This is a genomic window from Pseudomonas sp. 22515, from assembly GCF_052044625.1.
In the GTDB taxonomy this organism is placed as follows: domain Bacteria; phylum Pseudomonadota; class Gammaproteobacteria; order Pseudomonadales; family Pseudomonadaceae; genus Aquipseudomonas; species Aquipseudomonas alloputida.
On sequence record NZ_JBQENN010000015.1, the window covers coordinates 1 to 115,343 of the forward strand.

Sequence of the window (115,343 nt, forward strand, 5' to 3'; positions counted from 1 at the left end):
GGCAAACAAGGCCAAGGCGGCAGCGAACTGCGTGATGAGTGGGAATTCATCCGCCGTTACATGGAAGAAGGCCCACACGCCGTCCCCCGCCCCCGCCTGAGCACCCAGCTACCCTCACCCATCCAGGCATTCAGCGCCCAGTTCGAAGGCCTTGGGCGTTTCTTCCGCAAAAGCAGCTGGCTGTTCAAAGTTGCGCTGCTGTTTGTCTGGCCCGCGTTCGTCATCATCGGCACCGGCCACTGGCTCAGCCTGCTGCTGTGCTGGCGACCGCGCTGGCCGAAGGTCATCCGCGAGGCCGGCCTGCCTGGCAAGCCCATTCCCCCCGTCACTACCCTGAGCGACTACCCACCCGCAATCCAGGCACGCCTGCTCGCCAACGCCGACCGCTGGCAGCTCAAGCCCGGCAAACGGCCGGCGAAAAAGCCACGCAAACCACGGGCCTCCAGATCGCAAGAATAATCGGCCGCGCCTACTGCATGATCCTGACTGAATTCAGAACTCGGCACTGCGTCGAAAAACGGGTTGAAATTACCGGCCCCCAATCCCCAACCTTGGGGGAACGCTGCCCACCGCCAGCCGCTGGCATAAAGCCCTACTGAAAATCTGAACCCCCTGCCCCACAAGGCCTGCAACGCATTTTTCAGGGTTTGGCACAGCTCTTGCCGATCTCCTCCCAGACGCCCCAAGTCCATGGGCCCGTTTGCAGGAGGAATTGACTCATGCACCGACCGATACCCCACCCGCTGGCAGTGGCGATTTTCGCCGGCATGCTCCAGCTTCCCGCGCAGGCCGCCTTGAACGCTGTCGATCCAGGCGCTTACGTCCCTGCCAATGGCGGCTTCCCCGCCTGGTACCAGGACAGCCACGGTCGTACCCTCGACCTGTGCCTGACCAAGGCCGTCAGCTCCCGGGTCGCCGGCGCACCTGGTGCACCCTCATACATGTGCACGCTGCTGCCCACGCCTGGTGTGTTCGACGATACCCAACCCATCGTCTTCCCCACCAACTTCCCTGACGAAGCGTTCTGGTTCACTGCCGACGCTGCAATCGTCGACGCCGCCCGTGGCATCGACCTCAGCTATGGCACGGCGATCGAAGCGGCATTCGCTGCCGAAGAACCTGTCGAGGGTGACCAGGTCAGCTTCGCCCGGGTCCGTATCCGGGTCGACGTACCCACCGCGGGCACCTACGTGGTCACCCACCCCTATGGCGTTGAAGTGTTCGATGTGCCCGTTGCAGGGCGCCGGGCGATCAACATGACCCGTGACATCGGCATAGCGGGGGCAGGCGACTTCAGCGGCGCACTCAAGGGTGATGTCGGGCCGTTCCTGCGCAGTGTCAACGGCCCCTACACCGAAGGCAACGAGCGCTTCATCGGCGACCCGAACCTGGAAGAGCGGGTCACCGGCAGCCCATTCAACACCAACTACGTACGCATTGAAGGCCCTGGTGGCATCGACCTGCGCACCGAGCTGTTCGCTGTCTCGGGCAAGCTTTCCGAAGTGGCCCTGCCAACCCCGCTGATGCCACAACGCAGCACGTACTCACGCCATACCGAAAACGGCGACCTGATCGCCCAACAAGACATCTTCGTGTTGGCCCCGCCGCCACCGGCAAGCGTCACCCTGACCAGCCAGACACCCAACCTGAGCCTCACCGAGGCCAACGGCACCGGCGCCTGGTACGCCCAGTCAGTCCTCAACCCGGCGGCCGGAACCCTCGTGACACTGTCCGCTGACAACAGCGTGGCAATCCCGACCAGCAGCCTGACCACCAGCAACGTCCCCCTGACCGACCTAGTCACCATCACACAGGCCCAGTACCGCTTGTCTACCGGCGAGCTGACCCTGGTGGCCAGCACCAGTGACGAAACAACACCTCCAGTACTTACCGCGCATACCGGCAACGGCACGTTGATCGGCAACCTTGGCGGTACCGGCGCCGTCAAGACATTGAGCATGACCCTCTCGCCCATTCCGCCGGCCAAGGTGCAGGTCACCAGCGCCAACGGTGGTAGCGACACCGAAGACGTGGTGCTGGTGCCATGAACAGACAAAGGCTCAGCCTTCAAGGAGGCAGCATGAACACTTGGTCGCGCCGTGCGCTGTTGGCCGCCGGTTTCTCTCTTACCGTTACCAGCGCCGCGTTTGCCGCGCTGTCTGATGTCGACCCGGGGCCCTACACCTTCGCCACTGGTGGCTATCCGATGTGGTACAAGGACAGCCTCGACCAATCCCTGGAGCTGTGCCAGTCGCGTGCCACCAGCACCCGTGCGCCAGGCGCACCAGGGGCGCCCGCCTACATGTGCACCTTGTTGCCCGAGCCCGGGATCTATGACGATGCCCTGCCGCTGGTATTTCCAGATAACTGGCCACCCGAGATGTTCTGGTTCCTGGCCGAAACCTCGATACCACAAGTAGGTAACAGCGGTTATGAACTGGAGGTCTACGTTGCCGGTATAGAGGCAGCCTTCGCGGCTGAAAACCCGGTAGACGGTGATCAGCAAAGCTTCGCCCGCATCCGTATCCGCGCTTCGGTCCCACGCACCGGTACCTACACCATCACGCACCCTTACGGGGTGGAGACGGTCAACGTCACCACGGCAGGTCGTCGCGCGATCAATATCACTCGGGACATAGGCATTGGCGCTCCGGGCAACTTCCAGGGGGCGCTGGGGGGGGCGATCGGCCCTTGGCTGAAGGGGGTTGGCGGGCCGTATACAGAGGTCAATCCTGACACTGGCACCACCGAAACCTACATCGGCGACCCCAATATCACCGAAGCGGTAACCGGTAGCCCCTTCAATACCAACTTCGTGCGCATCGAAGGGCCCGCGGGCGCCATTCAGACCAACACGTTCACAGTGTCTGGCAAGGTGCTGGACCCGCGAGCACAAACCCCAGTCACGCTGGAGCGCGCCACCTACTCGCGCAACGGCAGCGGTACCCGCGTGGAAGTGTTCGCCAAGGCCCCGAGTGAGGCCAGCCTGTGTATGCGCAATGGCCTGGCACTGATCGGCACCCCGCCTTCGCCGTGTCAGTTCACCCTGACTTCGGACAACAACGGTTTGTTCTTCAGCCAGCAGTTCAACCAGTCGGTGCCGCCAGAGGTGGTGGTTGTCACCGCCAGCAACGCAGTCGGCGGCACCCAGCCGACTGCGCTCTCGAGCAAGCTCAGCGACGTGGTCAAAGTCAGCACCGCACGCTACGACTGGGCCAACAAACGTCTGTTGATCGAGGCCAGTTCCAGCGACGAAGTAGCGGTCCCCGACCTGCTCGCCCAGGGCTACGGCCGCCTGTCGAAATCGGGCACACTGCAAAGCATCACGGTCAACGACCTGGCGCAACCGCCCGCCACCGTTACGGTCAAGTCTGCCCGCGGCGGTAGTGATGTAGAGCCAGTGATCGTGGTCGGCAACGCCCCGGTCGAGGCCGCCAACCAGCCACCGCTCGCCCAGGCCGATGTCGGCAGCACCAGTGTCGGTGTACCGATCACACTTAACCTGCTGCTGAACGACAGCGACCCGGATGGCAACGTGCCGCTGACCATCAGCGACCTGACCCAACCCGGGACCGGCCTTGGCGGCGTCGTGATGAATGGCACCACCTCGGTTACCTACACGCCGCCGACCGGGGCCACACAACCGCTGGTAGCCAACTTCAGCTACCGGGCGGTGGATGCCAAGGGGCTGAAATCGGAACCGGCCACGGTCACGATCAACGTCGCACCTAACCAGGCACCGACTGCCAACCCGGAAACCGTCGCCACCTTGGGCGTGCCATTGACCATCAACGTACTGGCCAACGACACCGACCCAGAAGGCAACGTACCGCTGAGCGTGACCAACATCACCCAGCCGGCCACCGGCCGTGGCACGGTCAGCACCGACGGCACAACCGTCACCTATACCCCACCGGCCACTGTAACCACAGCCTTCACCACCACCTTCACCTACCAGGCACGTGACTCGCTGGGGGGGCTGTCCACCCCAGGTACGGTCACCGTCAACGTGTCGCCTCGGCCTGCCGCTGAAACCTTCGCCGTCACGGCAGCCACGGTCACGGCGCGCTCCAACAACCGTTACAACTGGGACATCAGTGGCACCTCGTCGGTGACCACCGGCAATACCGTAACCGTGCGGGTAACCACGACTACCGGCGTCCAGACCTTGGGTACGGCCACGGTAGCGCTGACCGGCCGCTGGCGCCTGGCGGTGAGCAATAGCACCACGATCATCCCGACTGCGGCACCGACGGCGACGATCACCACCAGCCAAGGCACCACGCGCACCGTCAACGTAGTCGTGCAGTAAAAGCCGGAGGCTTCGATGAAACGGCTGTACTCCCTGTTGCTCTGCCTGGCCCTGACGGGCCAGGCCTGCTGGGCAGAGGACCTGATGGACAATGCCGACCTCGCACCCGGCAACGACCTCGGTGAACCCGTGATCATCCGCCTGCTGCCGGCCGGTGCCGGCCAGGCTGCGGTGATCGAGCAACACGGGTCAGGCAACCGCGCCGCCTTCGACCAGAACGGTCAGGCCCTGCTGGGCCGTATCGTCCAGTCCGGCGGTGCCCAGGAAGCGTACATCTTGCAGGAAGGCAGTGACCTGATGGCCATCATCCGCCAACAGGGAAATGGCAACAGCGCGTCGATTCGCCAGAGCGGCAGCAGCAACAACGCCGCCATCGAGCAGATCGGCAACGACAACAGCGCCAGCATCGTGCAGTCCGGCTCAGGGCTCAACAGCTCCGTGACCCAGGCTGGCAATGGCCAGCATGTTCAGATCACCCAATACCGATAGACCTGGAGGCACCACCATGTACAAGCTCGCTCCGTTAAGTGCCGCTATCGTCCTGGCCCTCGCAGGTCAGGCCATGGCTGCTGACAGCACCTCGTCCCAGACCCAGGACGGCAAGGAAAACATCGCCGAAGTCTCTCAGACCCAGGCATCCTTCGCCTCGGCCACCCAGAACCAGACAGGCAAGGGCCACAACCACCTCGCCGTGCAGACCGAAAGCACCAGCGATATTCAGCAGAGCGCCACCGGCCAGTACAACGCCGGCTACGCTGAGCAACTGTTCGAGAACGGCAGCCAGATCACCCAGCACGCCGGAGGCAGCTACAACGATGCCTTCGCCAGCCAGTCGATAGGGTCGAACAACGAATCGCTGCAAACCCAACAAGGCGTCGGCAATAAATCCACCGTGTGGCAGGACAGCCAGGAAGGCAGCAAAGCCACCAGCTGGCAATCCGGCCAGCGCAACGAGGCGTTCATCGAGCAGACCTTCGGTGGCAGCAACAACCGCAGCACCGTCAACCAGACCGGCCAGGACAACTACGCCACCGCCGAGCACCTGAACCATATCGATGGCGATATCCAGGTCCATCAGGATGGCCACGACAACTGGGCCTATGGCGACCAGCGCGAAGGCACCGGTGGCACCATTGCCATTGGCCAGTACGGGGGCGGCAACTCCGTGGAAGTGTGGCAGGACACACAGATCGGTAGCCAGGCCTCCGTGGTCCAGACCGGCCAGTCGAACGAAGGCTATATCGACCAGAGCTTCGGCGTCAGCAACAAGGTCAGCCTGTCGCAGCAAGGCAATGCCAACGCCAGTTGGTCGGACCAGTTCGAGACCAACAACTCGACCACCACCATTACCCAAACCGGCAACAACAACCTGCATTTCACCTATCAGAATGGTGAGAACCTCAACCTGACCATCAACACCCAAGGCAATGGCAACAGCATCACCGCCAGTAACTGGAAAGGCGCCAAGATGGGTGGCCAGTTCGGCACCAACCAGAACGCTACCATCAACCAGACGGGCAATGGCAACGGCGTCAATCTGACCCAGAAGGGCGCTGACCAACAGGCCACGCTGAGCCAGACGGGTACAGGCAACCAGATGTCGACCAAGCAGGATGACGTCAGCAACGAGCTGTACTTCGAACAGAACGGCACTGACAACATTCTGATCGCCGACCAGCGTGGTACCGACAACTATGCCTACGGCAGCAGCCAGGGCACCGGCAACACCATCACGCTCGACCAGTCCGGCTATAGCAACCAGAGCTACACCAACCAACTCTACGGAAGCGGAAACGAAGCCACCATCAAACAGACCGACAGCATCAACGTCGCCTACGTGACCCAGGGAGGCCAAAGCAACAAGGCGTTCGTCGACCAAAGTGGTGTCGCCCAATCCGCCACCATCACCCAGCTGGGCAGCGCGAACCTGGCCACTGTGACCCAGCAGTAAACCGCTCCCCCTTGAACCGCGGTGCTTCTCTCCCTGGTGCCGCGGTTCCTTTTTCTGTTATCCCGCCCTCTGCAATCGTTCGATCCGGCCGGCGTGTGCAATCCCTTGACGTGTATCTGTCGGGTACAATGGCAAACCGCTCGAAGATGTGCAGCCGCATGATCCAGTCCGACCTCGACCTGTTCGGCCCCCAGCCGCAACGCCTGGCCAGCCACACTGTGCTGCTGCCCGGCTTCGCCCTGGCCGAAACCGAGGCGCTGCTCGATGCCCTGCGTCCGGTGCTGCGTGCTGCGCCGTTCCGGCACATGTACACCCCAGGAGGCCTGCGCATGGCAGTGGGCCTGACCAACTGCGGTACGCTGGGGTGGGTGAGTGATCACCATGGCTACCGGTACAGCCCCAGCGACCCACTCAGTGGCCAGCCCTGGCCCGCCCTGCCCCCGGTTCTGCTCGCCTTGGCCTCCCGCGCGGCAGCCATGGCCGGGTTTGACGGGTTCGTGCCGGATGCCTGCCTGGTCAACCATTACCTGCCAGGCACACGCCTGAGTCTGCACCAGGACCGCGACGAGCAGGATTTCGGCCAGCCGATCGTGTCGGTGTCGCTGGGCTTACCGGCGGTGTTCCTGTTCGGCGGCCTGCAGCGTGCCGACAAGGCTCAGCGCATTGCGCTGAGCCACGGCGATGTGCTCGTCTGGGGCGGCGAAGACCGCTTGCGCTTCCACGGCGTGCTACCGATCAAACCTGGTGTGCATCCGCGCCTGGGCGAACGGCGGATCAACCTGACCTTGCGCAAGGCGGGTGCCTGAACAGGGGCCGTCATCTGCCACCCCGCGCAAAACAAGATGAACGCACATGAAACACATTGAACATCTTGGCCAGGCAAGCTTCGAATGATAAGCCGCCTTTCTTTTGTCTGGAGCCTGCCATGCCCAACCCGCCTGGTTCTTCGAGCCGTTGCAACGGAGCCATGTACCGATGAAGATGCCTGGCCGCGCACCCAATGCTTCGCTGCAGCTCGATTACGTACGCGACACCCTGTTCGGCCCGGTGGCGCAACGGGTGGAATGCCAATGCCAACTCGCCGCCCTCAACCTGCAGGGTCGCCCAGGGCTGCGCCTGCACGTTTGCCCCCCACTGCCTGACAAGATCGACCGAGCTCACAGTGTGGCCTTCGTCTGGGATGGGCGGAGTTACCACGGCGTGGTTCGCGAGAAGGGAAAGTGCGGCGACGGTGGCCTGAACCTGCTGTTGGAACTGCAATAAGCCGATCAACGGCGGCCATCCAGGCTGAACTGGCTAAGAGCCGCGTGTCTCCATAGCAAAAGGGCTTTTGCCTACCGGAGAACGCTATGAACAGTCCGTTATTCAAGCTCTTCACCCACCCCGCCGACGCCTGGCTGGACATCCGCCGGGCCGAGGAAGACAACCCACAGCAATACCTGCCACGCCTGCTAGCCCTGGCGCTGATACCCGCCGTGTGCCTCTTCGTCGGCACTACGACCTTCGGCTGGAGCTTGGCGGCCGAGGAGCGGGTACGCCTTAGCATCGGCAGCGCCGCGCAATTGGCAGGCCTGCTGTATACCACCACTGTGATAGGTGTGATGCTGATGGGCGTGATGATCCGCTGGATGTCACGAGGGTTCAATACACAGCCCAGCCTGAACCAATGCATCGGTTTTGCCGCCTATTGCGCTACGCCTTGGTTCTTTGCCGGAGTGGTTGGTCTGATGCCAATTCGTTGGCTCGCCTTTGCCGCGCTGATGGCTGCCTCTGTGTATGCCAGCGTGTTGCTATATGGCGGGTTGCAGACCTTCATGCGGCTGAAGAAAGAGCAGGCGTTATTGTTTGCAACGTGCGTTTGGGGGGTAGGGTTGCTGCTGCTGGTGACCATCCTGGTGGCAATGATCCTGTTCTGGTTCAACGGCCTGATGCCGGAATACGTACGCCCGGCCAGCCTGGACTGACCGGGGCACGACAGGCGCGTTCAGGCGATCGCCTTGAGCGGCGCCGGGTGGTTGTCACGCAGCGCATGCAGCTGGTCCACCAGGTTGACCAGGTCACGGCAACTGTTGAGGTTTTGCAGCGCGACCCCGCTGAGGGTCACGCCCTGATCGAGATCCTGGCCCTGACCCAGGCGGATGGTCAGGTGGGCGCCGTCCGGGCAGCTGACTTCACAGCGGTCAGGCAAGCAGGCCTGCTCGATCAGTTGCCGCATCTCTAGTATCGAAACGCCTATCAACGACATGGTACGACCCTCTCTGTGGGATGGCCTGTTGTTTGGGGTACGCCTTTGTCGGGCGGGGCGCCAATTGATATTGCGCATGCTCGGCCAGCTGTCCATGCGCCCGGGCAATGAGCTTGCGGGGGATCCTTTAGCACCTTAGTGGAAGATTCTCCGCGTGGGCCGAGTGTTCGACTGCATTAGCAGACTTGACGACGAGTGGTCCTGGTCAGCAACGCGTTGACCAATGTGCAGCCGGGTGGCCGAGGGAAGATGGCCTGCCAGCGACAGGGCCGGGACAGGCCACCCGATCAGCAGGATCAGTGCGCGGCACCTCCCCTCTCCTCCTGCATCTGCCCAAACCGCCCGGCATGGAAATCATCGAACGACTCGGCAATCTCCGCCTGGCTGTTCATCACGAACGGGCCGTAGCCGACGATCGGCTCATCGATTGGCTCACCGCTGAGCAGCAGCACACTTGCGTTGTCCAGCGCCTCGACAGCTACGTCTACACCCTCCCGGTCGAGCAGCACCAGGCTCGACGGGCCTGCTTCGCGCTCGCTATTGATTCGAACGTTACCACGCAACACCACCAGCGCCGCATTGCGACCGGCAGCAACCGGCAACTGCAAGGCCGCGCCGGCGTTGAGCCGCAAATCCCACACGTCCATCGTGGTGAAGGTTCTGGCCGGCCCGTGGTGGCCATGGTAGTCACCGGCAATCACGCGCAAGCGCCCGGCATCACCGTCAAGCGCTACCACCGGAATGTCGCCGGCCAGCAGCGTCTGGTAGCCAGCCGCTGCACGCTTGTTCCGCGCCGGCAAGTTCACCCACAGCTGGACCATTTCCAGGGTGCCGCCACTGCGTGCAAAGTCCGGGGAATGAAACTCTTCATGAATGATCCCGTTGGCAGCCGTCATCCACTGCACGTCACCTGGGCCGATCAAGCCGCCAGCACCGGTTGAATCACGGTGCTCCAGTTCACCTTGGTAGACGATGGTCACGGTCTCGAAGCCGCGATGCGGATGCTGGCCTACGCCGCGTCGTGCTTGGGTCGGGGCGAAATCGTGCGGGCCGGCGTAATCCAGCAGCAGGAACGGGCTGATCCGGCTGGCCAGGTTGTCGTAGGTGAACAGGCTGCGCACCGGGAAACCATCCCCCACCCAATGGGCGTGAGGGCTGCGGTGAATACCCAGAATCTTTTTCATGAGAAGGCTCCTCTCTTGGCTGAGATAACCTTATCAATGATGCCAATCACGCGGTAGCTGGCTAAAATGGCATGCATCGTCCCACGTGCGGAACAATCAACCCTGCAAGAAATCGAGCACCTGCTCCGCCGCCATGGCCGGGTCTTCCTGCATGAAACAGTGCCCACCAGGAACTTGCCGTGCGGTCACATTGCGGTTTAGCAGCGCCAGGCGGTTTACCGAACGTGGCACAAAGGGATAGGTGTCTTCGCCATACAACACCCGTGTCGGCGTCCTGATTGCAGTCAGGCTGGCCCACATGCGTTTAGGGAACGAGCTGAAGATCTCCACCTCACGGCTGGGCCGGCACTTGAGCACCACGGCCTCGCCACACTCACCGATGGCATGCTCGACATAGGCCTGCAGCGCCGCATGGGTCCAGCCTTTGAAGATGCCGCGCCCTTGCAGCGAGGCCAACGCCGACTCGCGATCGGGCCAGTGGCTGCGGCGGCTGGCAGCCTTGCGGGCCAGGGCGTGGCGCTGATGCAGGCCAACCAGGGCGGCCGCCCCCATCACGCCGATCATGCGTCGGCTGAACAGTACCGGGTCGAGCAGCACGGCACGTGCGAACAGTTGCGGCTCACTGCCCAGGATCAGCCCCGTAAGCACGCCACCAAAGCTGTGCCCTACGGCAAACCGCTGTACGTCGCCATACTCGCCACGTCCGCCCTGAAAGGCCTCCACCGCCAAGGCAGCGGTGCGGTTCCAGCCGCGAAACACCCCACCATGGTCACTGTCCCCATGGCCCTGAACGTCGCAAAGCCACAGGTCGAAATGCTCGCCCAGGCGCATCAGCAACGGTTGGTAGGCCAGGCAACAGAAGCCGTTGCCATGCAGGAAGTGCAGCAGCGGTTTGCCACTGGCCGGGGTTCGCCAGCCACGCAGGGTGAAACCTTCGGCGCATTCGTGGGACCAGGGAATCAACTGCATCGGCTTACTGTACTCTCGGGGTCAGGAAAACGCTGATTCTACAAACAGCAGCGGGTACAGTGAAATCACCAGCAACAGGGCCATCACGACATTGAACAGCATCAGCCAGCGCGAATTTTGCAACAGGTTGCGCAGGGCGCTACCGAACATCACCCATACCCCCACGCTGGGCAAATTGACCAACGCGAACAAGGCCGCAATGACGATCACGTTGGTTACATAGCCTTGCGCTGGCGTGTAGGTGGTAATCGCCCCTACCGCCATCACCCAAGCCTTGGGGTTGACCCACTGGAACGCCGCCGCCCCCCAGAAGCCCAGCGGTTTGCGGGCACTGGACGCGGCCGTGCCGACCGGCCCGGAAGTGGCGATCTTCCAGGCCAGGTACAGCAGATAGGCGGCGCCGGCGTAGCGCAGCACCGTGTACAGGGGTGGCCAGGCCTTGAATACCTCACCCAGCCCCAGGCCGACGGCCAGCACCATCATCATGAAACCAAAACTGATACCCAAGGCGTGAGGGACCGAGCGGCGCACGCCGAAGTTCACCCCCGAGGCCAGCAACATGGTGTTGTTGGGGCCCGGGGTGATGGAAGACACGAAGGCAAACAGCACAAAGGCGGTCAGCAGGTCGGCAGAGGCAAGCATGGCGGGCATTCCACTTTCTTTATGGGTGCTGTCACACTAACGGAGCGCCACTCCCAGCAACCGGTACAGTTTTATTAAATTACGCAGATACACATCACTGTACCGACAATCCGGATCAAGGAAGCCGTCACCATGAGCCTCACCATTCGCCCTGCCGTTCGTACCGATGCCGAGCAGATCCTCACCTTCATCACCGAACTGGCCGAGTACGAACGCGCGCGCCACGAGGTGGTCGCCACCCTTGCCGACATCGAGCACAGCCTGTTCGACGAAGGCAGCACTGTGCACACCCTGATGTGCGAGCGTGATGGCCGTGCAATTGGCTTTGCCGTGTACTTCTACAGCTACTCGACCTGGCTCGGGCGCAATGGCATCTATCTGGAAGACCTGTACGTAACCCCCGAGCAACGCGGCGATGGCGCCGGCCGGCAGTTGTTGCAGCACATTGCCCGCGAAGCGCTGGCGAATAACTGCGGGCGCCTGGAATGGAGCGTGCTGGACTGGAACGAGCCAGCGATCGGCTTCTACCAGAAGCTGGGGGCCCAGGCGCAGGATGAGTGGGTACGCTACCGCCTGGATGGCGACAAGCTGGCGGCATTCGCCCGCGGGTGATCGCCCGGTTTTTGCACTTCTGCCTGCTGGAAGAACACGGCAGGCCTGAGCCTGTCATACCTGCTGTTCGGAAGGCTCGCGCGCTGTATGACATTGACGCCAAGCCCGCCCCATGCTCTCCTTATGCCTCGCGTTCAGGTGCCCCTCAGGGGGTGAAACGGGAAACCGGTGCGTCCCAGGCCCTTCAGCAGGGCTGGACAATGCCGGTGCTGCCCCCGCAACGGTAAGCGAGTGAAGCGTCTGTACCACTGTGCCTCGTAGTACGGCATGGGAAGGTGACGCGTTCCAGGAGCCCAGCTCTTCCTCGCAAGCCCGGAGACCGGCCTGGCGTTCATGAACACCCCGCGGTGGGCGGGCGCTGTTGCATTCCCTTGGGCGACCACGTCCGGGGCTGCCGCGCTCGCCCATTGCCCACAAAAAGCAGAGGATCGCGTCATGCCCGTCACCAGCGCCAAACAACACAGCCTTGCTACCCCCGTTACCCTCAGCCAGCGTGTAATCATCGCCGTCGGTGCCAGCTTGCTGGGTTTGTGCCTGGTGTACTTTGCCGGGTTCTCGCACATTGAGGCTGTGCACAACGCCGCCCACGACACCCGCCACAGCGCCGCCTTCCCCTGCCACTGAGTACGCCTGATGATCACGCGCATTGCCCGTACTGCGGGTTTCAGCGGGCTTCTTGCAGCCCTGTTGCTGACCTTGCTGCAAAGCTTCTGGGTTGCCCCGCTGATTCTGGAGGCGGAAACCTACGAGTCCTCGGCCCCGGCCGCACACCACGAACACGGTAGCGAAGTGGCCGCTCATGAACACAGCGCCGAAGCCTGGTCGCCGGAAGACGGCTGGCAGCGCGTGCTGTCCACCACAGGCGGCAACCTGGTGGTCGCAGTCGGCTTCGCCCTGATCCTCGCCGCCCTGTACAGCCTTCGCGAGCCCAAACGCGCTGCCAGTGGCGCATTGTGGGGGTTGGCTGGCTTCGCCGTGTTCTGCCTGGCTCCCACCCTGGGCTTGCCACCAGAACTGCCGGGGACTGCGGCCGCCGACCTGGGGCAACGCCAAACCTGGTGGGTCGGTACAGCCAGTGCCACAGCGCTGGGCCTGGCCTTGCTGGTGTTCGCCCGCCACTGGCTGCTGAAGGCGCTGGGCGCCGTGCTGCTGGTCATTCCCCATGTAATCGGTGCACCGCAACCCGAGGTGCACGAAAGCCTGGCCCCTGAAGCATTGGAAACCCAGTTCAAGGTCGCCTCCTGGCTGACCAACGCCGCCTTCTGGCTGGCCTTGGGCCTGCTCAGCGCCTGGCTGTTCCGCCGTTCCAGCCAGGCTTGATGCCTGCCTTCTATGCCGGTTTTGGCTGCCGCCGGGGTTGCCCGGCAGATGCCTTGCAACGCTTGCTGCGCCAGGCCCTGGACAATCAGGGGCTGGCGCTGGCCGACCTGCGCGGCATCGCAAGCATCAGCCTGAAGGCCGACGAGCCCGGCTTGCAGCAATTGGCAGAACGCCTCGGTTTGCCCTTGGTGCTGTACCATGGCGCGCAACTGCAACCCTATGAACCACTGCTCAGCCACCGTTCCGCCGCTGCCCACCAGCACAGTGGCTGTTGGGGCGTAGCCGAGAGCGCGGCACTGGCCCTGGCCAGCCAGCGGCAGGGTACGGCCAGGCTGCTGCTGACGCGCCAGGTACTGGGCCCGGCGACGCTCGCCCTGGCCTGCTGAGCGTTTCGTACCCTCTTTTTTGCCAGGACTTTGCATGACCATCTACTTTATCGGTGCCGGCCCCGGCGACCCGGAGCTGATCACGGTCAAGGGCCAACGGCTGATTCGTCAGTGCCCGGTGATCATTTATGCCGGTTCACTGGTACCCGCCGCCGTGCTCGAAGGCCACCAGGCCGAAACCGTGATCAACAGCGCCGAACTGCATCTGGAACAGATCATCGCTGCCATGCGCAGCGCACACGAAAAAGGTCAGGATGTGGCCCGGGTGCACAGCGGCGACCCCAGCCTGTACGGCGCCATCGGTGAACAGATTCGCCACCTGCAGGCGCTGGGCATCGATTACCAGATCATCCCCGGCGTTACCGCCACGGCAGCGAGCGCCGCCCTGCTCGGCTGCGAGCTGACCTTGCCTCAAGTGGCGCAGACCGTGATCCTCACCCGCTATGGCGACAGCTCGCCCATGCCGCCGGGTGAGCAGTTAGGCGACCTGGCGCGCCATGGCAGCACCCTGGCAATTCATCTGGGGGTCAAGCACCTGTCGCGCATTGTCGCTGAGTTGATGCCGCACTACGGCGCGCACTGCCCGGTTGCGGTGGTGCATCGGGCCACCTGGCCAGACCAGGATTGGGTGCGCGGCAACCTCGGTGATATCGTCGAACGCGTAGCGGCCAAGGATTTCCGGCGCACGGCGCTGATCCTGGTAGGCCACGTACTGGGGGATACACCGTTCGCCGAATCGGCCTTGTACCGTGCCGGGCATGCCCACCTGTACCGCCTTGGCGACTGAACATTGCCAGCCTTGCCTCGGGCGTAGCAGACTCCGGGTTCCCGCCTGCGAACAGGAGCCATGCCCATGCTGGAATTACGCCCCAACTGCGAGTGCTGTGATGCCGATCTGCCGGGTGACAGCCCCGACGTTATGATCTGCTCCTTCGAATGCACGTTCTGCCGTGCCTGTGCCGAAACCCGCTTCCAAGGCCGCTGCCCAAATTGTACCGGGCAGTTGGTAGCCCGCCCGACGCGAGTCGGCCAGGCATTGGCCAACAACCCTGCCTCCACACTGCGTCTACACAAACCGCACGCTGCCTGCGCCTGAACAACTGCAAAGAAGCGGCATCACCGCTTTCTCAGGGTGATGTCTTTCCTGTTTCTTGTAGGACTTTTCAACAAAAAGCACTGGGGTTTTCAACACTTCTATACTCGGCATTACCAAACTTCGGGAATGGTCGTATCGTGCAGCGCTTCCGATAACCCCACTTGCAGACGTATTCCTGAGTGTTCCAGGAAGCGGACCACATCCCTACAGGAGTTTTCCTCATGACAACCGTGCTGATCGTCGACGACCACCCTATTGTCCGGCTGTCCCTGCGCCTACTGCTCGAACGCGAGCGCTTCCATGTCATCGGCGAGGTCGGCAACGGCAGTGAAGTGGCTCAGGTAGCCCGTGAACTGCGCCCTGACGTAGTCATTCTCGACATCGGCCTGCCTGGCCTGGACGGCATGGAAGTCATCAAGCGATTGCAGAGCCTGGAGCCGGTACCGAAGATCATGGTGCTGACCGGCCAGGCCACTGACCTGTATGTACGCCGCTGCCTGGATGCCGGGATAGGTGCCTTCGTCACCAAGGAAGAGGACCACGAGGCCCTGCTGTTCGCCCTCAAGGCCCTGACCAAAGGTTATTCGACCTTTCCGCAAATGTCGGTCAACAGCAACTCGCTGGAGAGCGAGCCAGTGCGCCTGGCCAGTCTCTCCAACCGAGAAATGGAAGTGCTGCGGCGCCTTGCGCGCGGCGAGAACAACAAGAACATCGGCACGTGCATGAACCTCAGCGCCAAGACCATCAGCACCTACCGGGGCCGTATCATGGAAAAGCTCAAGACTGAGTCTCTCGTGGAAATGGTCGACCTGGCCAAGCGCAACAGCGTCTATTGAGCGCTCGGCTACCATGAAACTGTTGCTGGCGAGCGTCCTTCTGGCTATCAGTCTGGCCAACTCCACGGTGCTGCAGGCCAGCAGCGAACCACGCCATCTGCTGGCGCGCTCAATCAGTGCCGCTGCCCCACTGACGTTATCCGGCGATGATCGCCACTGGCTGAAAAATCGCCAACGCCTGATACTGGGTAGCGCGCGCCCCGACTACCCCCCGTTCGAAATCAATGTCAGTCAGCATGACTATGAGGGGTTAAGCGCAGACTACGCCGGCATCATCGGCGAACAGCTTGACATACCCATTGAAGTACGCCGTTTTGACAGCCGTCACGAGGCCATCACTGCCCTGCGTGATGGCCATATCGACTTGCTAGGTAGCTCCAACGCCTTCGAAGCGGCAGACGCCCAGCTTAGCCTGAGCACCCCCTATGCCGACGACCTGCCAGTGATCGTCACCCGTGAGGGGCACAGCTTGAAAAGCACGCCCGACCTCGCCGGCCTGCGCCTGGCGATGGTCGATCACTACCTGCCGGCCGTCAGCGTTCGCACCCTGTACCCAAAGGCGCAACTGAGCCTGTACCGCTCAACCCTGGCCGGGCTCGCTGCTGTGGTGCTGGGCGAGGCAGACGCCTATCTGGGCGATGCGATCAGCACCGACTACATGATCGGCAAAAGTTTTCAGGGCACGTTGAAAATCGACCATTTCTCCCAACTGGCTCCAGAGGCTTTTGCCTTCGCCATAGCCAGCGACAACCCGCGCCTGCATCGGCTGGTGGACAAGGCGCTGTCACGCATAAGCGAAAGTGAACGCCTGAACATTCTGCGCCGCTGGAGCAGTGGTAACACCAGCCTGCTGCTGCAGCGCCACCTCACTGCCTTGAGCGAAGAAGAAGAAGCCTGGATCACCGCCCACCCCACTATCAGCGTACTGGTCAATACCTCGCTGGCACCTTTGACGTTCAACGATGCTCAGCACCGCCCTAGCGGTATCACCCTGGACCTGCTCAAGCAGATCTCGCTGCGCACTGGGCTGCAGTTCACACCCGTCGAGAGTGCTTCATCGCAGGCCATGATCGACCGCCTGGTGCACGGCGAGGCACAGATGATCGGGGCGCTGGGCTATGGTGCCGACCGCTTGAAGCAACTGCGCTACACCCGCCCCTACCTGGTCAGCCCGCGCGTGCTTGTCACCCGCAACGACGGTGAATCACCTGCACAGGCCAAGGCCCTGGATGGCAAGCGCATCGCCTTGGTGCGCGGCTCACCGCAGCAGGCCGTTTTGCAACAGCGATACCCGCAGGCCGAGATCGTCGAAGTTGACAACCCCCTGGGCCAGATGGAGGCCGTGGCCAACGGTGTTGCCGACGTGGCCCTGAGCAGCCATATCAATGCGGCCTATTACATCAGCCATGTGTTCAAGGACCGTTTGCGCATTGCCAGCGTGCTCGACGACGCCCCGGCCATTGCCGCCTTTGCCGTAGCCGCCGACCAGCCACAGCTGCAGGCCATTCTCGACAAGGCGCTGCTAAGCATTCCACCTGAAGAACTGGACCAGTTGATCAACCGCTGGCGCACCAGCACACTGGTGAGCGACAGCCCATGGCGCGACTACCGCACCCTGGCTTTGCAGGTGCTGGTGCTGTCGGCCCTGCTGCTGGCCGGGGTGGTGTTCTGGAACAGCTACCTGCGCAAGCTGATCAACCAGCGAACCGAGGCACAGCACGCACTGCAGGCACAGCTCGCGCTGAGCCGTGGGCTGCTGGAACAGTTACGCCAGGCCAAAGACGATGCCGAACAGGCCAGCCAGACCAAAAGCACCTTCCTGGCCACCATGAGCCATGAGATTCGTACGCCGATGAATGCGGTGATCGGTCTGCTGGAACTGGCCCTGGAAGATAGCCGCAGCGGCCGCAGCGACGCCCAGACCTTGCAGACCGCCCATGATTCGGCCATTGGCCTGCTTGAGCTGATTGGCGATATTCTCGACATTTCCCGCATCGAATCCGGCCATATCAGCCTGCAACCGGTGCCTACCAATCTGGTCGAACTGGTGCGCGCCACGCTGCGTGTGTTCGAAGGCAATGCCCGGGCCAAAGGGTTGCATCTGCAGGGCGAGCTGCCTGCAGAGCCGGTATGGGTGCTGGCTGACCCACTGCGACTCAAGCAAATTCTGTCCAACCTGATCAGCAACGCCATCAAGTTCACCGACCGTGGTGAAGTGCAGGCATGCCTGCTGCTGCCCAAAGTTGCCGGCCACGGCGTTCTGGCCATCGAGCTGAATGTGCGTGACACCGGCATCGGCATCAGCCCCGCCGACCAGGCCAGGCTGTTCAGTGCCTTCGTTCAGGTCGATGGCCCAAGGGCACGTCAAGGGGCAGGCCTGGGGTTGGTCATCAGCCGTACCCTGGCCGAGCTGATGGGCGGCGCCCTGAGTCTTCAGAGCGTCGAGGGCGTTGGTACCCGGGTACAAGTCAGCCTGCGGTTACCCGTCTGCGAAGCACCGGCACAAGCGGACCCGCAACTCACGACACATGAAAGCAACAGCGGCCCGCTCAATATTCTGGTGGTCGACGACTACCCAGCCAACCTGCTATTGCTGGAACGGCAACTGCAAACCCTGGGGCACCATGTGACACTGGCGGAGAATGGCGAGATCGCCCTTGCACGCTGGCAAGAAGCGCGCTTCGACCTGGTGATCACCGATTGCAGCATGCCGGTCATGGACGGGCATGAACTCACCCGGCGCATTCGTAGCCTGGAGGGCGAACGCGGCCTGCCAGCAGGGCGTATTCTTGGCGTGACCGCCAACGCCCAGGCCGAGGAGCGTACTCGCTGCCTGGCCAGCGGCATGGACGAATGCCTGTTCAAGCCGATTGGTCTGCGTACGCTCAAGACCCATCTGCCCCAGCTGCGCCCTCAACAGCCGTCGCCGGAGCCTTTCCATAGTGGGTTCGACCTGGCCGAATTGCGCCACCTGACCCAGGACGACGAACAGTTGACGCGGCATTTGCTGGAGCAGTTGTCGATAAGCGTCAGTGAAGACCTGGCCGCCCTGCGTGCCTTGGCCACAGACGCACCTGATGAAGCCGTACGCGCCTTGGCCCACCGCATCAAGGGTGGCGCCAAAATGATCAGGGTGCGCGCCGTGGTCAAAGACTGTGAAGCCATCGAACACGCCCACGCACGAGGGCTGCCAACCGTTGAGCAACGCGGGCAACTGCAAGTCAGCCTGCAGGCGCTGCTTGACGAGATGCGCGAGGCGCTCAATGCAATTGCAGCGTCGAGCTGATCTGGCTGATGGCGTCCACGACGTGGCGTGAACCTTGCTGAATTTCCATGATCACCGTCCCCGCCTCATTGGCCAGTGCCACGCCGTGACCGGTACGGTTGAGGCTCGATTGCATGCTGGCCACTGCCAATAGCGACAGGTCGTGGTTCTGCCGCACCACATCGACGATTTCCAGGGTGGCCTTGCTGGTTCGCGCGGCCAGGTTGCGCACCTCATCGGCCACCACGGCAAAGCCTCGCCCGTGCTCGCCGGCACGCGCGGCCTCGATGGCTGCATTAAGGGCCAACAGGTTGGTCTGGTCGGCAATGCCACGAATGGTCAGCACAATCTGCCCGATCACATCCGACTGCTTGTTTACCGCATCGATGCTGCGCGCTGCGTCGTTAAGCTCCTGGGAAATCTGCTCGATTACCTGCACGGTCTGCTGCACCACTTCGGTACCCTTGCGCGCGCAGGCATCGGTCTGCACCGAACTGGCATGGGCGGCATGGGCGGCGCTTTGCTGGGTGCAGACCTGATGGGTGATGTCGCTGGCAAACTTGACCACTTTGCACAGGCGGCCCTTGCTGTCGAAGATCGGGTTGTAGGAGGCCTCCAGGAAAACAGTCTGGCCGTGCTTGTTGACGCGTTCGAAGCGGTGCGAGTGGTATTCGCCACGGTTCAGCGAAGCCCAGAACTCCCGGTACTGGGCCGATTCGCGTTCATGCGCCAGGCAGAACAGCCCGTGATGGCGGCCAACCACTTCATCAAGGCGGTAGCCCATGGTGTCGAGAAAATTCTGATTGGCCTTGATCACCCGGCCTTGCGGGGTGAATTCGATCACCGCCATGGAGCGGCTGATGGCCTTGAGCAGGCTTTCGCTCTCGTGCTCCAGCACCACCCGCTGGGTGATGTCCGACGCCACCTTGATTACGCTGGTGACTTGCCGGTGCTCGTCCAGCACGGGCATGTAGCTGGCTTCCAGCCAGACCTCGCGCCCCGCCTTGTCGATGCGCTCGAACGTACCGCTGATTGCCTTGCCCTGCCCCAACTCGCGCCACAGTTGCTGGTATTCGGCGCTTTTTGCATAGTCCGGCTCACAGAACAGCCTGTGGTGCTTGCCTCGCAGTTCGTCGGCGCTGTAGCCCATGGCCTGGCAGAAGCGCTCGTTGGCGTCGAGGATAGTGCCGTCAGGGGCGAACTCGATCATTGCCATGGAACGGCCGATAGCGGCCAGTTTGGCTTGCGCATTGGCCAACGCCTGGCGGCTGCGCTGGATTTCTGCCAAATCAGACTTGCGGTGGAAATCGAACATGACGCGGGGCTCCCTATGCGCGGTTTTCTGAGCATAGATCGCCGCTGGCAAGTCGTGGCATCGACAGCGCCTGTAGGAGCGGGTTCACCCGCGAACACCGGCACAGCCGGTGCCATGCCCCGCATCACCTGCTTCGCAGGTAAACCCGCTGCACCTTCGTTTCGGGCCAATCATTCCTGTGGGATTCGCGCGCGAACGCCTTGGCGGGCGCTCTCAGGAGCTCTCGCGCACCATCAGCTCAAAGCCCAGATCCTGCTGCGCATTCGTCACCCGCTTGCCATCCAGTAACGCCAGCAGCGCCTGTGCCGCGCCCCGCCCCACCGCAGCCCGTGGTGTGCGAATGGAGGTCAGCCGCGGCACCATATGCGCCGACGCAGGCAAATCGTTGAAACCGACCATCGCCACCTGGCGTGGCACCTCCACCCCTTGACGCAAGGCCTGCAGCACCGCGCCCTGAGCCAGGTCGTCGTTACAGAAGAAGATACCGTCGACATCCGGCGCCTGCTGCATCAGCTGGCTGAACAGCACACTGCCCAGGGCAATCGACGATGGCTCCGGGGCCAATACCTCCAGCTCCGCAGCCTGCAAACCAGCCTCTGCCAAAGCCTGACGGAACCCCTCGGCACGCTGCATCACCCTCGGGTCCAGCTGCGCGGCAATGAATGCAAGGCGCTTGCGCCCGCGCTCGATCAGGTGCCGTGCAGCAGCACGCCCGGCCTGATGCTGCGAGAAGCCGACTGACAAAGCCCCTGGCTCACCATTGAGTTCCATCATGTGCACACACGGCACGCCGCTGGCAGCCAGCATCTGCCGCGCAGCATCGCTACGCTCGAAGCCGGTCAGCAAAATGCCGCAGGGCTGATAGGCCAGGTAATTGCGGATCAGGTTCTCTTCTTCGGCAAGGTCGTAGTGATAGTTGCCGATCAGCACCTCTAGCCCACGAGGGCGCATGACCTCGTGAATGGCCTCCAGGGTGTCGATGAACAGTTGGTTGGACAACGACGGGATCAACACCACCACTGACTGGCTGCGTGCTGAGGCCAGCGCCCGCGCCGCCGGGTTGGCCACATAGCCAAGGTTCGCCGCTGCGGCGATGACCTTTTCCACCAGGTCAGGCGCAACCGTGCTGACCCCGCGCAAGGCGCGCGAAGCGGTAATCGGGGAGACCCCGGAAAGCCTGGCAACTTCAGCCAGGGTGGGACGACCTGTAGTTCGGGAGCCGGTGCGGGACATGAATGTTGTAATTTTACTACTTGCAAGGAGAGGGAACGGCCACTAAGGTAGCGCTGTCTCAGGATGCAGGCAATGTAATCTTTGGTAGCAGCCACTACGCGCTTGCCACCAGGCGTCCATACTGCGTAAGGACAAGACCAATAACACCGGGGAGATGGCTGTTCGTCCAAGGCGAGACAGCGCTACCTCACCCGCAGGAGGTACTGATGAATTCTCCCCTGTCCGCCATTGTGGTGATGGGCGTGGCCGGTTGTGGCAAAAGCTGCATCGGCGCCGCCATCGCTGCCAGAAGCGGCGGCCGCCTGATCGAAGGCGACGCTTTCCACCCTGCCGAAAACATCCGCAAGATGAGCGCTGGCATCCCGCTGGACGACAGCGACCGTGCCGGCTGGCTGGTCCGCCTTGGTGAAGAGTTGCAAGCCACCACCCAGGCCGGTGAACGCCCGATCCTGACCTGCTCGGCACTCAAGCGCCGCTACCGCGACACCCTGCGCGATGCCATGCCCGGGCTGGTGTTCGTGTTCCTCGAACTGTCGCCTGCCGAGGCCGAAAAACGCGTGCTGGCTCGCCCAGGGCACTTCATGCCGGCCAGCCTCATCGACAGCCAGTTCGCGGCCCTGGAATCGCCACGCGGCGAGCCACTGACGCTGGCACTGGACGCCACCCAACCGATCGAAGCACTGGCCGAAGCGGTGGACCACTGGCTAAAGCGCTGCGGTGAGCCGGGCCTGGCGCAAACCGCCTGACCTCGGCGGCTTTTCCGTCTCACCAAAGACAGCGCTACCCCACCCCGTAAACGCGGCAAAGACTCCAAAAAGCTACGCCCAAAACAACGATAAGACCGAGGCCTTCAAACCATGTTCGGACTGGCTACTGATACCTTCCTGCTGCTCGACGCGCTGGTTACCATCGTCGGGCTGATCCTGCTGATCACCCACTTCAAGGTTCACCCCTTCGTCGCCCTCACCCTCGCGGCCGGCTTCCTGGGCCTGACTTCCGGCATGCCGGTGGCCAAGGTCATGAAATCGTTCCAGGACGGTTTTGGCGGCGTGCTCGGCTTCGTCGGCATCGTGCTCGCCCTGGGCACCATGCTCGGCAAGCTGATGGCCGACTCCGGGGGTGCCGACCAGATCGCGCAAACCCTCATCCGCGCCTTCGGCAAGAAGAACGTGCATTGGGCGATGATGTTCGCCGCCTTCCTGGTGGGCATCCCGCTGTTCTTCGAAATCGGCTTTGTGCTGCTGATTCCACTGGTGTTCATCGTCGCCCGGCGCTCGGGCGTATCGTTGGTGAAAATCGGCATTCCGCTGCTGGCCGGCCTGTCGGTGGTACACGGGCTGGTGCCACCGCACCCGGGCCCCTTGCTGGCGATCGGCATTTTCCATGCTGACATTGGCAAGACCATCTTTTACGGTCTGATCGTCGCACTGCCCACCGCGATCATCGCCGGCCCTCTGTTCGGTAACTTCATTTCCCGCTACATCCCGGGCAACCCGTCCCAGGAACTGATGGACCAGATCGCCAAGGAGTCCGATCAGGGCAACCTGCCAAGCTTCAGCATCACCCTGATCACCGTACTGCTGCCGGTCGCGTTGATGCTGCTGAAAACGTTCGCCGACGTGGTGCTGCCGGCCGAGCACATCGTGCGCCAGTGGATGGACCTGATCGGTCACCCGATCACCGCCCTGCTCGCCGCCCTGCTACTGGCCTTCTATACCTTCGGTTCGGCCCGCGGCTTCAACCGCCAGCAGATCATGAAGATGCTCGACCAGAGCCTGGCACCGACTGCCGCCATCGTGCTGATCGTCGGCGCTGGCGGTGGCTTCAAGCAAATGCTGGTGGATACCGGCGTAGGCAACGTGATCGGGCAGATGGCTGTGCAAGCAGAAATTTCGCCGATCATGCTGGCATGGCTGGTGGCGGCGGTGATTCGCATCGCGACCGGCTCCGCCACGGTCGCCACCATCACCGGCGCGGGTATCGTGGCGCCGGTGATCGACCTGGTGCCGGGGGTGAACCGTGAGCTGTTGGTACTGGCCACCGGTGCCGGCTCGCTGATCCTGTCGCATGTGAACGACGCCGGCTTCTGGCTGGTGAAGCAGTACTTCAACATGACCGTGGCAGAAACCTTCAAGACCTGGAGCATGATGGAGACGATCCTGTCCATCGTCGGCATCATTTTCATCATGTTGCTGTCGCTGGTGGTGTGACCGTTGATCGGGGTAATGGCACCTTGACGTTCCGGGTAAGGCCGAAGAGAAGTATGAGCCTTACCCGTATAGCAAAGGAGCCTGCCATGCCCCGCTCAATCATCCTGTCGATTGCCCTGCTCGCCTCGCCGCTGGCCTTTGCTGTCGGCACCGGTCCGACCTACCCCGACGACCCGCACAATACGGCGCCACAGCCAGGCGTGGACAGCACCCTCAACCCGATCGAGAAGCCTTTGCCGCGGGACACCGACCCGCGCATACAGGGCAACGAACCGCAAAGCCCGCCGGCGCAGCAGAATGACAACCGCGATCTGCCGGGAATGGATGGCAGTGGATCGGAAGGTACCGGCCGGCAAGGAGAAGGCAGCTCGGGCACAGGTAACCCCTGACGACACGGCCTGTACTACCACTGACGCTTGTCAGGCCGGGTCAGCCCCAACTTCTCGATCCGGTAACGCAGCATATCCCGCGACAACCCAAGCATCCGCGCCGACTTGGTCACGTTCCAGTCGGTGCGGTCCAGGGTCTTGCAGACAAGGTCACGCTCCATGTCAGGCAGGCTTGTACCCGGCTCTGGCTCGTGCCGCGGCATTTCGAACATGGCCGCCATCGGCTGTTGCGCCAACGGCTCGTCAACCAAGGTCATGCACAGGTTCAACTGATGCGCCTGCACCACCTCGTTCGGCGCCAGCAACACGGTCTGCTCCAGCATGTTGCGCAATTCACGCACATTGCCAGGCCAGCTATAACCGAGCATCAGGCTTTCGGCCTCGGCGGAAAAGCGCAGGTTCGGCTTGCCGTAACGCCGGCTATGGTGGGCAAGGAAATGCCGCGCCAGTAGCAGAATGTCCTGCCCGCGTGAATACAGGCGCGGCACCTTCAGGGCGATAATGCGAAGCCGGAAGAACAGGTCACGCCTGAATTTGCCCTGCTGCACCATTTGCTCCAGGTTACAGTTGGTGGCGCTGATCACCCGCAGATCCACCTTGCGTTCCTTCACCGCACCAATCCGGCGGATGCTGCGGTCCTCCAGCAACTTGAGCAGCTTGGCCTGCAGCACCAGGTCCATTTCGCCGATCTCGTCAAGGAACAGGGTGCCGCCATCGGCAGCCTCCACCAGCCCCACCCGGCGCTCCTTGGCATCGGTGAACGCGCCCTTCTCGTGGCCAAACAGTTCAGCCTCAAGCAGGTTGGCAGGGATCGAAGCGCAATTGAACTCGATGAACGGCCCTTTACTGCGCGAACCATCAAAATGCAGGGCACGGGCCACCAGTTCCTTGCCCGTACCGGTCTCGCCTTCGATCAGCACCGGTGGCAGGTCGTCACTGGCCATGCGCCGCTCGGCATCGAGCACCTGGCGCAGGGTGTGCTTGAGGGTGAGCATCACCGGCGACTCGCCGATCAATGCCTGCAACCCGGACTTCTGCGCCTCACGCTCCTGGTAGAATGACAGTGTGCGCTCCATACGCTCGGTAGCCAGGGCCTTGTCCAGGGTCAGTTTGAGCTCGGCCAGTACTACCGGCTTGGTCAGGTAATGAAAGGCGCCCTCCTTCATCGCCTGCACGGCATCTTCGACATTGCCGTAGCCGGTCATCATGATCACTTTAAGGTCCGGCGCGCGGGCCACCAGCGTACGCAGCAGGTCGTGCCCGCTCATGCCTGGCAACGAGTTGTCGGTCAGCACCGCGTCAGGTTGCGCCCGCTTGATCTGCTCCAGCGCCAGCTCCGCGCTGTGGCACACGATGACTTCGTAGCCCTTGAGGCTGAGGTAGGTGCGAATGTTGTCGGCAAGGATTTCATCATCCTCGACGACCAGGATGCTGTGCTCCATGTTCCCCTCCCGCTGCAATATTGAATGTAAGGCTGACGCGGGTTCCTTCCTCTTCGCGGCTGCTCAGGCTGACCGAGCCGCCAAAACGTTCCATGATGCGTTTGACCAAGGCCAGGCCTACACCGAGGCCTCCCTGCTTGGTCGTGAAGAACGGTTTGAACACCATCCGTTCCTGCTGTTGGCTCATGCCTTTGCCGGTGTCGGTCAGCACGAACTCGGCACGCAGGCCTTCTTGCACATTGACCTGGGCATTGAGCATCCCGCCAGCGGGCATGGCCTCCAGGGCGTTGGAAAACAGGCTGTTGAGAATCTGCGTAAGCTGCAGCGGCTGGCTGACCACCCACTGCACGTCCGGCCCTTCGAAATGGAAGCGCACGCCGTTGCGTTCGATCTGCTGAGCGAAGGCCAGGTGGGTGTCCTCGATGGCCGCCACCAGGTCCACGGCCTCGGGGTCGTCACTGGCCGGACGTAGCGACACCAGCAGGTCGCGCACCCAGCGCGACATGCGGTCGACCTGGCTGATGATGTCAGTGATGTTCTTCTGCGCAGCAGGGTTGGCGGTTTCCTGGGCAAGTTCGGCGCTGGAGCGTATGTTGGCCAGCGGGTTACGCATGCTGTGAGCCACAGCCGACGACATTTCTCCCAGCGCCACGTAGGTTTCGCTTGCCACCAGCCGCTCCTGCTGCAGGTGCAGCATGTGCGCCGCACGGCGCACGATCCAGAACAGGCCGAAGTAGATCAACGCCCCACCCACCAGTGTCGAGGCCCAGATCAGCACATAGCCGCGCTGGATGCGCCGAATGAGGTCCTGCGGCTCCTTGTAGATTTCCACCATGGCCAATACCTGCTCACCCTGGCTGTCGAACAGCGGGATGTAGTTCTCGATGAACAGGTAACGCGGTGCGCGCTGGAACTTCTGCTCTTCGCGATCCTCGGCGGCCTTGTGATAACTGGCCGACACCGCCTTGCGCGAGCGGAAGGCGCGCTCAAGATCGCCATCAACTTCTATCTGCTTGCCAATCAGCTCTACGTTGGTGGACCAGACAATGGTGCGGTCGCGGGCATAGACGTTGGCCAGCAAAGTGTCCGGCAGGTGCTCGACATGATCGAGGAACTCGACGCGGGTCGATTCGGCCAAGGCCGGGGTGAACTGCAAGTGCTGCAGGTCCAGCCGCGGGTCCAGCAATTCGCCCATGGTGGTGCCAGGCGGCAATTGCGAATGACGCACTTCAGCCTGGGCCATTGCCTGAATGAACTGCGCGGTGAGCATGGCATCGCGCTGCACGCTGTCGCGCACCACGAAGCGCGTCGAAACGTAACCCAGCCCACCTGCCACCGCGGTAATGATCAACAGGCTGATCACCGAAAACCAGCGCAGCAGGTTGAATTCACGCAAGGGTACGGCCCGTCCGCTGGCGGTCGCATTGGCCTTGTCGGGCGCTTCGTCTTCCAGCATCTGCATCGCGTGGTTCCCGCGCAGGGCGTACGTTCAGAACTGCATCAAGGCCAATGGCAGCAGCCACTGGGTAGCAATCCACCTGGGCAGTCGCAGCTGCCATTTGTCGCGTGTCGCGCTTCACAAACTTCGCTGCAAAAACTTGGCCAGCAGGACCATACCAAATTAAAAACTTTATTTTTCAGTAGGTTGCAAAAACTTATTAAGAATAATTATAGGATGATTCCCCACATCTGGGTGATTATCACCCAAAAACTTAAATCCTTTTTATATCAATATCTTACTAAATCATATTGATGTCATTTGACATATTCAGGCCAGCCGGAAGCTTAACGAAACCCGCGTGCCATGGCCTTCGCTGCTGCTGAGCCGGACCGTACCACCGAAACGTTCCATGATGCGTTTCACCAACACCAGCCCCACCCCCAGCCCACCCTGTTTGGTGGTAAAGAACGGTCGAAAAGCCATACGCTGCTGCTCTTCGTTCATGCCCTTGCCATTGTCGGACAGGCGCAAAGTCAGGCTGCGCCGGTTGTGACGTACCACCTCGATACGCAACCGCCCGCCCTGCTCCATCGACTCCAAGGCATTGGCAATCAGGCTACTGAATACCTGGCGCAGCAATACCGGGTGCCCCAACACCTGCACGGCCGGTAAGGGTTGCAGGTCCAGGCTTACCCCGCTGCGCGCCAGCGGCACAGCGTAGGTCTGCAGGCTTTCCTGCAACGCCTGCGGCAAGTCCACTGCCAATACCTCGTCGTTCAGCGGGCGCAGTGACTGCAGCATCTGGCGTATCCACTGCGACATGCGATCGACCTGGCTGATGATATCGTTGACCTGGCGTTGCGCCGGGCCTTCGTCGAACGCCTGGGCCAGTTCGGCACTTGAGCGGATGCTGGCCAGCGGGTTGCGCAGGCTATGGGCCACCGCCGAAGACACCTCACCCAGTGCCACGTAGGTTTCGCTGCTGATCAGGCGTTTCTGCTGCACCGCCAGCAGCCGTGCGGCGCGGTGCATGATGCCGTAAAGGCCGACATAGACCAGTGCAGCGCCGACCGTGATAGCCAACCAGATCAGGATCAGGCCACGTTCGATGCGCACGATCAGGTCGTGGGGCTCCTTGTAAATCTCGACCATCGCTGTGACCCGATCGCCATCGGCATCGAACAGCGGAATGTAGTTCTCGATGAACAACTGCTTGGGCGGGGTGACGAACTTCTGCTCGGCACGCGCCTGTTCGAAATTGTGGTAGCTGGCCGAGACCCGCATCTTGTACTCGAAAGCCTGATCCAGGTCTTCGTCGCCTTCGATCAGCTTGCCGATCAGCGCCGGGTTGCTGGACCAGATCACTGTGCGGTCCAAGGCGTAAATATTGGCCAGCAGCATATCGGGCAGGTGAGCGATATGGTCAAGGAACTCGCCACGGGCCTTGCGCCGGGCTTGCGGGTCGACGTCGGGCAAGTTATCGCGGTCGGTGCGCGGATCGAGCAGTTCGCCCATGGTCCGCACATTGGGGATCGACACATGGCGCACTTCGGCATCGGCAATGGAGGTGATGAACTGTGCGGTGAGTAACGCATCACGCTCGACGCTCTCGTCGATGATGAAGCGGCTGGAAATCAGCCCCAGCCCGGCAGCCACCGAGAGAATGATGGCTAGACTGACCCAGGCATACCAGCGCAGCAGGTTGAATGGCTTGCGCGGGGCGGCCAGCTCGCTACCGGCAGGCACTTCAAGAGTGACGGAACGAGGGGCGACGTCCATAACGGACTCCTCAGCTGGGCACCTTCAGAAGGTTATAGCCCAGACTTGGGGAAACCATAATATTAAATTGATGGCATCCGCCGAAGGGTATTTATTCCCTCCTCACTTCACCTACCCGAAACAGCCTGAGGGTGGCGCGGCCCCTGCGGGAATGCGTGAGCTGCACGCCCGTTGTTACAACGACGAATCATCAGTCAACCCTTGCAACTTTCGATACTCCCGCAGCACCGTGGGCACATAGCGCCGTGTCTCGGCAAACGGCGGCACGGCACCACGCCGCAGCACAGCATCCGGGCCGGCGTTGTAGGCCGCCACGGCCAAGGTGATGTCGTTGTCGAACAGGGTGAGCATCTGCTTGAGGTAGCGTGCCCCGCCCTGCACATTGTCTTCCGGGTCCAGGCGGTCTTGCACCCCCATCTCGCGGGCGGTGTCTGGCATCAGTTGCATCAACCCCACTGCACCCGCCCGCGAACGGGCTTTGGGGTTGTAGCCGGACTCGGCCTTGATCACCGCGTGCAGCAGCGCCGGCGGCAGGTTGTGGAGGCGCGCAGCCGTGGCGACTACCTCGGCGTAAGGGCGACCGGTGATCATCTGCGCGTTGACCGGCCCGCCCTGGGCCAGCGGCTCGCTGATCACCTTCTCATAGTGTCGCCCTGGTCGATGGACATTGGTCAGTACGTAGCCACCCTTGGCATCGATTGAGATGTACACATCGGCCTGGGCAGCACCTGCCGCCAGCCAGATCAAACCGAGGATGAGTCCACGCATGCCGGTCGCCTCTTCGTCGTGGCCCCCGATGTGGGGGAAATGCCCCGGAAAACCCGAGGACATTCACCACGACGCAAGCACTGTGCCGCTTCCTGTGCCGCATGGCGCAAGGCCCCAAGGCAGACGTGCACGGCTGTTGCATGGTGCATGTCAACGCTTGTCCCCATGCAGTGGAGGGTTTCACCATGCAGCGCAGAACCAACCCGCAACGTGGCTTCACTCTGCTTGAACTCCTGGTGGTACTGGTAGTACTCGGCCTGCTGGCCGGCATCGTCGCCCCCAAGTACTTCAGTCAGCTAGGCCGCTCCGAGGCCAAGGTAGCGCGGGCGCAGATCGAGGGGCTGAGCAAGGCCCTGGACTTGTACCGTCTGGAGGTCGGCCACTACCCCAACAGCGAACAAGGCTTGCAGGCGCTGGTGGTCGCGCCCAGTGGCGAGGCTCGCTGGACCGGCCCGTACCTGCAGAAGGCCGTGCCGCAAGACCCGTGGGGCCGCCCTTATATCTACCGGCAACCTGGCGAGAACGGCGGTGAGTACGACCTGCTGTCGATGGGCAAGGACGGCCAGCCGGGTGGCGATGGCGAAAATGCCGAAGTTACCAGCTGGCAGTAAGGAGAGCAGCCATGCGCTACAGCCTCAAGGCCCTGGGTAGGCAGGGCGTGGTGCAGTTGCAGATCGACGCCGAGGACGCCGACCAGGCCCGCCGCCAGGCCGAAGACCAAGGCCTGCGTGTGCTCAGCCTGCGCAGCAGCGGCGGCGCTCTGCGCGGCATGGCCTGGCGCCGTGAAGCGGCGTTCGACCTGGTGCTGTTCAGCCAGGAACTGTCAACCTTGCTCAATGCCGGCCTGCCGCTGATCGACGCACTGGAGAGCCTGGCGGAGAAGAGCCCGGCAGCGACAGCGCGCAAGGTGCTCGCCGAGCTGGTGCGCCAGCTGTACGAAGGCCGCTCACTGTCCCAGGCGCTGGGCCAGCAACCGCGGGTATTCCCGCCGCTGTATGTGGCGCTGGTGCAGTCCAGCGAACGCACCGGTGCTCTGGGCGACGCCCTCACCCGCTACATCAGCTATCGCCAGCGCCTGGACCTGGTCCGGCAGAAACTGGTGGGTGCCTCGGTCTACCCGTTACTGCTGTTGCTGGTGGGGGGCGGTGTGGTGCTGTTCCTGCTGGGCTATGTGGTGCCGCGGTTCAGCCAGGTGTTCGAGGGCATGGGCACCGAACTACCCTGGCTATCCCGGGTGCTGATGCAGGTCGGCCTGTTTCTGCATGCCCAGCAAGCGCCACTGGCGCTGGGTACCCTCGGTGGGGTCGCGGCGCTTTGGCTGCTACGCCGGCACCCGCGTGTACGGTACTGGGCCTCCTGCCAACTGCGGCGCCTGCCCGCACTGCACCAGCGCCTGATGATGTACGAGCTGGCGCGTTTCTATCGCTCGCTGGGCATCCTGCTGCAAGGCGGGATTCCCATCCTCACCGCCATGGGCATGGCCCGCGGCCTGCTCGGCAACGCAGCAGCACAGGGCCTGGAGCAGGCCAGCCAGCGGGTGGGCGAAGGGCTGCCGCTCTCCGATGCACTCGCGGCCGGGCACCTGGTGACGCCGGTATCCCTGCGCCTGCTGCGCGCTGGCGAGCAGTCTGGCAACCTGGGCGAGATGCTGGAGCGCTGCGCCGACTTCCATGATCAGGAAATCGGCCGCTGGGTGGAATGGTTCGTCAAACTGTTCGAGCCGCTGTTGATGACCTTCATCGGCCTGCTGATCGGCCTGATCGTGATCCTCATGTACATGCCAATCTTCGAGCTGGCCTCAAGTATTCACTGAATGGCCAGGCCCAGGCTTTCGCGTAACGTAGTGCCCGCACAGGCGGTGCCCTGCGTGCAACCCTGGCAGCCATCGATAGTTGATCCCCACTTATCATTCAGCGTGATATTAACCTTCGTCCCGTTCGATTCGTGCCTCGCGCGCAACACACTCACACTCCGCCCACTACTAATACTTTGGCGGAGTTCTCCATGGAACAATCACTCAAACCTTTGCGCTTCCCCCTCGCTGCCCTGGCAGTGGTGGTGATCAGCGCTTGCGGTCGAACCCCCGACGCCGTGCAGGCTCCCGCCGCGCCGAAGGTAAGTGTGGCCAAGGTGATCGAACAACCGATCACCGAATGGGACGAGTTCACCGGCCGCCTCGAAGCCCCGGAAACCGTCGAAGTGCGCCCGCGGGTCTCCGGCCAGATCGACCAGGTCGCCTTCACCGAAGGCGCCCAGGTCAAGAAAGGCGACCTGCTGTTCCAGATCGACCCGCGCCCGTTCCAGGCTGAAGTCCGCCGTCTCGAAGCCCAACTGCAACAGGCCAAGGCCACCGCCATCCGCAGCGCCAACGAAGCCCGCCGTGGTGAACGCCTGCGTGACAGCAACGCCATCTCCGCCGAACTGGCCGAATCGCGCAGCAGTGCCGCCGCCGAAGCCCGTGCCGGCGTCGATGCGATCCAGGCCCAGCTCGACCTGGCACGCCTGAACCTCAGCTTCACCCGCGTCACCGCGCCCATCAGTGGCCGTGTCAGCCGCGCCGAGTTCACCGCCGGCAACATCGTCACCGCCGATGTCACCCCGCTGACCAGTGTGGTGTCCACCGACAAGGTCTACGCCTACTTCGACGCCGACGAGCGCGTGTACCTCAAGTACACCAAGCTGGCCCGTGAAGGCCAGCGTAGCCAGAGCACCCCGGTATACCTGGGCCTGACCAACGAAAGCGGCAACCCGCACCTGGGCCAGATGAACTTCGTCGACAACCAGGTCAACCCGCGCACCGGCACCATCCGCGGCCGCGCGGTATTCGACAACAGCAACGGCCAGTTCACCCCGGGCCTGTATGCGCGCCTGAAGCTGGTCGGCAGCGCCCAGTACGACGCCATGCTGATCAACGACGAAGCCGTGGGCACCGACCTTGGCAAGAAGTTTGTGCTGGTCATGGACAAGGACAACAAAGCCACCTACCGCGCCGTGGAACTGGGGCCAAAGCTGGAAGGCTTGCGCATCGTGCGCAGCGGCCTGGGCAAGGACGACCGCATCGTGGTCAAGGGCCTGCAGCGCGTGCGCCCTGGTTCGCCGGTAACCCCGGAAGAAACACAGATGGCCAGCGAGCAAACCCTCGCCGCCCTCGCCCAGCAGCGTCAGGCCCTGGAGGCCAGCAACCCGGCGCCGAAGGTGGCGGGCAACAACGTGAAAGTCGCCAGCGCCCAGGCGCCACGCGGTTAAGGGACCCTACCGATGAACTTCTCGAAATTTTTCATTACCCGGCCGATCTTCGCCGCGGTGCTGTCGCTGGTGCTGCTGATCGCGGGTTCCATCTCGCTGTTCCAGCTGCCGATCAGCGAATACCCCGAAGTGGTGCCGCCCACCGTGGTGGTGCGCGCCAACTTCCCCGGCGCCAACCCCAAGGTCATCGGCGAAACCGTTGCCGCGCCACTGGAGCAGGCCATTACCGGTGTGGAGAACATGCTGTATATGTCCTCCCAGTCCACTGCGGACGGCAAGCTGACGCTGACCATCACCTTCGCCCTGGGTACCGACCTGGACAACGCCCAGGTGCAGGTGCAGAACCGCGTCACCCGTACCCAGCCCAAGCTGCCCGAGGAAGTGACCCGTATCGGTATCACCGTCGACAAGGCCTCGCCTGACCTGACCATGGTCGTGCACCTGACCTCGCCGGACAACCGCTACGACATGCTCTATCTGTCCAACTACGCCATCCTCAACATCAAGGACGAGCTGGCGCGCCTGGGCGGCGTAGGCGACGTGCAGCTGTTTGGCATGGGCGACTACTCGCTGCGCGTCTGGCTGGACCCGAACAAGACCGCTTCGCGCAACCTGACAGCCAGTGATGTGGTCGCGGCAATCCGTGAGCAGAACCGCCAGGTGGCCGCCGGCCAGCTGGGCGCACCACCTGCCCCAGGCTCGACCAGCTTCCAGCTGTCGATCAATACCCAGGGCCGTCTGGTCAACGAGGAAGAGTTCGAGAACATCATCATCCGCGCCGGTGCCGATGGCGAGATCACCCGCCTGAAAGACATCGCCCGGGTCGAACTCGGCTCCAGCCAGTACGCCCTGCGCTCGCTGCTGAACAACCAGCCGGCGGTGGCCATCCCGATTTTCCAGCGCCCAGGCTCCAACGCCATCGAGATCTCCGACGAAGTGCGGGCGAAAATGGCCGAGCTTAAAAAGGACTTCCCGGAAGGGATGGACTACAGCATCGTCTATGACCCGACCATCTTCGTGCGCGGCTCCATCGAAGCAGTGGTGCACACCCTGTTCGAAGCCCTGGTGCTGGTGGTGCTGGTGGTGATCCTGTTCCTGCAGACCTGGCGCGCCTCGATCATCCCGCTGCTGGCTGTGCCGGTCTCGCTGATCGGTACCTTCGCGGTCATGCACCTGTTCGGTTTTTCACTCAACGCACTGTCGTTATTCGGGCTGGTGCTCGCCATCGGTATCGTGGTGGACGATGCCATCGTCGTGGTGGAGAACGTCGAACGTAACATCGGGCTGGGCCTGAAGCCGCTGGAAGCCACGCAAAAAGCCATGAGCGAAGTGACCGGGCCGATCATCGCCACCGCCCTGGTGCTGTGCGCGGTGTTCGTACCTGCAGCGTTCATTTCCGGCCTGACCGGGCAGTTCTACAAGCAGTTCGCCCTGACCATCGCCATCTCGACCGTCATTTCGGCGTTCAACTCGCTGACCCTGTCGCCAGCCTTGGCCGCGGTGCTGCTCAAGGACCATCACGCCCCCAAGGACCGCTTCTCACGGTTCCTCGACAAGCTGCTGGGCAGCTGGCTGTTCTCCCCTTTCAACCGCTTCTTCGACCGGGCCAGCCACAGCTACGTCGGTGGCGTGCGCCGCGTCATCCGCTCCAGCGGCATCGCCCTGTTCGTGTATGCCGGCCTGATGGGCCTGACCTACCTCGGTTTCTCGTCCACGCCGACCGGTTTCGTGCCGGCCCAGGACAAGCAGTACCTGGTGGCCTTCGCCCAGCTGCCAGACGCGGCCAGCCTCGACCGTACCGAAGCGGTGATCAAGCGCATGAGCGAAATCGCCCTCAAGCAGCCTGGCGTGGCCGACTCGGTAGCCTTCCCGGGCCTGTCGATCAACGGTTTCACCAACAGCCCTAACAGCGGCATCGTGTTCACCCCGCTCAAGCCATTCGATGAGCGCAAGGACCCGAGCCAGTCGGCGGCAGCCATCGCAGCCGCGCTGAATGCCCAGTTCGCCGACATCCAGGACGCCTACATCGCCATCTTCCCACCGCCGCCGGTACAGGGCCTGGGCACGATTGGCGGCTTCCGTCTGCAAATCGAAGACCGTGGCAACCTGGGTTACGAAGCGCTGTACAAGGAAACCCAGAACATCATCGCCAAAAGCCACAACGTCCCAGAGCTGGCAGGCCTGTTCACCAGCTACCAGGTCAACGTGCCACAAGTCGATGCCGCCATCGACCGGGAAAAGGCCAAGACCCACGGAGTGGCGATCACCGACATCTTCGACACCCTGCAGGTTTACCTGGGCTCGCTGTACACCAACGACTTCAACCGCTTTGGCCGCACTTACCAGGTCAACGTCCAGGCCGAGCAGCAGTTCCGCCTTGATGCCGAGCAGATCGGCCAACTGAAGGTGCGCAACAACCTTGGCGAGATGATCCCGCTGGCGACCTTCCTCAAGGTCAGCGACACCTCCGGGCCGGACCGGGTCATGCACTACAACGGCTTCATCACTGCCGAGATCAACGGCGCTGCTGCCCCGGGCTACAGCTCTGGTCAGGCGGAAGCTGCGATCGAGAAGCTGCTGAAAGAGGAACTGCCCAACGGCATGACCTTCGAGTGGACCGACCTGACCTACCAGCAAATCCTCTCGGGCAATACCGCATTGCTGGTGTTCCCGCTGTGCGTGCTGCTGGCGTTCCTGGTGCTGGCCGCCCAGTACGAAAGCTGGAGCCTGCCGCTGGCGGTGATCCTGATCGTGCCGATGACCCTGCTGTCGGCCATCACCGGTGTGATCGTCTCGGGTGGCGACAACAACATCTTCACCCAGATCGGCCTGATCGTACTGGTGGGCCTGGCGTGCAAGAACGCGATCCTGATCGTCGAGTTCGCCAAGGACGAACAGGCCAAGGGCCTCGATCCGCTGGCTGCGGTGCTGGAAGCCTGCCGCCTGCGTCTGCGGCCGATCCTGATGACCTCGATCGCCTTCATCATGGGGGTAGTGCCCCTGGTGTTCAGCTCCGGTGCTGGTTCGGAAATGCGCCATGCCATGGGTGTGGCGGTGTTCTCGGGGATGATCGGCGTGACCGTGTTCGGCCTGTTCCTGACCCCGGTGTTCTTCTTCCTGATCCGCCGTTTCGTCGAGCGTCGCCAGGCCCGCAAGGCTGAACACGCTCAAGTGCTGGAGAACCATGCATGAACCTGCTCAAACCCTTGACCCCAAGCTTGCTGGCACTGGCCCTGGCGGCCTGTGCGGTAGGCCCGGACTACCAGGCGCCAGCCACCGAACCTGCTCAACTGGGCAGCGATGTGCAGGCCAAGGCCTACGACCGTAGTCGCTTCGAGAGCCTGTGGTGGAAGCAGTTCGACGACCCGGTGCTGAACCAGCTGGTGCAGGCTTCGCTGGACGGCAACCGTGACTTGCGCATAGCTTTCGCCCGCCTGAAGTCGGCTCGCTCGATTCGCGAAGACGCCGAAAACGACCCGTTCCCGGTGGTCACCAGCCGTGCCAGCAGCGATCTCGGCAAAGGCCAGATCCCCGGCCAGACCACCGAGCGGGTCAATAGCGAGCGCTACGACCTGGGCCTGGACATGGCCTGGGAGCTTGACCTGTTCGGGCGCATCCAGCGCCAGATCGAAGCCAGCGAAGCCCAGGAAGCGGTGGCCGCCGCCGACCTGCAACAGTTGCAAGTCAGCCTGATCGCCGAGCTGGTGGATGCTTATGGGCAGCTGCGTGGCGCGCAATTGCGCGAGAAAATCGCCCTGGCCAACCTCAAGACCCAGCAGGAATCGCGCACCATCACCGAAACCCTGCGCGATGCCGGCGTGGGCAACGACCTCGACGTGGTGCGTGCCGATGCCCGCCTGGCCGGGGTCGAAGCCACCGTGCCGCAACTGCAAGCCGAACAGGCACGGGCGCGGCATCGCATCGCCACCCTGCTCGGCCAGCGCCCTGACGCGCTCAGCGTAGACCTGTCGCCCAAGGCCCTGCCGGCCATCGCCAAGGCGCTGCCGGTCGGTGACCCGGGTGAGCTGTTGCGCCGCCGCCCGGACATCCGCAGCGCCGAGCGCCAGCTGGCGGCCGCCACCGCCAACGTTGGCGTGGCCACCGCCGACCTGTTCCCGCGCGTCAGCCTCAGTGGCTTCCTCGGCTTTACCGCCGCCCGCGGCTCGCAGATCGGCTCTTCGGCGGCCAACGCCTGGGCACTGGGCCCGAGCATCACCTGGGCGGCCTTCGACCTGGGCAGCGTGCGGGCCCGCCTGCGCGGCGCCAAGGCCGATGCCGAAGGGGCTCTGGCCAACTACGAACAGCAGGTGCTGCTGGCACTGGAAGAGTCGGCCAACGCCTTCAGCGATTACGACAAGACCCAGCAGCGTCTGCTGTCGCTGATGCGCCAGAGCGACGCCAGCCGCAAGGCTGCAGAACTGGCCTCGATTCGCTATCGCGAGGGTACCGTGGACTATCTGGTACTGCTCGATGCCGAACGTGAGCGGCTAAGTGCTGAAGATGCACAAGCTCAGGGTGAAGTCGACCTTTATCGCGGCATCGTCTCGATCTACAAGGCCCTGGGTGGCGGCTGGCAACCGGAGACGGTGGCCAGCGCACACTGATTCCACTGCCTCAACGACTCCTTTGGTTGGCTCCTCCCCCAACCGTTTGCCCCGCAGGCCATGGCCCGCGGGGCTTTTTTATGTTTGCCATCGTATTCACCCCAATACGCAGTGCATGGAATGCCACCGCAGGCCTGGCGACTGGCCAACGGCGTGCCCGGTTCGGTTGCATTTACCCCCCGGCTGGCCCAAGCTCTGCCCTTCCCGCCGCCACGGATCGTCCGATGCCCAGACGCAACCGCTACCTGATCGCCCTGCTGTTGTCGATTCTGGTATCGGCCCTGTTCGGCTACCTGTGGCACGACGCCCCGCCAACCCCGCCGACCTTGCCAGCACACAGCTACGCCAAGGCGCTGCGCCAGGCCCACGACGGCCAGCCCGGTGCCGCACGGGTGCTGTACCAGCAATTGCAACGAACCGACCTGCCTGCGATCCGCCGTGCGGCGCTGTACGCCGAGTTGCCCAACTACCCCTCGCCGCAGGCGTTGAAGCTGGCCCGCCAGGACCTGGAACATGCCGAGCCGCTGGTGCGTCGAGCGGCCATTGCCAGTATCCGTCGCCTGTTACCGCCAGCACAGCGCAGCCTGGTACTCGGCCCGCTGCTGGACGACCGTGAGCAAAGCGTGCGTTTTGCCGCCGTGGATGCCCTGCTGGGCCTCGATCCCGACGCCATCGGCCTCTATTTCGGCCCCCTGCAGTCAGCCCTGGAGCAATACCAGCAAGCCCTCGAGCAACAGCCTGAAGATGCCGACGCCCAAGTGCACCTGGCGCGCCTGTACCTGCACGAAAACGACTACACGCACGCTGCTGTGGCCTTGCAACGTGCGCTCGCGGTTGCCCCCGACAACCTCGATGCCCTGGCGACTCAGGTACGCCTGCTTGAGCGCCAGGGCCACCACGACGCCTCCCGCCAGGTGCTGGGCAAAGCCCTGGCGCTGAGCCCCGACTCGGCCTTTCTGCAGTATGAGCTAGGACTTTGGCTGAAGCGCCACGAACAGCGCGAGTACGCCTTGCTGGCCCTGTCCCGCGCCGTCGAACTGGACCCGGACAACGCCGATTACCGTTATACCCTGGCGGTCACCCTGCATGAGCTGGACCAGCTCGACGCCGCCCAGAAGCAACTGGAAACCGTGCTCAATCGCCAGCCAGCCAATCGCCGGGCGCGGGTGCTGCTGATCCAGTACTGGAAAGAGTCCGGCCAACTGCAGAACGTGCAAGTTTCGCTAGCCGAGCTGGAGCGCCAGAACCCGGACGACCCTGCGCTGCAACAGGGCCTGTAGGCAGTGCCTGGATTCAGTTGAACCCTGAGCCTGCGCCAGGGTCCAGTGGGTATCAGGCCACCCTAAAGGAGAGTCGTTTTGGCCAGTTCGTTGGCGCTGGATGAACGTGCCTTGATCCTCGCACCGCCACAACTGGCGGCGGATACCTCACGTCTGTTGACTTCCGCCGGCATCAACAGCCTCTGCGCGGTCGACCTGGCCAACCTGCAGGCGCGTCTGGCCGAAGGCGCAGGCTTGGCGATCATTGCCGAGCAGGTGTTCAGCCAAGGCCCAAGCGCCTTGCTGCAGGCATTCATCGACCAGCAACCGAGCTGGTCGGATTTGCCCATCGTGCTGCTGAGCCAGAGCGCCTGGTCGGCCGCTGGCGTGAGTCATCATCCGGTGGGCAATCTTCTATGGCTGGGCGCGCCCTACGAAAATGCCCAGTTACTGCACATCACCCGATCCGCGCTGCGCAACCGCCGGCGACAGTACGTTACACGTGATCAACTCCATGGCATGCAGCAGCGCCTGGACAGCCGGCCTTCAACGCCGGAAGAAGAGCAGGACCGCGGTGAGTTCGCCCGCTGCCAGGCACGCAAGATGGAGGCCATCGGCCAACTGGCCGGTGGCGTGGCGCATGACTTCAACAACCTGCTCACCAGCATCAGCGGCAGCTTTGAACTTATCCAGCGGCGCCTGAGCAAAGGCCGCAGCGAGGGACTGGATGGCGTTCTGTGCATGGGCCGCGAGGCCGTTTCACGCGCCGCCCGCCTGACCCACCGCCTGCTTGCCTTCTCTTCCCGCCAATCGCTGCACAGCCAACGTATAGACCTGCCTACCTTGCTCAAGACAGAGCGCCTCGAAGCTTGCCTGAGCCCGTCGATAACCCTGCAAGTGCACGCGGCCAAAGACCTGTGGCCTGTGGAGGCGGATGACCAGCAGTTGCAAGAAGCCCTCGGCAACCTGCTGCTCAATGCCAGCGAGGCCATGCCCAACGGTGGCCTGCTACGCATCGAGGCGAACAATCATCACATCGCCACCGAGCAATTCGCTGACGGCGCTTTGCGCACTGGCGACTATGTGCGCCTGCGAATCATCGACAGCGGCCAAGGTATGGCGCAAAGCACGCTGGAGCACGCCTTCGAACCCTTCTTCAGCACCAAGGCGACCGGCCAGGGCATTGGCTTGGGGTTGTCGATGGTGTACGGCTTCAGTAAGCAGTCCCATGGGCATATCACCCTCAGCAGCGAGATTGGCCAGGGAACCCAGGTGGAGCTGTATTTGCCACGCCATGTCGACCAGGCCCTGCCATCCAGCGAGCCTGTGCCGCCCAGGCAAGACGGCTGCAGCCGACACGTGCTGATTGTCGAGGACGATCCCCATGTGCGCCAATTGCTTTGCCAGGCACTGGGCGAAAACGGCTTCCCCTGCCAAAGCGCAGCCGACGCCAACGAGGGACTGAAGGTGCTGCGCTCGGCACAACCGGTGGATTTGCTGATCACCGATGTGGGCTTGCCCGGCATGAACGGCCGGCAACTGGCAGAAATTGCCCGCAACCTGCGGCCTCGATTACCGGTGCTGTTCATCACCGGTTACGCGGAAACGGCCATGGCCCGCGAAGGCTTCCTGGGCGCAGGCATGCACCTGATCTGCAAGCCCTTCGAGTTGCAGCAGTTGCAGGCGCGAGTGACACAGATTCTAGGCAAGCCTTGAAGCGCCTTACGCCTCAAGCATGCGTAGCGCCTCATCGGCAAGCAGCGCCAGCGAAAACGGCTTGTTCAACAATGCCGTGCCCGGCTGATCGAGCAATTGCGCTTCAATGGTCTGATCCGCATAACCGGTGATGAACAGTATTTTCTGCTGTGCAAGCTGCATGCGCATGGCCTTCGCCACTTGCCGGCCACTGAACCCGCCCGGCAATCCGATATCGGTGATGACCAGATCGAAAGGGCCGCCATGGCGGAAGCGCTCCAGTGCGCTATTGGCATCGCCCACATCCGTGACGTCAAATCCACGCTCAGTCAGGTACTCGCGCATGACCGCGCGCAGATCAAGCGCGTCATCCACCAGCAGCAGGCGCTTGCCCAGTGCCATGTGCTGCGAAAGCGGTACCGGCACGGGCTCATCCGGAACCGGCTCATGGCACCTGGGGAAAAGCATGGACACCTTGGTGCCCTGCTCTGGCGCCGACTCGATCCAGGCATACCCGCCCGACTGACGGACGAAGCCATATACCATCGACAGACCAAGCCCGGCCCCACGCCCGAGAGGTTTGGTTGTGTAAAACGGCTCAAAAGCCCTGGCGATATCCACCACTGCCATGCCATGGCCATCATCCTCGACATGCAACGCCACATAGTCGCCTGGCGGCAAGCCACTTTCATCCGGGAAAAACGCAGTCAGCCGTTCGTTCACGCTGCTGATGGTGACATTCCCTTGTTCCAGGCACGCTTCACGCGCATTGGCACACAAGTTGACCAAGGCATTCTCGAGCTGGGGCACGTCCAGGCTCACTGCCCAAGGTGCAATGTCCAGTTGCCAGTGCAAACGCATTTCTGCCCCCAACGCCCGCAGCAACAGGGGTTCGCTCAAACGTAACTGCCGCTTGAAGTCCAGTGGCCGAGGGGCCAGTGGCTGATGGCGGGAAAATGCGATCAACCGATGGGTCAGGTCCATGGCCCGCTGTACCGCGTCGCGCGCAACGTCCACGTAGGCCTCCACACGCTCCAGCCGCCCCTCCTGCAGGCGCCGCTGCAGCAGTTCGAGGCTGCCACCGATACCGGACAGCAAGTTGTTCATTTCATGGCCCATGCCGCCTGCCAACTGGCCAACCACCTCCATACGCTCGCTGTTGTGCATCAGCATCTCTGCCTGACGCGCAGCCTCCTCACGGTCTGCGGTGATGTCGCGGCCAACCGCAGTCAGCAGGCTGCCGTCAAACCGCGCACTCCAGCGAAACCAGTGGTAGTGACCATCGCGGTGTCGCAGGCGGATCTCCAACTGCTCCGCGTGGCTGCATTGCAGCAGCTCGGACACTGCCAATTGCACTTCGGCACGCTCTGTCGGGTGCACCAGCTGCATCACCGACATCGCCTGCACGTGTTCTTCTGTCCAGCCCAGAATGCGGTACCAGGCCGGGTTGGCAGCATGCAGTTTCAATTCAGGGGTGAGCATCATCATCGCTTCGCGCGACAGCAACCAGAACTGCTCTCGCTCGGCCACATGCTGCTCAACCTGGCGTTCAAAGCTCTGCACCTGCTCACGCCAATGGCGGTGGGCCTCGACGCTGGCCGTGGTCTCGATCACCGTATGCAGAAACCCCGCCACGTTACCGAGTTCATCGTGCAGGGGGGCATAACCGAATGCGCACCATAGCGGTTCGGCGCCTTCACTGCGGACGATACGCAAGGGTAGGTCCTCGACAAAACTCGACTGGCCTTCCAGTGCCTTGAACACCCAGGGTCCCACTGCAGGCCAGATATCACTCCACAGGGTATCGAACGCCATGCCCAGCGCATCCGGTAATGCCCGCAACGCCCGGTAGCCATCGTTATGCACTACACACAGGTCGGGCCCCCAGACCACCGCACACGGGAAGGGTGACAAATGCATCATGTCCACGGCAATGCGCAACGAAGCTGGCCAGCGCGACAATGGCCCAAGCGAGGTACGCCACCAGTCGAACTGGGCAATACGCTCCCCCATCGGCGCGATCAATGGCAAAACAGGCGACTGCAGGATGACCTGCGACGCAGGCTCGCGTGGCGTACCGTTTGCGACCAATACCGTGACTCCAACAATGCTAAGGGTTGACCACAGCGCCGCCAAGCCTGGCATGCTCGCCCGTGGATTTGTTCAAATTAGCACAGCATGTCCCGCACACCATGGCGCACTTGCAGGTGACAGCTATGCTATTTAGGTTTTCCCTCGGGCCAGGGAGCACCGGCCCATTCAGGTTGGCGACGGGAGCAGGGTCATGAGCAAGAAAATTCTGGTGGTACTGACCAATACAGCGAAGTATCCAACCCTCAAACGGGCGACCGGGTTGTGGCTGGGTGAAGCCGTTCACTTTGTCGAGAAAGTCGAAAAGGCCGGCTACACCGTCGACTATGTCAGTCCACAGGGCGGTTACGTTCCCGTCGATCCGCACAGCCTGCAGATGGCCCCTGACCTGGACTGGCAGTGGTACGACGACAAGCGTTTCATGACGCGCCTTGGCAGTACCTTGGCCCCAGGGCAGGTGAAGGCTGACGAATACAGCGTCATCTATTACACCGGTGGTCATGGGGTAATGTATGACTTCGCAGAAAACCAGGCTCTGCAGGAACTGGCACGCAAAATCTACGAAAAAGGTGGCATTGTCGCAGCAGTCTGTCACGGCGTTGTCGGCCTGCTGAGCATCAAGCTGAGTAACAACTGCCTGCTCCTCAAAGGCCGTAAGGTGACCGGCTTTTCCAACATAGAGGAAAAACTGGCCGAACTGGACGACAAAGTGCCGTTCCTGACGGAGAACGAACTTGTAGCTCGCGGCGGTGAGTACAGCAAACATGATGAGCCGTGGAAGCCGTACGTGGTCGACGATGATAGGCTGATCACCGGGCAGAACCCCGCTTCCACTGCCTTGCTGGCCGAGACAGTGCTGAAAAAGCTCAAGGGCACTTAGCTACATCAAGGCGCTCGATTTCCTACCGCTTCAGCTGCAGCCGGACTACAGCAGCGCGGACAGCAAATACATAGGCTCAGGTCTCAGCTGTTCACCACGAACAGTTTCAGAGCGGAGAACTATTAGCCTCTGTCGAAAATCATGCACGCGGGGCGCAGCATGGTAGAGCTGCTGCTACTCATTGCGGTGGCGCTGGTGCCTGTGGTTTCCGGTTTGCTGGTGATGGCTTTTCAGCTGGAAGCAAAACTTGCAGAAAACGCCAACATTTCCGTTCAGGAGGCGGTTTTCAGCGTCGACAATGCACTGGACAGAATGCACGAGACGGCCCTGCGCACCCTGCCCTTTGCAGGGGAATCTTGCGATAGCGTCAAAAGTGCCTTGCAGGACCAGGTTGCCATTCGCTCCATGATCAGGTCACTGACCTTACTCAAAGACAATCAACCCTACTGCAGCACGGCTTCAGGTTCGCTGGAGCATTATTCATCCTTCGCGTCGTCCGGCCAGCGAGTCGCACTGTCCTACGGCCCTCCTGATACGCGTCAGAAGCTGCTGGTCGACTTTCACCAGAAGGGCAAAAGCAATAGCGTAATCGTGACAGCCTATGCCATGCAGATTCGCAACGAGCTGGATGGTTTTCTGGATGGGCTGACACTGCTGGTCGAATTTGGCGACCGCTACATATGGAGCAATGGTGACAGCCGTGACCTTAAGCGCCCCTCACAGTCCGAATTCTTTACAAGCGCAATGTCGGCCAAATATGGATATACGGTCAAAGGTGGCTACCCGGAGGGTTTCACCGCTCAGGAAATCCGCCAGTCAGTGCTGCAGATCGCCCCCTCGCTGATGCTGGTGGGGATCGTGACCGGCTCGATCGTCTACCTGGCCCTGTTCAGGGCACGTGCCAACAGACGGGGTACCGCCGCCGAACGAAGCTGACGACGGTACTCCAGGGGCGATCAGTCTGTGCTCAGCACGCCGCGGCGTACCTGGTCACGTTCGATGGATTCGAACAGCGCCTTGAAGTTGCCTTCACCGAAGCCATCGTCACCTTTGCGCTGGATGAACTCGAAGAAGACCGGACCAAGCAGGGTTTCCGAGAAAATCTGCAGCAGCAGGCGCTTGTCTTCGGGCTGCGAGGCGCCATCGAGCAGGATGCCACGCGCTTGCAGTTGGTCGACCGGCTCACCATGGCCAGGCAGGCGCTCTTCCAGCATTTCGTAGTAGGTTTGCGGTGGCGCGGTCATGAAGCGCATGCCCAGCCCCTTCAGGGCATCCCAGGTCTTGAGCAGGTCATCGGTCAGGAAGGCCACGTGCTGGATACCTTCACCGTTGAACTGCATCAGGAACTCTTCGATCTGCCCTGCGCCCTTGGACGACTCTTCGTTGAGCGGGATGCGGATCATGCCATCAGGCGCAGTCATGGCCTTGGAGGTGAGGCCGGTGTATTCGCCCTTGATGTCGAAGTAGCGGATTTCACGGAAGTTGAACAGTTTCTCGTAGAACCCGGCCCAGTAGGCCATGCGCCCGCGGTAGACGTTATGGGTGAGGTGGTCGATGATTTTCAGGCCAGCACCCACCGGGTTGCGATCCACGCCTTCGATGAAGTTGAAATCGATGTCGTAGATCGAACTGCCTTCCTCGAAGCGGTCGATCAGGTAGAGCGGTGCCCCCCCGATACCCTTGATCGCAGGCAGGCGCAATTCCATCGGGCCGGTTTCGATTTCTACCGGCTGGGCGCCCAGTTCCAGGGCGCGGGCATAAGCCTCATGGGCATTGCGCACGCGAAAAGCCATGCCACATACCGACGGGCCGTGTTCAGCGGCGAAGTACGAAGCGATGCTTTTGGGTTCATTGTTCAGGATCAGGTTGATGCCACCCTGGCGATACAGGTGCACATCCTTGGAGCGGTGGGTGGCCACTTTGGTGAAACCCAGTATCTGGAATACAGGCTCAAGTACGCCAGGGGTCGGCGAAGCCAGTTCGATGAACTCAAAGCCCATCAGGCCCATTGGATTGTCGAAGATATCAGCCATGTTCGTGTCCTCATCTGCTGCGAAAATTATAGATTGCGTAGGATGTGGAACAGAAACGGCGGTGAGCACGGGATACCGCGCACGCTGCGGGCGAGGAAGTCACCTATGATCAGCTTGAACCCATGGTATGTCATATGGACCCATTCTCGGCGGGCTTGATCCTTCGGAGGTGAAGGACCTTATTGTTGTATTCGTAAATCGATTCTACATTGCGTAAAATGGTTTGTCGCGTTTTAGTTGCTCGCACGCGGCGACAAACGGCTATCCTCTCGTTTTACGCCATGATAGTCAGGTCAGCATGCCCCTTACCGCCAAACGCCGCGCCGCACTCAGCTGGCGCACGCTCTTGCCTTGGGTCGTCGGCCTTCTGCCGGTCATGTGCGGCCTGGCCGTGATGAACTGGCAGGTCGAGCGTGAAATGCAGGCCAGCAGCCACGCCACCACCCGCCAGGCGTTGGAGCACGTCGAACACATCCTCGACAACCTGTCCCGAGCCGCCAATTCGCTGCTTCCACTGACTGACAGTTCATGCGAGCAGGCCCAGCTCATGCTACGGGCCCAGGTTACCCGCAATGCCTTCGTGCGCTCGACCAACCTGTTCAGGCACAACAACCTGTATTGCACCTCGCTGTTCGGCGAGTTCGATGAACCGGTCAATCCTGGCGATTACGTCGACGGCAAGTTATGGCTGATGGACGGCAACTCGGTTACGCCGGGCCACCCGCTGCTGGTCTACCGTGCCAGCGACGGCGACCACGGCGCAATCACCACGGTGGACGGCGACCACCTGCTGACAGCACTGCGCCTGATCGGGCCCGATGAAGAACTGCAAATCCGCGTGGGCGACGCGTGGATGGGCAAGGATGGCGTGGTCCACAAAGGCGTCTCCCCTGCCGCCCCCAGCGCCAACGTGCTGATAGGCTCGACGCGTTACCCTTTCAGCGTGCAGGGCGGCTACAGTGCCGACAAGCAAGGCCAACTGTTGCGCAGCCACTACCCTGGCCTGCTCAGTCTGTTGCTGGTACTGGGTGCCCTGGCGGCGCTGGCGTGCCGCTGGCAGATTCGCCGCGCCACCTCACCGCGTGCCGAACTGGACCGTGCCCTGCAGGCCGATGAATTCCTGCCGTATTTTCAGCCGGTGGTGCGCAAGGGCGATTACCGCTGGGCCGGTGCGGAAGTGCTGATGCGCTGGCACCACCCACGAGAAGGCCTGGTTCGCCCCGACCTGTTCATCCCCTATGCCGAACACAGCGGGCAGATTGTCGCCATGACCCGCGCGCTGTTGACACATACCGCGCAAAGCCTGGCGCCCTATGCCGGGCTGTTGGAAGACGGCTTCCATATTGGTGTCAACATCACCGCTGACCACTGCCGCGATCTCAGCCTGCTGGATGACTGCCGCACGTTCCTGCAGCACTTTCCGCCCGGCCGGGTGGTGCTGACCCTGGAACTGACAGAGCGCAAGCTGATCGAGCCCACGCCGGTCACCCTTGAGTTGTTCGAAAAGCTGCATGCCATGGGCGTGATGATCGCCCTCGACGACTTCGGCACCGGCCAGTCGAGCCTCAACTACCTGCGGCAATTCAAGGTCGACTACCTGAAGATCGACCAGAGCTTCGTTGCCATGATCGGCGCCGATGCGCTGTCAGTGCACATACTCGAGAGCATCATTGAACTGTCAGGAAAGCTGGACCTGGGCATCGTTGCCGAGGGTGTGGAAACCGACCTGCAGCGCGACTACCTGGCCAAGCATGGGGTGGACTTCCAGCAGGGTTACCTGTTTGCCAGGCCCATGCCGGCCGCCCAGTTCCTCGAAGCCTTGGCCACTCGCCCGGGCGTAACGCAGTTGCCGCAAGAGGCGCCCCCTGAGATCATGCGCGGCTGATCAACCCGCTCAATTCCCGTATTCGAGGCATTCGTGTCAAAAGGCATTGTTTCATCGGTCATGGCGTCCTGCCTGTTCGCTGTGATGTACTTCTATACCTCCCTGCTCAAGCCACTCGATGGCGAAGAAATCTTTGGCTGGCGCACCCTGCTGACACTGCCCTGCCTCACCTTGTTCATGCTTGTCTCGAAAGACTGGAAGCGGGTGGGCGAACTGATGGGCCGGGTAAAACGCACGCCGGTGCTGTTGCTCGGCATGGTCGGCACGTCCTGGCTGATGGGGGTGCAACTGTGGCTGTTTCTCTGGGCGCCCCTGCACGGGCGCAGCCTGGAAGTGTCGATGGGTTACTTCCTGCTGCCACTGGCCATGGTCCTGACCGGGCGGCTGGTCTATGGCGAGCGCCTGTCACGCCTGCAGACGGTAGCCGTGGCCTGCGCCGCACTGGGCGTGGGCCACGAGCTGTACCAAAATGGCAGCTTTGCCTGGGAAACCCTGCTGGTAACGATCGGCTACCCGGTCTACTTCGTGCTGCGCCGACGCTGCCGCACCGACCACCTGGGCGGCCTGTGGTGCGACATGTGCCTGCTGCTGCCGTGGGCGCTGTACTTCGTGATCCAGAGCCCACTTTCCAGCGCTGACCTGCAAGCACACCCGGGGCTGTATGTGTTGGTGCCGATCCTTGGCGCGATCAGCGCTTCGGCGCTTATCGCCTACGTGCTGGCCAGCCGCATGCTGCCATTCAGCCTGTTCGGCCTGCTCAGCTACGTCGAACCCGTGCTGCTGGTGGGCGTGGCGTTGCTGCTGGGCGAAACCATCGGCCCGGATCAGTGGCTGACCTACCTGCCAATCTGGGCCGCAGTACTGGTGCTGGTGCTTGAGGGCTTCAAGCACCTGCTGCGTCAGCGTCGCCGCTCGGTGTAAGCCGAACCTGGCGTACCCGTCGCTCTTCAACCGCCTCCACGGTCAGCATCCAGCCATTCCAGGCTAGCCGGTCACCGACCATCGGCAGGCGGTCGAGCAAGCTCATCACCAGGCCCGCAAGGGTCTGGTAATCCTCGGTAGCACGGGCACTGAAGCCAGTACGCGCCTGCACCTGGCTGAGGTTCAGCGCGCCGCTGACCACAAAGCCTTCCCCCTCCTGGACGATGCCCGGGCCTTCAACTTCACTGGCATCCGGCAGCTCACCGGCAATCGACTCAAGGATGTCGGTCATGGTCAACAGCCCGGTGAAGTCACCGAACTCGTTGACCACGAAGGCAATATGGGTCGACTGACCGCGCATTTGCTCCAGAGCATTGAGGATGCTGAAGCTCTCCAGCAGGTTCAACGGCGCCCGGGCCATGTTTTCCAGGTCGGGCTGGCTGCCCGAGAGCAGTTCCTTCAGCAGTTCCTTCTTGTGCACAAAGCCCAGGGGCTCGTCCACGCGACCATCGCGGATCAGCGGCAGGCGCGAGTACGGCGAATTGGCCAGGGCCTGGGCAATGGCGTCGGCCGGTTGCGCCAGGTCGATCACATCAACCTCGGCACGGGCTGTCATCACCGTACGAATCGGCCGCTCGGCCAGGTTCAGCACGCCGCTGATCATGACCCGCTCACGGCGGTCGAACAGCACCTGTTCCCCGCCGCCCTCGACCAGGTCGGCAATCTCCTCGCCGACCTCGTCAGCCTCGACCCGGCGGCCGCCCAGCAGGCGCAGCACGGCATGAGCAGTACGTTCACGCAACGGCTTGTGCTGTTGCAGGCTGCGCTTGCGACGGGCGCGCGCCAGCTGGTTGAACAGCTCGATCAGGATCGAGAAGCCGATGGCCGCGTACAGGTAGCCTTTCGGGATATGGAAGCCCAGGCCTTCGGCGGTGAGGCTGAAACCGATCATCATCAGGAAGCCCAGACACAGCATGATCACCGTGGGGTGGGCGTTGACGAAGCGGGTCAGCGGCTTGCTGGCAACGATCATGATACCGATCGAGAAGATCACCGCGATCATCATCACGGACAGCTCATCGACCATGCCCACCGCCGTGATCACGGCATCCAGCGAGAATACCGCGTCCAGTACCACGATCTGGGCAACGATCGGCCAGAACGCGGCATGGCGCAGCGTGCCACTGGCCTGGGTCACGTGACCTTCCAGGCGTTCGTGCAGCTCCATGGTGGCCTTGAACAGCAGGAACACACCACCGAACAGCATGATCAGGTCACGGCCAGAGAAGCTCTTGCCGAACACTTCGAACAGCGGTGCGGTCAGGGTGACCATCCACGAAATGCTGGCCAACAGGCCCAGGCGCATGATGAGCGCCAGGCTCAGGCCAATGACCCGCGCGCGGTCGCGCTGATGGGGCGGCAACTTGTCGGCAAGGATGGCGATGAACACCAGGTTGTCGATACCCAGCACCAGTTCGAGGACGATAAGCGTCAACAGGCCTAGCCAGGCCGTGGGGTCGGCTAACCATTCCATTAGCGGGTACTCACGTGGAACACGTCACAAGGACGGGAGAAGGATGGCCAGAAAGGCCGAAGACTGGGGGGCTCCGCGAAGGTGCTCATATAGACCTTGATAACAAATTGGGAGAACGATGCTACAAGCACAGCACGTTTCTGTTGTAGCGCAAAACTATTACAAAACCTGTAACAACCCTGCATCACCATTAGCCCTGCAGGCGCGAGTCGTGCGCGGGTACTTTTGTTCAATACATCAGACCGTCGGCGACGCGAGGATAACGCCTCCCCAACCACGTGGATCTTCCTCATGAGCCTATCCCTGTCCATGGCCGCCTTCGCCCTTGCGGCGTCTATCTCCCCCGGCCCGGTCAACATCGTCGCCCTTGGCAGCGGTGCCCGCCATGGCCTGCGCGCCAGCCTGGCGCATGTGGCCGGTGCCACGCTGGGTTTCTGCCTGCTGCTGGTGCTGGTCGGGCTGGGCCTGCATCAACTGCTGCTTCGCTGGCCTTTGCTGGGCCTGATGTTGCACTGGGGCGGGGTGGCGTTTCTGCTGTACATGGCGTGGAAGCTGGCCAGTGACGACGGTAACCTGAACAACGCACAGCCTACCCAAGCCCCTTCAGCCTGGCACGGCGCAGCAATGCAGTGGCTGAACCCCAAAGCCTGGTTGGCCGCCGTTGCCGGGGTGGGTGCCTACACCGGTGGTGAACAGCACTTGCTGTGGCTGTTTGCCTGGATCTACGGGCCGATCTGTTTCATCTCGGTGGCCTGCTGGGCCTGGGCCGGCAGCGTGATTCGCCAGTACCTGGACAACCCACGTCACCTGCGCATGCTCAATCGGAGCCTGGCTGTGTTACTGGTCGCCAGTGCGGTTTACCTGATCCTTTAAGGCATGCACGGCTCCTGCAGGAGCGCCCAGGCTAGCGACGGCATTTCTGTAATGCCCCGGTGTCGCCGCCAGGTGCTGTTTGAATGCCCGCTGCAGGTGTGCCTGATCAGCGAACCCGGCCTCCTGTGCAACTTCAGCAATTGAACGGCCCTGGCGCAACTGCGCCCGGGCCAGTTGTACACGCTGGTCTAGCAGGTAACCATGCGGCGTCAGGCCGAAGCGTTGGCCAAAGGCACGAATCAGGTAGGAACGGGACAGGCCGCAAGCCCCGCAGATGTCTTCGAGGCTGAGCGGGTCACTGCGGTGGGCGCGTATGAAAGCAGCCGCTGCATCCAGCCGTGGATTGCCCTGGTCAATCTCGCTGGCATTACGGGCAAGCATGCCCGGCAGCTCGCTGAACAGGGCCGCCAGGCGGGTTTCCCGATCAGGCAGCCTGGCGTCGAACAGGTCGGCAAAGGCCTGCAAAAGCCGCCCGTACAATACAGGTGAGCGGCTCCAGGTCTGCGTTGGCAGGGTAAAACCCACTGCCTGCAACCAAGGCTGATCGACGAACAGCATCAGGTAAGACCAGGATTCCCCGGCAACAGGGTTGCAGGTATGCACCACGCCCGGGTTCATCAACACCGTGGTACCCGCCCCCACCTCAACGCACTGGTCACTGTTGATGTAAGTGCTACGCCCCCCCGTGATCACCCCGATGGAGAAGCTCTCGTGAGAGTGCGCGGCGTAGCACACCTTGCGCCCGTCCCCTACCCGTCGGGCTTCGACGAACGGCAAGGCAGGGTCGCGCCAAAACCGTGATACCTCGATCATCCTCTACTGCCCTGCCCGCCGCGGATCCATGCACCGATACTACACACTTATCGTGGGAACAGATCCAACGTGCGCTCCACTTCGTCAATATCGATCCTGAAACCGTCGCCTTCCGGCAGGCCCACCACAAAGCCAAAATGCTGCTGGTCACGATCCGTCAGGTATTTGTAGTAACTGACGAAACGGTTCGGCGGCTGCAAAGTCAGCAGGCAGCCTCCAGCCTGCAGCACATTCACGCCATGCACCAACTGGCTACCCTCCACCCCGATGACCACTTTAGCCCCGGCGCAGGCCGCGACAATGCTCGGCACATCGGACTTCAGCGGGTTGACGATGCGAAAACCGCGGGTAGTACGCAAGTGTTCGGCAAGCTCCAGCTCGTTGCGCAACAGGCGCAGGTCACCATCACCGCCCCGCAACAGGAAAACCCCCGGGTGCTGCGTGTACGACACATGCGAGAGCAGCTTGTCACCCATGGCCCGGTAGCGAGCATGCCGGCTGCGGTTGTTGCTCTGGTCATCGAACAGCACCAGCTCACGGAAGAACGCACTGCGCAGGCGCAAAGGCTTCATGTCCAGCCAGTCTTCATAGGCCGGTGCCTGGGTAAACAGCGGATACCTGGCAGAGGGGGCGGTGGTCACCGGGATGCCCTCGTTGCAGGCCAGCGCATAGGTCGGACAATCTTCCATCAACCAGGTGCCGAACCAGGCGTTACCGTTTTGTGTGCAGTAGATTGCAGCGCGGTCGATTTCATTGTCGATGAGGATGGTCGGGAAGGTACTCGGCTTCTGTGACAGCCAATGGCTGGCCTTGCCCTTGTACAACGCCCCCTCGACCAGCCATACATCCTTGATCAAGTAGCCGCGGGTTGGCCCTTGCAATGTGTTGACGCCTCCCTGCATGGTCTGCGCCGGGTGCACGTAGGGGTAAAACCGCTTGCCTTCCCAGCCCGTTACCCGCTCCAGCTGGCCAGGCAGGAAAATGGCCGGTGGCGAAACCGTGGCTTCGCCCGGGGCGATGTCCCAGCACTTGGTGGCGACGCTCTTGAGATCGGTCGCCGCTTTTCCACCCAGCCGTTTGCGCGCCATGTGGCGGTAGGCGGCCAAGGTCCAGCTGTGTTGCCTGCCTGCGGGCGATGCACTGAACTGCGAGATGTCGCTTCCCATGAAGCGTCCTCCCTTGATGGCGAAATGTGGAGCCCGGCGCTAGGCGATGTACGAAAAGTCTTGAGACGCAGGTCAGGCAAGGCGAAAACAGCCGAGGAACGGCCGGGGTCGCGCCCGACTGTACTGGAGTACATGAGCATTCCGAGGCGGTTTTCAACGCAGCATGAACCAGTATCAAGGCTTTTCTTACAGCGCCTAGGCGCCAGATCAAAGCATCCCTGGCAGTTACTCAATTACTCGTGACTCTTTCCATGGTGGGCGGTGACTGCAAGCTGGCGTAACGGCTGCGCAACGTTTGCACAAACGGTTCGCCTGCCCCGCTGCCGCCATAGAGATAAATCTTGTGCAGGCCACCAAACACCATTTCGTGATAGCGACTGGCAACTTCCTCATCGCTTGGGCCATCCGGGAGCCCCAAATGCAACGTCAGCTTGTCGCCTTCGACCGCGAACATCGGCGTGTCCCACAGGAACTTTGCCGTACCGGTCTTGGGCAGGCGGACAAACAGGTACGCATGGTTACCCAGCGAATCGATATCACCACCGCGGCGGCGCTTCCACTTCAGCAGGCCGTCGTCCGGGCGCGCCAGACACAGGCCGATGTCGTAATAATCGAAGCCCTGCTCCAGTGCCCATTCAAGCGCCATGAAGGTGGTGATCGAATTCACCTCGCGCAATTTCTTCGCATCGGAAAACACCGCCTCGCAATAGCCAAAGCGCAACGTGCTCCAGTAACGCTTGCCGCCGCGTACCACTTCACACCCCAGGTGGCAGCCGATCACCTCATCGCCCAGCATGATCAAGTCTAGCCGGCCGACACTCTTGGCAATACGGAACACCTCTTCGGTAGGAAACTGCGCGGCATGAATGCCCTGCCGGGCCGAAGCATAAGGGCGCAGCAAATCCCGGTCGGCCATGGCGATTTCTTCGTCCGAAAGGGCTTGGCGCATGTGATACAGCGGCCGGTTCTTACGAATGCTGCGCCGCAGTTCGCTGTCGTAGCGGGCCGTGATGTCTTCCAGAGGGCGCCCCAAGGGCACCACGGCGCTCAGGTAGTGCGGCACTGACAGCGCCCCCGACGTGGGCATTTCGCTGATGACCACGACGTGGCTGGCAGCCGCCGTGGCACTTGCACCGTCTACCATCGATGCGCTGCCCTGACCCTTGCCACCGATCAGCAGCTTGGCCATTTCCCGTTGCTGCTTGCGGCCGATGTAGAGGATTTCGTACGGGCTCTCCTGTTGCGGGCGAAACCTGGCGACTTCCCAGCGCCAGAGACAGGCACGCGCCATCATTTCTCGCACCTTGCTGGCCAGCAGCCTGATTTCGTAGCGCATGGAGGGCGACAGGAGCTTGCGCGCCACAGTCGTCAAGGTCTTTTTCATTTCTTCTTCGACGTCCTTTTGAAGTGCTCTATTGGCCAATCGGAAAAAGAGAAAAATCCAGCAAAAACACTTAACACTTTGATTTTTATAGTGTGGCTTGCAACTTTCTTATCACATTCAGTAACAATTTAAGATGCCTGCAAACGCTTTGGCAAGCGGCTTCTGGCTCACTTTAGATCAAGTTTCATGGCGTCAAATTCCCCGCATCAAACCGACGCTCAACAACACATTTGCTATAACCGTGCCCATCAAGCTCCGCTGGCCACTTCGCTATCCATGAATAACCTTTGACGACTTGCATCAACGTCTCTCAGGCCGCTGACGGATTGCCGGGCAGGCATGGATGGCCATGTTGAACCAGACTGGTGTTTTTCCGGCAGCCAGTGCATGCTCCAAGCTGAAACGATTCAACTGACTTGAAAACCGCCCTTTGATGTGAGGTGCAGTACCCATGGACCGTTTGCTCGATTCACTCTTCCCCAGCGCCGAGAACATCCCGGAAACTTGGCGTCTGGGAGCCCCACTGGAACAACGCGACTACCTGGTCAACGGTGAACTCAGGCGCTGGGACGGCCCGTTGGCCACGGTGCGTAGCCCGGTGTGGCTCAAGCAAGGCGACGAAGAGCATCAGGTCATACTGGGCAGCGCCCCGCTGCTGGATGCCGAGACCGCGCTGACCGCCCTCGATGCTGCCGTGCAGGCCTATGACAAAGGCCGTGGCGCCTGGCCGAACATGCGCGTGGCCGAGCGTATCCAGCATGTGGAATCCTTCCTTGCCCGCATGCGTGAACAGCGCCAGGCCGTGGTCAAGCTGCTGATGTGGGAGATCGGCAAGAACCTGAAGGATTCAGAAAAGGAATTCGATCGCACCTGCGACTACATCGTCGACACCATCAACGCCCTCAAGGACCTGGACCGCCGCTCCAGCCGCTTCGAGCTGGAACAAGGCACCCTCGGCCAGATCCGTCGCGCCCCACTGGGCGTGGCCCTGTGCATGGGGCCCTACAACTACCCGCTGAACGAGACCTTCACCACGCTCATCCCGGCGCTGATCATGGGCAACACGGTGGTGTTCAAGCCGGCCAAGTTCGGCGTACTGCTGATCCGCCCCTTGCTCGAAGCGTTCCGCGACAGCTTCCCGGCAGGCGTGATCAATGTCATCTATGGACGCGGCCGGGAAACGGTGAGCGCGCTGATGGCCAGCGGCAAGGTCGATGTATTCGCCTTCATCGGCACCCACAAGGCCGCCAGCGACCTGAAAAAACTGCACCCACGCCCGCATCGTCTGCGCGCCGCACTGGGCCTGGACGCCAAGAACCCGGGCATCGTGCTACCCCAGGTCGACCTCGACAACGCTGTCGAAGAGGCCGTCACCGGGGCGTTGTCGTTCAACGGCCAGCGCTGCACGGCACTGAAGATCCTGTTCGTGCACGAGGATGTGGTCGAGGCCTTCCTCGACAAGTTTCAGCGCAAATTGGCGGCGCTCAAGCCCGGCATGCCGTGGGAACCTGGCGTGGCGCTGACACCATTGCCCGAGCCTGGCAAGGTCGACTACCTCGATGGCCTGGTTGCCGATGCGACGGCCAAGGGCGCGCGCGTGCTCAACGAAAATGGCGGGCACAGCCGCGGCTCATTCTTCTACCCGGCCTTGCTGTACCCGGTCAGCCGGGAAATGCGCGTGTACCACGAGGAGCAGTTCGGCCCGCTGGTACCGGTGGTGCCCTACCGCGACCTGCAGACAGTGATCGACTATGTGCTGGACTCCGACTACGGTCAGCAACTGAGCCTGTTCGGCAACGACCCGGCCACCATCGGCAGCCTCGTCGACATCTTCGCCAACCAGGTCGGGCGCATCAACATCAATGCTCAGTGCCAACGCGGCCCTGACACCTACCCGTTCAACGGCCGCAAGAACAGCGCCGAGGGCACGCTCTCGGTGGATGACGCTTTGCGTGTGTTCTCCATCCGGACGCTGGTCGCCACCCGCTTCCAGGAGGCCAACAAAGCGCTGATCAGCGAGATCATTCGCAACCGCCAGTCAAGCTTCCTGACCACCGACTACATCTTCTGACCGCCGCGCTTATAGACAATCGATCTAGCGTCACTGTCGATTTTCCATCTGGGCGAACGACTCTAAGCAACAGGGCGCCTTTCGGCGCCCATTGCACAGGAGAGTCGAACATGGCAGTCAAACCCATCCCCGAAGGCCAGCACAGCATCACGCCCTACCTGGCCATCAACGACGCCGCCAAGGCCATCGAGTTCTACAAGCAAGCCTTTGGCGCGAAGGAAATGTTCCGCCTCGATGCCCCGGGCGGTCGCGTTGGCCATGCCGAACTGAGAATCGGCGATTCGTCGCTGATGCTGGGCGACCCCTGCGACATGGAAGGCGGCCTCACCGCCAGCCAGAAGCTCAGCGGTGCGGGTGTTGGCCTGCACTTGTATGTTGAAGACTGCGACAAGGTTTACGCCCAGGCCCTGGCCGCCGGGGGCATCCAGTTACATCCCTTGACCGACCAGTTTTACGGTGACCGCAGCGGCACCCTGAAAGATCCGTTTGGCAACATCTGGTTCGTGTCCACCCACAAAGAGGACCTGACCCCCGACGAGATTCGCGCCCGTGCCGCGAAGATGTTCGGCGGTAGCCAAGCGGCGAGTTGAAAGCCGCGCGACTTTGCTTGAAGCTTGAGGCTCGTAGCTTGGAGCTGCTTCATGCGAATCATCGACAAAACCGCCACCCAGGTGCGCAGCCTGACCCCCGCTGAAGAGGAACTGCTGGTCGGCTTTGCCACCGGCAGCCTCGCCGGCCCGCGCCTGCTACAGGCCAACCAGCTACTGATGAAAGTACGCAACGCCAACCAGTGGCTGGCTTGCGACTGCCGCAACGATGCCTTGCCGGTGCTCAATGTCACCCTCAACGGCAGCACCGGCACACTTTTCCTCAAGAACAACCCAGGCACCGCCGAGCACGCGCCTGGCTGCCCGTTCACCAAGGACGAGCGGGAAGCCGCCGAACGTGAAAACGACCCCGCACCACCTGCCGCCTGGCTGCCACCCGATACACCCTTGCGCCTGATCAGCGACTTCCGTGCTGGCACGGCCGGTGGCGCCGGCGACGGCAACGACAGACGCGAACAGCAGCGCCTGCTGTCACTGCTGCTAACCTGGATTGAAACCAGCGGGCTCAACCTCTACGCCACCCACTTGAAAAAAGACCTGACCACGCAGTTTGCCGAGTTGCGCAGCGTGGCCAGCCGCTATCCGTTGCTGGAGCGGGTGCCCGCCAGCAACTACCTGGAAACCCGCCTGGACATGAAGCACATGATGATGCTCAAGTCCCGCCTGCGCGAAGCGTCTGTGTTCGGCAACCACCGCCGCCACGGTCTGCTGCTGGACTGCGTCGACCAGATCAAAGGGCGCAAGTTGTTCAACAACCGCAGCGAGGACGGCTTCGACTTCCAGGGGCATCACCTGTACTGGGGCGGGAGCCGCACCACCGGGCCGTTGCTGGCGCTGATGATCTACTCGCCGACCAGCGCCGGCAGCCATTTCTATGAGCTGATTCATGTGGCCAGTGTGCCCGTGCTGTCGCGCGCCCACCTGTTCCCGGTGTACCGCGATGAAGAGCGCGAGCCGCTCAAGGCATTGGTGTCGCTGATCGACTGGATGGCCAGTAAAGGGGTGAAAGTGCAGATGCGTCGCCCCGTGATCGGTGGGCAGGTGATGGATGAGCTGGTGCTGACCTCGGACCAGGACCGGGTGTTGTCAGTGTCGCTGCTGGAACAGCCCATCGGCCCCGAGCCGGATACCGAGAACTTCAAGCGCTACGCCGACTTCAAAAGCCTGGAAACATTCCGCAAGTTCGTTGCCGGCTTTTTCATGCGCGAGCGTTGAAACCCACTCGTTGGCTCGCGCAGTTTCTTGCAGGAGATCGCCCTGCCCTTTGGACCGGGCGATCACGCTGCGAACAAAGGCGGCAAGCAAGCGGCTAGACACGCCTGCATTGGCCACACAGGTGCCTCAGCCCAGGAACAGCTTGTACGCCGGGTTGTCAGTCTCGTCCCAATACCGGTACCCCATCTCGTCCAGCGTCAACGGCAAGCTCGCCAATTCGTCCGCTGGCACTTCCAAAGCAGCGAACACCCGCGCCTCCGCCGCACCATGGTTGCGGTAATGGAACAGGCTGATGTTCCAACGTTTGCCCAACCGCTCCAGAAACCCCAGCAACGCCCCTGGCCGTTCGGGAAACTCGAAGCGCAGGACCCGCTCATCAGCCCCTGACGCGGCATGCCCGCCCACGGTATGGCGCACATGCAGCTTTGCCAGCTCGTTGTCGGTCAGGTCCAGCACGCTGTACCCCTGCTCCCGCAGGCTGGCCAGCAACTGCTCACGTGGGTCGTGCACCGGGTGGGTCTGCACGCCCACGAACAGGCGCGCCTCCTTGCCAGGGTAGAAGCGGTAGTTGAATTCGGTGATCTGCCGCTTGCCCAGTGCCTGGCAAAAGGCCCGGAAGCTGCCCGGCTGTTCCGGAATTGTCACGGCGATGATCGCCTCGCGCTGCTCGCCCAGCTCGGCCCGCTCGGCCACGTGGCGCAAGCGGTCGAAATTGACGTTGGCCCCGGAGTCGATGGCCACCAGGGTCTGCCCCTGCACACCTTCACGCGCCACGTACTTCTTGATCCCGGCCACGGCCAAGGCCCCGGACGGCTCGGTGATCGAACGGGTGTCGTCGTAGATATCCTTGATCGCCGCGCACAGCTCGTCACTGCTCACCGTCACCACCTCGTCGACGAAGTGGCGGCACAGCTCGAAGCAATGGGCGCCGATCTGCGCCACCGCCACGCCATCGGCAAAGGTGCCGACCTGCGGCAGGATCACGCGTTCGCCGACGGCCATGGCAGCCTGCAGGCAGTTGGAATCCACCGGTTCGACGCCGATCACCTTCACCTCAGGGCGCAGGTACTTCACATAGGCGGCGATCCCGGCGATCAACCCACCACCGCCCACGGGCACAAAGATCGCGTCCAGCGCCCCCGGGCGCTGACGGAGGATTTCCATGGCCACGGTACCCTGCCCGGCGATCACATCCGGGTCATCGAACGGTGGCACGAAGGTCGCGCCTTCGCTGTCGGCCAGCTTCAGTGCATGGGCCAGCGCATGCGGGAAGCTCTCGCCATGCAGCACCACATGCCCGCCGCGCGAACGCACGCCTTCCACTTTCAACGATGGCGTGGTGGTGGGCATGACGATCGTTGCTTTGATACCCAGATGCGATGCCGCCAAGGCCACGCCCTGGGCATGGTTGCCCGCCGAAGCGGTGATCACCCCGCGCTCACGCTGCACATCGGTCAGACGCGACAGGCGGGTGTAGGCACCGCGGATCTTGAACGAAAACGTAGGCTGCAGGTCTTCGCGCTTGAGCAACACCTGGTTGCCCAGGGCGGCAGACAAGGCCGGGGCCGCTTGCAGGGGCGTTTCGATGGCCAGGTCGTACACCGGCGCGGCAAGAATGCGCCGCACCTGCTCCGACAGCAGTTGCTGGGGGGTGACGGTAGTACGAGGGACACTGAAGCTGGTCATCGATGACTCCTTGGCTGTTTTTACGTTGCCCAGGAGTCAGAGAGAAAAAACCCGCCTCCAGGGCGGGTTCGGTGCACGTACGCGCTAGCCCGCCAAGCTGATAATGGCGGTAATAATAATGGCGTTCACGTGCGGGAATGTGTTCATGGGTAGGAACTTAGCCTGCCTCGCGGCCAGAAGTCAACACTTGGCCTGCTGCGCCGAAAGCGGCACATCGAACACCTTGTCGAAGCCCCACTGGAAGACAAAGGCGTAAACGAAGAAGAACACGAACAGCGCCAGGTTGGTCAGCAGTGCCGCCCACAGGCTCACGTCCAGCCAGTACGCCACCAGCGGCAGCAGAATCACCACCAGCCCACCCTCGAAACCCAGCGCGTGCAGCAGGCGCCGCAAGAAGGTGCGCTCACGCTTGTGCTGGCGTGCTTCCCAACGTTCGAACACCCAGTTGTAGCCCATGTTCCAGCTCATCGCGATACCCGACATCAGCACCGAGAGCACGGTCGACTGCGCCATGCCGGCGCCGAACGCCAGCTCCAGCGCGGGCGCCACACAGGCGACGGCGATGGCCTCATAGAGAATGGCCTGGACGATCTTGCGGGCCTTGCCTTGCATGTTCAGCTCCCTGAATGAACGACCTGTAAAGCTACAAGATGTAGCCCCCAAGAAAAAGCCCGAACGCTGGACAACTTCGCGCGTGGCCGCCCGGCTGTGAGGTAAAGCGTTCGCCATAGGCGTTGAAGGGCTGGACCCGCTGGGGCCGAACAACGCGTGGCGGCGCCGTCCCTGCCCAGGTGTTGCATGAAGCCAAGACCGCTTTGCGTTGGGATCAAGCCAGTTGGCAGACCAGGTGAAACATCATCCGGCGGGCAAACGAATCCTGAACTGCGCCCCACCCAGCGCCGACTGCGCCAGGGTCAAGGTACCACCCTGCCCCTCGATCGCCCGGCGGCTGATGGCCAACCCCAGGCCAAAACCACCGGTGTTGCGATCGCGACTGCGGTCCAGACGGTAGAACGGCTGGAACACCCGCTCGCGCTCCTCCACAGGGACGCCAATCCCGTCATCCTCAACCGTCAGCAAGCAGGCGCCATCGGCTTCCAGGCGCAGGCGCAGCAACAGGCTTTCATCGCAATAACGCATGGCATTGCGCACCAGGTTCTGCACCGCGCGCGCCGTCAGTCGCGGGTCCAGTACAAAGCGCGGCAACTCACCCTCGGCGCGCACTTCCCACTGGATACCCCGGCCATCGAGTTCCTCGGCAAAGCCCCCAAGCACACTGTCGACCAGCTCCAGCAGCGATACCTCCACCCGCTCTCGCGCCTGATCGGCATTGTACAACCGGCTGTAGGACAGCAGCTCCAGCACCAGTTCATCCAGCTCGCGCACATGCCCGACCAGCTCCAGCAGGCGCTTGCGGCTGGCTGGCGGCACTTCGTCGAACAGCAGCACCAGGCCGAAGTCCAGCCGGGTCAGTGGCGTGCGTAACTCGTGCGATACCGCATTGAGCAGTTCACGCTGCTGGTTGACATGGCGTTCCAGGTCACTGGCCATGGTGTCGAATACCCCGGCCAGCTCACCAATGTTGGAGTGAGGCGAAATGTGCGTACGCTCAGCCATCTGCCCCTGGCCCAGGCGCCGAGCGGTCTCCTTGAGGCGCTCCAGATCACGCCAGTGCGGCCAAACCCACAGCAGCAGGCAACCCAGCATGGCTGCACCAATCAATACGGTCACGCCCCACGACAGCACGTTGATGTCCAGCGGGTCTGGCGGGGAATGCAGGCGTACCAGCCACTCCTTGTCCAGCGGCGCCAGCACCGTCTCGTAATAGCCCCACTCGGCAATGCGCACTGCGTACAGGCCATGCTCCAGGCGCGCCTGCTCCTCATCGCTCAAACCGGCCTGATCCCTGCGCAGCAGCTGCAGTTCCAGCGGCGCGAAATCACTGGCCAGTTCCTGCTCCACCGCTGGCCACTGCTCGCGCGGGGCCTGGCGGAACTGGCGCACGATCAACGCTTGTACACCCTTGGCCTGGTCCAGGTTGTAGGCCATGAACCGGTCGCGGAACAGGCCGACAATGGTGTCAGGGATGAACAGCAATGCGCCGGCGTAGGCGACGATGATCACCAGGTACAACCGCACCAGGATCTTGAGCATGGCCGATCAGCACTCCCACTCGACACGGCTGAACAGGTAGCCCTTGCCCCACACGGTCTTGATCTTGCGCGCTTCGCCGGCGTTGTCGTCGAACTTGCGCCGCAGTTTGGAAATGGCCACGTCAACGGAGCGATCGGTGCCATTGAACTCGATGCCGCGCAGTTGTTGCAGGATACGGTCGCGGTTCATCACCTCACCGGCATTGCGCGCCAACACCACCAGCAGGTTGTACTCGCCGCTGGACAGCTCCACCTCCTCGCCGCGCCAACTCACCGTGCGCTCGGCCAGGTCGATGCGCAGGCCACCAATCAGGATCAGGTCGTTTTCCAGGCGCGGTTCGTTGACACTGCTGCGGCGCAGCAGCGTGCGCACGCGGGCCAGCAGCACGCGTGGCTCACAGGGTTTGGTCACGTAGTCGTCGGCCCCCATTTCCAGGCCAAGCACCTGGTCATGGCTGTCGTCGCGGGCCGTCAGCATGAGGATTGGCAGGGTCTGCGACTCCTGGCGCAGCAGCCGGCACAGCTGCAGGCCATCGATGCCCGGCAGCATCAGATCAAGGATGACCAGGTCAGGCCTTTGCCGACGGTACTCGTCCAGCACATGATCGCCCCGGGCGATCACCTGGACATGGAAGTCGTTGCGTTGCAGGTAGCTGGCGATCAGCTCGGACAGGGCGCTGTCGTCTTCGACCAGGAAAATATTCGGCATAGGTGCTTGGGCGTCTGGGTTGAAGTAAGCCTGTGGCGAGCGCTTCGCGGGNGCAGGTCCCCGTCGGAGCGGCTTCACCCGCGAAGAGGCCAGCACAGGCCCATGCAGAATATAGAACCCAACCACTCGACAGGATCATTCTTCACACTTTTTCACACTCGCCCTACAGGTATTAACAGCCGCCCAGGCAGCGTCTGACTTAGCATATACACGGTCATCATCGGAAGATCCGCATGCCTACTACCCTCTCCCCGTGCCTGCGCCCGTTGGCGCTCATGGCATTGCTGAGCCTGTCCCTGGCCGGCTGCAGCGACAGCGCCGAGCCAGACGACCAGGCCCCCACTGCGCAAGTGCGCGTGGAAACCCTGCAACTGCAGCCACTGGCCATCAGCAGCGAACTCAGCGGCCGTATCCTCGCGCCACGCACCGCCGAAGTGCGTGCGCGGGTCGCAGGCGTGGTGCTCAAGCGGGTGTACCGCGAAGGCAGCGACGTCAAGCAGGGTGATGTACTGTTCCTGATCGACCCGGCACCGTTCAAGGCCGACCACGATAGCGCCCGCGCCACGCTGGCCAAGGCCGAGGCCACCCGGTACCAGGCGCGCCTGCAAGAGCAGCGCTACCGCGAGCTGGTCGACGACAAAGCCGTCAGCCGCCAGGAATACGACAACGCCAAGGCCAGTTTCCTGCAGGCCGATGCCGAAGTGGCCGAAGCCAGGGCGGCGCTGGAGCGCGCCCGGCTGAACCTCGGCTATGCCACCGTGACCGCGCCGATCTCCGGCCGTATCGGCCGCGCCCAGGTCACCGAAGGCGCGCTGGTCGGGCAAAACGAAACCACCCCGCTGGCGACCATCCAGCAACTGGACCCGATCCATGCCGATGTCACCCAGTCTACCCGTGAGCTCAACGCGCTGCGCCGCGCCCTGCGCGCTGGCGAATTGCAGCAGGTGGGCGACGGCCAGGCACGCGCCACGCTGATCCAGGATGACGGCAGCGCCTACCCGCTGCCGGGCAAGCTGCTGTTCTCCGACATCAGTGTCGATCCCAGCACCAACCAGATCACCCTGCGCAGCGAGTTCCCCAACCCGGACCTCGACCTGCTGCCTGGCAGCTACGTGCGGGTACGCCTGGAGCAAGCGGTGCAACCCAAGGGCCTGAGCGTGCCGCAACGCGCCATCCTGCGTGACAGCGCCGGTGTGCCGAAGGTGCTGGTGGTAGACCAGCACGCCCGGGTCAGCGACCGCCAGGTTGTACTGGGCAGCGCCCAAGGCGACCGCTGGGTCGTCAGCGAGGGCCTGGCGGCCGGCGAACGGGTGGTGGTCGAAGGCCTGCAGCACGTCAAGGCCGGTGACCAGGTGCAGGTCGACAACGCACCCGCTGCCCCGCCCATCGCACAGCATACCGGCCAGTGAGGGCCTGATTCATGCCGCAATTCTTCATCGATCGCCCGGTATTCGCCTGGGTGGTCGCACTGTTCATCCTGCTGGCCGGCGCGCTGGCCATCCCGCAGCTGCCGGTCGCCCAGTACCCCAACGTGGCACCGCCGCAGGTGGAAATCTACGCCGTGTACCCAGGCGCCTCGGCGGCGACCATGGACGAAAGCGTGGTCAGCCTGATCGAGCAAGAGCTCAATGGCGCCGACAACTTGTTGTACTTCGAATCGCAGAGCAGCCTGGGCAGCGCCACCATCACCGCCACCTTCGCCCCGGGCACCCACCCGGACCTGGCCCAGGTCGACGTGCAGAACCGCCTGAAGGTGGTCGAGTCGCGCCTGCCACGCCCGGTCACCCAGCAAGGCCTGCAGGTGGAGAAAGTGTCCACCGGCTTCCTGCTGTTGGCCACCCTCACCTCCGAAGACGGCAAACTCGATGAAACCGCGCTGTCGGACATCCTGGCACGTAACGTGATGGACGAAATCCGCCGCCTCAAGGGCGTCGGCAAGGCCCAGTTGTATGGCTCCGAACGCGCCATGCGCATCTGGATCGACCCGCGCAAGCTGATTGGCTTCAACCTCACACCCAACGATGTGGCCGAAGCCATCGCCGCGCAGAACGCCCAGGTGGCCCCTGGCAGCATCGGCGATCTGCCCAGCCGCAGCACCCAGGAAATCACCGCCAACGTGGTGGTCAAAGGCCAGTTGAGCAGCCCCGAAGCGTTTGCTGCCATTGTCCTGCGTGCCAACCCGGACGGCTCCACGGTCACCATCGGGGATGTCGCCCGGGTTGAAATCGGCGCCCAGGAATACCAGTACGGCACGCGCCTGAACGGCAAACCGGCCACGGCCTTCAGCGTGCAGTTGTCACCCGGCGCCAACGCCATGGAAACCGCTACCCTGGTACGGGCGAAGATGCAGGACCTGGCGCGCTACTTCCCGGAAGGCGTCAAGTACGACATCCCCTACGACACCTCGCCGTTCGTCAAGGTGTCGATCGAGCAGGTCATCAACACCCTGTTCGAAGCCATGCTGCTGGTGTTCGCAGTCATGTTCCTGTTCCTGCAGAACCTGCGCTACACACTGATCCCGACCCTGGTCGTGCCAGTGGCATTGATGGGCACCTTCGCCGTGATGCTGGCCATGGGCTTCTCGGTCAATGTGCTGACACTGTTCGGCATGGTACTGGCCATCGGCATTCTGGTCGACGATGCCATTGTGGTGGTGGAGAACGTCGAACGCATCATGGCCGAAGAAGGCTTGCCGCCCAAGGACGCCACACGCAAGGCCATGGGCCAGATCAGCGGTGCAATCGTTGGCATCACGCTGGTGCTGGTGGCGGTATTCCTGCCCATGGCCTTCATGCAAGGCTCGGTGGGGGTGATCTACCAGCAGTTCTCGCTGTCGATGGCGGTGTCGATCCTGTTCTCGGCGTTTCTCGCCCTCAGCCTGACCCCGGCATTGTGCGCCACCTTGCTCAAACCCGTGGCCAAGGGCGAGCACCATGAACGCAAAGGCTTCTTCGGCTGGTTCAATCGCCGCTTCGAACGCATGAGCAACGGCTACCAGCGCTGGGTGGTGCAGGCGCTCAAGCGCAGCGGCCGCTACCTGCTGGTGTACGCGGTGCTGCTGGCGGTGCTGGGCTACGGTTTCAGCCAGCTGCCTACGGCGTTCCTGCCCACCGAAGACCAAGGCTACACCATTACCGACATTCAACTGCCGCCGGGCGCCAGCCGCATGCGCACCGAACAGGTAGCCGCGCAGATCGAGGCGCACAACGCCGAAGAACCGGGCGTGGGCAACACCACCTTGATCCTCGGCTTCAGCTTCTCCGGTAGCGGGCAGAACGCGGCGCTGGCCTTCACCACCCTCAAGGACTGGTCCGAGCGCGGCGCCGACGACAGCGCCCAGTCGATCGCCGACCGCGCGACCATGGCCTTCACCCAGCTCAAGGACGCGATAGCCTATTCGGTGCTGCCGCCCCCCATCGACGGCCTCGGTGAGTCTACCGGTTTCGAATTTCGCCTTCAGGACCGTGGCGGCATGGGCCACGCCGAGCTGATGGCAGCCCGTGACCAGTTGCTCGAAAGCGCCAGCAAAAGCAAGGTGCTGACCAACGTGCGCGAAGCCTCGCTGGCGGAAAGCCCGCAGGTGCAACTGGAAATCGACCGCCGCCAGGCTAATGCACTGGGCGTGTCGTTTGCCGATATCGGCACGGTGCTGGACGTGGCCGTAGGCTCCAGCTACGTCAACGATTTCCCCAACCAGGGCCGTATGCAGCGGGTGGTGGTGCAGGCCGAAGGTGACCAGCGCAGCCAGGTTGAAGACTTGCTGAACATTCACGTGCGCAACGACAGCGGCAAGATGGTGCCACTGGGTGCGTTCGTTCAGGCCAGGTGGGTCAGCGGCCCGGTGCAACTGACCCGCTACAACGGTTACCCGGCGGTGTCGATCTCTGGCGAGCCAGCCGCCGGCTACAGCTCGGGCGAAGCCATGGCCGAAGTCGAGCGGCTGGTGGCGCAGCTACCGGCCGGTACCGGCCTGGAATGGACCGGCCTGTCATTGCAGGAGCGGCTGTCCGGTAGCCAGGCCCCCCTGCTGATGGCGCTGTCGCTGCTGGTGGTGTTCCTGTGCCTGGCTGCGCTGTACGAAAGCTGGTCGATCCCGACTGCGGTGCTGCTGGTCGTTCCGCTCGGCGTGCTCGGTGCGGTGCTGGCGGTGACCTTGCGCGGTATGCCCAACGACGTTTTCTTCAAGGTTGGCCTGATCACGCTGATTGGCCTGTCGGCGAAGAACGCCATCCTGATCATCGAGTTTGCCAAACATCTGGTAGACCAGGGCGTGGACGCCGTCGACGCCGCCGTGCAAGCGGCTCGCCTGCGCCTGCGGCCGATCGTGATGACTTCGCTGGCGTTCATCCTCGGCGTGGTGCCCCTGGCCATCGCCAGCGGCGCAAGCTCTGCCAGCCAGCAAGCGATTGGCACCGGGGTGATCGGCGGCATGCTCAGCGCCACGCTGGCAGTGGTGTTCGTGCCGGTGTTCTTCGTGGTGGTGATGCGCCTGTCCCGGCGACGCCAGGCGCATGACAGCGACGGGCAACCCGTGCCCCGCGAAAGCTGACTGGACAAGCCCCGCGTGAAATGGGAGGGTTCCCGGCAATGACTGCCCGGAACCCTTTTTCATGCCTGATGCACGCCCCCCCTGCTCCATCCTCATTCTCGCCGGTGGCCGCGGCCAGCGCATGGGCGGCCGTGACAAGGGCCTGGTGGACTGGCGAGGCGAGCCGTTAATTGCACATGTTCATCGAGTGGTGCGGCCACTGAGCGACGACCTGGTGATTTCCTGCAATCGCAACCAGGCGGATTACCGGGCATACGCCGACCGGTTGGTGGGCGATGCAGAAGCCGACTTCCCAGGGCCGCTGGCGGGGGTGATTGCCGGGCTCAAGGTGGCACGTCATGGGTGGGTGGTGGTGCTGGCTTGCGATGCGCCGCTGGTTGATCGCGAATTGATCGAGGGCCTGCTGCGGCTGGCAGTGGCCGGTAACAGCGCGGCAATGGTGCGTCAGGGTGGTTTTTGGCAGCCGATGTTCAGCGTACTGCCCAAGCGGGTGTTGCCGGCGCTGGAGCAGGCCTGGGCAGCGGGTGAGCGGAGTTTGCAGAAGGCCTTGCTGCGCGAGGCGGTGCAGGGGCTGGAGTGCGCCGAGAGTGATCGCCGGCTAAGCAACTTCAACAGCCCGGAACGGCTGCAGGACTGAGGGCATGACACCGTTAACACAGGTAGTTCACTGGCCAGCAGGGCCGGCCCTTTAGCGGGTGAACCCGCTCCTACGGGCGACCGCGCAGGATGTTCGAATCTTGAGCAAGGCGTTCACCTTGGGCACGTAAAAGGTCATCTGGCAGACAGCTCTTCAACACTGATCTCGCGCATCCGGAACTTCTGCACCTTGCCCGTAACCGTCATCGGAAACGCGTCGACAAAACGGAAGTACCTGGGCACCTTGAAGTGCGCAATCCTCGCCCTCGCCCACTCACGCAACGCGTCCTCACTGACAGCATGCCCCGGATGCAGCCGCACCCAGGCCACGATCTCTTCACCGTACTTGCTGCACGGCACGCCAATCACCTGCACATCGGCCACCGCCGGATGGGTGAAGAAGAACTCCTCCAGCTCGCGCGGATAAATGTTCTCGCCGCCGCGAATGATCATGTCCTTGCTACGTCCGACAATACGCACATAGCCCTGCTCGTCCATCACCGCCAGGTCGCCGGTGTGCATCCAGCCCTCTGCGTCGATGCTCTCGGCGGTGGCTTTGGGGTTGTTCCAGTAACCCAGCATCACGCTGTAGCCGCGGGTGCACAGTTCGCCGATCTCGCCACGCGGGACAGTGTTGCCTTCGGCGTCCACCACCTTGCTCTCCAGCCGGGGCTGGGTGCGACCGACGCTGGTCACGCGACGCTCCAGGTCGTCAGCGGCACCGGTCTGCAAGGACACCGGGCTGGTCTCGGTCATGCCATAGGCAATCTGCACTTCGGCCATGTGCATCTCGCCAATCACGCGGCGCATCACCTCGATCGGGCAGGTCGCGCCGGCCATGATCCCGGTGCGCAGGCTCGACAGGTCGAACTCTCCACGCTGCGGATGGTCCAGTTCGGCAATGAACATGGTCGGCACGCCATACAGCGCAGTGGCTTTTTCCTGCGCCACTGCCCGCAGCGTGGCCAGCGGGTCGAAGGCATCGCTGGGGTAAATCAGTGCGCTGCCGTGTGTCATGCAGCCAAGGTTGGCCATGACCATGCCGAAGCAGTGGTACAGCGGCACCGGCACCACCAGCCGATCGTGCTCGGTAAGGCCCAGGCTTTCACCGACCATGTACCCGTTGTTGAGGATATTGCTGTGGCTAAGGGTGGCCCCCTTGGGGAAACCGGTGGTGCCTGAGGTGTACTGGATATTGATCGGGTCGTCGCAACGCAGTTGTGCCTGGCGCGCGGCCAGGGCCTCGCCGCTGACGGCCTCGGCACGGGCCTGCAATGCGTGCCAAGCCAGGAAGCCCGGCGGTGGCGACAGCGCCAGGCTGACCACGCCACGCAGCTCGGGGAAGCGCTCGCAGATCAGCGCGCCCGGTTGGCTGTTGGCCAGGCCCGGGAGCAGGCCCTGCAGCGTGGCGTGGTAATCGGAGGTCTTGAACGCATCGGCACAGATCACCCAGCGGCAGCCGGACTGGCCAAGGGCGTAGTCCAGTTCGCTGGAACGGTAGGCCGGGTTGATGTTGACCAGGATCGCGCCAACCTTGGCGCTGGCAAACTGGGTAATGCACCACTCGGCGCAGTTGGGTGCCCAGATGCCAAGACGGTCACCGGGCTGCACGCCCAGGGCCATCAGCGCGCGGGCGTGCTGGTCGACAGCGTCGGCCAGTTGCCGCCACGTGTAGCGCAGGGCCTGATGGTGAACCACCAGCGCCTCACGCTCGGGGAAGCGGGCCACGGTGGCGTCGAAGGCGTCGCCGATGCATTGGGTCAGCAGGGGCTTGTCCTGGTTGCCCTGGGTGTAGCTTGGCTGGGGCATAGGCGTTCTCTTGTTGTTCTTGTGTTTTCTGTGCTGGCTTCTTCGCGGGTGAACCCGCTCCTACAAAAACCTCCACCGGCCTCAAATGTGGCACCGTCCTTTGTAGGTTTACCCGCGAAGAAGCACACACCGGTTTAGCGAACGAACACCTGCGGCGTCGTGGTAGACATGTCACCCCCCGGCAACTTGATGTTCTTCACCTTTTCCAGCGTGTCTGGGTTGAACACCGCCAGGTCATTGAAGGTGCCGCCCAGGTAAAGCTTGTCGCCCTTCTTGTCGAACGTCACGCAGTAGTAGGTGTGCTCCAGATTAGCCGCCTTGATCAGCTTGCGCTGTTTGATGTCGTACTTGGCCAGGCGGTTGAGCACGCCGTAGATCTGGTTCGGGTCCTTGGGCGAGCGCAGGCCGGTGAAGTACAGCTCGGTCAGGTCGGCGAACTCCTGGGTGTGGGTCTTGCCGGTCTTCAGGTCGATGCTCAGGTAGCCATACAGCGGTTCGGCGGTGGCCGGGTCCTGCTTGTCATCCTTGAACCTGGCAATGGTGTACAGCATGGTGAACTCATGGCGCGGGTTCTGGTGCGGCCAGAAGTACAGCACATCCGGGGCGCTGTAGCCTTTGCGGTTCCAGTTGCGCAGCGGCAGGGCTACCGAGTATTTGCCGGTCTTCACGTCCATCTTGTAAATGTCCGGCCCGGCAACGTACAGGCTGCCATCGTCGGAGGCGCGCATCAGGTACACCTGGCGCGGCATCGGGAAGGTGCGTACGGGCTTGGCCTGAAGGCCATCGGCGGTGCTGAACACCTCCAGCCGGGGTGGCTTGACCACGTAATGGTCGTTCAGCCTCTGGGTCGGGTTGACCGTGGCATACACCTCTTTGCCGTCTGGGCTGATGGCGAACGAATAGATCGAGCGGCCGACTTCACCGGCTACGCTGGACAGGTTGGCGTGGAAGGTGTTCTTGCAGGTGTCCAGGTCGATGCCGTAGATGTCGCCGTAATGGTTGTTGAGCACGTAGGCGGTGCGGTTGTCCGGCGCCATCATTGCGGTGCCAGGGCCAAACTTGTCCGGCATCCGGCAGCTCTTGTAGACCGTGTCACTGGCCACATCGACCACATGCAGGTTGTTCGGGTAGTTGGTCACGATCATGTATTCGTGGCCAGCCTTGAGTGCCGGGCCAGTGTCGTCGGCCTGTGCCAGCCCGGCGCAAGCCATGGCGGCGATGGTGAGCGCCAATGGCGCGCAGCGTCCAGCTTTCATGCGGTTTCCCCTTGTCATTCTTGTTGGGCCGTCACTTGTCTTTCGGGAACACGGTGCCGAGGTTGCGCCAGTCCTCTGCCGAGTTGGTCGCCTGGGCGTTCCAGTCCTGGTAGGTGCTCATCATGTCCGGCACCTGGGCCGGCCACCAGCAAGGGTCGGAACAACCATAAAGGTCGGCCTCCATCGGCTGGCACAGCGAGCTCACGCCGCCAAAGGCGTCCACCTCCCAGCCGGGGTCGGTAGTGGCCGTGCAGCCGGCCACCGCGCTCATTGCCATCACGTCTTCGACACAGTCTTCGGCGGCGGCCTGCTCCAGGATGCGCGCCTTGTTGTTCAGGGGCTTCAAGTGCTTCATGTCAGTGCGCCTTCCGCGGGGTGATGTAGCGATCGATGAAGGCCGGGTTGGCGGCCATGATGCGGCTGTAGACTTCAATGCCGAAGTCCACCCAGTCGCGCATCAGCTCGCAGTAGTGATACGTCGGGTGCTGCGGGTCGCCGTAGCGCGCATAGCTTTCGTGATAGCAGCCGCCGGAGCACAGGTTGCGGATGCGACAGCTTTCACAGCCGGTGTTGCTGCGGTCCAGGCGCTGCGACAGGAAGTCGTTGAGCTGCGCCTGCTTCACGCCCTGGTGCACGTTACCGAAGGTGGGCAGGCTGGAGCCGGTGAAGCGGTGGCACAGGTTCAACTCACCTTCGTGGTCCACTGCCAGCATCTTCAACCCGGCGCCACACGGCAGGGCCTTCTTGTGGCCTTCGTGGATGTCGGTGATCAGCTGATGCAGGTTGGAGAACCCGATGTTGCGGTGCTCCAGTGCCGCCTCCAGGTAGCGCCGGCCGAGCGCCTTCATGTTGGCGAAGACTTGCACCAGCTCGTCGCCAGTGAGGTTGAAGTCGGCCATGTCGCCAGAGGTAACCGGGGCAAAGCCGACCTCGGCGAAACCCATTTCGTTGAACAGGTGGTTCCAAATGGTTTCAACGTCAGTAATGCCACGGGTCAGCGTAACCCGCGCACCCACTGGCCGGCTGGTGTAGCGCGACAGCAGCAGGTCGGCCTTGCGCCGCACCACGTCATAGGTGCCCTGCCCGCCCACGGTGATACGGTTGCGGTCGTGCACGGTCTTGGGGCCATCGATGCTGATCGACAGGCCAAAGCGGTGGGCGTTGAGCCAATCGATGATTTCTTCGGTCAGCAAAGTAGCGTTGGTGGTCATGATGAACTCCACCTGCTTGCCCGCTTCGGCGAACCGCCGCTCGCAGTAAGCCACCATGTGCTCGATCAACGGCCGGTTGGACAGCGGTTCGCCGCCGAAGAACACCACGCTGTAGCGCTGCTCGTTGGGTGATTCCTTGAGCAGCATCTCCACCGAGGCTTCGGCGGTGGCGGTACTCATCTTCTTGCCGGCGGAAGGCTTGTCCAGGTCTTCCTTGTAGCAATAGGTGCAGCTGAGGTTGCAACCGGTGTTGACGTTGAGCACCACGGTGTTAAGAGCGGTGCGCTCGACTTGCCTGAGGGCGATTTCCGGGGTCAGCGGCGAGCCGTCGCTGACCAGCTCCAGCGCGATCAGCTCGCGCAGGGTGTCCTGGATATCGTCGCCGGCAAACTGCTGGCCAAGGCGCTGCATCAGCTCCTCGGCCGAGCAGCCCTGCTGGCGCAAGGTGTCGATGATGCCGCCGGTCACCGCGTCAGCGGTGAACAGCGAACTGCTGGGGATATGGAACAGCATGCGGTCGGCATCAACCTGTACTTCGTGCAGGTTGCGTTCGACCAAGTTCAGTAGTACGCCCATGGCGACCTCCCGATAATCGATCCGTTGGAAAACCGTTGCAGCCTGCCGTTACGGCAGCGGCGGGTTATTCCAGCGCTGTACGGTGACGATCATGTGCCCTTCGCCGGTCTGGCCACCGTCGGCCAGTGTGGCGATGACCTTCAGGTTACCGGCGTTGTTGGTCATCATCTTGCGCTCAGGGTTGGGCCCGGCACCGCCTGGCACGAACACACCGTCGGCCTGCATCTGCCCGGCGAACTTGACGTCTTCATCCTCGACAGCACGCTCGTTGAACGGCTCGACCTTCCAGCTGGCCGGCAGGTAGCCGATACGCAGCGGCTGGCCATCGGCATCCTTGCCCCAGGCTTCGGCCTCGAAACGCCCCTGCACTTTCGGCACGGAGGCACCGTTCTCGCCAATGCGCGCGATGGAGAACGCCGGCACGACCTTCACTTCATCGACTTTGTCGTAAACCGCCAGGTTCACGCCCTTGAGCGCACCTACCGCCACCTCGCGCAGCCCTGGCCTGGCATCGGCCGCGGCACGGGCCTTGACCCTTACCAGGGTCGGGGTCTGCTCCAGCACTTCGGTCACTTCCACCCCGGCACCCAGGTCCGGCTTGCCAGTCAGGCCACTGCCAACCAGGGTGATTTCGCTTTCACCTCCGGCCTTGATGAACGCCGGTTGTACCGCCAGCAACTGCGCCTTGCCTTCTTTTACGGCGCTGAAGTCCAGGCCGCGCTCATCGTGATCGGCTTCGAACATACGGCCTTTCATTTCGCCATCCAGCGCGGCGAACACCTGGCGCAGGTTGGCATCGCCAACCTTCACATTGCCCCGCCATTCATAACCGTTGTACAGGATGGCCGAGCCGCTGCCGTTGAACGGTGTACCGTCGGCGTAAGCACCCTTGACCTCGACCTTGAAGGTATCGCCCTCTCCGGCCGTGACGCTCATCACCCCACGTACATCGCCCTTGGCCAGCATATGGCCACTGAATGCCCACTGCCCCGGCAGTACGTCCGCCTTGGGTTTGGCCTTCTGCCATTCGTCCCAGGCCGCGCTGTCCATCGGGAAGCGCTTGGCAAGGTCCGGCACCACTTGCTGCAGGGCGATCGGCAGCCAGTCGCGGTCACGCGCCTGGGCCTGGTATTCAAGGGACGGCCATTGGCCAAGGTGGAAGTGGACCAGGTGTTCCCACTCCTTGGCCGGGCGCCGTTGCAAAGCGACACGGGCACCCGAGTGGCAACGGCCACAGGTCTCGCTGAGCTGGGTGTCGAAGTGCTCGACGGTATTGAGCCGACGCTCCATGGCGTAACGCACGCCATCGGTTTCGCTGGGCGCCAGGCCCTGTTTGTCGGCCAGGTATTTGACCAGCGTGCGACGGTCGTCGTCGCTGATCTGAAGGCCATGCATCACCTGCATGCGGGCGATGCTCATCAGCCAGCCTTCCGGCGTCTTGCGCTGGTGGCTGATGCGGCTATAGGTGTCGTTGCCTTCGGGGATATGGCACCCCATGCACTTGTTCTGCAACAGGCTCGGGCCCTGCTCGGCCGCCATGGCCTGGGTGCTCAGCAGCGCGGCGGCGACCAGCGCCAGTTTGCCCGCATGCCGCCGGAGTCGAGTCGTCTTCAAGGTCAGACCTCCACGGTTGTTGTTCTTATCGTTTTCGCACGCTTTGGTACAGCAGGTGTGCATGTGACGGTTGTAATACAGGAACTGTGCCAGTTAGGGTAAAAGCGTTTCCTTTCAACCCTTTAAGCGGTTTTCGGGGCTTGGCCAGGAGCCGGGATGGCCATTTGCAGCGTGCCATTTCGCGACAGGGTGTTTCATGTTGAGACAGGGCCCGCGAAGAGGCCGAGCAGCCACTGTTTCACCACCGTCTCACACCGTCTCAATGTGCAACAGCGCAACCTGGCAATCGCAGCCTTGCGCTCAGGCAAAACCCAACGCCCACAACGCTTTGCGGCCATCGGCCCAGGTTGGCACGGCCATTGCGCCAGTGCCCGTCACATCCAATGACAAGAGGCACAGCCCCATGCTTTCCGAACTGCCCATCCTGCCCGCCACCCGCGCCTTTCTCGAACGCAAGCTGAAGATGCGCATCGGGGCCGACTGGCAGGACGCCGCCAGCGGTCGCACCCTGTCGTTCCGCAACCCGGCCACCGGCGAGGTGCTGGGTGAAGTGCCGGCCGCCGAGGCCGAAGATGTCGACCGCGCCGTGCGCGCTGCGCGCCAGGCCTTCGACGACTCGCCCTGGAGCCGCATGCGCCCGCGCGAGCGGCAGAACCTGCTGTGGCGCCTGGCCGACCTGATGGAGCGCGATGCGCGCCAGCTGGCCGAACTGGAATGCCTGAACAATGGCAAGAGCGCCGCCGTGGCCCAGGTGATGGACGTGCAACTGGCCATCGACTTCCTGCGCTATATGGCGGGCTGGGCCACCAAGATCGAGGGTAGCACCGTCGAAGCGTCCATGCCGCTGATGCCTAACGACCAGTTCCACGGCTTCGTGCGTCGCGAGGCAGTGGGCGTGGTTGGCGCCATCGTTGCCTGGAACTTCCCACTGCTGCTGGCCTGCTGGAAGCTCGGCCCGGCACTGGCCACCGGCTGCACCGTGGTGCTCAAGCCTGCCGATGAAACCCCACTGAGCGTGCTCAAGCTGGCCGAGCTGGTCGACGAGGCCGGCTACCCGGCCGGCGTGTTCAACGTGGTTACCGGTACTGGCCTGAACGCCGGCGCCGCGCTCAGCCGCCACCCCGGCGTAGACAAACTGACCTTCACCGGCTCCACCGAGGTCGGCAAGCTGATCGGCAAGGCGGCCATGGACAACATGACCCGCGTCACCCTGGAACTGGGCGGCAAATCGCCGACCATCGTCATGCCCGACGCCAACCTGCAGGAGGCCGCAGCCGGTGCGGCCACGGCGATCTTCTTCAACCAGGGCCAGGTGTGCTGCGCAGGCTCGCGGCTGTATGTGCACCGCAAGCACTTCGACAATGTGGTGGCCAACATCGCCGCAATAGCCAATGCCATGAAGCTGGGCAACGGGCTGGACCCGGCGGTGCAGATGGGCCCGCTGATTTCAGCCAAGCAGCAGGACCGCGTCACTGGCTACATCGAGCTCGGCCGCGAACTGGGCGCCACCATCGCCTGCGGGGGTGAAGGTTTCGGGCCTGGTTACTTCGTCAAGCCGACGGTGCTTGTCGATGTTAACCAGCGTCACCGCCTGGTACAGGAAGAAATCTTCGGGCCGGTACTGGTGGCGATGCCATTCGATGACATCGACGAAGTGATCGGCATGGCCAACGACAATCCCTACGGCCTGGGTGCAAGTATCTGGTCCAACGACCTGGCCGCTGTGCACCGCATGATCCCGCGCATCAAGTCCGGCTCGGTGTGGGTCAACTGCCACAGCGCGCTGGACCCGGCGCTGCCGTTTGGTGGCTACAAGATGTCTGGCGTTGGTCGTGAGATGGGCTCAGCGGCCATCGAGCACTACACCGAGCTGAAATCGGTGTTGATCAAGCTCTGATCCTTTTTCCTGTACCGGCCTCTTCGCGGGTGAACCCGCTCCTACACCCGGTATCACGTGCCTTNGAAGAGGCCGGCACAGGCAACAAAAAAACAACAATAAAAACCATGGAGCAAACCCATGAGGCACACACTCGCCTGCACATTGGCCCTGCTGTTAACCGCCCCCGCCAGCCAAGCCTACGAGCTGTACAACCACGATGGCACCACCCTCAACGCCAACCTCGAAGCCCTGTTCGGCGTCTTCCACAGCGACGAAAGCTTCAACCAGGCCGGCAACCGCCAACCGGGCAGCACCGCCTGGCAGGAAGGCTACGTCAAATACGGCCTCAACGGCAGCCAGACCCTGGCCAATAGCGGCACCCTCTACGGGGCCTTCAGCCTGCTCAGTTCCGCCACCTGGGGCGATGGCGACGCCGCCGGCCTGACCTTGGGCGACGAACGCCGCACCGCCATCGAAGACTTGTACCTGGGCTGGCGCTCGGCCAACCTGTTCCCGGCGCTGGGCGAAGATGGCGTGGACATTTCCGGTGGCCGCCAGGTCGTCACCCTGGGTGATGGTTTTCTGATCCAGGGTGACCCGGTCAACCTGGGCAAGGTCGACCTGGGGGCCAACTTCGATCGCGGCGGTGCCTACTACCTGGCCGCACGCAAGGCCTTCGACCGCACCGCCGTGCTGCACTTGGGCGGCAACCAGGGCTGGCGCGGTGACCTGATGTGGTTGAAGTCCGACAACCATTACCAGGCCGACACTTCCCTGGCGGTCGCCAACCTGGAGCACGTCGCCGATACCGGTACCGTCGGCCTGAGCTGGATCCGCGGCCTCGACGTGGACCAGCGCTACGCGCAGATCATGGGCCTGGAACACCGCGACGGCATGGACACCGCCAGCCTGCGCGGGCGCGGCAACCTGGGCGTCAAAGACCTGGAGCTGGCCGCCGAGTACGTGACCCAGGACAAGACCGGCGGGCGCGAGAATGCCTGGTACCTGGAGGGCAGCTGGACCTTCTCCCAACTGCCCTGGTCACCCACCACCACCTACCGCTACAGCCGCTTCTCCGAAGGCTTCGACCCGCTGTTCTATGGCCTCAGCCGGGGTTACGGCACCTGGTTCCAGGGTGAAGTGGCAGCCAACTATGCCGGGCCGTTCAACAAGAACAGCCAAGTGCACCATGTAGCGCTGAAGGGCAAGCCACGGGACAACCTGACCGTCGGCGCGCTGTACTTCGACTTCGACACGCTGGACACCGACCAGGGCAACCTTGGCGGGCACGAGTTGGACCTGTATGTGGAATGGATGGTCAACGACCACCTGCTGATCAGCCCGGTGGTGGGGTTCTACAAACCGGAGCGCAGTGCGGCCAATGGCGGTACGCAGCTGGGTGGGCGGGATACCGGGACTTACCTGCAATTGATTGTCGGGACCTTTTTCTGATCCGACATCCTGGGGCTGCTTCGCAGCCCATCGCGANNGCCTTGCGTCGCGATGGGCCGCAAAGCGGCCCCGACAATCTCAAACCAACCCCTGCTCCCCTAGCCACCGCCGCACTATTCTCTGCTGTTCACTCGCAAGCCCCGACAACACTGCCTCAAAAGGCCGCCCACTGCGTATTTGTCGCACCACAGGCGCCAGTTCCACCCCCTGCAAATGCCAAACCCCCAGCGGCTGGTCCGCCGTCACCACGACCTCGGCTTCATCCACCAGCCCGTCACGCAGCACCGGCCGCCGCTCAACCCGCACCGCTTGCCAATCAGCCGCCTGATGCAGGGGTTGCGCATCCGGCCAGCCTTGGCGCCGGGCCCAGAACGGTTGCCCCACCCGGCTTTGTTCCTGGGCATAAAAATCCCGGCCAATGCGGGCAAAACGCAAGAACAGCTGCTCGACCCGCTGCTGGTGAAACTGCCGCGCCAGCTCGGCCCGCTCAGGCCTGCGCAGCAACGTATTGATCACCACCGGCGCCTGCAATGCCGAAGAGAGCGACTGAAAAATCCCGTTGCCCGACAGCGGGTCAACGGCCATGGCGGCATCCCCCACCCGGATCCAGTCCTGCCCGACACATTCACCCGCCAGAATGGCGCTACTGCTGCGTGCATGCACCCGTGCCGGTATCAATGCCTGATCGTCGAACAGTTCAGCGACCAACGCGCTGCGGCCCCGCAACGCCACGCAGTACGCTGCCAGCCCAGCCTTTCCCGGCAGCCCGGCAGCGTCCTGGGTGACTTGCCAGTAACAGCGGCCATCTTCCAGCCGTGCCATCCACGCCCAGCCATCCTCCAGGCTCTCCACCGCCGACGCAGGCGCACCGGGGCTACCCTGCCAGACATTGAGCAAGCTGACCGTTTCCGGCCCACGCAGGCGGTCTGCGGCCAGGGGCGCCTGACGGCCTCGGGCCTCGACCAGGAAATCAGCAGTCAGCACCTGCCCATCGTCCAGGCGCACATGATGACCGCCCCCCTGCACGACCTCTCGCACCCGCCCCTTGACCACACTCACGCCTGCGCGCTGAAGGTCTTCGCGCAGCGCCTGGTCAAAGCGTTGCCGGTCGAGCAAAAACTCCTGGTTCATGTGCAGGTGCTGGCCGTTCCAGAGCACTTGGCGAGTGGCCGGCATGGCCGCCTGGCTCAAGGCCTCGCCAAGGCCTGCGTGACGCAAGCCCTCCAGCACCCGCTGCGAAACGCCTTCAACTGCGGCGAAACGGCGCCATTGCGACACCACCGTCACGGTGTAACCCAACCGCCGCAAGCCAATGGCCGTGGCGGCACCCGCAGGGCCGGCACCCAGCACCACAATGCGCAACTCAGCCATGGCGGCCACCTCGCCGCTCGGGCCCTTTGAAGGCCGCATGTTCACGCAACCAGTCATGCACTTGCTGGCGGTCCATTCCCTGGGCATCACGCAGCAAGGCGGCAATCTTCCCGCTCAACGCCGCGCAACCCAGGCTCGCACCCGCCCGCTCACTCGCACCCACGTACGCGCCAAAATCCGCCTGTCGAGTACCCAGCCACGACCACTGGCCCGGTGCACAGCGGGCATCGCCAGTGACCCGAATGACACCCGGGTAGCTGGCCGGGAACACCGGCCCACCCTGCGCCGGGCTGGATGCACACAACAGCACACCCGCGGCCAAAGCCTCGGCACAGGCCTGGTGCAGCACGGGCCGGTCCTGCTGCAAGCCCAGGCTCAGGTTAACCAGCGTGGCCCCCGACTCCACCAGCCACAGCAATGCGGCAGCCACCTGCAACGCACTGGTGCTGGCCTGGGCACTGAACACCTGAGCCACCAGCACCGACACAGGACCAGCCTGGTGTTGCAAGCTGGCGAGCACTGCACTGCCGTGCCCAAGTTGGTCTGGGAGCATTTCACCTTCGCGCAACTGGCCGTCTTCCAGCCAGAAACGGCGGGCGTCCCGCAAGCCGTTGGCCTGCTCCGGCGAACAGCCACTGTCGATGATGCCAACGCGCACGTCAGTGCCCATGCTTGATCACCTCCTGCGCCAGCACCTGCAACTGGCCGTCATGCAGTTGCAGGTGCAGGTCGGCATCGGCCAAGGTCGAAGCCCGGTGGCTGATCAGGATGCGCGTGCGGCCGGCGAACAGCTGGTCGATGGCCGCGATCACTTCACGCTCGGTGGCTTCGTCCACCGCCGAAGTGGCCTCGTCCAGCACCAGGATCGCCGGGGCCTGCAACACTGCACGAGCAATGGCGATGCGTTGTTTCTGCCCCCCGGACAACTGCTGGCCGCGCTCGCCCAGCAAGCCATCCAGGCTCAGCGGCAGGCTGTCGACCAGGCTGTCCAGCCGCGCCAGGCGCACCACCCGTTCCAGTTCATCACGGCTGGCCTCGGGCACGCCATAAGCCAGGTTCTGCGCCAGGGTGCCACGGAACAGCACGATGTCCTGGCTGACCACGGCGATTCGCCTGCGCAGCGCAGCCAGGTCAAGGTCGCGCAGGTCGACGCCGTCCAGCAGGATGCGCCCGGCGTCCGGGTCGTAGAAGCGCTGCAGCAGGTCGATCAGGGTTGACTTGCCCACGCCGGAGGCACCGCTGATGGCGACTTTCAGGCCACCCGGGATGCTCACCTGCACGTTGTTCAGTACCGCACCCTGGCGCCCCTCATGGGCAAAGCTCAGCGCCTCCAGGCGTAACTCGCCTGGGCCGTCAGGCATGGGCTGCGGATTGACTGCCTGATGCACGGTCACCGCTTCGCGCTTGAGCTCCATGACCCGCCCCAGGCTCACGGCCATGCGCTGCACCGCCACATACAGGCCCAGCAGGCTCTGCACCGGACCCACGGCCATGCCCATGTAGGTAGAAAAGGCGATCAACGCGCCCAACTGCCAGGTACCCTGGATCACCCACCAGCCACCGATCAGGAACGCACAGGCGCGGCACCACGAGGTGAGCGTGCCGGGGATAGCCTGGGTGAAGAATTCGGTCACCTGCACCTTCAGTAACTGGCGCATGTAACCTTGCCCAAGCTGGTCCAGGCGCCCTGCTTCCCGGCCTTGCTGGCCGGCCGCCTGAATGAACTTCATCGCCGGCAGGGTCTCGACCAGAAAAGACGACACATCCGCCGAGCGCTCACGCAGGTTGCGCACTTCGCGTTCCACCTTGCGCCGCATCCAGCGCAGCCACAGCACCTCGATCGGCACCAGCACCGCCAGCAACAGGGACAACTGCCACGACAGCATCAGCATCAACGTCACCGCACCCACCAGGCCGATCACCGCCGACACCGCCGAGAACAGCGAGTCCACGGCAAAGCGCTGGATCTCTGCCACATCGCCATCCAGCCGCGAAAGGATGTCGCCGATACGCCGCCGCCCGTAGAAGGTCGGTGACAATTGCTGCAAATGGCGGTAAAGGTCGTCGCGCAGGGCGAACAGGATGCGCCCCGACAGGCGCGTATGCAGGTAGCGGTTGACGCCGGCCAGCACAGTGCCCAGCAGGCCCGCGCCGATCATGATTGCCGCCATGTGCCAGAGGGTCTGGTAGTCCTTGGCCAACAGCCCTTCGTCGATCAGGGTCTTGACCAGCCAGGGTTGCGCCAGCGCCAGCAGCGATGCACCCAGCGATAAGCCGAGCAACAGGCCGATGGCACGTCGGTGTGGGCGCACGAAACCATACAGCCAGGCCAACGCCTGGCGCATGAGTACAGGGTCGCTGGAATCCACCAGCCTTGCGAACAGGCCGCCCACGTCAGCCGCGCAACTGCTTGAGCTTGCGGTACAGCGTCGCCCGGCTGATACCCAGTGCCGCGGCGGCGGCCGAGACGTTGCCCTGGTGGCGCGCCAGAGCACCGCGAATCTGTTCCAGTTCACTGTCCTTGAGGCTGCCGGAGGGCGCTGCGCTGCTGGCGAGTTCGTCCAGCAGGCAGTCGGTAAGGTGATCGAGTGTCAGCACCTGCTCGCCATCCTCGCGCATGGCGAGGGCGGTGCGCACCACCATTTCCAGCTGGCGGATGTTGCCTGGCCAGTCGAAGCCTTCGAGCAACGCGGTCAACGCCGGGTCGAGGGTTACGCCACGCGCATCGGCCTTGTCCAGCAGGCCTTGGATGATCGCCGCCAGGTCGTCGCGTTCGCGCAGGGCCGGCAGGCGCAGCGACACGCCGTTGACCCGGTAGAACAGGTCTTCACGGAAGTGCTGCTCCTGCACCAGGAGCTTGAGGTCGCGGTGGGTGGCGCAGATCAGCGCCACGTCGATGTCCTGCTCGTCGCCCGCCCCCAAGGGTGCTACGCGGCGCTCCTGCAGCACCCGCAGCAGGCGTGCTTGCAGGGCCAGCGGCATGTCGCCGATTTCGTCGAGGAACAGCGTGCCACCATGGGCCTGCATCAGCCGCCCGACCATGCCGCCCCGGCGCGAACCGGTGAAGGCGCCCTCACGGTAGCCGAACAGCTCGGACTCGATCAGCCCTTCGGGAATGGCCGCGCAGTTGACTGCCACAAACGGTTTGTCGGCACGCGGGCTGGCCTGGTGCAAGGCGCGAGCGACCACTTCCTTGCCGGTACCGGTTTCGCCCAGCAGCAGCACTGGCAAACCATTGCCCAGCCCCTGGCGAGCCATGCGCAGGTTGCGCGCCAGGCGTTGATCACCACCGGCCAGAGCATCGAGTGCAGGTGACTGTTTGCTCAAGGCCGGCTTGCTGGATGGTGTGCTGGGGGTTACCCGGCCATGGCGCGGCAGCTGTAGGGCACGGAAATAGAACTCGCCCTTGGCGGTCTGCACGCTGCTGACCCCACCCTGCCACAGGCGAGCGATAAAGGCCGGGGAACGTTCGCCCAGCAGGTCGGTGCTGCGCCGACCAATCAGTTCGTGACGCGGCACCTGCAACAGCTGGCAGGCACTGTCGTTGGCAGCCAGCACTTCGCCGTCCAGGCTCAGGGCCAACAGGCCGTGCCAGGCACTGTTGAGGTACTGCGGGCGGCTGTGGAAGGCCAGCACCAACTGGTCCGGGTGGCACAGGCCAAACAGGCGGCTTTCAATGTTGCCGGCCGCCAGCATCAGGGTCGACAGGCTGTCCTGCGGTTGCGCCATCACCCCTTCGCGGGTGATGTCGAGCACGCCGATCACCTCGCCCCGCGGGTCGCGCAGTGGCACGGAAGTACAGGAGAACGGGCTCAGGCGGTCAAGGTAATGTTCGCCGCAGTTGATCAGCGTCGGCCGGCCTTCGACCACGGCCGTGCCGATGGCATTGGTGCCGCGCAGCGATTCGCTCCAGCAACTGCCCGGGTGCAGATCGCGCAGGCCTTCGCGTTGCAGCACGTGCTTCTGGCCTTCGATGGCCAGCACGTTGGCCTGGGCATCGCCGAGGATGACGATGCCAGCCTTGCCCTGGCGCGCGACCAGGTAGTCGAGTTCGGGGGTAACGGCATCGATCAACAGGCGGTTGCGCGCCAGCAGCAGGCGCAGGTCATGGCCCTGTTCCAAGCCCAAGCCGACCTGTTCGCCCTGCAGGCAATCCAGGCCGTGGCCCAGGCTGCGGCGCCAGGAAGCGTCGATCTCATCACGCAGCATGCCCAGCGGTAGTTCGCCTTCGCTGACCAGCTTCAGGCGGGCCTCGCGGGATTCGTGCAGCGGGTCGTGGGCGTTTGTTATAAGTTGTCGCGCCATTTTCTACTCCGGCTGTGCCCTGCAACGTTGGCAGGGTACGGGCTTGGGAATTTTCCGCAGTGTGCGGGAGAAATGGCTGGCCGTCATCTGGTAGTGGATGGATTGGGGTGTAGCTGGCCAGGTTACTTTAAGCGGGCGCAATTGTTGTGGGCGCTGGCTTGCCGGCGATCACCGGCGTTGCCGGTGCGATACACCGCGTCGCCTGCTTCGCGGGCTTGCCCGCTCCCACAGGGTGGCACCNCGAGCCCGCGAAGAGGCCCTCGAGGTCAATCAGGGATATCGATCGCTATCACCAATACCCAAGCCCCGTCAGGCACTCGACGCCGCCTTCCGCCCAGCCAGCTGCTGCCTCTCAACCCCATCCAGCAACGCCTCCACCACCGCCTTGGCCGAATCCAACCCATGGTCATTGCTCAACAGCAGGTCACGGCAGGTGCCCTTGGCCAGTTCCAGTGCCTTGAGGTTGGTCACAAACGCCCCTTTCAGCAGCGTGGACAGGTGCACCAACGCATCTTCGTAATCCACGCCCGAACGAACGGCGAACAACGGTGGATGGCTGCATTATCGCGACACAAGGCCCCACATCGACCGCGCAGGTGCCGTTGAATCTGCTTCAAGGCTGCAGATTCTGGCTCAAGAACTTGTCCACCGTGGCCTTGCCATCAGCTGGATCCCCCGCCACCTGCCACAACCGCCGCTCGATCCCCTGCGCCAGCAAGTGCCCCACCGCCGCTTCGATCGCCGACAGCACGCACAACTGCGCCGGTTCATTGGTGGTATACCCCACCTCGGCTTCCAGCAGTTTCTTGAACTCGATGAACTTGAACACGCCGGCACTGCGCCCTACCGAGTAGATGGTCTTGCTGGTCATCACGTTGGCCAGCACCTGCCCGGTGCGCACGTCCACAGCGCGCAGGTTGACGGTGACCTGGTCCACCCGGTACTCGCGGGAGATGTCGATCCCCAGGTAGCGGGCGCCTTCGCCGCCGCTGCGCACGTTGGTGTCGTAGGCAATGATGCCGCCCTCCAGCATCAGGTTGGCGGCCTGCAGCGGGGGCAGTTCGCCCATGATGTTTTCCGCGACATCCGGCTTTTTCTGCGACGCGCGGATGATCTTGCGCTCGGTCAGCAGGTTCTGCAGCCCTTCACGCTCCAGCACCACGAACCAGCCGCTGGCACTCAAGGCGTCCATCAACATGCTGGCCGCGCCTTGGGTGACGCTGGTGGAAAACGAGCTGGCCGGGGTCGGCTTGTACTGCCCGGTCTGGTCGCGGAAGCCGTACACCACGGCCATCAGCCGGCCTTTGGGCCGTGGCATGTTGATCAGGTCGTAGTAGGTCGAGGCCCGAGGGGTCAGGGTCGGGGTTTCCGAGTCCTGTTCGGCCGACATGGGTTCGCGCAGGCTGCAACCACTTTGCAGGCCCAGGGCGGTGAGGATCAGCAGCGCGCTCAGCAGACGTTTCATGGTGTTCTCTCCCCAACATAAAAGCCCTTCCCTCTCAGGGGTTCAGGCCGCTGACCTCAATGATCGAAATTTCTCCTGTGGCACGATCGGTGACCTTGATGCTCAAGGCCCCGGAATCGTCGATGACGTCGATGAGAAACGCATCGGTCGCCATGCTGCCGGTGTTGCCATTACTGATGTTGTCCAGCAACTGCGACAACATCCGCGACTCCAGCTGGTTGCTGAAGCGCTCAAGGGCCGTGGTGCCGGTAAAGGCCGAGGCGCGGTCCTTGAGGTCCGGGTCGTCGTAGTCGTTCTGCGCCTGGGCGTTGTTCAGCAGCCATGTGCCGTTCAACGGGTTGCCGCCAAAGGCCGGGTTGACCGGGGTGTACACCAGCTCGGTGGCCTGGGCAGCACAGGCGCTGGCCAGCAGGCAGGCGGCAATGCAACGGGGTATGCGGTGGTTCATAGCTCGTCCCTCTCCAAGTCGGTGGTGTCCTGTAGCAGACGTTGCAGCTTGCGTTGAATGATCTGCTGCTTGACCAGGTCGGCAGCGGCGACGGCCTCGTCTTTGAGCTCGGTGGTATTGGGTGGCAGGAAGCGGCGGTACACCACTTCACGCTCGAACTCCACCGTCACCAGGCTGCCCCAGCGGGCATCCGGGCGTTCGCGTACCACCAGGTTGAAGTCCAGACGGCTGGTGGCACGCAGGCGGTCGGCGAAGTAGTAGTAAAAGTCGTGGCCAATGTGCGAGATGGTGTTGTCGACGATAAAACCCTGCATCTCGTCTTCAGCACCCGCCTTGGCGCAGGTGGTCACCCCAGCCATCAGCAGCAGGCTCAGGCACAGCGCAGTCAGGCGCTTCATGGCGTGTCTCCCGGGCCTGCATTCGTCTGCACACCGCGTGCACTTTCGGTAAAGGCCTGCTCGGCGACGAACTGCCAGTCGCTGTAGTGCTCCATCCCCTCGAACCCGCTCCATTCGGCGCTGAAGCCACTGCGCTTGAAAGGGGTGGCGTCCGAACGGCTGTAGACGCCAGTGATACGGCCGTCGATCGAGCGCAGCAGGCCCCATTCGTCGCTGTTGCTGATCGGGTCAGGGTAAAGCCTGCGGATGTGCCGTTTGGCCTGCGGGAAACGGTTGTCCTGCAGCAGGTCGGCCAGGTCTTGCGGGTACTGGGCCAGCCCGGGGGATGCGCGGTAGTAGCTGCGCAGGGCCTGGGCGTACTGGCTGCCTACCCACAGCAACTGGCGTTCGCGATCGCGTTGGGCGGCGCTCGCCCAGATCGTGCCGGTGGCCGCCAGGGCCACGCTGCTGACCGCAATCAGCAGCAGCACACCCAGGTAGGTGAAGCCGCCGTTGGCCTTACCATTCAGCGAAGAGGCTGCCATCACGCGCCCTCCCTGTGGCACCGCTCTTGATGTCGGCCACGCCGCCCGCCACACCCTCGGGCGGCGGCACCAGCTGCCAGGCATCGCTGCGCTCGGTGATCGGGTCGACCGGTGTGTTGCGCAGGTAACGTTGCTCCACCAGTTGTTCCAGCGAATCGGGGTAGTGGCCGGTATCACCGTAGTAGTGGTCCAGCGCCTCGCGTAGCACTGCCAGGCTCTGACGCAGGGTGGCCTCGCGCGAGCTTTCCAGGCTGTTGAAGTAGCGCGGCATGGCGATGGTCATCAGCGTGGCGATGATCGCCATCACCACCAGCAGTTCGATCAGGGTGAAGCCTTTGCTGCGTTTCATGGCTGTCACCATTGTCCGTAAGGGATATTGTTCAGGCCTTTGCCGCGGGCCCTGGAATACACGTCGAACACGTCTTCGCCGTCGCGCGGGTTGTCGGGGCTGCTGTCGTAGGCACGCAGGCCCCAGCCGCCTTCGTCTTCATCCTTTGCCGCCACCAGCGGGTCGTGCGGGATGCGCCGCAGGAAGTAGAACTTGGCGCCCTTGGCACTGCGCACATCGCGCACGCCCTCTACCAGCACCTGCAGGTTCGGCGGGTAGCCACTGCTGTCCACGCGCTTCTCGATGTAGCCGGCGTCGAAGGCCCGCTTGTAGGCATCGATGGCGTCGCGAATCTGGTACAGCGCCTCGCGCAGTTGCTGCTCCTTGCCGCGGCGTACCACCGTTTCGGTCAGCGGCGCGGCCATGCTGGCGAGCAACCCGAGCAGTGCCAGGGTCAGCACCACCTCGATCAGGCTGAAGCCGTGCATGCGACGCCGCGCGTTCATGGCCGTGGGCTCCCGTTGACCGGGGCGACCGCCATCTGGCTGTCCACGACCGGTTCATCGGTGGTCGGCGCATTACCGGGTACGTCCATCGGCGGCAGTGGCGCCATCTGGCGCACCTGCATGGCCGACTCGGTGCCCGTGGAAAACTCCATGTCCGACGGGCTCTGGTACGGCAGGTTACGTACGATGCGCGGGGTGATCGCCAGCACCAGCTCACTCTTGCTCATGTCGTCCTTGTTGCTGCCGAACAGCCGGCCCAGGCCCGGGATATCGCCAAGGCCGGGAATCTTGTTGCCACTGGCGTTGTGGTCGTTGCGCACCAGGCCGGCCAGCACCTGGGTTTCGCCGTCATGCAGGCGCAGGCTGGTCTGCGCGTTGCGGGTGTCGACCTGGACCGGGATGGTGCCCTGGCGGGTGGCCTCCAGCGGGGTGGCGTTGCTGACCTCGAGCGCCACCTTGATCGCCACTTCGTTGTTCAGGTGCACGGTGGGCTGCACTTCAAGCTTCAGGCCGACGTCCAGGTAGGTGACGCTCTCGGTAATGACCGGCCCTTGGGTCGATGGCACCGAGGTGGCGCTGATGATCGGTACCCGCTGGCCGATGTGGATGCGCGCTTGCTCGCGGTTGCTGACGCGGATCACCGGGCTGGCCAGGGTGTTGATGTCCTTGTCCTGGGCGTTGATCTTGGCCTGCGGCGCCGGCGCAATGCTGATGCGGCTGGAACTGATGCCCTTGAGCTGGTCGAGCACGCTGACCGGGTTGCCATCGTCGCTCAGCACGCCGAAGGTGTTCGGCCATTGCAGGCCAAGGTCGAGGATGCGCGAGGTGGCCACCTCCATCACCTCCACTTCCAGCACCACCTCGGGGTTGGACTGGTCCTGCGACTGCAGCAGCTTCTCGGCCATGCGCACCGCGTCCGACGTGTCGCGCATGGTCAGGGTGTTGAGGCGCTCGTCAACGAACACGTCGCGGGTCTTGAGCATGGTCTTGACCATGTTCAACGCGGTATTGGCGTCGATGCTGGTCAGGTAGAACGTACGCATGACCAGTTCCTGGTAGTCCTTGGTCTTCTGCGGCGAATCGGGGTAGACCATGACGGTGTTGTCGTTGACGATCTTCTGGCGCAGCTGGTTTTGTTCCAGCAGCAGCGCTATCGCGTCCTCGATGCGCACCTCGCGCACGAAGATGGTGGCTTTCATGTCCGGGCGCAGGTCCTTGTCGAAGATGAAGTTGATGCCGGCCACCTGCGACAGCACTTCGAAGATGGTCTTCAGGTTGGCATCGCGAAACTCCAGGGTGACCGGCCGCTCGAGCTTGCTGCGCAATTGCGGGTACGGCTGCGCGGTGCGTGCCTGCACGTTTTCGATGTCGCTGCGCAGGGTTATGCCCTTCTGGTTCTGCGGGTCCAGACGCAAGACTTCGCGCATGTAACGTTCGGCACCGAACAGGTCGCCCTGGCGCAGCGCCGCCTGGCCAAGCGCTACGCGATCGTCCAGGGTGCGGATCAGCTCCAGCTGGCGAATGCCATCCTGGGCGCGGCGGTTGTTCGGCTCCAGGGTGAGCACCCGGCCATAGCCCATGCGGGCATTGGCGAAGTCGTGGCGGACGCGGTCGCTGTCGGCCTGGCTAATCAGGGCCTCGACTGCCGCCTGGCGGCTGTGGGCCAGGGCGATATTCAGCTCTGTGTCACGCGGGTCGTCGCGCAGGGCCTCTTCCAGGCGGGCGATGCCGGCCTCGTACTGGCCCTCTTTCATCAACTGGTCGCTGTCCTGGCGAACCGCACTGGAGCCGCAACCGGCAATGGCCACGCACAGCGCCACGAGCAGAAACGGAGCAGGCTTGCACAGCTTTGACGACTTCATGGTGCGCTCCCGACAGACAAGGTCTGCGACTGGTGCAAAGGCAGGTAGACCAGGTTCAGCTCACTGGCCGATACCCGATCGAGGCGATAGGTGTCTTCGATCACGTCGCCTTGGCGCACGACGTAGAGTTTTTCGCCGCTCTGCAGGAAGACCTGCAGGTCGTCGCGGTCACCCATGCGGCCGATGAACTGGAAAGGCAGTTCCGGGGCCGTCGGGGCCGCGGCGACGACAGGCGCGGTCATGACGGGTTGCTCGGTGACCGTGGCCAGGGTTTGGGGTGGCGTCCATTGCTGGGTTGGGAACAGGTCGCGGGAGGCCTGTTCCGGCCCTTTCGCGGGTAAGCCCGCGCCGACCANCGAAGGCCGCGACGCCATCGTCCTGGCCAAACCAATGGTCCGGTGCCCAGGCCAGCGCCGCGCTCACGCCGAGGAAGCCGGCCCAGATGACTGCACGTTGTGTGTTCATCATGACCTCGACAGGTAAAGGGTCATGCGCAGGCGGGCATTGAGCTCGCTGTCGCCGATGCGTTTGCGTTGCAGCTCAAGGTCTTCCAGCACCAGCGTCGGCAGTTGCTTGAGCAGGCCCTTGATAAAGCCGCGAATCTGCGGGTAGCTGCCGCGCACTGGCAGCACGATCTGGTAGCGGGCCAGCTGGGTCTTGGGGTCGATGCCCAGCGCGTATTCACCGCGGGCCAAGCTGATGCGCTCGGCGCTGGCCAGGCGGTACAGACGCTCGATCAGCTCGCTGGCCTGGGGCTGACCGGGCAGTTGCTGGCGCAGGCTGTCGAGGGCCTGCTGCTCGGGCTGGACCGCAATCTTCAGCTCACCCCGCTTGACACGCCCCACCTGTTCGCTGGCCTGCGCTTCGCTGGCGCGCAGTTCGCGTACGCTTTGCCATTGCGGCAGCACACCGGCACACCCCACGCCAATGGCGAGCAGGCCCACGGCTACGGCAGCCAGGCCTACCGGGCCGACAACGCGCAGGCGCTCCTGGAGGATCAGGCTGCTGAACGGTTCAAGGGCGCGCATGGCCGGTCTCCCAGGTGGCGGTGAGGGTGAAGCGCACCGGGTGCTCGGGCCGCGCAGCGAGCACTTCGTGGTTGAGCAGCGACACGTCGCTGAGCTCATCGCTGGCTTCCAGGCGCTGGTGGTACTGCAGCATCGCTTCGAGGTTGCGCGCCTCGGCGGCAATGCGCACCTGGCCCTTGCGCGCATCCGGCGTCAGACCGAGCAGCGCGACGTCGTCCTGCGGCATGGCTTCAAGCATGGCGAACAGTTGCTGCCAAGGGCGTTGCAGTTGCTGCGACACACTGCGCATTTGTGCCAGGCGCTCAGCCTGCTCCCGGCTGGCAGCGCTGTTATTGGGTTGTGCGATGGCCGGGCGCCGGCCCAGTTGCAGTTCCAGGCTATGGACGCTGGCTTCCAGCGCCACGTGCTCGGTCTGCAAGCGTTGCTGCAGCAGCACCAGGCCGGCGACCATGGCGCAGGCAAGGATGAGCAGCGACCAAACCAGCGGTCCGCTGCGCCGTGGCTGGAATTCCAGGTCGAGGCGGCGCATGTCAGGCCACCGCCCGCCACATGGCGCACAGCGGGTCGGCTTCGCTGGCCGGCTGGCACAATTGCACGGCCGCCAGTTGCGGCACGTCGCAGCGGCCCGGGGCATGCAGGTACACCCGCGGCAGGTGCTCGCCGTACAGCTCACAGGTACGCTCGATCAGTGCTTGCAGGGCCTGGTCGCTGTCAGCGCAGCCTTGCGCCAGCACTTGTTGCCAGGCACCGCCGGCGGCCAGCAGCAATACACTGCGGCGCGGCTCGGCCAGCACGAACAGGAAGTCACCCTGCTCCAGCTGTGACCAGCAACGGTTGTAGGCAGCCATCAGGTATGGCTGCACCGAGCGCAGGCTCAGGCGGCTTTCCCGGCCCAGTGCCTGCAGCCGCTGCAGCAAGGCTTCGGGCAGCGCCGTGGCGATGCGGGCGGCACCGGCAGGCTCCGGTGACAGCACGATGCGCCAGTCGTCCAACGGCTGCCCGTAGAGGTTTTCGAAGCAAGCGCGGGCATAGGCGTCCAGCTCGCGAGGGTGGCCGATGGCGTCACTCCAGGGCACCAGACAGAAGCGGCTGTAGCGGGCCGACAGCAACACCCGCAACTGGGCGCCACGTACCGCATGCTCGGCCAGCAGTGCGGCCAGCCCGTCGACAGCGGCATCCCAGGTCGGTTGGATGGCGTCGCTGCTGAACGCGCGGCTGCCCAGCCATTGGTGGTGATTGTTGTGCCAGCGACCCAGGCCGACACCCTCGGCGCCCAAGACGGCGCAGTAACGGTCAGATGAATGTGACACGGTTGATCTCCTCAAGGGTGGTACGGCCATCGCGGACCAGGTCCAAGGCCGAGGCTCGCAGCAGGCGCAGGCCGCGCTGGCAGGCAAGCGTCTTGATCTGCGCCAGCGGGCGGCGCTCCACGATCATTTGCCGCAGGTCGTCATCCAGGTGCAGCAGTTCGGCAATGGCACTGCGGCCGCGGTAACCACTGCCACGGCAGTGGCCGCAGCCCTTGACGCGGACGAATGTCCAGCCGGCCACCCCCTCGCGGGTCAGGCCTGAGCCATACAGGGTGTCGTCATCGTGTTCGCAGGGCGTGGCACAGTGCGGGCAGGCCAGGCGAATCAGGCGCTGGGCCAGCACCGCGTTGAGCGCAGAAACGAAGCTGTAGGGGTCGACCTGCATCTGGCTGAAGCGGCCAATCACGTCGAACACGTTGTTGGCGTGGATGGTGGTGAACACCAGATGGCCGGTGAGCGCCGATTGCACGGCAATCTGGGCCGTGTCGGGGTCACGGATTTCACCGACCAGGATCTTGTCCGGGTCGTGACGCAGGATCGAGCGCAGGCCGCGGGCGAAGGTCAGGCCCTTCTTCTCGTTGACCGGGATCTGCAGCACGCCGGGCAGTTGATACTCGACCGGGTCCTCGATGGTGATGATCTTGTCCACGCCATGGTTGATCTCGCTGATCATGGCGTACAGGGTGGTGGTCTTGCCGCTGCCTGTAGGGCCGGTAACCAGGATCATGCCGTAGGGTTCTGCCGCCAACCGGCGCAGGGCGCGCAAGGTTTCGTCGGCAAAGCCCAAGGCTTGCAGCTGCACGCCGCTGACCCGGTCGGACAAGTCCTGCTTGTCGAGCACCCGCAGCACGGCATCTTCACCGAAGATGCTAGGCATGATCGACACCCGGAAGTCGATTTGCCGGTCGCCCACGGCCACCTTGAAGCGGCCGTCCTGGGGCACGCGTTTTTCGCCGATGTCCAGCTCGGCCATGACCTTGATGCGCGAGATCACCTGGTCGGCGAAGGCGCTGCCACTGGCCTTGCCGGCACCGTTGAGCACGCCGTCGATGCGGTACTTGATGGTCAGGCCCTGGCCGGTCATGCCCAGGTGGATGTCGCTGGCGTGCAGCTTGAGGGCGTCGTACAGGGTGGAGTTGACCAGCTTGACCACGCGGCTCTGGTCTTCGCTGATACTGGCCAGCGACAGGCGTTGCAGCGGGTCGCTTTCGCTGCTGGCGTCGGCGTCGTGGTCAAGGGCATCGACTGCGTGGAAGCTTTCTTCATGACGGGCCAGGAAGGTGGCCAGGTCGGCGGCGTGGGCCAGGTAAAGCGGCGCGCCTTGCAGTACGTCGTCGATCCAGGCCAGGCGGGCGTGGTCGAAGGGGTCGGCGAACACGCCCAGCAGTTGGCCGCCTTGCTCGATCAGCACACATTCGCGCTTGAGGCACTGGGCCAAGGCCAGCTTGTCGAAGCGTGGGGTGCTGGCCAGCAGGCTGTGGCTGTCGAGTACCGGGTAATGCAGGGTCAGGCCCAGGCGCTGGGTGAAGGTGTCGGGGGTGTCGCAGGCCAGGCGTTCCAGGCAGTCGAGCAGGCGCTCGTCAGTGGCTTGCAGGCGGGCCTGGGCCAGCAGGTCGCGGGGGTAGGCGGAAAATTTTGCTGGGTTCTTCGCGGGCATGCCCGCTCCCACAGGTACATCACAGGTCTGTGGGCTGCATACATCCTGTGGGAGCGGGCCTGCCCGCGAAGACGTCGGTGCAGGCTTTGCAGATTCCGGGGTTGCATCGAATGCTTCTGGCATGGCCTGCGACTCCGCTCAGGGGCGCGTCGCAGGCTGGCTCGGCCAGGGGTGCGGGCGCCGCTATTCCCCTGTGAGCAGTTGATCGTCGTCGGGCCCTGGTGGCTTGGCGCCATTACGGCGGCGGTCGGCCAACACCCAGCTTCCATCGTACAACTGCAGGGGGAACGATTCGTTCCTGTTCTGGCGTCGTTCGACGAACCCTTCGGCCGGGTTGTCCGTGGCCCTGCGCCGGCGCTCGATGCCCAGCAGGTCGAAGATCGCACGCGCCAGTTCCATCAGTGGGAACGGCTTGAACAGGACGTGACTCACACCGAGTTCGGCGGCCCGCTCACGCACCTCGACGGTGGGGTGGGCGGTGATCAGCACGAAGTGGCATTGCCTGTTCTTGCGTACAGCCTCCAGAACCTGAAAACCTTCCATGTCGGGCAGGCGGTAATCCAGCACAACTACTTGCGGTGCCAGGCTATCAGCCTGTTCGATACCACTGGCACCGTCGTGGGCAACATGAACTTCCAGGCCTTGCGCCTGCAGATACGCTTGCAGGTTCTGCGCAAGAGTCTGTTCGTCATCGACTACCAATACTCTGTTCACCAAGGTCGACTCCCCAATACTGCCCGGCTCCCCGGTCTGCGAAGTGCGCCCTTGTAGAGACTTGAGCAGGCTTCGTGCCAGGCGTGAATAGTCATGTTGCACCACTGTAAGCCACTGATTTTACTAGGGTGCTGGCCAGCAACCCACCTACGCTGAGCAGGCGCACCCACCCTGTTCCCCACAAGCGGGGAAAATGATGGCACATTGCCAAACCCTAATTCCCCAGCATTGGGGCAAGCGCCATCAACGGCCTCAGTCAGCGATCTCCACTTTAGCGGACTCGCGCAAACGTTGGCGCACGGATTGGCGCGCCTGCGCCTCCCGCTGCCCGATGAGCGTTGCCCTGGCCAAGGCCAGGCCGTGTTCGCGTATGACCGATGGATTATCACTTTGGTTCTGCGCTCCTTGCAGTCTCTGCTGGTTGGCATCATAAAATGCCTCCACTTCGCCCTGGCTCGGCGCGTCGACTGCGCTGAGCAGGGCGTACACTTGCTGGGCCGCCATCTCATGCCGGGTGTACTCAGTGTACTGCGCCCTGTCGAAGCCCGCCTCTGCCAGTCGCCTTTCGAATAACGCCGGGCTGCCAAACGCCGCTTCTATCTCGCCAATCTGTGCCGACACGTGTTCATCGCTGACGGCAATGCCTTGGCGTTGCGCTTCCTGCCATAACAACTCCTTGTCGATCAGCTCGTCCAGCGCTTGGTCACGCAGGCGTTTGTACAGGCCTGGGTTGCGGATGCTGGTCACCGCTCGCCCCTGGGCGTCCAGGTACTCGCTGAAGTAGCGCTCCAGGCGCATCAACCCGATCTCGACACCATTGACCCGCGCCGCTGGCACATCGGCCCAGCTCACGCTGGTCAGCACCAGCAACAGGCACAACCACACGATCCGCATGACAACCTCCGCTCAAGGGCTGACCGGCACTGGCCGGTAGGGGGTGACCGCAGTAAAGCGTGGCCCGGGCAGGGCCACCGCCACCACATGGGCACCTGCCATGCCCTGGCGGCGACCAGGGCCAAAGCCCAGTGCCGGGGTCAGGCCGGTGGGCACATCGTGCAAGCCTTCGAGCGCAGCAATCAGTTGCTCGCGGCTGGCATCCCGTCCAATCTGCTTCAGCGCTTCGCTCAGCAGGCGCAACGCGCACAGCGTATTGACCTGCAACGACACCTGGCGCGGGTCCAGGCCCTGGCGCTGCTGCAGCCCGGCGAGCGTAGCCTGGCCTTGCTCGGTCCAGTCCTCTGGCACGTAGGGGTAGGCCAGAAACAGCCGCTGCGACCACTGCGCCGGCAAGCGCGCCACAGCGCCGGCTACCTGACTGGAAGCGGCGAACAGGTAGGGCTCGCGGCCCGCCACCTGCAACGCCGCCGCCAACTCGGCAAAGGCCTGGACGCGGCCAAGGAAGACGATGCCCTGCCCGTCCACCGCCTGGCCGTCGAACGCCTGGATAGCGGGTGGCGCCCAGCCCTGCTGTCGTAAACGCTCGCGCACCTGCTCGGCCAACGCGGCGTGTTCGTTACCGGCATACACCACGCGTAACTCATCCGGCGCCAAGCCCAGCGCCACACGGGCATGGCCTGCCAGGCTCAGCAATTGCTCGGGCAAGCCGGGCAGCGGGTCGAAGATCTGTGCACTGCCGCCGCTGCGCGGGGTACTGCCGATCATCGGCACGTTCTGTGGCGCCAGCAAGGTCGTCAGGCGCTGGTCGAGCATGGGCGCCAATGGCGCGATCAGGGCGAACACTCGCTTTTGCTCGAGCAACTGTTGCAAGGCGCGTTCGGCACTGACTGGGTCAGAACCTGGGTCAAGCACCACCAGTTCCAGGCGCCGCCCGTGAATGCCGCCTTGCTGATTGAGTTGACCCACGCCGTCTTCCAGCACGGCACGCACCACCTGCCCGGCGTCGGCCAGCGGACCGCTCGCAGGCAGCAGCGTGCCAAGGCGCAGCACGCCCTCTTCCACACCAGGGTCACGTTCTTCGGCCAAGCGTTTGAGATAGGCGGTGAGGTTGCGCTGGTCGGCCAAGGTCAACTCGAAGCGTGGCATGGCCGGGTCGAGGCGATTGCCAGCCGGGTCGATACCCTGCTGGATGGCCCGCGCCAGGCTGCTGTCGGTGTAGGCCGGGTAGCGGCGGCCGTTGGCCTCGCGCGGGCCCTGACCGAGTGCCAGGTGTTGCCAGTCGAGGCTGGGGGGGCGAACACCGCCTTCGGCACGGCCACGGCCGTCGTTGCCATGGCAACTGGCGCAGGGCAGCACGCTGGCGGGGACTGTGATGTCACTGGCGCCGACCCGGGCTTGCAATTGAGCGTCGCTACTGGAGACGCCCTCGCGGTAGAGGCGTTTGCCGGCTTGTTCGTGGTCGGTCAAGTCCAGGGCCAGGGCTGAGGTCGAAGATGCCATGCCAAGCACGCATGTGAGCCATATCGCAAGCCCTGTGGGCGCGGCCTTGCGTCGCGAAAGGCGCGCGCAGCGCGCCCCTCTTTCTGCGCTTAAGCTGCCACTGCCGGGGCTGCTGCGCAGCCCTTTCGCGACGCAAGACCGCTCCCACAACAGGTGATGCCACAGAGGCCAGTTCCCCAGGCGGCCCATGATACTTACCGACCTGCCAGCGGCTGGGTCAACAGCTGCATGCGCTGGGCAATCGCCGCTGGCGGTGCATCCGGGCGAATCTTGCTCCAGCGTTTACCTGCAACATCACCGGCAATCAGCTGCGTCGAATGCTGCTCGGGACTCGGCAGGAACTGCCCTATACGGCCAAGCACCAGGTCGACATTGGCCTTGTCACCGGTCAGGAACAACCAGTTCGGCCCATCCACCCCTTGCTTGGCAGCGAACGCCTTCAGCGCCTCGGGGGTGTCGTTCAGCGGGTCACTGCTGATCGACACGAAGGTCACCTGGGCGGCCAGGGCTGGCCCCATGGCCTCGCGCACCTCGCGCAGCTTGCGGGTGATCAACGGGCAGGCATCGGTGCAATGGGTGAAGATCACGTTGAGCATCACCACCTTGTCCTTGAGCACGTCACTGTAAAAGCGCAGCTCGCGGCCATTCTGGTCCTTCAGCACGGTGTCGGTGAACCAGGTCTTGGCGTCGCGTGTACCGCCACCACTGGCCATCGCCTGCGGTGCTGGCTGCGGCTCGGGGGGTTGCGGCGCATGGCCTTCGTGGGCGAACGCCACCGACGTGAGGATCCACAGGCAGCCACCCAGTACCAGCCAGTCGAATGCGCGCATGCCAGCGCGGTGGGAGGTTGCAGTGCTCATGGTTGCACCTCGTGATGGTCGGCAATGGCGGTGCTCTTGGCATGTACCCGGCGCGCACTGAGGCGGTTGATTTCTTCGATCAATACGCCCGGGTCGGTGAAGCCGTAGTAACGCGTCCAGTGCCCGCTACGCCCGTCACCCACCAGTATCAGCGGCGGGTGCTGGCTGAGGTCGGCGTTGAAGCTGCCCAGCCCCTTCAGGGTTTCGGTGATGGCGTACGGGGTACCGGTCAGCCAGCTCCAGCCCGGCCCTTTCTGGAATGCCTTGGCATAGTTTTGCAGGCGCTTGGCGTCGTCACGCTGAGGGTCGACACTGATCGACACCAGGCGAACCTCCTCGCCTACCCGGCCGCCCAGCTGCTGCTGGACCTTGCCCATGATTGACGACACCACCGGGCATACCGTGGTGCAGCTGGTGTAAATGAAGCCCATGACCACCAGATGGTCACCCACCAGGTCTTTCTCCAGACGTACCGGCATGCCTTCCTGGTTCAGCAGCGACACATCGGCAAAACGCACACTGGCCTTTTCCTGATGCGCCGCCGGGGGCTGCCCGGCATGGCCGTCATGCGCGTGACCGGCGTGGGCCATGGCCAGGTGGCTGGCGAATGCCAGGCTCAGGGCCAACAGTGTGCAAGCAGGCTTGGCGTTCATCGCACATTCCTCACGTCAGTCTGGGAGGCGTTGGTTGCAGCAGCCGGCAGAACGCGCAGGCTGGTGTAGTTTTCTTCGGCAAACTTGCGCCCCAACGAGGGCGACTGCACATGCAGGTACCAGGCGCCGGCCTCAGGCAAGTTCAGCGCTGCCTGGTAGACCCCCTCGCCCACCTCTTGCAGCTGCAGGTTGCGCGGCATCGACGATGGCGCCAGGAAGTAGCGCAGGCTCAAGTCGTTCAGGCCCAGGCGCGGCTGTCCGTCGTCACCGACAATCCGTACCCGCGCGGTGAAGTCGCTGTGCTGCGGCAGCGGCTGGTCGAGGCCAATGAACTCGGCACGCGCACCTTTACGTTTGCTGGCATCGCTCCCTGCGGCCACTTCGGTACTGAAGCAATGAATGATTTGCGGCTGGTTGAGCAGGAAGGCAACGTCGAACTTGCCGGCGGCGGGCAGCTTCACCGTCGAGCCATACACCCCGGGGGCCACTTCGCGCAGGCTGCGGTCAACGACGATGGCGGCGCGGGCCTGGTGGCCGCGGTTGTTGTAGCCGGACATCGGTGCATTCATGCCTTCGGCATAGAAGTAGGTGGTGTTGTCCACCGGGTTGACCACGAACACCGAATTGTCATCACGCGATACCGACAGCCCCTGGGCCAGTGGCAGGTCGCCGGCCTGGCGCGGCGCTGCGGGGCCAGCCTCGAAGCCTTGCACGATGGGCGCACGCCCCTCGCCCAGGCTGGCCAGATTGATCATGCTCACTTTCGGCGAGGCCAGGCCACGCACATAGGCATAGCCTTTGGTGAACGTCAGCTGGTACGGTTCGGCCGCCACCGGGATGCGGTGGATCAGCTTGTCGGTACTGGCGTCGATGACCAGGGCCTGGTTCTCCAGGGTATTGAGCACGAGGCCGTAGCGGCCATCACGGCTGAAGCGCATCGGCCCCAGGCCCTGTTCGGCCTGGACCGTGTGGCGCAACTGATGGCTGCGGGCATCGAACACCCGTACGCTGCCCTCCTCGCCATCGACCACGTACACAGCCTGGGACAGCGCCGAATAGCTGACCGACAGCGGGTGCGGGCCTACCTTGATGGTCTTGGCCAGGCGCATTTCCGGGATGTCGATGACGCTCAGGGTGCCGCTGTCGCGATTGCTGACATAGGCATAGCGCGAGTCGGCGCTGAAGGCGATTTCGTGGTGCCCGGTACCGGTGTTGAAGTGCTTCATGGCACTGCGCCCCGGCACGTCGATCACTGTTACCCCGCCTTTGCCCGGGTCGCTGCTGTTGTTGCCAACCCACAGCCGATGCTGGTCCGGCTGCAGGGCCACGCGCAGCGGCTGGTCGCCGGCGTCCAGGTCGGCCACGCGGGTGAAGGTTTCGGTATCGATCACCGAGACCTTGCCCCGCTCGGGTATCGAAACGAAAACCTGCTTGTCGTCGCTGGTGGCCGCCCAGTCCATGGGCCGCCCTGGCAGCTCGATGCGGGCCATGGTGCTGGTCACGCCCCCCACCGACACCGTCGGGTCGATCACTGTCAGGCTGGCGTCATTGTTCAACATCAGCAAGAAGTAGCTGTTCAGGTCGAGCAGCGGCCGGGCCCCGATGCTGCTCTTGAGAAACAGCGCGACCCGCGCCTTGCAGCTCTGCTCGCGGTCCCCGGCCGGGGCCGACTGCGCCGGGTCGATCCACGCCCCCGGGGCCATGCCCGACAGCGGTTGGCCACTGGTCTGGTCGCTGAGCTTGAAGCGGATGTTGGCGAAGCCGCCCTCCTTCAGTTCGCCGCCGGCCAATGGCCGGGCCTCGAACTCCACGTTCACGCCGTCCCGGCTGAGCCGGTGCAAGGCCTGCGAGCCGCCCCGTTCCTGCAACAGCTCGCGCGGGTCGCACCATAGCTTTTCGTACGCCACGCCCAGGCCGATCAGCGCTACCCCCAGCACTACCCCCAAGTAAGCAGGGCGAGTCTTTTTGTTCATGCTCGCGTTCCCCTTCCGTCACTGCGCCGGGGCCGTTGCCGGCGGCGCTTCGTTGGTCACCCGCAAGATCCCCCACAGCCCCGAGAGGTTGCCGTAGGCGGCGTAGTCGCGGAACAGGTAGTCACCCGCCACCGCGTTGGCACCGCCGGCACTCGGCAACATGAAGCTGAAGTGCGCCGCTGGCAGTACGCTTTCCTGCGCGCCGATGTACATGGCCATCGGGTTGTAGCCAAAGCGCACCGAACCGATACCAGGCAGGCCAATTGGGTAACCGTCCGCATCGCTCTTCTCGGCCTGGTAGTTGTGCAGTGGCCATACGTGCCCGTCCAACTGGTAGACCATGCCGCGGCTGCCACCACTGGGCATCACGATATGGTTGCGTACCGGTTGGCCAGGCTTGGCGTACAGCACCGGGGTTTGCGGGTCGCCACCGACCAGGGCGTTGGCGTAGGCCATGTGGGCGTTGGGTACATCACCAAAGCCCAGGCCATTGGCGCGGCCGAATGGCGAGTCGGGCGCCATGCCGAAGCGCAGCCACAACGGTTCGGTCTTGTAGTTGACCGCCATGTTGCCGTTGTCTTGCGGGTCACCGGCAGCACCGTTGCCTTCGGTATTGATGCCTTCTACCGGACGGCCATCGGCCCAGCGCATGTTCAGCGCGCGCTGCCACACCGTGACGAAGTCGCGGTAGTCCGGCTGGCCGCTGACCTTCACCGTGGCCTGGGTACGGGTAGCAGTATCCTCGGTCCAGGTGGCGGTTTGCGGCAGGATGCTCATGGCGCCCACCAGACCTTTTTGCGGCTGCTTGATGAAGTCTGACGGGGTCAGGTTGAGGCCGCCGAACTCAATAGGCGTGGTGTTTATGTTGTCCACTGTGCGGCCCAGCTGCGACACCGGTTTGCCTTCACGCTCCAGGTGGCCGGCGTAGTACTGGTACTCCTTGGTCGGGTAAGCGCCGCTGGTGCCGGCACGTGGTGGCACGGTCTGCACCGGGTTCAGGCCAACGTTGGCACCGTCTGACTTGGTGATGTCGTAGGCCAGCAGTTGCGCATGCAGGCCCACGTGGCTGGACGGCCGCATCAGGTTGTTGGCAAAGGCGGTGGAGCCTTCGCTGTCGAAGCGGTCACGCTTGACCACGTTGTGCATCACTGCAGTGCTCGGCAGGTCTGGCATCACCAGTGGCAAGCGGTTCTCCAGGGTGATGCTGATGCAGTCGCCGGCATTGGCGCGCAGTACCAGCGGCTCTACCGGGACACCCGCCTTGAGCTTGCCGGTGGTGGCATCGAGGTCAGCCTTGCGCACGTACAGGATCGCGGTCGGGTCATGCAGCGGCGCACTGTGGCCACCGATGGTGAAAGGCTCCCCATCTTCGGGGTCTACCCCGCTCACCAGCGGGATGGCGGTTCTACGGCTGTTGAACACCAGGGTGCCGCCGTTGGCCTTGAGCGCGCCACCGACATGCTGGCCGACGCCCGCCGGGTCATTGATGCTGACGCCGTTACGGTTTTCGAGGATGTCGTTGGCCAGCGCTGCGACGATCTCGTAGCTGCGCTTGACCGTGGTGCGGGTACCGATGCCGTTCGGGTTGGCCGTGGTTTTCGGGCAGATGCCGTTGAAGTTCACGGTGTTGCGCATGGCCACCGGCTGCGGGTTGTTGGGCAGCGGGAACAGGTCGGCACGCTGCGCGGTGTAGTTGCGCATGATGCCCCAGATACCGTTCCAATAGCCCTCCAGGGCCGCGTCCAGCGAGTACAGGTAGTCGCCGTTGGTGGCTGCCGAACTGGAGATCATCGACACCGGCGCCATGAAGCCCAACTGCTCGGAGATGCCGATCATTTGCGACGACTTCCAGCCCGAATTGGAGCTGTTGCCGAAGCCAGAACCGTTCTGCAGCCATTTCACGCCGTGCAGGGTGACGTTGTGCTCCTCTTCATGGCCACCGGCGTGCATGCGCAGGCGCACGTTGTCGCCGGAATAGGTGCGCAGCAACGGGGTGAACGGGTCGCCCGGCTCGGCGCCAGCCGTGTTGATATGCGGCGGGAACAGCGTAGTGCCGCCGGTAGGGCCGACTGCCGAGGTAATCGCCGATGGCGACAGGTTCATCGCCGGGATGGCGCGGTCGGTACGGGTTTGCAGGGCATAGCTGAGGTCGCCGGCCAGGCCGTCGGCCTGCATGCCACGCTTGCCGTCCGGGCCGACCTTGTTCGGGTCATACACGCGCAGGGCCAGCGGTTCGTTGCGGTAGTTGACGACGAACATCCCCGGGTCATCCACCGAGATCGCCTGCGGGCATGGCCGGCTTGGGCAGCCCGGGTTGAGACCGCCGCGTTTCTCGACGATGGCTTCGAGCAGGTTCGACGCCTTGCCGCGCACGGGCGGGTTGATGGCGTAGCGGAAGCTGTCGGCTGTGGCCGGGTACGACTGGGCATTGGGAATGCCGTCCGGCCCTGCGCCTACGTACACCCCGGCTTCATAGGCATGCTGGAAGTCACTGTACTCCAGGAAGAACTCGCGGTAGCTGTCGTTCTTGCCGTCGCCATCGTGGTCGCCGGTCTGGATCACCGCCTGCCACGAGGTCGGGCCGCCGTCCTGGCGCGTGGCCGGGTTGTACAGTTGCTCGCCGGTTTCGGCGTGGTACCAGGTGGAGCCGGCCGGTTCGGCCAGCACGGTGGCATACAGGCCCAGTTGCTGGTGGGTCGATGGGCCAAGGTGGTCATGGGTGAAGATGGTACCCAGGCCACGGTCGACGTTATGCACGTTCACCAGCGGGTCAGCGAACCAGCGCTGCATCGCTGTACGCGCGCCCAGCCAGTCGGCGCGACCAAAGCGGCCGAAGTACGGGTGCTGTCTGGCTTTCGGGCAGGCAGCGGTGCCATCGCGGCTATCCCCATCAGTGCAACCGTTGTAAGTACGAATGGCATGCACGCGCTCGACCACGCTACCGGGCGAAAGAATGCCGTCTTCGTAGTTCCAGCCGTTGGCCGAGCCGTCGGCAGCGGTCAGGTCCCACTTGGGCAGGTGGATGTGCTGGCCGATCACGTCGGTCGGGGTGCGCACCTGGTAATCGTCCATCTCATAGATGTTCGGGATCAGGTTGGTGTGCTGGTACATCGCGCAGTCGAAGGTGTTCATGCGCATCACCAGCGGCTCTGGCGGGCGCTGCTTGGTAATGACCGGCCAGGCGTCTTCCCACAGGGCAATGATGCGTGCCTGCGGGAAGTGGTAGCCCACTTTGTTGTACACCGCGTCGAACTGGATGTTGGCCCCTTTGTAGATGCGTGGGCGGTCGGCAGTGAAGGCCGAGGCGCCACGGAAGTTCACGCTCGTCAGGCTCTCTCCACTGTTGAACTCCCCTACCCCGGAAGACTGGGTCAGGCGTTTTCCACGGTCATCCATGCACGGCTCGTAGAACGGCGCACCCGCAGTCGGCAAGGCGCCGTTGGTGCGGAACGCACTGGCCACTGGCTGGCTGCCGGGGATCAATGCATAGCTGGGGTGTTCAGCCATGGCGTGGAACTGCATGGCGGCCTGCTCGACATCGGTGCCCTCTTCCGGCAGGTAGATGGGCTTGGCCTTGTGCACGACCTTGGTGAAGTCCAGTTTGGTGGTGGTGGTCTCCGCCACGCCACCGGCGGACACACCGTCCAGTGCATGGCGGCCAAGGCCGCCGTCCCAGCCATCGACCTGGTTCGCATCCAGGTTGGCCCACAGGGCTTTACCACTGTCTTTCAGTTGCCGGGCCAGGGCCGGGTCGAGCATGTCCAGGGGCGGGGTTGGCGGGCGGTTGCCCACGCTGCTTTCCATGCCGCCGATCCAGAACGGGTAGCCTGGGTTTTTCAGCGTGCCGTCGGCATTGCGGTTGGCCTCGGTGCGATCGACCAGCGCCAGCGAGCCCACGGCCTTGCGCACGGGCGCCTCGCTGGCGTGGTCGTCATCATCCTCGTCTTCGTGGTCATCATCGTTGGCGGCAACCAACGCTTCGGAGAGCTTGGGCACGACCACGACTTTGCCGGGCATGGGCGCCATGGCCTTGCCGGGCAACGGCACAATGGCCGGAATCGGCGTACCGGCAACGATCTCGCCATCGGGCAGGGCCCGGGCGCCAACGGCCGGCTTACCGCTACGCAGGGCGAACGGGGTACTGTGGAAGCCATTCTCGCCCTGCCCGCTTACCTCCAGCCGCGTGCCTTCCTCGAACACGTCATGTACCCGCCACATGGCCCACATGCCCTGGGCGAAGTGCGGGTAGAAGTGACAGTGGTAAATGGCATCGCCGGCAACGCGGTTGCGGTTGCCCGAACCACCGTTGGCGATTTCGTAGGTGTAGCCGACGCCGGCGCCGATGCCTTGGGCATCGATGTAGTCGGAGTTGTCGTCATTGGGGTTGAACAGCCACTGATGGCCGTGCAAGTGGAAGATGTGCTGCTCGTGCCCGTTGTGGGTGTTGCGGAACTTGGTGAAGTCACCGATATAGCTGTGGTGCACGTTGGCAGGCTCTGAGGGGTAGAGGGCCATGCTGGCCTTGACCCCGACGGCGCTGGCCGGCGGCACCTCGCCCGGACGGATGTGTTCCAGGCCAACGTTGGCCGGTACATCCACCAGGGTGCCTATATCGCCGACCGTGTGGGCGCTGAGGAAGAACTCCTCATAGGCACACGACAGGCAGTCGTGCATCGGGCCCACCCCCAAGCGGTTGGCCACCACTTCGGCACCCATGCCACCAGAGCCGTAATTGATCATGAACGAATCGCGCGCCGGCTCCAGCACGTGGCCCATCACCGGGTCGGCCCAGTAGCCAGGGAAGGCCTGGGTACCGGCAACCTCGTCGGCGAACTGCGAGGCGAAATCACGGAACGCTTCCAGTCGGTTGGGCAGCGCCGGGTTGCGTTTGCCCGCGCTTTCCAGCGGGTAAGTGGAACTGGGGAAGCTACCGTCAGGGTTGGGCCCCATGACGATGGCATCGGTTTCGCTGCTGATGATCTCGTTGCCGTTGACCATGGCAATGATCGGTTTGCCGGCCTTGCCTTCGGCGATCCACGGTTCGACCTGCGGATAACGGGCTTCGTAGTCGATCACGGGCTGGCCGGTGGCGGTTCGACCCGTGGTGGCCAGGCGCATTTCTTCTTCAGTGAGGGTGTTGCGGTAGGTACGGCCCAGTTTGGGCACGACCACCACCTGGCCGAACAGGCCGTTGGAGACGTTGCCCGCCGTGCCCTCGCCGCCGAACGTAGCGGCTTTGCTGGTGGCGGCGAAGGCCCCTTCGCGCTCGGCATACAGGGTGTAGCTGCGGGTGCTGCCGGGGCTGACGAAGAAGTTGCCGTTACGCCCGGTATAGGCGGAAATATCGGCAATGCTGTTCACCGCCTGCATCCCGTTGACCTGGAAGCCAACCATACGCTCAGCCACCTGTTCGTCGGCGACAAAGCCTTCACCGCCTTCGTTTTCAACCTCCGGCCCCTCTTCCTCACCCTCGGGCTCTTCAGCCTCGATGCCGTGCTTGTTGGGGTTCGCCTTGTAATCCAGCAGGTTGGTCAGGTTGACCGTCAGGCAGTCACCGGCCGCCACGCGCAGCACGATAGGCCGCGGGCGCTTGTCCGGGCGCAGGGTGACCTTGCCCGGTACCGCGGCCCCGCCCTTGCTGAGGGGGACCTGCTTGTCGTCCACCACGTCCTCACGCAGGGCAAACATCATGCCGTTGGCGTTTTGCGCGCCAAGGCGGTTGAACATCAGTGGCTGGTCCAGTGCCACCACGTTGGCGACCAGGGTGCGCTGGCACTGCACAGCCGCCTCGCTGGTTGCTTCCCAGCCAAGCAAGGCCAGTACAAGTGATGACAGGATGGGGCCTTTGAGCGGCGTCGACATGCTGCACCTCCGGGACACAGGATCTCTGCGGGGAGCTGGAGCAAGGTGTGTGCCAGAAGAAAAATTCAATATTAATCAATAACTTGTACGATCAACCGCAACGTATTGGGGAGGATCCCCCAGCAGGATCCCCCGAATCGGGGGACGGAATCCCGTGGGGGCAAAGGCTGCTCCACAAGCGCGCGCTGGCCTCACACAAGGTAAAAACGCACGGTACCCTTGCACAATTGTCGATTGTGCAAGGCAAATTCGCATGCCAGGATCCTGCGATCCTCCAGCGAACTCCAGACTTCACTTGGAAAATCAATAACAAAGCAGGGAGAACGCAATGACTGCACACGCTCATACCCCGGCAGCAACCGACCATGTACTGGCCGAGGTCCGCAACCAGATCGGCCACCTGACCCTGAACCGCCCAGCCGGTCTCAATGCCCTGACCCTGGACATGGTGCGCAGCCTGCGTCAGCACCTGGACCAGTGGGCCGACGACCCGCACGTACGCGCCGTGGTCCTGCGCGGCGAAGGCCCCAAGGGGTTCTGTGCCGGTGGCGATATCCGCTCGCTGTACGACAGCTTCAAGGCCGGCGACACGCTGCATGAAACCTTTTTCGTCGAGGAGTACGCCCTCGACCTGGTCATCCACCGCTACCGCAAGCCGATACTGGTGGTGATGGACGGCTTCACCCTCGGTGGCGGCATGGGCCTGGCCCAGGGCTGCGACCTGCGCGTGGTCACCGAGCGCAGCCGGCTGGGCATGCCCGAGGTTGGCATCGGCTACTTCCCGGACGTGGGCGGCAGCTACTTCCTCTCGCGCATCCCCGGCGAGCTGGGCATCTACCTGGGTGTCAGCGGTGCCCAGATCCAGGCGGCCGACGCCTTGTACTGCGGCCTGGCCGACTGGTACCTGGCCAGCGATCAGCTCGCTGCCCTCGACCGGGGCCTCGACCAGCTCGATTTCAGCGACCACCCGCTCAAGGACCTGCAAAACCTGCTGGCCAGGCTCGGCACCCAGACACTGGATGATGCGCCACTGGAAAAGCTGCGCCCGGCCATCGACCACTTCTTCGCCCTGCCCGACCTGCCAGCCATCGTCGAGCAACTGCGTGCGGTGAGCCTTGGCGACAGCCACGCCTGGGCGGTGGCCACCGCCGATCAGCTGGAAACCCGCTCGCCTCTGGCCATGGCGGTTACGCTGGAGATGCTGCGCCGGGGGCGCGAGCTGGGCATTGACGACTGCTTTGCCATGGAACTGCACCTGGACCGCCAGTGGTTCCAGCACGGCGACATCATCGAAGGCGTGCGTGCCCTGATCATCGACAAGGACAAGCAGCCCCGCTGGAACCCGCCGACCCTGGCCGCGCTGCAAGGCCAGCGGGTCGAACAATTCTTCGAAGGCTTGTGAGCCCGGGAGTACACAGATGCAAGACCTCGAACTGAGCGAAGAACAGATCATGATCCGCGACATGGCCCGGGACTTTGCCCGTGGCGAAATCGCACCCCATGCCCAGGCTTGGGAAAAGGCCGGCTGGATCGATGATGGCGTGGTGCGCAAGATGGGCGAACTGGGCCTGTTGGGCATGGTGGTGCCCGAGGACTTCGGCGGCAGCTACACCGACTATGTCGCCTATGCCCTGGCCGTGGAAGAGATCGCCGCCGGCTGCGGCGCCACCGGGGCGATGATGAGCATCCACAACTCGGTAGGTTGCGGCCCGCTGCTGGCCTACGGCACCGCCGACCAGCAACAGCAGTGGCTGCCACGCCTGGCCAGCGGCGAGGTGATTGGCTGCTTCTGCCTGACCGAGCCACAGGCCGGCTCCGAGGCGCACAACCTGCGCACCCGCGCCGAGCGGGTGGATGGCCAGTGGGTCATCAACGGTGCCAAGCAGTTCGTCAGCAATGCCCGCCGTGCCGGCCTGGCGATCGTCTTCGCAGTGACCGACCCGGAGCTGGGCAAGAAAGGCCTGTCGGCGTTCCTGGTGCCCACCGACAACCCTGGGTTCAAGGTTGACCGCAGCGAGCACAAGATGGGCATTCGCGCCTCCGACACCTGCGCAGTGACCTTCGACAACTGCCGCATTCCTGCCGCCAATATCCTCGGTGAGCGTGGCAAGGGCCTGGCCATTGCCCTGTCCAACCTCGAAGGCGGCCGTATCGGCATTGCCGCCCAGGCCTTGGGCATCGCCCGCGCCGCATTCGAAGCGGCGCTGGTCTACTCGCGTGACCGCATACAATTTGGCAAGCCGATCAACGAACACCAGAGCATCGCCAATCTGCTGGCTGACATGCAGGTGCAGGTGAACGCCGCACGTTTGCTGATCCTGCATGCCGCCCGCCTGCGCAGCGCCGGCAAGCCGTGCCTGTCGGAAGCGTCACAGGCCAAGCTCTTCGCTTCGGAGATGGCCGAGCGGGTGTGCTCGATGGCCATCCAGGTGCATGGTGGGTACGGCTATCTGGAAGATTACCCGGTGGAGCGCTACTACCGGGATGCGCGGATTACCCAGATCTATGAAGGGTCGAGCGAGATCCAGCGCATGCTGATTGCACGGGAATTGAAAAACTATCCGCTGTAACGCAAAGGCAACGCGGTTCTTGGGGGCGCGGGCGACGCTGTGGCTGGCACCGGCTTTGCCGGTGTTCGCGGGCGCGCCCGCTCCCACAGGACCCTCTCGCCTCAGCGCCAATACCGCGCGTCATCCACCACCCTGGCATGCCCCTCGAACAGCGCCGGCAACTGCTCCTTGAGGTAGTCGATCCAGGTGCGCACCTTGGCATCCAGGTAGTGGCGTGACGGATACATCGCATACAGCGCACTCTCCCTCAACCGATACGGTGCCAACAACCGGCGCAAGCGCCCCTGCTCGATCGCCTCGCTGGCGGTGTAGAACGGCAGCAGGCCAATGCCCATGCCCAGCTCGCTGGCCACCAGCATGGCGTCGGCAACGTTGGTGGAAAAACTGTCATTCGGCGCGATCACGCACTGGTCAACCCCTTGCGGGAACACCCAATCGCCTTCGTACATCGGGTAAGCCATGCGCAGGCAGCGATGGCCGTGCAAGTCTTCGGGGCGCTCCGGTACACCGTGGGTATCCAGGTAACCGGGGGCCGCGCAGGGGATGCTGAAAATGTTGCCCAGCGGCACAGCGATCAGCTGCGAATCCGGCAGCGCACCGTCCACGGTGATCACCACGTCATGCCCTTCTGCCAGCGGGTCGGGGTTACGCTGCGACAGCGTCAGCTCGATCACCACTTCCGGGTATAGCGTGTTGTAGCCGGCCACCAGCGGCATCAGCAACAGCCCCATGCCGTGCGGGCAGTGCAAACGCAGATGGCCGCGAGGCGTGAGGTGCGCCCCTCGCGCTTCGCCCACGGCTTCTTCGGTCAGCAGCATGATCTGCCGAGCACGCTCCAGAAACCGCTCACCCGCCTCGCTCATGCGCAAGCGCCGGGTGGTGCGGTGCAGCAGGCGGGTCTGCAGCTGGTTCTCCAGCTCGGCAATGATGCGCGAAACCTGCGCTGCAGAAATATCCAGAGCATTGGCAGCTGCAGCGAAGCTGCCACATTCCACCACACGGGTGAAGGTACGCATGGCATGCAGCATGTCCATGAAGGTGGGCTCCTTTCTTTGTCTTATTCTTGCGTTACAGGCAGGAATCTATCACGGTTTAGCCCATTTATTGTGGATGACCAATGAATAGATCATTAGCCATCCATTAAAAAAGGAGCCTGTCATGAAACGCTCGATCGCTGTCCTTGCCATTGCCGCTGCCTTCGCCTCGTTCGGTGCTTTTGCCGATGCCGGCAACAACCAGCCAGTCAGCAGCCAATATGAATACGGCATGCCGCTGGACGTGGCCAAGGTCATCTCCATCACACCGGCCAGCAACGCCGCCGACTGCCAGGTAGGCACCGCACACATGGTGTACGTCGACCATCAGGGCCAGAAGCGCGAAATCGACTACCGGGAAATGGGCAACTGCTCGCAGCAGTGAGTCAGGCCAGCACCTGGGTGATCCAGCCCACCTGCTGATTGAAATCGTCGACCTTCGCCTGAGGCACCGCATCGCGGGCCCGCTGGAAATTGGCCAGGGTCTGCTGCTTCTGCCGCAGCATGCGCCGCCACTTGACCACAAACGCCTCGCTTTTCTCCTGCATCAACACGGGGCCGAAGTACAGCTGTTCAGCGCTATACACCCCCCTGCCCGGCTCGGCGACGATGATCTCGTAATCGAAGCGGTTTTCCCGTAGCAGCTCTTCGCTGACGATCTGGTAACCATTGCCCGCCAGCCACTGGCGCAGTTCGCGCTCACCGCCATTGGGCTGCAGTACCAGGCGCGTGACGCCGCCAAGGCGCTGCTTGCCGGCCTCGAGTATCTCGCACATGGTGTCGCCGCCCATCCCGCAGATGCTCACCACCGAGATACGGTCTTGCGGCTCGACCGCTGCCAGCCCATCGGCCAGGCGTACGGTTACCTGCGCTTGCAGGCCGTTTCTGCGCACATTGCGCTGGGCCGAGGCGAACGGCGTCTGTGCCACTTCACCCGCTACCGCGGCCTCGAGCACGCCACGCAGCATCAAGGCCACCGGCAGGTAGCCGTGATCCGAGCCAATGTCGGCCAGGCGCGCGCCCTGTGGCACATGGGCGGCCACACGCTCCAGGCGCCTGGACAAAGTCTGTTCGTTCAACGTAAACCCCTGGTTTTGCAATCGCCTGCGATTCTGACGGCGAACGCCGCGCATTTCAAACGCCGAGGCACCCTCGACCGGGCAGGTGCGCTCGCGTAGGCTTGCCGTTTTCCTTCCGTTGCAAGGCAGACACACCATGGCACATGCAGACATCCTCTACACCCCGGACCCGGACGCCGAGTCGATTTCCTCGGACGTTGCCGAGTACAACGGCGTGCTGGTCACCACGCAAATCCCGACCCACGCCGACGGCAGCCTGGAACTGGGCGGCATCGTCGAGCAGAGCGAATGCACCCTGCAGGCGCTGAAAGTGGCCCTGGAAAAGGCCGGTAGCGGTATGGACCGCGTGCTGCACCTGACCATCTACCTGACCGACATGGCCGACCGCGCAGCGTTCAACGAGGTGTACCAGCGCTTCTTCAGCAAGCCCTGGCCGGTGCGTGCGGCGGTGGGTGTGGCTTCACTGGCCTTTGAAGGCATGCGTGTGGAAGTGACGGCGATGGCTGCCAAGCGCTGAGCTGCGCTTGTTGGGGTGCGCAGCGCCCCCAACATCGTTGACTGACTGCAAGATCGCCGGGGCCGCTCTGCGGCCCTTTCGCGACGCAAGGCCGCTCCCACAGTTGCGTGTACCCGCAGCCAATCCCGCACCTCTCGGCACCCCAATGATGCCGCCAGCCCGTTTCACCGCTACAATGCCCGCCTAAACCGTGACAGCCCGAAAATATAACGACATGTCCCTTCCAAAGAATCACCTGGAACTGCTCAGCCCTGCCCGTGACGTGGCCATCGCCCGTGAAGCGATCCTGCACGGCGCTGACGCCATCTATATCGGCGGCCCGAGCTTCGGCGCGCGCCATAACGCCTGCAACGAAGTCAGCGATATCGCCGAGCTGGTCGAGTTCGCCCATCGCTACCATGCACGCGTGTTCACCACCCTCAACACCATCCTGCACGACAACGAGCTGGAACCGGCGCGCAAGCTGATTCACCAGCTGTACGATGCCGGCGTTGACGCGCTGATCGTGCAGGACCTTGGGGTGATGGAGCTGGACATCCCGCCGATCGAGCTGCATGCCAGCACCCAGACCGACATCCGCACCCTGGAACGGGCCAAGTTCCTCGACCAGGCTGGCTTCTCGCAACTGGTACTGGCGCGGGAGCTGAACCTGCAGCAAATCCGCGCCATCGCCGCCGAAACCGATGCCGCCATCGAGTTCTTCATCCACGGCGCGCTGTGCGTGGCGTTCTCTGGCCAATGCAACATTTCCCATGCGCAGACCGGCCGCAGCGCCAACCGTGGTGATTGCTCGCAAGCTTGCCGCCTGCCCTACACGCTGAAAGATGACCAGGGCCGCGTGGTTGCGTTCGAGAAACACCTGCTGTCGATGAAGGACAACAACCAGACCGCCAACCTGGCTGACCTGGTCGATGCCGGCGTGCGCTCGTTCAAGATCGAGGGCCGCTACAAGGACATGGGCTATGTGAAGAACATCACCGCCCATTACCGCAAAGAGCTCGATGCCATCCTTGAAGACCGCCCTCAGTACGCCCGCGCGTCCAGCGGCCGTACCGAACACTTCTTCCTGCCCGACCCGGATAAAACCTTCCACCGCGGCAGCACCGACTACTTCGTGACCGACCGCAAGGTCGATATCGGCGCCTTCGACTCGCCAACCTTCACCGGCCTGCCGGTGGGCGTAGTGGAGAAGGTCGGCAAGCGTGACATGCAAGTGGTCACCGACGTACCGCTGACCAACGGCGACGGCCTCAATGTGCTGGTCAAGCGCGAAGTGGTGGGCTTCCGCGCCAACATCGCCGAACCGCGTGGCGAATTCGAAGAAGACGGCCAGAAGCGCTACCGCTATCGCGTCGAGCCCAACGAAATGCCCGAAGGCCTGCACAAGCTGCGGCCCAACCACCCGCTGTCGCGCAACCTCGACCACAATTGGCAACAGGCCCTGCAACGCACCTCCTCCGAACGCCGGGTCGGCGTGGAGTGGCACGCGGTCCTGCGCGAGCAGCGCTTGATGCTTACCCTCAGCAGTGAAGAAGGCGTGAGCGTGCAGGTGGCCCTGGACGGCCCATTCGGCGTAGCCAACAAGCCTCAGCAGGCACTGGAGCAGTTGCACGACCTGCTCGGCCAACTGGGCACCACCCTGTACCACGCCGACCGCATCGAACTGGATGCCCCGCAGGCGTACTTCATTCCCAACTCGCAGCTCAAGGCCCTGCGCCGCGAAGCCATCGAGGCACTGACTGCAGCACGCGTGCAGGCGCATCCGCGTGGCGGGCGCAAGGCCGAGACCACGCCACCGCCGGTGTACCCCGAGTCGCACCTGTCGTTCCTGGCCAACGTATACAACCAGAAGGCCCGCGACTTCTACCACCGCCACGGTGTGCAACTGATCGATGCGGCCTATGAAGCGCATGAAGAACACGGCGAAGTGCCGGTGATGATCACCAAGCACTGCCTGCGCTTCTCCTTCAACCTGTGCCCCAAGCAGGCCAAGGGCGTGACCGGCGTGCGTACCAAGGTGGCACCGATGCAGCTGATTCAGGGTGACGAAGTGCTGACCCTGAAGTTCGACTGCAAGCCGTGCGAGATGCATGTGATCGGCAAGATGAAGAGCCACATCATCGACCTGCCGACCCCGGGCAGCGCGGTGGCCCAGGTGGTGGGGCATATCAGCCCCGAAGACTTGCTCAAGACCATCCCGCGCGGACCGCACTGAGTTCGCCGGGCAGGGCCTCTTCGCGGCTAAACCGATGTGTGTCCACCCCGGTGTAGGAGCGGGTTTACCCGCGAATACGGTAGCAGCGACAACAGTGAACGGCCGGTGGACATTGGCCAGCAGGCCCGGCCCTTTCGCGGGTAAACTTGCGCCTACGCAGGCTTGTGGTTTCCCGGTAGGAGCGGGTTTACCCGCGAATACGGTAGCCGCGACAACGGTGAACGGCGGGTGGAAATTGGCCAGCAGGCCCGGCCCTTTCGCGGGTGAACCCGCTCCTACACGGGCTTGTGTAAGAGCGGCTTCAAAGAACAGCGCAAGCGTACCTCAGCAGCGCTCAGCGTATCTGGTGCTTGTGCAACAACCGATAGAACGTCGGCCGTGAAATGCCCAGCACCTTGGCCGCCACGCTCAGGTTGTCGCTGTGCCGGTTGAGCACATCGCACAGCGCCTGGCGCTCGGCGCGCTGCTTGTATTCTTCCAGCGTGCCCAGCGGTTGTTGTTCCGGGTCGAGCAGTTGCAACCCCAAGTCTTGCGCCTCGATCTGCCGCCCTTCGGCCAGCACCAACCCGCGGCGCACGCGGTTGGCCAGTTCGCGCACATTGCCCGGCCAGTCATGCCGCCCCATCGCCGCCAGGGCATGGTCGCTGAACGACCGTGGCCGACGCCCGGTCTCCACACTGTAGAAATGGGCAAAATGGTTGGCCAGCATCGACAGGTCACCATGCCGGTCGCGCAACGGCGCGGTCACCACCTGCAAGACGTTCAGGCGGTAATACAGGTCTTCGCGGAAACGCCCTTGCTCGATGGCCCGCTCGAGGTCCACATGGGTGGCCGCCAGCACCCGTACATCCACCGGTATGGGCTGGCTGCCACCCACCCGCTCGATGTGCTTCTCCTGCAAAAAACGCAGCAAGTTGGCCTGCAATTCCAACGGCAGGTCGCCGATTTCATCAAGAAACAATGTGCCGCCATCGGCCGCTTCGATACGCCCGGTCTTGCGCTGGTGGGCACCGGTAAAGGCGCCCTTCTCATGGCCGAACAGTTCGGACTGGATCAAGTGCTCGGGGATCGCCCCGCAGTTGATCGCGATGAACGGTTGCTCGCTGCGTTGCGACTGGCGGTGCAAGGTGCGCGCCACCAGCTCTTTGCCGGTGCCGCTTTCTCCGCGGATCAGCACAGGCGATTCGGTGGGTGCCAGTTTACCCAGCAACTTGCGCAACTCGCGGATAGGCCGGCTTTCGCCGAGCAACTCATGGGTTGCCTCATCGACCTTGACGGCCCCCTTGCCGCGCAAGCGCGCCATGCCGAAGGCCCGGCCCAGGGTTACCTGCACGCGGGAGACGTCGAACGGCAGGGTATGGAAGTCGAAAAACCACTCACACACAAAATCACCGAACGCCGGCATGCGCAACTGATCGGCGCTGAGCACGGCAATCCATTCGGTGTTGCTGCGCTTGATCATGTCCTTGACCGCGTCCGGGTGCCTCAGGTGCGAAGCCTGCAAGCGCAATAGCCCGACATCGCACGTTTGGTCCAGCGCGGCCCCGAGCATACAGCTGTCCACATCCCAGCCTGCGTTGCGCAGGCCAGGTAACAAGCGGTGGCAATCGTCGCAGGGGTCGACGATAAGCAAACGGCGTTGAGCGGCAGGCTGCTGCATGACCGATCCTTGGCGCCAGTTTTTGGTTTTTTGAAGTAAAACAGCAAGTTGTGGCGCCCGTTTAACAGTAGCAACGAAGTTGACGGTGCCCAGTACCGTCTGTCTGCCGAATCATTTTTTTACAAACCGCCACGGGAATTTTCGCACTTTATCGACATCACATGGCGGCGCAGGCAAGAACAGCGTCGACCCTGAAAAAAAATTTACAGCCAATGTGTGACTTACCCACGAACAACGAGCATCAGTAGACATAACCCCGCGCTGCACTTCGCGATCAATGAGGCGACTTTGAAGCAACGCGGACTTCACTTCGATGTTTGGGACCATAGAGAGACCGAACCATGAATGCCCCGCTCCGTGTCAACGAAGCACTGCTGATTGCCGACCACGCCTTCGAACCTTTCCAGTGCGTAGCCTGGGATGCACCCAACGGTACTGGTGAACTGAGCCTGGCAGTGATCGACCGGACCAGCACCCGCATCGGCGCCAAGCAAGTGTCGTCGCGCATCTACTCCGACCCGGCCCAGTGGGCCAGCCTGATCGAAGAAGTGCGCGCCGAATTGTGTGAAAAGGGCTACGACCTGCAACCGTGGTCGATGCCGAAGTAATATCGGCCAGCACAACAAGTGCGTGCATGGTCACGCACTTGTACAACTTCTCTGTTGCTGTTGTGGCAACTTTCCCAATTGCGACAACGTGTCGCAACCTGCCAGTTCAATCCACCACCTTGAATTGTTGCAAGTGCTGGTAATCAGCCTGTAATTGTTCTGCCAGACGCTGCGCGCGTCCCAGGCGCACGGGCGCCAGTTCCATATCGACCAACAACGTGGCGCATGGCATCGGCTGCACGGTATTGCTGTGCTGCAGGCGACCGTCGGTGAACACCAGGCAACGCAAGGCCTCTTGCGGATGGGCTCGCTGCCGCGCCTGTAGCCAGTGCCGCGCCTGTTCCAAGGCGGCGATCAGCGGCGTGCCCCCACCTGCTCCCAAGGCCTGCAGCCAGGGTTGCAAGGCAGCGGATGCCTTCAGCCCGTGGCGCTGCCACTGTGGTGTGCGCCCGCTGGCAGTCAGCAGGGCCAGGCGGGCGCGCTGGCGGTAGGCCTGGTCGAACAATGCCGCCAGCAGCCCTTTGGTCTGTGCCAGCGCCTGATGGCGCCGGGTTGAAGCCGAGGCATCGACGATCACCAGCCACAATTCTGCCGGCCTGCCTTGGCGCTGCTGCCAGCACAGGTCCTGTCGCTGGCGTGGCCGCCCTTTGAGCAAGGTCGGCAGCCAGGCTACCCGGCCGGCCGCCGCATTTCGCACGAGGCCACGGCGGGTACCGTTCTGCTTGCCTATGCCCGTTCTGGCATCCGCCCCGTTGGCTGGTGGCTGGGGGATGCTCAGGGCTTTTTTGCCCAGTTC

98 protein-coding genes, 2 pseudogenes and 1 riboswitch (1 of these 101 running past the window's edge) are annotated in these 115,343 nt (G+C 63.3%); of the genes and pseudogenes, 45 read left to right on the forward strand and 55 right to left on the reverse strand.

Annotated elements, in window-relative coordinates; translation table 11 throughout:
• The 8 genes from ACTJJN_RS15345 to ACTJJN_RS15380 form a co-directional block, all read left to right on the forward strand.
• A partial coding sequence (locus ACTJJN_RS15345) for a DUF6708 domain-containing protein (protein WP_440781381.1) occupies positions 1-459 on the forward strand: 459 nt, incomplete at its 5' end.
• A gap of 260 nt (positions 460-719) precedes the next feature.
• On the forward strand, positions 720-2,048 hold the full coding sequence (locus ACTJJN_RS15350; RefSeq protein WP_440781383.1) for a hypothetical protein: 1,329 nt from the start codon (positions 720-722) through the stop codon (positions 2,046-2,048).
• Positions 2,049-2,080: 32 nt separating this feature from the next.
• Positions 2,081-4,312, forward strand: a complete 2,232-nt coding sequence (locus ACTJJN_RS15355; protein ID WP_012052206.1) for an Ig-like domain-containing protein — start codon at positions 2,081-2,083, stop codon at positions 4,310-4,312.
• 15 nt (positions 4,313-4,327) lie between these two features.
• On the forward strand, positions 4,328-4,801 hold the full coding sequence (locus ACTJJN_RS15360) for a curlin (protein ID WP_440781384.1): 474 nt from the start codon (positions 4,328-4,330) through the stop codon (positions 4,799-4,801).
• A gap of 16 nt (positions 4,802-4,817) precedes the next feature.
• Positions 4,818-6,263 (forward strand): curlin, encoded by a 1,446-nt coding sequence (locus ACTJJN_RS15365; protein ID WP_041168415.1) that lies wholly within the window; start codon positions 4,818-4,820, stop codon positions 6,261-6,263.
• Between the two features lie 158 nt (positions 6,264-6,421).
• Positions 6,422-7,069, forward strand: a complete 648-nt coding sequence (alkB, locus tag ACTJJN_RS15370; RefSeq protein WP_041168593.1) for a DNA oxidative demethylase AlkB — start codon at positions 6,422-6,424, stop codon at positions 7,067-7,069.
• A gap of 169 nt (positions 7,070-7,238) precedes the next feature.
• Complete coding sequence (locus ACTJJN_RS15375; RefSeq protein ID WP_003253801.1) at positions 7,239-7,526, forward strand: hypothetical protein; 288 nt, start codon at positions 7,239-7,241, stop codon at positions 7,524-7,526.
• An 86-nt stretch (positions 7,527-7,612) separates the two neighbouring features.
• Complete coding sequence (locus ACTJJN_RS15380) at positions 7,613-8,227, forward strand: Yip1 family protein (protein WP_012052202.1); 615 nt, start codon at positions 7,613-7,615, stop codon at positions 8,225-8,227.
• 20 nt (positions 8,228-8,247) lie between these two features.
• Here the strand turns inward: ACTJJN_RS15380 and ACTJJN_RS15385 are convergent, their stop codons facing one another.
• The 4 genes from ACTJJN_RS15385 to ACTJJN_RS15400 all read right to left on the reverse strand — a co-directional run bounded on the left by ACTJJN_RS15385 (position 8,248) and on the right by ACTJJN_RS15400 (position 11,312).
• A complete protein-coding gene (locus ACTJJN_RS15385; RefSeq protein WP_012052201.1) occupies positions 8,248-8,508 on the reverse strand; it encodes a DUF1652 domain-containing protein in 261 nt (86 codons plus the stop codon).
• A 296-nt stretch (positions 8,509-8,804) separates the two neighbouring features.
• On the reverse strand, positions 8,805-9,692 hold the full coding sequence (locus tag ACTJJN_RS15390; protein ID WP_012052200.1) for a pirin family protein: 888 nt from the start codon (positions 9,690-9,692) through the stop codon (positions 8,805-8,807).
• Between the two features lie 96 nt (positions 9,693-9,788).
• The gene (locus ACTJJN_RS15395; protein WP_012052199.1) at positions 9,789-10,661 is read right to left on the reverse strand and encodes an alpha/beta fold hydrolase; all 873 of its coding nucleotides are present in this window, start codon (positions 10,659-10,661) and stop codon (positions 9,789-9,791) included.
• 21 nt (positions 10,662-10,682) lie between these two features.
• Positions 10,683-11,312 (reverse strand): LysE family translocator, encoded by a 630-nt coding sequence (locus ACTJJN_RS15400; protein WP_012052198.1) that lies wholly within the window; start codon positions 11,310-11,312, stop codon positions 10,683-10,685.
• 123 nt (positions 11,313-11,435) lie between these two features.
• Here ACTJJN_RS15400 and ACTJJN_RS15405 point away from each other — a divergent pair, with 123 nt between their 5' ends.
• From ACTJJN_RS15405 to ACTJJN_RS15440, 8 genes are all read left to right on the forward strand, one after another.
• Entirely contained in the window at positions 11,436-11,915 is a 480-nt protein-coding gene (locus tag ACTJJN_RS15405; RefSeq protein WP_012052197.1) for a GNAT family N-acetyltransferase, read from the forward strand.
• Between the two features lie 119 nt (positions 11,916-12,034).
• Positions 12,035-12,257, forward strand: a riboswitch (cobalamin riboswitch).
• Between the two features lie 93 nt (positions 12,258-12,350).
• Complete coding sequence (locus tag ACTJJN_RS15410) at positions 12,351-12,539, forward strand: CbtB domain-containing protein (RefSeq protein ID WP_003253813.1); 189 nt, start codon at positions 12,351-12,353, stop codon at positions 12,537-12,539.
• A 9-nt stretch (positions 12,540-12,548) separates the two neighbouring features.
• The gene (locus ACTJJN_RS15415) at positions 12,549-13,235 is read left to right on the forward strand and encodes a CbtA family protein (RefSeq protein WP_012052196.1); all 687 of its coding nucleotides are present in this window, start codon (positions 12,549-12,551) and stop codon (positions 13,233-13,235) included.
• On the forward strand, positions 13,235-13,621 hold the full coding sequence (locus tag ACTJJN_RS15420) for a cobalamin biosynthesis protein (protein ID WP_003253817.1): 387 nt from the start codon (positions 13,235-13,237) through the stop codon (positions 13,619-13,621). Before ACTJJN_RS15415 ends, ACTJJN_RS15420 begins: the two co-directional genes overlap by 1 nt.
• Before the next feature lie 34 nt (positions 13,622-13,655).
• Entirely contained in the window at positions 13,656-14,408 is a 753-nt protein-coding gene (cobM, locus tag ACTJJN_RS15425; RefSeq protein ID WP_012052195.1) for a precorrin-4 C(11)-methyltransferase, read from the forward strand.
• A gap of 66 nt (positions 14,409-14,474) precedes the next feature.
• Complete coding sequence (locus ACTJJN_RS15430; protein ID WP_012052194.1) at positions 14,475-14,717, forward strand: DUF1272 domain-containing protein; 243 nt, start codon at positions 14,475-14,477, stop codon at positions 14,715-14,717.
• 221 nt (positions 14,718-14,938) lie between these two features.
• On the forward strand, positions 14,939-15,553 hold the full coding sequence (locus ACTJJN_RS15435; protein WP_003253824.1) for a response regulator transcription factor: 615 nt from the start codon (positions 14,939-14,941) through the stop codon (positions 15,551-15,553).
• A gap of 13 nt (positions 15,554-15,566) precedes the next feature.
• Positions 15,567-18,839 (forward strand): transporter substrate-binding domain-containing protein, encoded by a 3,273-nt coding sequence (locus ACTJJN_RS15440; RefSeq protein WP_014756915.1) that lies wholly within the window; start codon positions 15,567-15,569, stop codon positions 18,837-18,839.
• Here the strand turns inward: ACTJJN_RS15440 and ACTJJN_RS15445 are convergent.
• From ACTJJN_RS15445 to ACTJJN_RS15455, 3 genes and pseudogenes are all read right to left on the reverse strand, one after another.
• Entirely contained in the window at positions 18,814-19,308 is a 495-nt protein-coding gene (locus tag ACTJJN_RS15445; RefSeq protein ID WP_371044604.1) for a methyl-accepting chemotaxis protein, read from the reverse strand. The genes ACTJJN_RS15440 and ACTJJN_RS15445 overlap by 26 nt on opposite strands.
• A gap of 42 nt (positions 19,309-19,350) precedes the next feature.
• A pseudogene (locus tag ACTJJN_RS15450) lies at positions 19,351-20,133 on the reverse strand (PAS domain-containing protein); the annotation flags it as partial.
• 213 nt (positions 20,134-20,346) lie between these two features.
• A complete protein-coding gene (locus ACTJJN_RS15455) occupies positions 20,347-21,366 on the reverse strand; it encodes a LacI family DNA-binding transcriptional regulator (RefSeq protein WP_012052191.1) in 1,020 nt (339 codons plus the stop codon).
• A 206-nt stretch (positions 21,367-21,572) separates the two neighbouring features.
• On the opposite strand from ACTJJN_RS15455, the gene ACTJJN_RS15460 reads away from it, so the two are divergent.
• The 3 genes from ACTJJN_RS15460 (at position 21,573) to ACTJJN_RS15470 (ending at position 23,965) form a co-directional block, all read left to right on the forward strand.
• Positions 21,573-22,112 (forward strand): gluconokinase, encoded by a 540-nt coding sequence (locus ACTJJN_RS15460; protein ID WP_003253831.1) that lies wholly within the window; start codon positions 21,573-21,575, stop codon positions 22,110-22,112.
• 111 nt (positions 22,113-22,223) lie between these two features.
• A complete protein-coding gene (locus ACTJJN_RS15465) occupies positions 22,224-23,576 on the forward strand; it encodes a GntP family permease (RefSeq protein ID WP_003253832.1) in 1,353 nt (450 codons plus the stop codon).
• Between the two features lie 86 nt (positions 23,577-23,662).
• Positions 23,663-23,965 (forward strand): hypothetical protein, encoded by a 303-nt coding sequence (locus tag ACTJJN_RS15470; RefSeq protein WP_012052189.1) that lies wholly within the window; start codon positions 23,663-23,665, stop codon positions 23,963-23,965.
• A 14-nt stretch (positions 23,966-23,979) separates the two neighbouring features.
• On the opposite strand, the gene ACTJJN_RS15475 is transcribed toward ACTJJN_RS15470, so the two are convergent.
• The 4 genes from ACTJJN_RS15475 to ACTJJN_RS15490 form a co-directional block, all read right to left on the reverse strand.
• A complete protein-coding gene (locus tag ACTJJN_RS15475) occupies positions 23,980-25,407 on the reverse strand; it encodes a sigma-54-dependent transcriptional regulator (RefSeq protein WP_017148317.1) in 1,428 nt (475 codons plus the stop codon).
• Positions 25,376-26,869, reverse strand: coding sequence for a sensor histidine kinase (locus tag ACTJJN_RS15480; RefSeq protein ID WP_440781385.1), 1,494 nt, complete (start codon positions 26,867-26,869; stop codon positions 25,376-25,378). Before ACTJJN_RS15480 ends, ACTJJN_RS15475 begins: the two co-directional genes overlap by 32 nt.
• Positions 26,870-27,175: 306 nt before the next feature.
• The gene (locus tag ACTJJN_RS15485) at positions 27,176-28,627 is read right to left on the reverse strand and encodes a sensor histidine kinase (protein ID WP_440781386.1); all 1,452 of its coding nucleotides are present in this window, start codon (positions 28,625-28,627) and stop codon (positions 27,176-27,178) included.
• Between the two features lie 174 nt (positions 28,628-28,801).
• On the reverse strand, positions 28,802-29,395 hold the full coding sequence (locus tag ACTJJN_RS15490) for a lytic transglycosylase domain-containing protein (RefSeq protein WP_440781387.1): 594 nt from the start codon (positions 29,393-29,395) through the stop codon (positions 28,802-28,804).
• Positions 29,396-29,580: 185 nt separating this feature from the next.
• Between ACTJJN_RS15490 and gspG the strand changes: the two genes are divergently transcribed.
• From gspG to ACTJJN_RS15525, 7 genes are all read left to right on the forward strand, one after another.
• The gene (gspG, locus tag ACTJJN_RS15495) at positions 29,581-30,006 is read left to right on the forward strand and encodes a type II secretion system major pseudopilin GspG (RefSeq protein WP_012052184.1); all 426 of its coding nucleotides are present in this window, start codon (positions 29,581-29,583) and stop codon (positions 30,004-30,006) included.
• An 11-nt stretch (positions 30,007-30,017) separates the two neighbouring features.
• Complete coding sequence (locus ACTJJN_RS15500; protein ID WP_014756923.1) at positions 30,018-31,208, forward strand: type II secretion system F family protein; 1,191 nt, start codon at positions 30,018-30,020, stop codon at positions 31,206-31,208.
• 191 nt (positions 31,209-31,399) lie between these two features.
• Positions 31,400-32,641, forward strand: coding sequence for a multidrug efflux RND transporter periplasmic adaptor subunit MexE (gene mexE, locus ACTJJN_RS15505; protein WP_440781388.1), 1,242 nt, complete (start codon positions 31,400-31,402; stop codon positions 32,639-32,641).
• A 12-nt stretch (positions 32,642-32,653) separates the two neighbouring features.
• The gene (locus ACTJJN_RS15510; RefSeq protein WP_003253849.1) at positions 32,654-35,833 is read left to right on the forward strand and encodes an efflux RND transporter permease subunit; all 3,180 of its coding nucleotides are present in this window, start codon (positions 32,654-32,656) and stop codon (positions 35,831-35,833) included.
• The gene (locus tag ACTJJN_RS15515) at positions 35,830-37,245 is read left to right on the forward strand and encodes an efflux transporter outer membrane subunit (protein ID WP_161774061.1); all 1,416 of its coding nucleotides are present in this window, start codon (positions 35,830-35,832) and stop codon (positions 37,243-37,245) included. Before ACTJJN_RS15510 ends, ACTJJN_RS15515 begins: the two co-directional genes overlap by 4 nt.
• A 224-nt stretch (positions 37,246-37,469) precedes the next feature.
• Complete coding sequence (locus ACTJJN_RS15520; RefSeq protein ID WP_041168414.1) at positions 37,470-38,525, forward strand: tetratricopeptide repeat protein; 1,056 nt, start codon at positions 37,470-37,472, stop codon at positions 38,523-38,525.
• A gap of 78 nt (positions 38,526-38,603) precedes the next feature.
• Complete coding sequence (locus tag ACTJJN_RS15525; protein ID WP_012052181.1) at positions 38,604-40,220, forward strand: response regulator; 1,617 nt, start codon at positions 38,604-38,606, stop codon at positions 40,218-40,220.
• A gap of 6 nt (positions 40,221-40,226) precedes the next feature.
• Here the strand turns inward: ACTJJN_RS15525 and ACTJJN_RS15530 are convergent, their stop codons facing one another.
• On the reverse strand, positions 40,227-42,344 hold the full coding sequence (locus tag ACTJJN_RS15530) for an ATP-binding protein (RefSeq protein WP_440781389.1): 2,118 nt from the start codon (positions 42,342-42,344) through the stop codon (positions 40,227-40,229).
• A 139-nt stretch (positions 42,345-42,483) separates the two neighbouring features.
• On the opposite strand from ACTJJN_RS15530, the gene ACTJJN_RS15535 reads away from it, so the two are divergent.
• Both ACTJJN_RS15535 and ACTJJN_RS15540 read left to right on the forward strand, forming a co-directional pair.
• Entirely contained in the window at positions 42,484-43,170 is a 687-nt protein-coding gene (locus ACTJJN_RS15535) for a type 1 glutamine amidotransferase domain-containing protein (RefSeq protein ID WP_012052179.1), read from the forward strand.
• 129 nt (positions 43,171-43,299) lie between these two features.
• Positions 43,300-44,106: a CSS-motif domain-containing protein gene (locus ACTJJN_RS15540; RefSeq protein ID WP_012052178.1), complete on the forward strand. Its 807-nt coding sequence runs from the start codon at positions 43,300-43,302 to the stop codon at positions 44,104-44,106.
• A gap of 20 nt (positions 44,107-44,126) precedes the next feature.
• Here the strand turns inward: ACTJJN_RS15540 and hppD are convergent, their stop codons facing one another.
• Complete coding sequence (gene hppD, locus ACTJJN_RS15545) at positions 44,127-45,203, reverse strand: 4-hydroxyphenylpyruvate dioxygenase (RefSeq protein WP_003253865.1); 1,077 nt, start codon at positions 45,201-45,203, stop codon at positions 44,127-44,129.
• Between the two features lie 298 nt (positions 45,204-45,501).
• On the opposite strand from hppD, the gene ACTJJN_RS15550 reads away from it, so the two are divergent.
• Both ACTJJN_RS15550 and rarD read left to right on the forward strand, forming a co-directional pair.
• The gene (locus tag ACTJJN_RS15550) at positions 45,502-47,088 is read left to right on the forward strand and encodes an EAL domain-containing protein (protein ID WP_088512683.1); all 1,587 of its coding nucleotides are present in this window, start codon (positions 45,502-45,504) and stop codon (positions 47,086-47,088) included.
• Between the two features lie 33 nt (positions 47,089-47,121).
• Entirely contained in the window at positions 47,122-48,009 is an 888-nt protein-coding gene (gene rarD, locus ACTJJN_RS15555; protein WP_003253870.1) for an EamA family transporter RarD, read from the forward strand.
• Here rarD and ACTJJN_RS15560 read toward each other — a convergent pair.
• Positions 47,972-49,543 (reverse strand): TerC family protein, encoded by a 1,572-nt coding sequence (locus ACTJJN_RS15560; RefSeq protein WP_012052176.1) that lies wholly within the window; start codon positions 49,541-49,543, stop codon positions 47,972-47,974. The two genes, rarD and ACTJJN_RS15560, sit on opposite strands and share 38 nt — an antisense overlap.
• A 291-nt stretch (positions 49,544-49,834) precedes the next feature.
• On the opposite strand from ACTJJN_RS15560, the gene ACTJJN_RS15565 reads away from it, so the two are divergent.
• Positions 49,835-50,416, forward strand: coding sequence for a LysE family translocator (locus ACTJJN_RS15565; RefSeq protein WP_017148313.1), 582 nt, complete (start codon positions 49,835-49,837; stop codon positions 50,414-50,416).
• Here the strand turns inward: ACTJJN_RS15565 and ACTJJN_RS15570 are convergent.
• From ACTJJN_RS15570 to ACTJJN_RS15580, 3 genes are all read right to left on the reverse strand, one after another.
• Positions 50,381-51,229 carry an AraC family transcriptional regulator gene (locus ACTJJN_RS15570; RefSeq protein ID WP_012052174.1) on the reverse strand — a complete coding sequence of 283 codons (849 nt, stop codon included), beginning with the start codon at positions 51,227-51,229 and terminating at the stop codon, positions 50,381-50,383. The two genes, ACTJJN_RS15565 and ACTJJN_RS15570, sit on opposite strands and share 36 nt — an antisense overlap.
• Before the next feature lie 47 nt (positions 51,230-51,276).
• Entirely contained in the window at positions 51,277-52,395 is a 1,119-nt protein-coding gene (locus ACTJJN_RS15575; protein WP_012052173.1) for a glycosyltransferase 61 family protein, read from the reverse strand.
• Between the two features lie 229 nt (positions 52,396-52,624).
• A complete protein-coding gene (locus tag ACTJJN_RS15580; protein WP_017148312.1) occupies positions 52,625-53,779 on the reverse strand; it encodes a hypothetical protein in 1,155 nt (384 codons plus the stop codon).
• A gap of 451 nt (positions 53,780-54,230) precedes the next feature.
• Between ACTJJN_RS15580 and ACTJJN_RS15585 the strand changes: the two genes are divergently transcribed.
• The 3 genes from ACTJJN_RS15585 (at position 54,231) to ACTJJN_RS15595 (ending at position 57,673) form a co-directional block, all read left to right on the forward strand.
• The gene (locus tag ACTJJN_RS15585; protein WP_014756934.1) at positions 54,231-55,850 is read left to right on the forward strand and encodes an NADP-dependent glyceraldehyde-3-phosphate dehydrogenase; all 1,620 of its coding nucleotides are present in this window, start codon (positions 54,231-54,233) and stop codon (positions 55,848-55,850) included.
• A gap of 110 nt (positions 55,851-55,960) precedes the next feature.
• On the forward strand, positions 55,961-56,440 hold the full coding sequence (locus ACTJJN_RS15590) for a VOC family protein (RefSeq protein ID WP_004577478.1): 480 nt from the start codon (positions 55,961-55,963) through the stop codon (positions 56,438-56,440).
• Positions 56,441-56,491: 51 nt separating this feature from the next.
• Positions 56,492-57,673, forward strand: coding sequence for a hypothetical protein (locus ACTJJN_RS15595; protein WP_012052170.1), 1,182 nt, complete (start codon positions 56,492-56,494; stop codon positions 57,671-57,673).
• A 126-nt stretch (positions 57,674-57,799) separates the two neighbouring features.
• Here the strand turns inward: ACTJJN_RS15595 and ilvA are convergent, their stop codons facing one another.
• The 4 genes from ilvA to ACTJJN_RS15615 all read right to left on the reverse strand — a co-directional run bounded on the left by ilvA (position 57,800) and on the right by ACTJJN_RS15615 (position 62,221).
• On the reverse strand, positions 57,800-59,359 hold the full coding sequence (gene ilvA / locus ACTJJN_RS15600) for a threonine ammonia-lyase, biosynthetic (RefSeq protein ID WP_012052169.1): 1,560 nt from the start codon (positions 59,357-59,359) through the stop codon (positions 57,800-57,802).
• A gap of 180 nt (positions 59,360-59,539) precedes the next feature.
• Positions 59,540-59,971 (reverse strand): PACE efflux transporter, encoded by a 432-nt coding sequence (locus ACTJJN_RS15605; protein ID WP_003253887.1) that lies wholly within the window; start codon positions 59,969-59,971, stop codon positions 59,540-59,542.
• Positions 59,972-60,214: 243 nt separating this feature from the next.
• Positions 60,215-61,513 (reverse strand): ATP-binding protein, encoded by a 1,299-nt coding sequence (locus ACTJJN_RS15610; RefSeq protein WP_012052168.1) that lies wholly within the window; start codon positions 61,511-61,513, stop codon positions 60,215-60,217.
• A 6-nt stretch (positions 61,514-61,519) separates the two neighbouring features.
• Positions 61,520-62,221: a response regulator transcription factor gene (locus ACTJJN_RS15615; RefSeq protein ID WP_003253889.1), complete on the reverse strand. Its 702-nt coding sequence runs from the start codon at positions 62,219-62,221 to the stop codon at positions 61,520-61,522.
• A gap of 233 nt (positions 62,222-62,454) precedes the next feature.
• Here ACTJJN_RS15615 and ACTJJN_RS15620 point away from each other — a divergent pair, with 233 nt between their 5' ends.
• The 3 genes from ACTJJN_RS15620 (at position 62,455) to mobA (ending at position 67,407) form a co-directional block, all read left to right on the forward strand.
• The gene (locus ACTJJN_RS15620) at positions 62,455-63,630 is read left to right on the forward strand and encodes an efflux RND transporter periplasmic adaptor subunit (protein WP_017148311.1); all 1,176 of its coding nucleotides are present in this window, start codon (positions 62,455-62,457) and stop codon (positions 63,628-63,630) included.
• An 11-nt stretch (positions 63,631-63,641) separates the two neighbouring features.
• Entirely contained in the window at positions 63,642-66,770 is a 3,129-nt protein-coding gene (locus ACTJJN_RS15625) for an efflux RND transporter permease subunit (protein ID WP_012052166.1), read from the forward strand.
• A 61-nt stretch (positions 66,771-66,831) separates the two neighbouring features.
• On the forward strand, positions 66,832-67,407 hold the full coding sequence (gene mobA, locus ACTJJN_RS15630; protein WP_012052165.1) for a molybdenum cofactor guanylyltransferase MobA: 576 nt from the start codon (positions 66,832-66,834) through the stop codon (positions 67,405-67,407).
• Between the two features lie 134 nt (positions 67,408-67,541).
• Here mobA and ACTJJN_RS15635 read toward each other — a convergent pair whose 3' ends face one another.
• From ACTJJN_RS15635 to peaA, 5 genes are all read right to left on the reverse strand, one after another.
• The gene (locus tag ACTJJN_RS15635) at positions 67,542-69,215 is read right to left on the reverse strand and encodes a fatty acid CoA ligase family protein (RefSeq protein ID WP_440781390.1); all 1,674 of its coding nucleotides are present in this window, start codon (positions 69,213-69,215) and stop codon (positions 67,542-67,544) included.
• A gap of 134 nt (positions 69,216-69,349) precedes the next feature.
• Positions 69,350-70,471 (reverse strand): quinohemoprotein amine dehydrogenase subunit beta, encoded by a 1,122-nt coding sequence (peaD, locus tag ACTJJN_RS15640; RefSeq protein ID WP_440781391.1) that lies wholly within the window; start codon positions 70,469-70,471, stop codon positions 69,350-69,352.
• A gap of 31 nt (positions 70,472-70,502) precedes the next feature.
• Positions 70,503-70,826: a quinohemoprotein amine dehydrogenase subunit gamma gene (gene qhpC / locus ACTJJN_RS15645; RefSeq protein WP_440781392.1), complete on the reverse strand. Its 324-nt coding sequence runs from the start codon at positions 70,824-70,826 to the stop codon at positions 70,503-70,505.
• 1 nt (position 70,827) lies between these two features.
• Entirely contained in the window at positions 70,828-72,258 is a 1,431-nt protein-coding gene (gene peaB, locus ACTJJN_RS15650; protein ID WP_019437499.1) for a quinohemoprotein amine dehydrogenase maturation protein, read from the reverse strand.
• Positions 72,259-72,306: 48 nt separating this feature from the next.
• Positions 72,307-73,872 carry a quinohemoprotein amine dehydrogenase subunit alpha gene (peaA, locus tag ACTJJN_RS15655; protein WP_041168592.1) on the reverse strand — a complete coding sequence of 522 codons (1,566 nt, stop codon included), beginning with the start codon at positions 73,870-73,872 and terminating at the stop codon, positions 72,307-72,309.
• Between the two features lie 403 nt (positions 73,873-74,275).
• Between peaA and ACTJJN_RS15660 the strand changes: the two genes are divergently transcribed.
• Both ACTJJN_RS15660 and ACTJJN_RS15665 read left to right on the forward strand, forming a co-directional pair.
• Positions 74,276-75,769 carry an aldehyde dehydrogenase family protein gene (locus ACTJJN_RS15660; protein WP_440781393.1) on the forward strand — a complete coding sequence of 498 codons (1,494 nt, stop codon included), beginning with the start codon at positions 74,276-74,278 and terminating at the stop codon, positions 75,767-75,769.
• 120 nt (positions 75,770-75,889) lie between these two features.
• Positions 75,890-77,203 carry a hypothetical protein gene (locus ACTJJN_RS15665; RefSeq protein ID WP_440781394.1) on the forward strand — a complete coding sequence of 438 codons (1,314 nt, stop codon included), beginning with the start codon at positions 75,890-75,892 and terminating at the stop codon, positions 77,201-77,203.
• Between the two features lie 78 nt (positions 77,204-77,281).
• On the opposite strand, the gene qhpG is transcribed toward ACTJJN_RS15665, so the two are convergent.
• The 24 genes and pseudogenes from qhpG to mnxG all read right to left on the reverse strand — a co-directional run bounded on the left by qhpG (position 77,282) and on the right by mnxG (position 104,864).
• Positions 77,282-78,574, reverse strand: a complete 1,293-nt coding sequence (gene qhpG, locus ACTJJN_RS15670; protein ID WP_440781395.1) for a flavin-dependent monooxygenase QhpG — start codon at positions 78,572-78,574, stop codon at positions 77,282-77,284.
• Positions 78,567-79,244: a subtilisin-like serine protease QhpE gene (gene qhpE, locus ACTJJN_RS15675; RefSeq protein WP_102885294.1), complete on the reverse strand. Its 678-nt coding sequence runs from the start codon at positions 79,242-79,244 to the stop codon at positions 78,567-78,569. The genes qhpG and qhpE overlap by 8 nt, the downstream gene beginning before the upstream one ends.
• A complete protein-coding gene (locus ACTJJN_RS15680; protein WP_440781396.1) occupies positions 79,234-80,967 on the reverse strand; it encodes an ABC transporter ATP-binding protein in 1,734 nt (577 codons plus the stop codon). Before ACTJJN_RS15680 ends, qhpE begins: the two co-directional genes overlap by 11 nt.
• Before the next feature lies 1 nt (position 80,968).
• Entirely contained in the window at positions 80,969-82,879 is a 1,911-nt protein-coding gene (locus tag ACTJJN_RS15685) for a sigma-54-dependent Fis family transcriptional regulator (RefSeq protein WP_440781397.1), read from the reverse strand.
• A gap of 309 nt (positions 82,880-83,188) precedes the next feature.
• Positions 83,189-83,425, reverse strand: a complete 237-nt coding sequence (locus ACTJJN_RS15690) for a hypothetical protein (protein WP_017148308.1) — start codon at positions 83,423-83,425, stop codon at positions 83,189-83,191.
• 67 nt (positions 83,426-83,492) lie between these two features.
• The gene (locus tag ACTJJN_RS15695; protein ID WP_014756948.1) at positions 83,493-84,344 is read right to left on the reverse strand and encodes a CsgG/HfaB family protein; all 852 of its coding nucleotides are present in this window, start codon (positions 84,342-84,344) and stop codon (positions 83,493-83,495) included.
• 34 nt (positions 84,345-84,378) lie between these two features.
• On the reverse strand, positions 84,379-84,792 hold the full coding sequence (locus ACTJJN_RS15700; protein WP_003247970.1) for a curli assembly protein CsgF: 414 nt from the start codon (positions 84,790-84,792) through the stop codon (positions 84,379-84,381).
• Positions 84,789-85,190, reverse strand: a complete 402-nt coding sequence (csgE, locus tag ACTJJN_RS15705) for a curli production assembly/transport protein CsgE (protein ID WP_003247969.1) — start codon at positions 85,188-85,190, stop codon at positions 84,789-84,791. Before csgE ends, ACTJJN_RS15700 begins: the two co-directional genes overlap by 4 nt.
• Positions 85,187-85,714 (reverse strand): type II secretion system protein, encoded by a 528-nt coding sequence (locus tag ACTJJN_RS15710; RefSeq protein ID WP_003247967.1) that lies wholly within the window; start codon positions 85,712-85,714, stop codon positions 85,187-85,189. Before ACTJJN_RS15710 ends, csgE begins: the two co-directional genes overlap by 4 nt.
• Complete coding sequence (locus tag ACTJJN_RS15715; RefSeq protein WP_003247965.1) at positions 85,689-86,063, reverse strand: type II secretion system protein; 375 nt, start codon at positions 86,061-86,063, stop codon at positions 85,689-85,691. The genes ACTJJN_RS15710 and ACTJJN_RS15715 overlap by 26 nt, the downstream gene beginning before the upstream one ends.
• Positions 86,064-86,068: 5 nt before the next feature.
• Positions 86,069-86,548: a type II secretion system protein gene (locus ACTJJN_RS15720; RefSeq protein ID WP_003247963.1), complete on the reverse strand. Its 480-nt coding sequence runs from the start codon at positions 86,546-86,548 to the stop codon at positions 86,069-86,071.
• Positions 86,545-88,410 carry a secretin N-terminal domain-containing protein gene (locus tag ACTJJN_RS15725; protein ID WP_012052152.1) on the reverse strand — a complete coding sequence of 622 codons (1,866 nt, stop codon included), beginning with the start codon at positions 88,408-88,410 and terminating at the stop codon, positions 86,545-86,547. Before ACTJJN_RS15725 ends, ACTJJN_RS15720 begins: the two co-directional genes overlap by 4 nt.
• Positions 88,407-88,875, reverse strand: a pseudogene (locus tag ACTJJN_RS15730) (hypothetical protein). Before ACTJJN_RS15730 ends, ACTJJN_RS15725 begins: the two are co-directional and overlap by 4 nt.
• Complete coding sequence (gene pilO / locus ACTJJN_RS15735) at positions 88,875-89,438, reverse strand: type 4a pilus biogenesis protein PilO (RefSeq protein WP_440781398.1); 564 nt, start codon at positions 89,436-89,438, stop codon at positions 88,875-88,877. The pseudogene ACTJJN_RS15730 and the gene pilO overlap by 1 nt, the downstream one beginning before the upstream one ends.
• Positions 89,425-89,967, reverse strand: coding sequence for a pilus protein (locus ACTJJN_RS15740; RefSeq protein WP_012052149.1), 543 nt, complete (start codon positions 89,965-89,967; stop codon positions 89,425-89,427). Before ACTJJN_RS15740 ends, pilO begins: the two co-directional genes overlap by 14 nt.
• Position 89,968: 1 nt before the next feature.
• Positions 89,969-90,748, reverse strand: a complete 780-nt coding sequence (locus ACTJJN_RS15745; RefSeq protein ID WP_003247953.1) for a hypothetical protein — start codon at positions 90,746-90,748, stop codon at positions 89,969-89,971.
• Positions 90,732-92,405: a GspE/PulE family protein gene (locus ACTJJN_RS15750; RefSeq protein WP_440781399.1), complete on the reverse strand. Its 1,674-nt coding sequence runs from the start codon at positions 92,403-92,405 to the stop codon at positions 90,732-90,734. The genes ACTJJN_RS15745 and ACTJJN_RS15750 overlap by 17 nt, the downstream gene beginning before the upstream one ends.
• A 183-nt stretch (positions 92,406-92,588) precedes the next feature.
• Positions 92,589-93,122: a response regulator gene (locus tag ACTJJN_RS15755; RefSeq protein WP_017148304.1), complete on the reverse strand. Its 534-nt coding sequence runs from the start codon at positions 93,120-93,122 to the stop codon at positions 92,589-92,591.
• A gap of 249 nt (positions 93,123-93,371) precedes the next feature.
• Entirely contained in the window at positions 93,372-94,013 is a 642-nt protein-coding gene (locus ACTJJN_RS15760) for a SurA N-terminal domain-containing protein (RefSeq protein WP_012052147.1), read from the reverse strand.
• A 12-nt stretch (positions 94,014-94,025) separates the two neighbouring features.
• Positions 94,026-95,516: an ABC transporter substrate-binding protein gene (locus ACTJJN_RS15765; protein ID WP_440781400.1), complete on the reverse strand. Its 1,491-nt coding sequence runs from the start codon at positions 95,514-95,516 to the stop codon at positions 94,026-94,028.
• A gap of 194 nt (positions 95,517-95,710) precedes the next feature.
• The gene (locus tag ACTJJN_RS15770; RefSeq protein WP_012052145.1) at positions 95,711-96,376 is read right to left on the reverse strand and encodes an SCO family protein; all 666 of its coding nucleotides are present in this window, start codon (positions 96,374-96,376) and stop codon (positions 95,711-95,713) included.
• Positions 96,373-97,029 (reverse strand): SCO family protein, encoded by a 657-nt coding sequence (locus ACTJJN_RS15775; protein WP_004577519.1) that lies wholly within the window; start codon positions 97,027-97,029, stop codon positions 96,373-96,375. The genes ACTJJN_RS15770 and ACTJJN_RS15775 overlap by 4 nt, the downstream gene beginning before the upstream one ends.
• Complete coding sequence (locus ACTJJN_RS15780) at positions 97,026-99,002, reverse strand: cytochrome D1 domain-containing protein (protein WP_440781401.1); 1,977 nt, start codon at positions 99,000-99,002, stop codon at positions 97,026-97,028. Before ACTJJN_RS15780 ends, ACTJJN_RS15775 begins: the two co-directional genes overlap by 4 nt.
• Positions 99,003-99,020: 18 nt before the next feature.
• A complete protein-coding gene (mnxG, locus tag ACTJJN_RS15785; protein WP_440781402.1) occupies positions 99,021-104,864 on the reverse strand; it encodes a manganese-oxidizing multicopper oxidase MnxG in 5,844 nt (1,947 codons plus the stop codon).
• Positions 104,865-105,192: 328 nt separating this feature from the next.
• Between mnxG and ACTJJN_RS15790 the strand changes: the two genes are divergently transcribed.
• Together ACTJJN_RS15790 and ACTJJN_RS15795 are read left to right on the forward strand one after the other, a co-directional pair.
• A complete protein-coding gene (locus ACTJJN_RS15790) occupies positions 105,193-106,266 on the forward strand; it encodes an enoyl-CoA hydratase/isomerase family protein (protein ID WP_440781404.1) in 1,074 nt (357 codons plus the stop codon).
• A gap of 16 nt (positions 106,267-106,282) precedes the next feature.
• Positions 106,283-107,434: an acyl-CoA dehydrogenase family protein gene (locus ACTJJN_RS15795; protein WP_014756960.1), complete on the forward strand. Its 1,152-nt coding sequence runs from the start codon at positions 106,283-106,285 to the stop codon at positions 107,432-107,434.
• A 101-nt stretch (positions 107,435-107,535) separates the two neighbouring features.
• Here the strand turns inward: ACTJJN_RS15795 and ACTJJN_RS15800 are convergent, their stop codons facing one another.
• On the reverse strand, positions 107,536-108,468 hold the full coding sequence (locus ACTJJN_RS15800) for a LysR family transcriptional regulator (protein WP_088512694.1): 933 nt from the start codon (positions 108,466-108,468) through the stop codon (positions 107,536-107,538).
• A gap of 124 nt (positions 108,469-108,592) precedes the next feature.
• On the opposite strand from ACTJJN_RS15800, the gene ACTJJN_RS15805 reads away from it, so the two are divergent.
• Positions 108,593-108,853 carry a DUF2790 domain-containing protein gene (locus tag ACTJJN_RS15805; RefSeq protein ID WP_003247932.1) on the forward strand — a complete coding sequence of 87 codons (261 nt, stop codon included), beginning with the start codon at positions 108,593-108,595 and terminating at the stop codon, positions 108,851-108,853.
• Position 108,854: 1 nt separating this feature from the next.
• On the opposite strand, the gene ACTJJN_RS15810 is transcribed toward ACTJJN_RS15805, so the two are convergent.
• Positions 108,855-109,547, reverse strand: a complete 693-nt coding sequence (locus tag ACTJJN_RS15810) for a tRNA (adenine(22)-N(1))-methyltransferase (RefSeq protein ID WP_088512695.1) — start codon at positions 109,545-109,547, stop codon at positions 108,855-108,857.
• Between the two features lie 136 nt (positions 109,548-109,683).
• Here ACTJJN_RS15810 and ACTJJN_RS15815 point away from each other — a divergent pair, with 136 nt between their 5' ends.
• Together ACTJJN_RS15815 and ACTJJN_RS15820 are read left to right on the forward strand one after the other, a co-directional pair.
• On the forward strand, positions 109,684-110,064 hold the full coding sequence (locus tag ACTJJN_RS15815) for a RidA family protein (RefSeq protein ID WP_014860143.1): 381 nt from the start codon (positions 109,684-109,686) through the stop codon (positions 110,062-110,064).
• Positions 110,065-110,278: 214 nt separating this feature from the next.
• Positions 110,279-112,279 (forward strand): peptidase U32 family protein, encoded by a 2,001-nt coding sequence (locus ACTJJN_RS15820; RefSeq protein ID WP_440781405.1) that lies wholly within the window; start codon positions 110,279-110,281, stop codon positions 112,277-112,279.
• Positions 112,280-112,613: 334 nt separating this feature from the next.
• On the opposite strand, the gene ACTJJN_RS15825 is transcribed toward ACTJJN_RS15820, so the two are convergent.
• The gene (locus ACTJJN_RS15825; RefSeq protein WP_440781406.1) at positions 112,614-113,939 is read right to left on the reverse strand and encodes a sigma 54-interacting transcriptional regulator; all 1,326 of its coding nucleotides are present in this window, start codon (positions 113,937-113,939) and stop codon (positions 112,614-112,616) included.
• A 341-nt stretch (positions 113,940-114,280) separates the two neighbouring features.
• On the opposite strand from ACTJJN_RS15825, the gene ACTJJN_RS15830 reads away from it, so the two are divergent.
• Complete coding sequence (locus ACTJJN_RS15830; protein ID WP_003247923.1) at positions 114,281-114,547, forward strand: hypothetical protein; 267 nt, start codon at positions 114,281-114,283, stop codon at positions 114,545-114,547.
• 106 nt (positions 114,548-114,653) lie between these two features.
• Here the strand turns inward: ACTJJN_RS15830 and ACTJJN_RS15835 are convergent, their stop codons facing one another.
• Complete coding sequence (locus ACTJJN_RS15835) at positions 114,654-115,244, reverse strand: vWA domain-containing protein (RefSeq protein WP_012052138.1); 591 nt, start codon at positions 115,242-115,244, stop codon at positions 114,654-114,656.
• Between the two features lie 77 nt (positions 115,245-115,321).
• Positions 115,322-115,343 carry the 3' portion of an ATP-binding protein gene (locus tag ACTJJN_RS15840; RefSeq protein ID WP_004577135.1) on the reverse strand. Its footprint extends 992 nt past the window's final position, so the window shows 22 of its 1,014 coding nt (coding positions 993-1,014); the start codon falls outside the window, past its right edge — the gene reads right to left on this strand; it ends in the stop codon at positions 115,322-115,324.

Bases quoted from the DNA above. Each gene is read 5' to 3' on its own strand.
- ACTJJN_RS15475 (WP_017148317.1), bottom strand. From the start codon at position 25,407: ATGGAGCACAGCATCCTGGTCGTCGAGGATGATGAAATCCTTGCCGAC.
- ACTJJN_RS15685 (WP_440781397.1), bottom strand. From the start codon at position 82,879: ATGGCGCGACAACTTATAACAAACGCCCACGACCCGCTGCACGAATCC.
- ACTJJN_RS15700 (WP_003247970.1), bottom strand. From the start codon at position 84,792: ATGAACCACCGCATACCCCGTTGCATTGCCGCCTGCCTGCTGGCCAGC.
- ACTJJN_RS15490 (WP_440781387.1), bottom strand. From the start codon at position 29,395: ATGCGTGGACTCATCCTCGGTTTGATCTGGCTGGCGGCAGGTGCTGCC.
- ACTJJN_RS15575 (WP_012052173.1), bottom strand. From the start codon at position 52,395: ATGGGAAGCGACATCTCGCAGTTCAGTGCATCGCCCGCAGGCAGGCAA.
- ACTJJN_RS15500 (WP_014756923.1), top strand. From the start codon at position 30,018: ATGCGCTACAGCCTCAAGGCCCTGGGTAGGCAGGGCGTGGTGCAGTTG.
- ACTJJN_RS15515 (WP_161774061.1), top strand. From the start codon at position 35,830: ATGAACCTGCTCAAACCCTTGACCCCAAGCTTGCTGGCACTGGCCCTG.
- ACTJJN_RS15695 (WP_014756948.1), bottom strand. From the start codon at position 84,344: ATGAAACGTCTGCTGAGCGCGCTGCTGATCCTCACCGCCCTGGGCCTG.
- ACTJJN_RS15530 (WP_440781389.1), bottom strand. From the start codon at position 42,344: ATGCCAGGCTTGGCGGCGCTGTGGTCAACCCTTAGCATTGTTGGAGTC.
- ACTJJN_RS15750 (WP_440781399.1), bottom strand. From the start codon at position 92,405: ATGCCCGCGAAGAACCCAGCAAAATTTTCCGCCTACCCCCGCGACCTG.
- ACTJJN_RS15560 (WP_012052176.1), bottom strand. From the start codon at position 49,543: ATGGAATGGTTAGCCGACCCCACGGCCTGGCTAGGCCTGTTGACGCTT.
- ACTJJN_RS15665 (WP_440781394.1), top strand. From the start codon at position 75,890: ATGAGGCACACACTCGCCTGCACATTGGCCCTGCTGTTAACCGCCCCC.
- pilO (WP_440781398.1), bottom strand. From the start codon at position 89,438: ATGCGCGCCCTTGAACCGTTCAGCAGCCTGATCCTCCAGGAGCGCCTG.
- ACTJJN_RS15820 (WP_440781405.1), top strand. From the start codon at position 110,279: ATGTCCCTTCCAAAGAATCACCTGGAACTGCTCAGCCCTGCCCGTGAC.
- ACTJJN_RS15480 (WP_440781385.1), bottom strand. From the start codon at position 26,869: ATGCAGATGCTGGAAGACGAAGCGCCCGACAAGGCCAATGCGACCGCC.
- ACTJJN_RS15420 (WP_003253817.1), top strand. From the start codon at position 13,235: ATGCCTGCCTTCTATGCCGGTTTTGGCTGCCGCCGGGGTTGCCCGGCA.
- ACTJJN_RS15485 (WP_440781386.1), bottom strand. From the start codon at position 28,627: ATGGACGTCGCCCCTCGTTCCGTCACTCTTGAAGTGCCTGCCGGTAGC.
- alkB (WP_041168593.1), top strand. From the start codon at position 6,422: ATGATCCAGTCCGACCTCGACCTGTTCGGCCCCCAGCCGCAACGCCTG.
- qhpC (WP_440781392.1), bottom strand. From the start codon at position 70,826: ATGAAGCACTTGAAGCCCCTGAACAACAAGGCGCGCATCCTGGAGCAG.
- ACTJJN_RS15580 (WP_017148312.1), bottom strand. From the start codon at position 53,779: ATGAAAAAGACCTTGACGACTGTGGCGCGCAAGCTCCTGTCGCCCTCC.
- ilvA (WP_012052169.1), bottom strand. From the start codon at position 59,359: ATGACCAGCTTCAGTGTCCCTCGTACTACCGTCACCCCCCAGCAACTG.
- mobA (WP_012052165.1), top strand. From the start codon at position 66,832: ATGCCTGATGCACGCCCCCCCTGCTCCATCCTCATTCTCGCCGGTGGC.
- ACTJJN_RS15780 (WP_440781401.1), bottom strand. From the start codon at position 99,002: ATGAACAAAAAGACTCGCCCTGCTTACTTGGGGGTAGTGCTGGGGGTA.
- ACTJJN_RS15350 (WP_440781383.1), top strand. From the start codon at position 720: ATGCACCGACCGATACCCCACCCGCTGGCAGTGGCGATTTTCGCCGGC.
- ACTJJN_RS15455 (WP_012052191.1), bottom strand. From the start codon at position 21,366: ATGTCCCGCACCGGCTCCCGAACTACAGGTCGTCCCACCCTGGCTGAA.
- mexE (WP_440781388.1), top strand. From the start codon at position 31,400: ATGGAACAATCACTCAAACCTTTGCGCTTCCCCCTCGCTGCCCTGGCA.
- ACTJJN_RS15435 (WP_003253824.1), top strand. From the start codon at position 14,939: ATGACAACCGTGCTGATCGTCGACGACCACCCTATTGTCCGGCTGTCC.
- ACTJJN_RS15620 (WP_017148311.1), top strand. From the start codon at position 62,455: ATGCCTACTACCCTCTCCCCGTGCCTGCGCCCGTTGGCGCTCATGGCA.
- gspG (WP_012052184.1), top strand. From the start codon at position 29,581: ATGCAGCGCAGAACCAACCCGCAACGTGGCTTCACTCTGCTTGAACTC.
- ACTJJN_RS15355 (WP_012052206.1), top strand. From the start codon at position 2,081: ATGAACACTTGGTCGCGCCGTGCGCTGTTGGCCGCCGGTTTCTCTCTT.
- hppD (WP_003253865.1), bottom strand. From the start codon at position 45,203: ATGGCTGATATCTTCGACAATCCAATGGGCCTGATGGGCTTTGAGTTC.
- ACTJJN_RS15470 (WP_012052189.1), top strand. From the start codon at position 23,663: ATGCCCCGCTCAATCATCCTGTCGATTGCCCTGCTCGCCTCGCCGCTG.
- ACTJJN_RS15660 (WP_440781393.1), top strand. From the start codon at position 74,276: ATGCTTTCCGAACTGCCCATCCTGCCCGCCACCCGCGCCTTTCTCGAA.
- qhpG (WP_440781395.1), bottom strand. From the start codon at position 78,574: ATGGCTGAGTTGCGCATTGTGGTGCTGGGTGCCGGCCCTGCGGGTGCC.
- ACTJJN_RS15765 (WP_440781400.1), bottom strand. From the start codon at position 95,516: ATGGCATCTTCGACCTCAGCCCTGGCCCTGGACTTGACCGACCACGAA.
- ACTJJN_RS15800 (WP_088512694.1), bottom strand. From the start codon at position 108,468: ATGGACATGCTGCATGCCATGCGTACCTTCACCCGTGTGGTGGAATGT.
- ACTJJN_RS15380 (WP_012052202.1), top strand. From the start codon at position 7,613: ATGAACAGTCCGTTATTCAAGCTCTTCACCCACCCCGCCGACGCCTGG.
- ACTJJN_RS15610 (WP_012052168.1), bottom strand. From the start codon at position 61,513: ATGCTCAAGATCCTGGTGCGGTTGTACCTGGTGATCATCGTCGCCTAC.
- ACTJJN_RS15720 (WP_003247963.1), bottom strand. From the start codon at position 86,548: ATGAACGCGCGGCGTCGCATGCACGGCTTCAGCCTGATCGAGGTGGTG.
- ACTJJN_RS15795 (WP_014756960.1), top strand. From the start codon at position 106,283: ATGCAAGACCTCGAACTGAGCGAAGAACAGATCATGATCCGCGACATG.
- ACTJJN_RS15365 (WP_041168415.1), top strand. From the start codon at position 4,818: ATGTACAAGCTCGCTCCGTTAAGTGCCGCTATCGTCCTGGCCCTCGCA.
- ACTJJN_RS15440 (WP_014756915.1), top strand. From the start codon at position 15,567: ATGAAACTGTTGCTGGCGAGCGTCCTTCTGGCTATCAGTCTGGCCAAC.
- ACTJJN_RS15570 (WP_012052174.1), bottom strand. From the start codon at position 51,229: ATGATCGAGGTATCACGGTTTTGGCGCGACCCTGCCTTGCCGTTCGTC.
- ACTJJN_RS15410 (WP_003253813.1), top strand. From the start codon at position 12,351: ATGCCCGTCACCAGCGCCAAACAACACAGCCTTGCTACCCCCGTTACC.
- ACTJJN_RS15830 (WP_003247923.1), top strand. From the start codon at position 114,281: ATGAATGCCCCGCTCCGTGTCAACGAAGCACTGCTGATTGCCGACCAC.
- mnxG (WP_440781402.1), bottom strand. From the start codon at position 104,864: ATGTCGACGCCGCTCAAAGGCCCCATCCTGTCATCACTTGTACTGGCC.
- ACTJJN_RS15625 (WP_012052166.1), top strand. From the start codon at position 63,642: ATGCCGCAATTCTTCATCGATCGCCCGGTATTCGCCTGGGTGGTCGCA.
- csgE (WP_003247969.1), bottom strand. From the start codon at position 85,190: ATGAAGCGCCTGACTGCGCTGTGCCTGAGCCTGCTGCTGATGGCTGGG.
- ACTJJN_RS15405 (WP_012052197.1), top strand. From the start codon at position 11,436: ATGAGCCTCACCATTCGCCCTGCCGTTCGTACCGATGCCGAGCAGATC.
- peaD (WP_440781391.1), bottom strand. From the start codon at position 70,471: ATGAAAGCTGGACGCTGCGCGCCATTGGCGCTCACCATCGCCGCCATG.
- ACTJJN_RS15595 (WP_012052170.1), top strand. From the start codon at position 56,492: ATGCGAATCATCGACAAAACCGCCACCCAGGTGCGCAGCCTGACCCCC.
- ACTJJN_RS15770 (WP_012052145.1), bottom strand. From the start codon at position 96,376: ATGAGCACTGCAACCTCCCACCGCGCTGGCATGCGCGCATTCGACTGG.
- ACTJJN_RS15565 (WP_017148313.1), top strand. From the start codon at position 49,835: ATGAGCCTATCCCTGTCCATGGCCGCCTTCGCCCTTGCGGCGTCTATC.
- ACTJJN_RS15775 (WP_004577519.1), bottom strand. From the start codon at position 97,029: ATGAACGCCAAGCCTGCTTGCACACTGTTGGCCCTGAGCCTGGCATTC.
- ACTJJN_RS15375 (WP_003253801.1), top strand. From the start codon at position 7,239: ATGAAGATGCCTGGCCGCGCACCCAATGCTTCGCTGCAGCTCGATTAC.
- ACTJJN_RS15430 (WP_012052194.1), top strand. From the start codon at position 14,475: ATGCTGGAATTACGCCCCAACTGCGAGTGCTGTGATGCCGATCTGCCG.
- ACTJJN_RS15465 (WP_003253832.1), top strand. From the start codon at position 22,224: ATGTTCGGACTGGCTACTGATACCTTCCTGCTGCTCGACGCGCTGGTT.
- ACTJJN_RS15635 (WP_440781390.1), bottom strand. From the start codon at position 69,215: ATGCCCCAGCCAAGCTACACCCAGGGCAACCAGGACAAGCCCCTGCTG.
- ACTJJN_RS15360 (WP_440781384.1), top strand. From the start codon at position 4,328: ATGAAACGGCTGTACTCCCTGTTGCTCTGCCTGGCCCTGACGGGCCAG.
- ACTJJN_RS15725 (WP_012052152.1), bottom strand. From the start codon at position 88,410: ATGAAGTCGTCAAAGCTGTGCAAGCCTGCTCCGTTTCTGCTCGTGGCG.
- ACTJJN_RS15790 (WP_440781404.1), top strand. From the start codon at position 105,193: ATGACTGCACACGCTCATACCCCGGCAGCAACCGACCATGTACTGGCC.
- ACTJJN_RS15510 (WP_003253849.1), top strand. From the start codon at position 32,654: ATGAACTTCTCGAAATTTTTCATTACCCGGCCGATCTTCGCCGCGGTG.
- cobM (WP_012052195.1), top strand. From the start codon at position 13,656: ATGACCATCTACTTTATCGGTGCCGGCCCCGGCGACCCGGAGCTGATC.
- ACTJJN_RS15390 (WP_012052200.1), bottom strand. From the start codon at position 9,692: ATGAAAAAGATTCTGGGTATTCACCGCAGCCCTCACGCCCATTGGGTG.
- peaB (WP_019437499.1), bottom strand. From the start codon at position 72,258: ATGGGCGTACTACTGAACTTGGTCGAACGCAACCTGCACGAAGTACAG.
- ACTJJN_RS15815 (WP_014860143.1), top strand. From the start codon at position 109,684: ATGGCACATGCAGACATCCTCTACACCCCGGACCCGGACGCCGAGTCG.
- ACTJJN_RS15715 (WP_003247965.1), bottom strand. From the start codon at position 86,063: ATGAAACGCAGCAAAGGCTTCACCCTGATCGAACTGCTGGTGGTGATG.
- ACTJJN_RS15415 (WP_012052196.1), top strand. From the start codon at position 12,549: ATGATCACGCGCATTGCCCGTACTGCGGGTTTCAGCGGGCTTCTTGCA.
- ACTJJN_RS15585 (WP_014756934.1), top strand. From the start codon at position 54,231: ATGGACCGTTTGCTCGATTCACTCTTCCCCAGCGCCGAGAACATCCCG.
- ACTJJN_RS15520 (WP_041168414.1), top strand. From the start codon at position 37,470: ATGCCCAGACGCAACCGCTACCTGATCGCCCTGCTGTTGTCGATTCTG.
- ACTJJN_RS15805 (WP_003247932.1), top strand. From the start codon at position 108,593: ATGAAACGCTCGATCGCTGTCCTTGCCATTGCCGCTGCCTTCGCCTCG.
- ACTJJN_RS15760 (WP_012052147.1), bottom strand. From the start codon at position 94,013: ATGCGGATCGTGTGGTTGTGCCTGTTGCTGGTGCTGACCAGCGTGAGC.
- ACTJJN_RS15825 (WP_440781406.1), bottom strand. From the start codon at position 113,939: ATGCAGCAGCCTGCCGCTCAACGCCGTTTGCTTATCGTCGACCCCTGC.
- ACTJJN_RS15615 (WP_003253889.1), bottom strand. From the start codon at position 62,221: ATGCCGAATATTTTCCTGGTCGAAGACGACAGCGCCCTGTCCGAGCTG.
- ACTJJN_RS15605 (WP_003253887.1), bottom strand. From the start codon at position 59,971: ATGCAAGGCAAGGCCCGCAAGATCGTCCAGGCCATTCTCTATGAGGCC.
- ACTJJN_RS15385 (WP_012052201.1), bottom strand. From the start codon at position 8,508: ATGTCGTTGATAGGCGTTTCGATACTAGAGATGCGGCAACTGATCGAG.
- ACTJJN_RS15535 (WP_012052179.1), top strand. From the start codon at position 42,484: ATGAGCAAGAAAATTCTGGTGGTACTGACCAATACAGCGAAGTATCCA.
- ACTJJN_RS15590 (WP_004577478.1), top strand. From the start codon at position 55,961: ATGGCAGTCAAACCCATCCCCGAAGGCCAGCACAGCATCACGCCCTAC.
- ACTJJN_RS15460 (WP_003253831.1), top strand. From the start codon at position 21,573: ATGAATTCTCCCCTGTCCGCCATTGTGGTGATGGGCGTGGCCGGTTGT.
- ACTJJN_RS15550 (WP_088512683.1), top strand. From the start codon at position 45,502: ATGCCCCTTACCGCCAAACGCCGCGCCGCACTCAGCTGGCGCACGCTC.
- ACTJJN_RS15740 (WP_012052149.1), bottom strand. From the start codon at position 89,967: ATGCGCCGCCTCGACCTGGAATTCCAGCCACGGCGCAGCGGACCGCTG.
- ACTJJN_RS15400 (WP_012052198.1), bottom strand. From the start codon at position 11,312: ATGCCCGCCATGCTTGCCTCTGCCGACCTGCTGACCGCCTTTGTGCTG.
- ACTJJN_RS15710 (WP_003247967.1), bottom strand. From the start codon at position 85,714: ATGGCAGCCTCTTCGCTGAATGGTAAGGCCAACGGCGGCTTCACCTAC.
- qhpE (WP_102885294.1), bottom strand. From the start codon at position 79,244: ATGGGCACTGACGTGCGCGTTGGCATCATCGACAGTGGCTGTTCGCCG.
- ACTJJN_RS15395 (WP_012052199.1), bottom strand. From the start codon at position 10,661: ATGCAGTTGATTCCCTGGTCCCACGAATGCGCCGAAGGTTTCACCCTG.